The 109,609-nt window shown below is 65.1% G+C and carries 113 protein-coding genes, 1 tRNA gene and 4 pseudogenes (2 of these 118 running past the window's edge); 63 read left to right on the top strand and 55 right to left on the bottom strand.

Translation table 11 applies throughout. The annotated features are described in order from the left end of the window. The 3 genes from cas3 to V5734_RS17020 all read right to left on the bottom strand — a co-directional run. A protein-coding gene (gene cas3, locus V5734_RS17010) for a CRISPR-associated helicase Cas3' (protein ID WP_347310802.1) crosses the window boundary here: on the bottom strand, positions 1–2,304 show its 5' portion. The gene continues 156 nt to the left of window position 1, outside the view; 2,304 of the gene's 2,460 nt are visible here — the first part of the coding sequence; it begins with the start codon at positions 2,302–2,304; the stop codon falls past the left edge of the window. Positions 2,305–2,384: 80 nt separating this feature from the next. Continuing rightward, positions 2,385–3,185: a hypothetical protein gene (locus V5734_RS17015; protein WP_347310803.1), complete on the bottom strand. Its 801-nt coding sequence runs from the start codon at positions 3,183–3,185 to the stop codon at positions 2,385–2,387. A 71-nt stretch (positions 3,186–3,256) separates the two neighbouring features. Then, the gene (locus V5734_RS17020; RefSeq protein WP_347310804.1) at positions 3,257–4,612 is read right to left on the bottom strand and encodes a site-specific DNA-methyltransferase; all 1,356 of its coding nucleotides are present in this window, start codon (positions 4,610–4,612) and stop codon (positions 3,257–3,259) included. A gap of 321 nt (positions 4,613–4,933) precedes the next feature. On the opposite strand from V5734_RS17020, the pseudogene V5734_RS17025 reads away from it, so the two are divergent. The 10 genes and pseudogenes from V5734_RS17025 to V5734_RS17070 all read left to right on the top strand — a co-directional run. Next, a pseudogene (locus V5734_RS17025) lies at positions 4,934–5,051 on the top strand (IS3 family transposase); the annotation flags it as partial. A 37-nt stretch (positions 5,052–5,088) separates the two neighbouring features. Beyond that, positions 5,089–6,021, top strand: coding sequence for a LysR substrate-binding domain-containing protein (locus tag V5734_RS17030; protein ID WP_347310805.1), 933 nt, complete (start codon positions 5,089–5,091; stop codon positions 6,019–6,021). Between the two features lie 499 nt (positions 6,022–6,520). Next, the gene (locus V5734_RS17035) at positions 6,521–7,423 is read left to right on the top strand and encodes a carbohydrate kinase family protein (protein ID WP_347310806.1); all 903 of its coding nucleotides are present in this window, start codon (positions 6,521–6,523) and stop codon (positions 7,421–7,423) included. Between the two features lie 67 nt (positions 7,424–7,490). After that, positions 7,491–8,609 (top strand): extracellular solute-binding protein, encoded by a 1,119-nt coding sequence (locus tag V5734_RS17040; protein ID WP_347310807.1) that lies wholly within the window; start codon positions 7,491–7,493, stop codon positions 8,607–8,609. Positions 8,610–8,669: 60 nt separating this feature from the next. Beyond that, positions 8,670–9,887, top strand: a complete 1,218-nt coding sequence (locus tag V5734_RS17045; protein ID WP_347310808.1) for an ABC transporter permease — start codon at positions 8,670–8,672, stop codon at positions 9,885–9,887. Positions 9,888–9,911: 24 nt separating this feature from the next. Beyond that, the gene (locus V5734_RS17050; protein WP_347310809.1) at positions 9,912–10,721 is read left to right on the top strand and encodes an ABC transporter permease; all 810 of its coding nucleotides are present in this window, start codon (positions 9,912–9,914) and stop codon (positions 10,719–10,721) included. 52 nt (positions 10,722–10,773) lie between these two features. Further along, positions 10,774–11,226, top strand: a complete 453-nt coding sequence (gene rbsD, locus V5734_RS17055; RefSeq protein WP_347310810.1) for a D-ribose pyranase — start codon at positions 10,774–10,776, stop codon at positions 11,224–11,226. Beyond that, a complete protein-coding gene (locus V5734_RS17060) occupies positions 11,226–11,774 on the top strand; it encodes a hypothetical protein (protein ID WP_347310811.1) in 549 nt (182 codons plus the stop codon). The genes rbsD and V5734_RS17060 overlap by 1 nt, the downstream gene beginning before the upstream one ends. Continuing rightward, on the top strand, positions 11,767–12,852 hold the full coding sequence (locus V5734_RS17065) for an ABC transporter ATP-binding protein (RefSeq protein ID WP_347310812.1): 1,086 nt from the start codon (positions 11,767–11,769) through the stop codon (positions 12,850–12,852). The genes V5734_RS17060 and V5734_RS17065 overlap by 8 nt, the downstream gene beginning before the upstream one ends. Positions 12,853–12,921: 69 nt before the next feature. Beyond that, positions 12,922–13,683, top strand: a complete 762-nt coding sequence (locus V5734_RS17070) for a BtpA/SgcQ family protein (protein ID WP_347310813.1) — start codon at positions 12,922–12,924, stop codon at positions 13,681–13,683. 114 nt (positions 13,684–13,797) lie between these two features. Here the strand turns inward: V5734_RS17070 and V5734_RS17075 are convergent. The 10 genes and pseudogenes from V5734_RS17075 to V5734_RS17120 all read right to left on the bottom strand — a co-directional run. Continuing rightward, positions 13,798–14,127, bottom strand: a pseudogene (locus V5734_RS17075) (transposase); the annotation flags it as partial. Next, positions 14,124–14,414, bottom strand: a pseudogene (locus V5734_RS17080) (IS21 family transposase); the annotation flags it as partial. The pseudogenes V5734_RS17080 and V5734_RS17075, both read right to left, overlap by 4 nt. A 93-nt stretch (positions 14,415–14,507) precedes the next feature. Next, entirely contained in the window at positions 14,508–14,723 is a 216-nt protein-coding gene (locus V5734_RS17085; protein WP_347310814.1) for a ParB N-terminal domain-containing protein, read from the bottom strand. 306 nt (positions 14,724–15,029) lie between these two features. Beyond that, on the bottom strand, positions 15,030–16,427 hold the full coding sequence (locus V5734_RS17090; protein ID WP_347310815.1) for an aspartate ammonia-lyase: 1,398 nt from the start codon (positions 16,425–16,427) through the stop codon (positions 15,030–15,032). A gap of 77 nt (positions 16,428–16,504) precedes the next feature. Further along, positions 16,505–17,875 carry an amidase gene (locus V5734_RS17095; protein WP_347310816.1) on the bottom strand — a complete coding sequence of 457 codons (1,371 nt, stop codon included), beginning with the start codon at positions 17,873–17,875 and terminating at the stop codon, positions 16,505–16,507. Positions 17,876–17,898: 23 nt separating this feature from the next. Continuing rightward, on the bottom strand, positions 17,899–18,651 hold the full coding sequence (locus tag V5734_RS17100) for an amino acid ABC transporter ATP-binding protein (RefSeq protein ID WP_347310817.1): 753 nt from the start codon (positions 18,649–18,651) through the stop codon (positions 17,899–17,901). 37 nt (positions 18,652–18,688) lie between these two features. Next, complete coding sequence (locus V5734_RS17105) at positions 18,689–19,642, bottom strand: agmatinase (protein WP_347310818.1); 954 nt, start codon at positions 19,640–19,642, stop codon at positions 18,689–18,691. A gap of 42 nt (positions 19,643–19,684) precedes the next feature. Continuing rightward, positions 19,685–20,398, bottom strand: coding sequence for an amino acid ABC transporter permease (locus tag V5734_RS17110; RefSeq protein ID WP_347310819.1), 714 nt, complete (start codon positions 20,396–20,398; stop codon positions 19,685–19,687). Continuing rightward, the gene (locus tag V5734_RS17115) at positions 20,395–21,048 is read right to left on the bottom strand and encodes an amino acid ABC transporter permease (protein WP_347310820.1); all 654 of its coding nucleotides are present in this window, start codon (positions 21,046–21,048) and stop codon (positions 20,395–20,397) included. Before V5734_RS17115 ends, V5734_RS17110 begins: the two co-directional genes overlap by 4 nt. Before the next feature lie 111 nt (positions 21,049–21,159). Then, the gene (locus V5734_RS17120) at positions 21,160–22,020 is read right to left on the bottom strand and encodes a transporter substrate-binding domain-containing protein (protein ID WP_347310821.1); all 861 of its coding nucleotides are present in this window, start codon (positions 22,018–22,020) and stop codon (positions 21,160–21,162) included. Between the two features lie 115 nt (positions 22,021–22,135). Between V5734_RS17120 and V5734_RS17125 the strand changes: the two genes are divergently transcribed. Beyond that, positions 22,136–23,092, top strand: coding sequence for a LysR family transcriptional regulator (locus V5734_RS17125; protein ID WP_347310822.1), 957 nt, complete (start codon positions 22,136–22,138; stop codon positions 23,090–23,092). Between the two features lie 46 nt (positions 23,093–23,138). On the opposite strand, the gene V5734_RS17130 is transcribed toward V5734_RS17125, so the two are convergent. Genes V5734_RS17130 through V5734_RS17140 form a run of 3 tightly spaced genes read right to left on the bottom strand, consistent with a single transcriptional unit; the run spans position 23,139 to position 25,683 of the window. After that, complete coding sequence (locus V5734_RS17130; RefSeq protein ID WP_347310823.1) at positions 23,139–24,062, bottom strand: helix-turn-helix domain-containing protein; 924 nt, start codon at positions 24,060–24,062, stop codon at positions 23,139–23,141. A 29-nt stretch (positions 24,063–24,091) separates the two neighbouring features. Then, entirely contained in the window at positions 24,092–25,498 is a 1,407-nt protein-coding gene (locus tag V5734_RS17135) for a cytosine permease (RefSeq protein WP_347310824.1), read from the bottom strand. After that, a complete protein-coding gene (locus V5734_RS17140) occupies positions 25,495–25,683 on the bottom strand; it encodes a hypothetical protein (protein ID WP_347310825.1) in 189 nt (62 codons plus the stop codon). The genes V5734_RS17135 and V5734_RS17140 overlap by 4 nt, the downstream gene beginning before the upstream one ends. A 242-nt stretch (positions 25,684–25,925) precedes the next feature. Between V5734_RS17140 and V5734_RS17145 the strand changes: the two genes are divergently transcribed. Both V5734_RS17145 and V5734_RS17150 read left to right on the top strand, forming a co-directional pair. After that, the gene (locus V5734_RS17145; RefSeq protein WP_347310826.1) at positions 25,926–27,116 is read left to right on the top strand and encodes an aminomethyltransferase family protein; all 1,191 of its coding nucleotides are present in this window, start codon (positions 25,926–25,928) and stop codon (positions 27,114–27,116) included. A 153-nt stretch (positions 27,117–27,269) separates the two neighbouring features. Next, positions 27,270–28,265 (top strand): GlxA family transcriptional regulator, encoded by a 996-nt coding sequence (locus V5734_RS17150; protein WP_347310827.1) that lies wholly within the window; start codon positions 27,270–27,272, stop codon positions 28,263–28,265. A gap of 34 nt (positions 28,266–28,299) precedes the next feature. Here V5734_RS17150 and V5734_RS17155 read toward each other — a convergent pair. Then, positions 28,300–29,486 (bottom strand): IS3 family transposase gene (locus V5734_RS17155; RefSeq protein WP_432759638.1). Its coding sequence is split into 2 segments (ribosomal slippage): positions 28,300–29,231 and positions 29,231–29,486, totalling 1,188 coding nucleotides; the frame shifts between segments, so codons are not numbered across the junction. Between the two features lie 52 nt (positions 29,487–29,538). Between V5734_RS17155 and V5734_RS17160 the strand changes: the two are divergent. The 4 genes and pseudogenes from V5734_RS17160 to V5734_RS17175 all read left to right on the top strand — a co-directional run. Beyond that, positions 29,539–29,870, top strand: a pseudogene (locus V5734_RS17160) (transposase); the annotation flags it as partial. 212 nt (positions 29,871–30,082) lie between these two features. Further along, positions 30,083–30,397, top strand: a complete 315-nt coding sequence (locus V5734_RS17165; protein WP_347310829.1) for a DUF3489 domain-containing protein — start codon at positions 30,083–30,085, stop codon at positions 30,395–30,397. Then, positions 30,387–30,797 (top strand): DUF2924 domain-containing protein, encoded by a 411-nt coding sequence (locus V5734_RS17170; RefSeq protein ID WP_347310830.1) that lies wholly within the window; start codon positions 30,387–30,389, stop codon positions 30,795–30,797. The genes V5734_RS17165 and V5734_RS17170 overlap by 11 nt, the downstream gene beginning before the upstream one ends. Continuing rightward, a complete protein-coding gene (locus V5734_RS17175) occupies positions 30,794–32,434 on the top strand; it encodes a recombinase family protein (protein WP_347310831.1) in 1,641 nt (546 codons plus the stop codon). Before V5734_RS17170 ends, V5734_RS17175 begins: the two co-directional genes overlap by 4 nt. A 172-nt stretch (positions 32,435–32,606) precedes the next feature. Here V5734_RS17175 and V5734_RS17180 read toward each other — a convergent pair. Beyond that, positions 32,607–32,681 (bottom strand) — tRNA-Gln (locus tag V5734_RS17180). A gap of 100 nt (positions 32,682–32,781) precedes the next feature. Between V5734_RS17180 and V5734_RS17185 the strand changes: the two genes are divergently transcribed. After that, a complete protein-coding gene (locus tag V5734_RS17185) occupies positions 32,782–33,957 on the top strand; it encodes an NAD(P)/FAD-dependent oxidoreductase (protein ID WP_347310832.1) in 1,176 nt (391 codons plus the stop codon). Positions 33,958–33,982: 25 nt separating this feature from the next. Here the strand turns inward: V5734_RS17185 and kdsA are convergent, their stop codons facing one another. The 4 genes from kdsA to V5734_RS17205 form a co-directional block, all read right to left on the bottom strand. Continuing rightward, on the bottom strand, positions 33,983–34,816 hold the full coding sequence (kdsA, locus tag V5734_RS17190; RefSeq protein ID WP_347313657.1) for a 3-deoxy-8-phosphooctulonate synthase: 834 nt from the start codon (positions 34,814–34,816) through the stop codon (positions 33,983–33,985). Between the two features lie 19 nt (positions 34,817–34,835). Then, positions 34,836–36,425, bottom strand: coding sequence for a capsule biosynthesis protein (locus tag V5734_RS17195; RefSeq protein WP_347310833.1), 1,590 nt, complete (start codon positions 36,423–36,425; stop codon positions 34,836–34,838). Further along, positions 36,409–37,062 (bottom strand): ABC transporter ATP-binding protein, encoded by a 654-nt coding sequence (locus V5734_RS17200; protein ID WP_347310834.1) that lies wholly within the window; start codon positions 37,060–37,062, stop codon positions 36,409–36,411. The genes V5734_RS17195 and V5734_RS17200 overlap by 17 nt, the downstream gene beginning before the upstream one ends. A gap of 167 nt (positions 37,063–37,229) precedes the next feature. Then, complete coding sequence (locus tag V5734_RS17205) at positions 37,230–38,483, bottom strand: Na+/H+ antiporter NhaA (protein ID WP_347310835.1); 1,254 nt, start codon at positions 38,481–38,483, stop codon at positions 37,230–37,232. Positions 38,484–38,599: 116 nt separating this feature from the next. Here V5734_RS17205 and V5734_RS17210 point away from each other — a divergent pair, with 116 nt between their 5' ends. Continuing rightward, the gene (locus V5734_RS17210; RefSeq protein WP_347310836.1) at positions 38,600–39,214 is read left to right on the top strand and encodes a uracil-DNA glycosylase family protein; all 615 of its coding nucleotides are present in this window, start codon (positions 38,600–38,602) and stop codon (positions 39,212–39,214) included. Next, positions 39,204–39,995, top strand: a complete 792-nt coding sequence (locus tag V5734_RS17215) for an SseB family protein (protein ID WP_347310837.1) — start codon at positions 39,204–39,206, stop codon at positions 39,993–39,995. The genes V5734_RS17210 and V5734_RS17215 overlap by 11 nt, the downstream gene beginning before the upstream one ends. Before the next feature lie 40 nt (positions 39,996–40,035). On the opposite strand, the gene V5734_RS17220 is transcribed toward V5734_RS17215, so the two are convergent. The 8 genes from V5734_RS17220 to V5734_RS17255 form a co-directional block, all read right to left on the bottom strand. Beyond that, on the bottom strand, positions 40,036–40,974 hold the full coding sequence (locus V5734_RS17220) for a 2-hydroxyacid dehydrogenase (protein WP_347310838.1): 939 nt from the start codon (positions 40,972–40,974) through the stop codon (positions 40,036–40,038). Between the two features lies 1 nt (position 40,975). After that, positions 40,976–42,115 (bottom strand): rod shape-determining protein RodA, encoded by a 1,140-nt coding sequence (rodA, locus tag V5734_RS17225; protein WP_347310839.1) that lies wholly within the window; start codon positions 42,113–42,115, stop codon positions 40,976–40,978. Beyond that, positions 42,112–44,055, bottom strand: a complete 1,944-nt coding sequence (mrdA, locus tag V5734_RS17230) for a penicillin-binding protein 2 (protein ID WP_347310840.1) — start codon at positions 44,053–44,055, stop codon at positions 42,112–42,114. Before mrdA ends, rodA begins: the two co-directional genes overlap by 4 nt. Continuing rightward, positions 44,052–44,591: a rod shape-determining protein MreD gene (locus tag V5734_RS17235; protein WP_347310841.1), complete on the bottom strand. Its 540-nt coding sequence runs from the start codon at positions 44,589–44,591 to the stop codon at positions 44,052–44,054. The genes mrdA and V5734_RS17235 overlap by 4 nt, the downstream gene beginning before the upstream one ends. Then, positions 44,584–45,501, bottom strand: a complete 918-nt coding sequence (mreC, locus tag V5734_RS17240) for a rod shape-determining protein MreC (RefSeq protein WP_347310842.1) — start codon at positions 45,499–45,501, stop codon at positions 44,584–44,586. Before mreC ends, V5734_RS17235 begins: the two co-directional genes overlap by 8 nt. 34 nt (positions 45,502–45,535) lie before the next feature. After that, on the bottom strand, positions 45,536–46,573 hold the full coding sequence (locus V5734_RS17245) for a rod shape-determining protein (RefSeq protein WP_347310843.1): 1,038 nt from the start codon (positions 46,571–46,573) through the stop codon (positions 45,536–45,538). Between the two features lie 186 nt (positions 46,574–46,759). Then, entirely contained in the window at positions 46,760–48,313 is a 1,554-nt protein-coding gene (locus tag V5734_RS17250; RefSeq protein ID WP_347310844.1) for a 2-isopropylmalate synthase, read from the bottom strand. A 339-nt stretch (positions 48,314–48,652) separates the two neighbouring features. Continuing rightward, positions 48,653–50,155 carry an MORN repeat-containing protein gene (locus V5734_RS17255; RefSeq protein ID WP_432759639.1) on the bottom strand — a complete coding sequence of 501 codons (1,503 nt, stop codon included), beginning with the start codon at positions 50,153–50,155 and terminating at the stop codon, positions 48,653–48,655. A 248-nt stretch (positions 50,156–50,403) separates the two neighbouring features. Between V5734_RS17255 and V5734_RS17260 the strand changes: the two genes are divergently transcribed. Next, complete coding sequence (locus V5734_RS17260; RefSeq protein WP_347310845.1) at positions 50,404–52,065, top strand: NAD+ synthase; 1,662 nt, start codon at positions 50,404–50,406, stop codon at positions 52,063–52,065. A 62-nt stretch (positions 52,066–52,127) separates the two neighbouring features. Here the strand turns inward: V5734_RS17260 and V5734_RS17265 are convergent, their stop codons facing one another. Further along, entirely contained in the window at positions 52,128–53,021 is an 894-nt protein-coding gene (locus tag V5734_RS17265) for a cytochrome c (protein WP_347310846.1), read from the bottom strand. Between the two features lie 207 nt (positions 53,022–53,228). Between V5734_RS17265 and V5734_RS17270 the strand changes: the two genes are divergently transcribed. From V5734_RS17270 to V5734_RS17280, 3 genes are all read left to right on the top strand, one after another. Then, positions 53,229–53,441: a hypothetical protein gene (locus V5734_RS17270; protein ID WP_347310847.1), complete on the top strand. Its 213-nt coding sequence runs from the start codon at positions 53,229–53,231 to the stop codon at positions 53,439–53,441. A gap of 11 nt (positions 53,442–53,452) precedes the next feature. Continuing rightward, a complete protein-coding gene (locus tag V5734_RS17275) occupies positions 53,453–54,448 on the top strand; it encodes an RHS repeat-associated core domain-containing protein (RefSeq protein WP_347310848.1) in 996 nt (331 codons plus the stop codon). A gap of 159 nt (positions 54,449–54,607) precedes the next feature. Next, positions 54,608–55,036 (top strand): hypothetical protein, encoded by a 429-nt coding sequence (locus V5734_RS17280; protein WP_347310849.1) that lies wholly within the window; start codon positions 54,608–54,610, stop codon positions 55,034–55,036. A 35-nt stretch (positions 55,037–55,071) separates the two neighbouring features. Here V5734_RS17280 and V5734_RS17285 read toward each other — a convergent pair whose 3' ends face one another. Next, positions 55,072–55,593 carry a GspE/PulE family protein gene (locus tag V5734_RS17285; protein WP_347310850.1) on the bottom strand — a complete coding sequence of 174 codons (522 nt, stop codon included), beginning with the start codon at positions 55,591–55,593 and terminating at the stop codon, positions 55,072–55,074. Positions 55,594–55,718: 125 nt separating this feature from the next. Between V5734_RS17285 and V5734_RS17290 the strand changes: the two genes are divergently transcribed. The 10 genes from V5734_RS17290 to V5734_RS17335 all read left to right on the top strand — a co-directional run bounded on the left by V5734_RS17290 (position 55,719) and on the right by V5734_RS17335 (position 63,989). Then, a complete protein-coding gene (locus V5734_RS17290) occupies positions 55,719–56,663 on the top strand; it encodes an ABC transporter permease (protein WP_347310851.1) in 945 nt (314 codons plus the stop codon). Beyond that, positions 56,660–57,472: an ABC transporter permease gene (locus V5734_RS17295; protein ID WP_347310852.1), complete on the top strand. Its 813-nt coding sequence runs from the start codon at positions 56,660–56,662 to the stop codon at positions 57,470–57,472. The genes V5734_RS17290 and V5734_RS17295 overlap by 4 nt, the downstream gene beginning before the upstream one ends. Then, positions 57,469–59,067, top strand: a complete 1,599-nt coding sequence (locus V5734_RS17300) for an ABC transporter ATP-binding protein (RefSeq protein WP_347310853.1) — start codon at positions 57,469–57,471, stop codon at positions 59,065–59,067. The genes V5734_RS17295 and V5734_RS17300 overlap by 4 nt, the downstream gene beginning before the upstream one ends. After that, a complete protein-coding gene (locus tag V5734_RS17305; RefSeq protein WP_347310854.1) occupies positions 59,057–60,511 on the top strand; it encodes an aldehyde dehydrogenase family protein in 1,455 nt (484 codons plus the stop codon). The genes V5734_RS17300 and V5734_RS17305 overlap by 11 nt, the downstream gene beginning before the upstream one ends. An 85-nt stretch (positions 60,512–60,596) precedes the next feature. Beyond that, on the top strand, positions 60,597–60,953 hold the full coding sequence (locus tag V5734_RS17310; RefSeq protein WP_347310855.1) for a GerW family sporulation protein: 357 nt from the start codon (positions 60,597–60,599) through the stop codon (positions 60,951–60,953). Positions 60,954–60,959: 6 nt separating this feature from the next. Then, the gene (locus tag V5734_RS17315) at positions 60,960–61,532 is read left to right on the top strand and encodes a hypothetical protein (protein ID WP_347310856.1); all 573 of its coding nucleotides are present in this window, start codon (positions 60,960–60,962) and stop codon (positions 61,530–61,532) included. Continuing rightward, positions 61,529–61,792 (top strand): hypothetical protein, encoded by a 264-nt coding sequence (locus V5734_RS17320; RefSeq protein WP_347310857.1) that lies wholly within the window; start codon positions 61,529–61,531, stop codon positions 61,790–61,792. Before V5734_RS17315 ends, V5734_RS17320 begins: the two co-directional genes overlap by 4 nt. A 45-nt stretch (positions 61,793–61,837) precedes the next feature. Next, positions 61,838–62,575, top strand: coding sequence for an SDR family oxidoreductase (locus V5734_RS17325; protein WP_347310858.1), 738 nt, complete (start codon positions 61,838–61,840; stop codon positions 62,573–62,575). Positions 62,576–62,643: 68 nt separating this feature from the next. Further along, positions 62,644–62,994, top strand: a complete 351-nt coding sequence (locus V5734_RS17330; protein WP_347310859.1) for a cupin domain-containing protein — start codon at positions 62,644–62,646, stop codon at positions 62,992–62,994. Next, on the top strand, positions 62,994–63,989 hold the full coding sequence (locus V5734_RS17335) for a P1 family peptidase (RefSeq protein ID WP_347310860.1): 996 nt from the start codon (positions 62,994–62,996) through the stop codon (positions 63,987–63,989). The genes V5734_RS17330 and V5734_RS17335 overlap by 1 nt, the downstream gene beginning before the upstream one ends. Positions 63,990–64,053: 64 nt before the next feature. Here V5734_RS17335 and V5734_RS17340 read toward each other — a convergent pair whose 3' ends face one another. Further along, positions 64,054–64,833 (bottom strand): alpha/beta hydrolase, encoded by a 780-nt coding sequence (locus V5734_RS17340; RefSeq protein ID WP_347310861.1) that lies wholly within the window; start codon positions 64,831–64,833, stop codon positions 64,054–64,056. Between the two features lie 87 nt (positions 64,834–64,920). Here V5734_RS17340 and V5734_RS17345 point away from each other — a divergent pair, with 87 nt between their 5' ends. Continuing rightward, complete coding sequence (locus V5734_RS17345) at positions 64,921–66,399, top strand: NAD-dependent succinate-semialdehyde dehydrogenase (protein ID WP_347310862.1); 1,479 nt, start codon at positions 64,921–64,923, stop codon at positions 66,397–66,399. Here the strand turns inward: V5734_RS17345 and V5734_RS17350 are convergent. Continuing rightward, complete coding sequence (locus V5734_RS17350) at positions 66,363–66,641, bottom strand: hypothetical protein (RefSeq protein WP_347310863.1); 279 nt, start codon at positions 66,639–66,641, stop codon at positions 66,363–66,365. The two genes, V5734_RS17345 and V5734_RS17350, sit on opposite strands and share 37 nt — an antisense overlap. 133 nt (positions 66,642–66,774) lie before the next feature. On the opposite strand from V5734_RS17350, the gene V5734_RS17355 reads away from it, so the two are divergent. Both V5734_RS17355 and V5734_RS17360 read left to right on the top strand, forming a co-directional pair. After that, a complete protein-coding gene (locus tag V5734_RS17355; protein WP_347310864.1) occupies positions 66,775–68,754 on the top strand; it encodes a BTAD domain-containing putative transcriptional regulator in 1,980 nt (659 codons plus the stop codon). Positions 68,755–68,893: 139 nt separating this feature from the next. Continuing rightward, positions 68,894–69,415, top strand: coding sequence for a peptidoglycan-binding domain-containing protein (locus V5734_RS17360; RefSeq protein ID WP_347310865.1), 522 nt, complete (start codon positions 68,894–68,896; stop codon positions 69,413–69,415). Between the two features lie 80 nt (positions 69,416–69,495). On the opposite strand, the gene V5734_RS17365 is transcribed toward V5734_RS17360, so the two are convergent. Then, positions 69,496–69,795, bottom strand: a complete 300-nt coding sequence (locus V5734_RS17365; RefSeq protein WP_347310866.1) for a hypothetical protein — start codon at positions 69,793–69,795, stop codon at positions 69,496–69,498. Between the two features lie 248 nt (positions 69,796–70,043). On the opposite strand from V5734_RS17365, the gene V5734_RS17370 reads away from it, so the two are divergent. The 5 genes from V5734_RS17370 to V5734_RS17390 all read left to right on the top strand — a co-directional run bounded on the left by V5734_RS17370 (position 70,044) and on the right by V5734_RS17390 (position 74,100). Continuing rightward, entirely contained in the window at positions 70,044–70,583 is a 540-nt protein-coding gene (locus V5734_RS17370) for an RNA polymerase sigma factor (RefSeq protein WP_347313659.1), read from the top strand. Next, positions 70,580–72,577 (top strand): vWA domain-containing protein, encoded by a 1,998-nt coding sequence (locus V5734_RS17375; protein ID WP_347310867.1) that lies wholly within the window; start codon positions 70,580–70,582, stop codon positions 72,575–72,577. Before V5734_RS17370 ends, V5734_RS17375 begins: the two co-directional genes overlap by 4 nt. An 87-nt stretch (positions 72,578–72,664) precedes the next feature. Further along, positions 72,665–73,366, top strand: coding sequence for a DUF599 domain-containing protein (locus V5734_RS17380; protein ID WP_347310868.1), 702 nt, complete (start codon positions 72,665–72,667; stop codon positions 73,364–73,366). Positions 73,367–73,401: 35 nt separating this feature from the next. After that, a complete protein-coding gene (locus tag V5734_RS17385; RefSeq protein ID WP_347310869.1) occupies positions 73,402–73,758 on the top strand; it encodes a hypothetical protein in 357 nt (118 codons plus the stop codon). A 141-nt stretch (positions 73,759–73,899) separates the two neighbouring features. Next, the gene (locus tag V5734_RS17390; RefSeq protein ID WP_347310870.1) at positions 73,900–74,100 is read left to right on the top strand and encodes a hypothetical protein; all 201 of its coding nucleotides are present in this window, start codon (positions 73,900–73,902) and stop codon (positions 74,098–74,100) included. A gap of 142 nt (positions 74,101–74,242) precedes the next feature. On the opposite strand, the gene V5734_RS17395 is transcribed toward V5734_RS17390, so the two are convergent. The 4 genes from V5734_RS17395 to V5734_RS17410 are packed head-to-tail and all read right to left on the bottom strand — an operon-like array spanning position 74,243 to position 80,986. After that, positions 74,243–76,327, bottom strand: a complete 2,085-nt coding sequence (locus tag V5734_RS17395) for a hypothetical protein (protein WP_347310871.1) — start codon at positions 76,325–76,327, stop codon at positions 74,243–74,245. Continuing rightward, positions 76,324–79,089 (bottom strand): DUF4159 domain-containing protein, encoded by a 2,766-nt coding sequence (locus V5734_RS17400; RefSeq protein ID WP_347310872.1) that lies wholly within the window; start codon positions 79,087–79,089, stop codon positions 76,324–76,326. The genes V5734_RS17395 and V5734_RS17400 overlap by 4 nt, the downstream gene beginning before the upstream one ends. After that, positions 79,089–79,985 (bottom strand): DUF58 domain-containing protein, encoded by an 897-nt coding sequence (locus V5734_RS17405; RefSeq protein WP_347310873.1) that lies wholly within the window; start codon positions 79,983–79,985, stop codon positions 79,089–79,091. The genes V5734_RS17400 and V5734_RS17405 overlap by 1 nt, the downstream gene beginning before the upstream one ends. Then, positions 79,982–80,986 carry an AAA family ATPase gene (locus V5734_RS17410; RefSeq protein ID WP_347310874.1) on the bottom strand — a complete coding sequence of 335 codons (1,005 nt, stop codon included), beginning with the start codon at positions 80,984–80,986 and terminating at the stop codon, positions 79,982–79,984. Before V5734_RS17410 ends, V5734_RS17405 begins: the two co-directional genes overlap by 4 nt. A 60-nt stretch (positions 80,987–81,046) precedes the next feature. Between V5734_RS17410 and V5734_RS17415 the strand changes: the two genes are divergently transcribed. Both V5734_RS17415 and V5734_RS17420 read left to right on the top strand, forming a co-directional pair. Then, positions 81,047–81,646 carry a DUF1285 domain-containing protein gene (locus V5734_RS17415; protein WP_347310875.1) on the top strand — a complete coding sequence of 200 codons (600 nt, stop codon included), beginning with the start codon at positions 81,047–81,049 and terminating at the stop codon, positions 81,644–81,646. A 1-nt stretch (position 81,647) separates the two neighbouring features. Beyond that, complete coding sequence (locus V5734_RS17420; RefSeq protein WP_347310876.1) at positions 81,648–82,397, top strand: hydroxypyruvate isomerase family protein; 750 nt, start codon at positions 81,648–81,650, stop codon at positions 82,395–82,397. Between the two features lie 9 nt (positions 82,398–82,406). On the opposite strand, the gene V5734_RS17425 is transcribed toward V5734_RS17420, so the two are convergent. After that, on the bottom strand, positions 82,407–83,342 hold the full coding sequence (locus tag V5734_RS17425) for a cation diffusion facilitator family transporter (RefSeq protein WP_347310877.1): 936 nt from the start codon (positions 83,340–83,342) through the stop codon (positions 82,407–82,409). Between the two features lie 221 nt (positions 83,343–83,563). Here V5734_RS17425 and V5734_RS17430 point away from each other — a divergent pair, with 221 nt between their 5' ends. Further along, on the top strand, positions 83,564–83,932 hold the full coding sequence (locus tag V5734_RS17430; protein ID WP_347310878.1) for a VOC family protein: 369 nt from the start codon (positions 83,564–83,566) through the stop codon (positions 83,930–83,932). Further along, positions 83,932–84,621, top strand: a complete 690-nt coding sequence (locus V5734_RS17435; RefSeq protein WP_347310879.1) for a helix-turn-helix transcriptional regulator — start codon at positions 83,932–83,934, stop codon at positions 84,619–84,621. The genes V5734_RS17430 and V5734_RS17435 overlap by 1 nt, the downstream gene beginning before the upstream one ends. A gap of 90 nt (positions 84,622–84,711) precedes the next feature. Here V5734_RS17435 and polA read toward each other — a convergent pair whose 3' ends face one another. After that, a complete protein-coding gene (gene polA, locus V5734_RS17440; RefSeq protein ID WP_347310880.1) occupies positions 84,712–87,528 on the bottom strand; it encodes a DNA polymerase I in 2,817 nt (938 codons plus the stop codon). A 213-nt stretch (positions 87,529–87,741) separates the two neighbouring features. Between polA and V5734_RS17445 the strand changes: the two genes are divergently transcribed. Next, complete coding sequence (locus V5734_RS17445; RefSeq protein WP_347310881.1) at positions 87,742–88,140, top strand: cupin domain-containing protein; 399 nt, start codon at positions 87,742–87,744, stop codon at positions 88,138–88,140. A 49-nt stretch (positions 88,141–88,189) separates the two neighbouring features. Here the strand turns inward: V5734_RS17445 and V5734_RS17450 are convergent, their stop codons facing one another. The 3 genes from V5734_RS17450 to V5734_RS17460 form a co-directional block, all read right to left on the bottom strand. Further along, a complete protein-coding gene (locus V5734_RS17450; RefSeq protein WP_347310882.1) occupies positions 88,190–88,375 on the bottom strand; it encodes a zinc-finger domain-containing protein in 186 nt (61 codons plus the stop codon). 64 nt (positions 88,376–88,439) lie between these two features. After that, positions 88,440–88,823 (bottom strand): HIT domain-containing protein, encoded by a 384-nt coding sequence (locus tag V5734_RS17455; protein WP_347310883.1) that lies wholly within the window; start codon positions 88,821–88,823, stop codon positions 88,440–88,442. A 7-nt stretch (positions 88,824–88,830) separates the two neighbouring features. Next, positions 88,831–90,408, bottom strand: coding sequence for a DUF5928 domain-containing protein (locus tag V5734_RS17460; protein WP_347310884.1), 1,578 nt, complete (start codon positions 90,406–90,408; stop codon positions 88,831–88,833). A 148-nt stretch (positions 90,409–90,556) separates the two neighbouring features. On the opposite strand from V5734_RS17460, the gene V5734_RS17465 reads away from it, so the two are divergent. Next, positions 90,557–91,375 (top strand): sulfotransferase family protein, encoded by an 819-nt coding sequence (locus tag V5734_RS17465; RefSeq protein WP_347310885.1) that lies wholly within the window; start codon positions 90,557–90,559, stop codon positions 91,373–91,375. A 51-nt stretch (positions 91,376–91,426) separates the two neighbouring features. On the opposite strand, the gene V5734_RS17470 is transcribed toward V5734_RS17465, so the two are convergent. The 3 genes from V5734_RS17470 to nth form a co-directional block, all read right to left on the bottom strand. Then, a complete protein-coding gene (locus V5734_RS17470) occupies positions 91,427–92,632 on the bottom strand; it encodes a S8 family peptidase (protein ID WP_347310886.1) in 1,206 nt (401 codons plus the stop codon). Positions 92,633–92,784: 152 nt separating this feature from the next. Beyond that, entirely contained in the window at positions 92,785–93,828 is a 1,044-nt protein-coding gene (locus tag V5734_RS17475) for an adenosine kinase (RefSeq protein WP_347310887.1), read from the bottom strand. Further along, a complete protein-coding gene (gene nth / locus V5734_RS17480; protein ID WP_347310888.1) occupies positions 93,774–94,418 on the bottom strand; it encodes an endonuclease III in 645 nt (214 codons plus the stop codon). Before nth ends, V5734_RS17475 begins: the two co-directional genes overlap by 55 nt. A gap of 146 nt (positions 94,419–94,564) precedes the next feature. Here nth and V5734_RS17485 point away from each other — a divergent pair, with 146 nt between their 5' ends. From V5734_RS17485 to V5734_RS17500, 4 genes are all read left to right on the top strand, one after another. Then, entirely contained in the window at positions 94,565–95,254 is a 690-nt protein-coding gene (locus tag V5734_RS17485; protein WP_347310889.1) for a Hint domain-containing protein, read from the top strand. A gap of 88 nt (positions 95,255–95,342) precedes the next feature. Next, entirely contained in the window at positions 95,343–96,191 is an 849-nt protein-coding gene (locus V5734_RS17490) for a bifunctional helix-turn-helix domain-containing protein/methylated-DNA--[protein]-cysteine S-methyltransferase (RefSeq protein WP_347310890.1), read from the top strand. Positions 96,192–96,327: 136 nt separating this feature from the next. Further along, complete coding sequence (locus tag V5734_RS17495; RefSeq protein WP_347310891.1) at positions 96,328–96,990, top strand: OmpA family protein; 663 nt, start codon at positions 96,328–96,330, stop codon at positions 96,988–96,990. 106 nt (positions 96,991–97,096) lie between these two features. Then, positions 97,097–97,867 (top strand): FCD domain-containing protein, encoded by a 771-nt coding sequence (locus tag V5734_RS17500; RefSeq protein WP_347310892.1) that lies wholly within the window; start codon positions 97,097–97,099, stop codon positions 97,865–97,867. Positions 97,868–97,940: 73 nt separating this feature from the next. Here V5734_RS17500 and V5734_RS17505 read toward each other — a convergent pair whose 3' ends face one another. From V5734_RS17505 to V5734_RS17525, 5 genes are all read right to left on the bottom strand, one after another. Further along, complete coding sequence (locus V5734_RS17505) at positions 97,941–98,495, bottom strand: F0F1 ATP synthase subunit B (protein ID WP_347310893.1); 555 nt, start codon at positions 98,493–98,495, stop codon at positions 97,941–97,943. Positions 98,496–98,499: 4 nt separating this feature from the next. Then, positions 98,500–99,075, bottom strand: a complete 576-nt coding sequence (locus tag V5734_RS17510; protein ID WP_347310894.1) for a F0F1 ATP synthase subunit B' — start codon at positions 99,073–99,075, stop codon at positions 98,500–98,502. Between the two features lie 80 nt (positions 99,076–99,155). Continuing rightward, on the bottom strand, positions 99,156–99,392 hold the full coding sequence (locus V5734_RS17515; protein WP_138662497.1) for a F0F1 ATP synthase subunit C: 237 nt from the start codon (positions 99,390–99,392) through the stop codon (positions 99,156–99,158). 49 nt (positions 99,393–99,441) lie between these two features. Continuing rightward, complete coding sequence (locus tag V5734_RS17520) at positions 99,442–100,170, bottom strand: F0F1 ATP synthase subunit A (protein ID WP_347313660.1); 729 nt, start codon at positions 100,168–100,170, stop codon at positions 99,442–99,444. Between the two features lie 44 nt (positions 100,171–100,214). Beyond that, positions 100,215–100,544 carry an AtpZ/AtpI family protein gene (locus V5734_RS17525; protein ID WP_347310895.1) on the bottom strand — a complete coding sequence of 110 codons (330 nt, stop codon included), beginning with the start codon at positions 100,542–100,544 and terminating at the stop codon, positions 100,215–100,217. 281 nt (positions 100,545–100,825) lie between these two features. Between V5734_RS17525 and V5734_RS17530 the strand changes: the two genes are divergently transcribed. Continuing rightward, on the top strand, positions 100,826–101,149 hold the full coding sequence (locus V5734_RS17530; protein WP_347310896.1) for an ArsR/SmtB family transcription factor: 324 nt from the start codon (positions 100,826–100,828) through the stop codon (positions 101,147–101,149). 202 nt (positions 101,150–101,351) lie between these two features. Here the strand turns inward: V5734_RS17530 and V5734_RS17535 are convergent, their stop codons facing one another. Beyond that, positions 101,352–102,233 (bottom strand): DMT family transporter, encoded by an 882-nt coding sequence (locus tag V5734_RS17535; RefSeq protein ID WP_347310897.1) that lies wholly within the window; start codon positions 102,231–102,233, stop codon positions 101,352–101,354. A 7-nt stretch (positions 102,234–102,240) separates the two neighbouring features. After that, positions 102,241–103,122, bottom strand: coding sequence for a LysR family transcriptional regulator (locus V5734_RS17540; RefSeq protein ID WP_347310898.1), 882 nt, complete (start codon positions 103,120–103,122; stop codon positions 102,241–102,243). A gap of 208 nt (positions 103,123–103,330) precedes the next feature. Between V5734_RS17540 and V5734_RS17545 the strand changes: the two genes are divergently transcribed. Together V5734_RS17545 and V5734_RS17550 are read left to right on the top strand one after the other, a co-directional pair. Beyond that, positions 103,331–103,606 carry a hypothetical protein gene (locus V5734_RS17545; protein ID WP_347310899.1) on the top strand — a complete coding sequence of 92 codons (276 nt, stop codon included), beginning with the start codon at positions 103,331–103,333 and terminating at the stop codon, positions 103,604–103,606. A gap of 172 nt (positions 103,607–103,778) precedes the next feature. Further along, a complete protein-coding gene (locus V5734_RS17550; protein WP_347310900.1) occupies positions 103,779–104,369 on the top strand; it encodes an FMN-dependent NADH-azoreductase in 591 nt (196 codons plus the stop codon). A gap of 112 nt (positions 104,370–104,481) precedes the next feature. Here V5734_RS17550 and V5734_RS17555 read toward each other — a convergent pair whose 3' ends face one another. Then, a complete protein-coding gene (locus V5734_RS17555; protein ID WP_347310901.1) occupies positions 104,482–105,090 on the bottom strand; it encodes a rhodanese-like domain-containing protein in 609 nt (202 codons plus the stop codon). A gap of 311 nt (positions 105,091–105,401) precedes the next feature. On the opposite strand from V5734_RS17555, the gene ffh reads away from it, so the two are divergent. The 8 genes from ffh to trmD all read left to right on the top strand — a co-directional run. Beyond that, positions 105,402–106,928 (top strand): signal recognition particle protein, encoded by a 1,527-nt coding sequence (gene ffh, locus V5734_RS17560; RefSeq protein ID WP_347310902.1) that lies wholly within the window; start codon positions 105,402–105,404, stop codon positions 106,926–106,928. Then, positions 106,925–107,434: a GNAT family N-acetyltransferase gene (locus tag V5734_RS17565; RefSeq protein WP_347310903.1), complete on the top strand. Its 510-nt coding sequence runs from the start codon at positions 106,925–106,927 to the stop codon at positions 107,432–107,434. The genes ffh and V5734_RS17565 overlap by 4 nt, the downstream gene beginning before the upstream one ends. Continuing rightward, positions 107,431–107,967 (top strand): GNAT family N-acetyltransferase, encoded by a 537-nt coding sequence (locus V5734_RS17570; RefSeq protein WP_347310904.1) that lies wholly within the window; start codon positions 107,431–107,433, stop codon positions 107,965–107,967. Before V5734_RS17565 ends, V5734_RS17570 begins: the two co-directional genes overlap by 4 nt. 135 nt (positions 107,968–108,102) lie before the next feature. Continuing rightward, on the top strand, positions 108,103–108,399 hold the full coding sequence (locus tag V5734_RS17575; protein WP_347310905.1) for a chorismate mutase: 297 nt from the start codon (positions 108,103–108,105) through the stop codon (positions 108,397–108,399). Between the two features lie 54 nt (positions 108,400–108,453). After that, complete coding sequence (rpsP, locus tag V5734_RS17580) at positions 108,454–108,819, top strand: 30S ribosomal protein S16 (protein ID WP_347310906.1); 366 nt, start codon at positions 108,454–108,456, stop codon at positions 108,817–108,819. A 14-nt stretch (positions 108,820–108,833) separates the two neighbouring features. After that, positions 108,834–108,986 (top strand): hypothetical protein, encoded by a 153-nt coding sequence (locus V5734_RS17585; RefSeq protein ID WP_347310907.1) that lies wholly within the window; start codon positions 108,834–108,836, stop codon positions 108,984–108,986. Beyond that, positions 108,976–109,485, top strand: a complete 510-nt coding sequence (gene rimM / locus V5734_RS17590) for a ribosome maturation factor RimM (protein ID WP_347310908.1) — start codon at positions 108,976–108,978, stop codon at positions 109,483–109,485. Before V5734_RS17585 ends, rimM begins: the two co-directional genes overlap by 11 nt. Continuing rightward, a protein-coding gene (trmD, locus tag V5734_RS17595; RefSeq protein WP_347310909.1) for a tRNA (guanosine(37)-N1)-methyltransferase TrmD crosses the window boundary here: on the top strand, positions 109,482–109,609 show its start. It continues 688 nt past the right edge of the window; 128 of the gene's 816 nt are visible here — the first part of the coding sequence; the start codon lies at positions 109,482–109,484; the stop codon falls past the right edge of the window. The genes rimM and trmD overlap by 4 nt, the downstream gene beginning before the upstream one ends.

Raw genomic sequence — 109,609 nt, forward strand, 5'->3', positions numbered from 1 at the left:
GGCCTGTTCGGCCTCAAGACCGCTCATCTCATAACGCCGGCGGGAGATCTGCACCTCCGACAGCGCCTGCGCCCGGAACGGAACCTCATCTGCGATCCAGGGCCGTAACCCATTCCCCTCACGTCGCATCAGGATCAGCACCACCTGATCCTGGCCGAGCCGGGTCGGATATTTCCGGTCGTCCTCGAACGCACCTTCCGACTCTCCATAATGTCGGGTCGGATTCAGCACGTTGAGCCGCGCCTGTGCGGCCTCGGCCAACCCCTGCCCCTCGCGCTCGATCCCGGCCTGCCGCAAGGGTTCAGGTACCTCCGGGACATCACCGTAGGCCTCGGCGATCAGGTCACGCAGCCGGCCCGGGGCCTCGATCCCGCCCTCGCGCAGGAGCGCCCGCGCCGTGCGCCAGAGCACATCCGACGGATAGACCCAGCCGCCCGAAGGCTGCGTCTCGAAGATCCAGCGCGCGGTTTCCACCCGCTCGGGGTCCGGGGTCAGCAGATGCAGCCGGGGGCCGGGTACCGGGCGGGCGCCCCGGGCGTGACGCCAGAGCCGACCCGCCCGCTGGATCAGATCGCCCATCGGCGCGAGGTCACTGACCATCAGATCGAAATCCAGATCGAGCGAGGCCTGCACGATCTGGGTCGCGACCAGAACGCGACCCGCCCGGCCCTGCCCGTCCCGACCGAAACGGCGGAGCATGTCGGCCTCGATCGCGGCGCGGTCCCCCATCGCGAAGCGCGCATGCAGCAGATCGGCCGCAATCCCCGCGCCGCGCAGAGCCTCGACCGCCGCGATCGCGTCATCCACGGCATTGCGCACCCAGACACACGCCGCCCCCGCCGCCACGCCCTCGGCGATCACCGTCACGGCATCCTCCATCGCGGCCAGCCGCACAACCTCGACCCGCCGGCAGGTTTCCGGCACCGGTGCGACCGGCCCGGCCGAGACGCTTCGGCCGATCAGCGACAGCGCCGGGTAGCTGTGCGGCAGATCGGACACCTCGCCACCGCCGCGCCCGGATAGGAACGCGTTCGCATAGCCGTCGCGCATCCGGGTCGGCAAGGTCGCCGTCATCACGATGGCAGAGCCGCCGAACATCGCATGGAAGCGCAGCAGCGCCTTGAGTTCGGTCTCCATATAGGGGTCGTAGTCATGCGCCTCATCGACGATCAAGATCCTGGTGGCGAGCGCCGCCATGCGCAGCGTATGGAACCGCGTCGGCAGGACCGACATGAGCGCCTGATCCACCGTGCCCACGCTGATCTCGGCCAGAAGCGACAGCCGCCGGTCGTCCGCGATCCAGGGCGCGCAGGCATCCTCGGCGTCAAATTCCTCCTCCGAGGCGTACCACTTGCCGCACAGGGCCGCGAATTCGGTGTTGAGCTTGCGCTGCCCGTGGGCCAGCGCCAGCGACGGATGCCCTTCGAAGATCCGACCCAACTGCCCGCGCATCCGCGTGAACATCGCGTCCGAACTCGCCATCGACGGCAGAGCGAAGAATATCCCGCGCCCCTTGCCCTGCGACAGCATCCGCTGCGCAAGGATCAGCGCCGCCTCGGTCTTGCCCGACCCGGTCGCGTCCTCGATCAGCGCGAGCATGGGGCCCTCGGGCAGCACCGCATCCGCAACCGCCGCCTGCATCGGCCGCAGCGCCCCCGAAACCAGCCGGGTCGGGTCCGGCACGCGCGGGCGCGACAGGCCAAGGCCGGACTTGGCGACCGCAATCTTCGCCCGCGCCTGCGCCAGCGGCCAATACTCCGCAAGCGTCTGGCCGGGGTCGGCAAACTGAAACCAATCACTGTTCGAACCGATCCAGTCAGCCTCGGTCACCAGCCCGGACAAGAGCCAGGACTGGCGGCGCGCCGCGTGCTCGTCGATCCCCTCCAGCGAAGCCGGGGCGAAGAGCAGCGCGATCAGGCGCAACGCGGCTTCGGCATCCGACAGGGCTTCTGCGCCGATCGCCTGGAAACGCCGCATCTGGCCGGGCCGAAGGAGGCTTTCGACCGGCCGCCCATGATGGCCCGCCACCGCCTGCCGCAGGATCTTGCGCGCCGTCGGAGTGCCGCCGAGGAAACCGGCGAGAAGCGCGTCCAACCGGCTCAGCAGAACCTCTGACAGTTCCCAATGCCGGCAATGCTGAGGCGGCGGTTCATTCTGCTCGATCTGGCGGCGGAACGCAGCGGAGATCTTGCCCAGATCGTGCAGCGCGATCATCAAAAGCAAGGCGTTGCGTTGCTGATCTGGCAAACCCGCCAGAGCCGACCCCGGCCAAAGCTCGGCCGCGACAGCACTCACATCCAGCATGTGAAACAATGCCGGATGGCGGCTCCCGTTTGCGGCGGATTTGCCGGGCCAATCGAGACATCGCGTTTCCTGCGGACGCATCAGCGGTCCACCAAGCGACACGGCGCTCGGCTCGCCGCAACACGAACCACGCGCGTCAATGCGTCCTCGATGTCCCGGTCCCCGCCCGGTGTCGCCTCCAGGTCCTGCACGATTAGCGCCAGTGCGGGCAAAATGCTTTCAAGCGCATCCACACTTGGCGAGACCGCGTCGCGCTGGCTCGGAAACCTGAGCTTCGTCCAGGCGCGGTGGTTGTCCCTCAGGAGCTGCCGCTGGGTCTGCGTGCGGAACCGGTAATGCAGCGCGATCATTTCCTGTTCATCGAGCTGCAGCCGCTTAGGCAGTACGCGGTTCGCCATGACTGCCATCAGATAGGCGCAGGAGGGCTGTATCCCGGTTATCGCCTCCCCCTTGCGCCGCGCACGGCGCGCGTCGAGCACATGCTGCCGCATGAACGCGTCGCGCTGCCCGGCAATGTGATCAAAGGCACTGGCTTCCTCAGCGGTGAGCGGTCCGTCGAATGTGACCGTGTTCGCGCCATCAATGACGATGTCATCAGGGTGCGGAAGAATCTCGGGCGGTGGCTTTCCTTGTTTCTCGCCCGCGGCAATGACGCGCCTTGCCTTTCGCTGGTAGCCTCGCCAGAGGGCCGCAGTGTCCGCCTTGACTTGGGTTTCGTTGGCTATTGCTTCCTTCAGGGTCTGGAACGCGACGCGCTGAGCATAGGGGCTCCCCTTGATCGATGTCTCCATGAGCTTGCGCACGAGAACCTCATAGACGCTCATCTCTTGGGTCCCGTCACCGTCGCGCACGCTCACGACCCGCCGCGCCTCCGCGAGCATTGCGCGCTCCAGCTCGGTCAGAGTCGCAGGTGTCGCGGGCCCCTGCCCCCGATTCCCGTTTCGCCGTTCGCTCATTGCGTGACCTTCTCGATGGCCGGAGACACGCCAACCTCGGCGTCATCGAAGCGTGCGCCGTCTGCGGCCCGCACCGCCGGGCGACCGGAATAGGCCTGCCAGCGTCGAAGGGTCACGTCACAGTACTGCGGATCGCATTCGACCAACCGGGCACGGCGCCCACAACTTTCAGCAGCAATGAGCGTCGAGCCGGAACCCGCAAACGGGTCAAGGACCACCTCGCCACGACGCGAACAGTCCCGGATCGCATCGGCGACAAGCGCAACGGGCTTGACGGTCGGATGCATGGCGAGCGCCTCTTCCGCGGCCCGCCCCGGCACGTTGACCCCGGCATAGTCCCAGACATTGGTGCGGTATCGCCCTGTGTCCCCGAGACCGAAACTGTTCGTATGCGCTCCCGTCCCCACCTTGAACACGAAGACGAGCTCGTGCTTGGAGCGATAGAACGTCCCCATGCCAGCATTCGTCTTGTTCCAGACGCAGAGGTTCTTCAGCTCGCTGAACACGGCACTCCCAGCCGCAAGCAATTCACCCATATGGCGCCAATCCATACAAACAAATGCGATGGCGCCGTCGCGTGCAATCCGCGCCGCATTGCCAAGCGACGCCTCCAGAAAGGTCACAAAGGCCGCAGGGCTCATTTCGCCGGAGGCAAAGGCAAACTCACGATGCCTCACCCGTCCGAGCCCCGAGACATGGCCGTCGATCGGCACGTTGTAGGGGGGATCGGTGAAGATCAGGTCGATCGGCTGCCCTCCGGCCAGACGGTCGATCGCCTCGGGATCACGGGCGTCGCCGCAGATCAGGACATGGTCACCAAGCTGCCAGAGATCGCCAGGGCGCGTCACCACGGGGCCGTCCCGGTGCAGCGGAACCAGATCCTCCCGTCCAGAGCTTTCCATGCCCTTGCTCCGCGCCGCATCGAGCGTGAGGTCGATTTCCGCCAGCGAGAACCCGGTCACTTCCAGATCGAAGCCGATGTCGATCAGTCCCTGCAGCTCGATCGCCAGCGTATCCCGGTCCCAGCCTGCGTTCTCCGCCAGCTTGTTGTCCGCAAGCACGTAGGCGCGCCGTTCCTCCTGGCTCAGATGTGACAAGGCGATCGTCGGCACCTCCGAAAGTCCCAGGACTTTCGCGGCTGCGACCCTGCCATGACCGGCAATGATCCCGCCGGCATCATCGATCAGGACCGGATTGGTGAAGCCGAACCGGGTGATGCTGTCGGCGATCTGCCGGATCTGACGGCGCGAATGCGTGCGCGCATTCCCGGCATATGGAGAAAGCGTACTAACCTGCCGCATTCTGATGCTAGGAGGCAACTGTGTGGTGGTGCCGTCGGGGGCGTTCAACATGGCCTGTTCTTCCTACGCTCTGGCCGGGGCAAACCGTTTGGCCCGGCCGTGAAGCGAGTCTAAGCATTGACAAAGCCATGCGTCCAGCTACCAGAAGTTGTGAATACTCACCCTCAGGTCGCACAATTTCGCTAGAATTCAACCTTATGCAGATATTTTTGAAGACCTGCCGTTTAAAGGGGTGTTTAATGGCATTTGAATACCCCGTTAACTGATTTGCGGCCGTTCGAGTCTCGATTATCACGATTTCGTGAGCCGTGACGCCAATGGTCCAAAGTTCGACTTGAGCGGCGCGAACTTCACGCTATGTCCGTCTGGCCTGCTGCCAGGGCCGATATGTTCCATTACATCGAGCGCTTCTACAACCATCCGCGAAGGCACTCGGCTGCTGGGCTATCTCAGCCCCGTGGAGTTCGAGGAACAAGCTATGTTAGCGTAACGTCGCGCCAACGAAACCGGCAGCAGGCCCAAGGCTCATGACACTCCTAAAACACTCGCTGACCGCCCTGCGCGCCTTTGAGGCGACCGCGCGATATCTGAGTTTTACCAAGGCGGCGGACGAGCTTTTCTTGACCCGCAGCGCCGTCAGCCAGCAGATCAGTAAGTTCGAGCACGAGATTGACGTGCGACTCTTTCATAGGATCAACAACAAGCTTCTGCTTTCACGCGAAGGTGAAATTCTGTTGGGGGCCGTGCGCCGCCTGCTTCTGGAACTCGAGGATACGCTGGATACAATCAGATCCGGCGATGTCTCAGGCAAACTTGTAATTGGATCACTGCCAACCTTTGGCGCGAAATGGTTGTCGACACGGATCCGCGACTTCACGGATCAGTACCCAAATCTTGACGTCACGTTACTTTCCTATGTGAGCCTCGACGATGTGTTGGAGGAGGGCGTCGATATCGCGATCAGCTTTGCGCGAGAAAAACAGGGCGATATCGTTCAGGAGATACTCCTTCAAGACGAGTTGTGGCCGGTGTGCGCGCCATCGCTCCTGCAAGGCAACGCACCGATAAAGTCCGCTTCCGATTTCGAACTGTATCCGATCCTACACACTACGCTGGAAGGGCTGGACTTTGGCGCCAACTGGGATGAGTGGGCGGCTAGTGCCAACCTGCCAAGGATTGGCGGCCGGAGATCGCTAGCATTCTCCCGCGGATACATGATGCTCGAGGCAGTCGCAAAGGGTCAGGGAATCGGAATCGCCATGCGCACTCTCGTGGAAACGGATGTCGCCGAGGGGCGTTTGCTGCGCTTGCTGGACCATCGTTGCCGCGCGAACAAACTGTTGGCGCTCTTCTATCTCGAAGCGGCACAAAACCGACCGGCGGTGCGGAGCTTCCGAAACTGGCTTAGAGAGCGCCTCCAACTGGAAAGAACTGGGGCCTGCCAAGGCGAGCTCCCTTGAATACCTAGGGCAATCCCGGCCATCGCGGAAAACGAAAGGCGCCTAACCTTTTGCTGACCGGGTGGCGATGCTCGACTGAACCAACCGGCAGGCAATTTCTGCACACGGCACGTGGCCGTATCGCCCACGTCGAACCCCTTGCCGCAAATGGCTGCAGTTCGCGGGTCCAACCGGCCGGTTTTCACGCTCAGACGTCAGATGAACCGGCATCGGTGGTTCGGCGTTGGCGGTCTTGCATGATTTTCGTTCCGTAGATCCATTTTAGGGTCCTGTTCCTTCGGCACAAGGATTCTAACGCAATGCATCGATTTTGATCGCGTGACGTTAAATTTACTTACGGATGCCGTAAAGAGTTCGCGCTTGCGGATCGAAGGTTCTGTGCGAAATGTGCCCTGCAGAATGAAACCGGCTCATCAAAAGTCAGGCTCGGGGAGGACAAGCCATAAAGCCCGATACTAACACGACAATCGGCCAATTCGTCTTCTTCGGGAGCCATGCCGTGGATTGCTATCTGCAATGCCGCCGTTGGCCCGAAGAGGGACAGAAGGTCAACGCAGAGCCCATGGGGCGCGTCTATGGCGGCATGATCCCTAACGCAGCCGCGATCTTTGCCGGTTACGGAACACCTCCCTTGATGATGGGGCCGCTGCAGGACAATACCGATGCGGATCCGATCCTTCGGGAGTTGCAGGCGGCGGGAGTCGATACCCGGATGATCCGGCGATCCGCGTCGTTCCGAAACTCGGCGGCCTACAACATCCTCAGCCAGGAAAACCCGAACGAGAAGACGCTGATTATTGTTGACCCAGGCTATCACTTCGAACTGAACACCGACGAACGGAACGCGCTGCTGGGGGCAAGATTCATCTACAGCACGATTGCCCATCTGACGCGCATCGTGGGTATTGCCGATCTAATGATCGAGGCGCGGGCTGGTGGTACCAAGCTGTTCATAGATGTAGAGGCCGAATCCTTCTTATCGACGGAACACAGCTGGTGGGCCTTCACCATGGCCGACTTCTTGTCGTTCAACGAGGAAAGCTTGGCGAAGCTTTGCGAGAAGAGATCACAGGAAGCGATCTTCACAGACATCCTGACAGCAACCAACGGAGAGATCGTAACCACTTTGGGCAAGGACGGCTGCAGGGTCACGACGATGGACGGTGTCGTCCAAGTTGGGGGTATCCCGGTCAGGTCCATCGATCCTCTTGGGGCAGGCGACACTTTCAACGCCACCTATCTATTTTGCAGAGCGGCCGGCTGGTCGATCGAACGCGCCGCAAAGTTCGCCAATGCAGCTGCCGCAAGATCGACGACAATCGTGGGTCCGCGCAGCGGACACGTCGCGATCCCTGCCGTTGAACAATTTCTTGCCGATCACGAGTCCCGCAAAGCTTCATAGCCTGTTGGGGTGCGGCCGTCGCAGAACCAGAGCAAGACCACGTAGTGCACAACAAGGAGGAACTACAATGAGACCTGAACTGAGAATGCTTCTGCACATCACGGCCGCCACGGCAATCGCGTCATCGGCTCATGCCGAAAGCTATGAGGTTAATGTTACCTCGGTTGGTGGCGCCTATCAACGTAGCCAGGAGTTGGGCTACGGGAACGCCTTCGAGGCGCTCGGTAACAGTATCAATTGGAACGTCTACTCCGGAGGGCTCGGGGAGATCCGCACGCAGGTCGATACTGGCAACGTGATCTGGGACGTGGTCGACGTAAACAGCGCCGAAGCCAATACCGGCTGTCTTGAGGGGATCTTCGAAAAGATCGACTTGGAAGAGGTTACCGCCCCTGCTCCGGACGGATCGACGGTCAGTGACTACCAGGTCGAGCGTACCAATGAATGTTCGGTTGGGACGGTGATCTACGCTTGGTCTTGGGGCTACAACAAGAACGCTTTCGGAGACGCGCAGCCAGAGGTGGTGGCCGACTATTTCGATACGGGAAAATTTCCTGGCCCACGTGGCATCTGGAACAGCCCTGTCCAGGCGATCGAACTGGCGTTGATGGCCGATGGAGTCCCGACCGAGAACATATATTCCTATCTTGAGGAAGGTGGCGACGCCGCGATCGATCAAGCGCTCGCCAAGTTGGAAGCACTGTATAATGATCCTCAGGGTGGGCTGATCTTCTGGACCGGAGGCGCCGAGCCACCGGAACTTCTGGCCAAGGGTGAGGTGGTCATATCGACTGGCTGGAGCGGTCGATTCTACAACGCTATCGTGCAGGAGAACGCGCCGATCGAAATCATCTGGGATGGTCAAATCATGGACTTCCAGAACTTCGTGGTGGTGAGGGGCACACCAAATCTTGAGGCGGCCAAGGCATTCCTTCGCTTCGCGACAGCGCCGGAACGGATCGCTGAGACCGCGCGCTACATCCCCTACGCGCCCTGGCGCGCTTCTGCGGTGCAGATGATCCTCCAAAACGAGCCTTGGTCTGAAGATGGCAAGACCGACGTGGGCCCGTTCCTAGCGACAAACCCCGCCAACATGGACAACTTCCTGAAGATGGGCATCGACTACTGGCAGAACCACCAGGATGAAGTCACGCAACGCTGGGAAGCTTGGAAAGCCGGGCTGTAAGCTCCCTGCGGGTCGGGATAATTCCGGCCCGATCCCACTCAGGAATAGGGCCATTCCACCATGACATCGACAGCCACACCCGTGACAGGGAAACAACGAGGCCGACGTAGGCTGGAACGCTCGACCGTCGTAGGTCTGGCTCTGATCGCGCCGCTTTCTCTCGTGATCATCCTGTTCCTGCTTTTGCCGCTTTCTCGGTTCCTCTCGCTCAGCGCAAACAACACGGAAGCCGCGGGTTGGCTGTCACATACGTCGGCTGCTCTTGCCGGTTGGTCGGGCGAGGAACTGCCGTCAGACGATGCCTATGCAGCGATTGCCAAGGACGTCCGGGGCAATGCGGAATTGACATCGAAACTCGCGGCCCGGTTGAATTTCTTCGAAGGCGGGATGATCAGCCTGCTGCGGCGCACTTCGGCAAAGATCGACTCAATCCCGCCGACCCGCGACGGTTTTGTCGCGTTTCACAAGGATTGGGGCGACCTCGAGACCTGGCGGTCGATCTATCTGGTGTCTCAGCCGCTCCTGATCGAACACTACCTCAATGCACTTGATCTGCGCGCCGACAACCCGACCCGGGTGACTTCGATCGAACAGCAGCCAGAGCGGCAGCGCATCTTCCAAGGTCTCTGGCTCCGTACGATCCTCGTCGCATTGGTCGTGATCTGCGCCTGCACTTTGATTGGCTATCCATTGGCCTTCTACCTGTCCCGTGCCCGCGGTTTCGCCTTCATGCTCGGCATGGGAATGGTCCTGCTCCCGTTCTGGACGCCGCTCCTGGCTCGGATCACCAGTTGGCAGGTCCTTCTGGAAACGACGGGCGTTATTCCCACCGCCCTTGCTGCTTCGGGGTTGATCGAGGGTCGGATGCCTGCGTTGTTCAACAATCTCTTCGCGACCATACTGGTCATGACCTATGTGCTGTTGCCTTTTGCGGTCTTGCCCACCTATGCGGTAATGAACCGGGTCTCTCCATCGCTGTTTCGTGCTGCGCTCACCCTCGGCGCCAGCCCCGGGCGCGCGTTCTTTCAGGTCTATTTGCCGCAAACGCTTCCCGGAGTGATCGCAGGCAGCATCCTGATCTTCGTGTTCTCGTTTGGCTTCTATCTGACACCTGAGCTCGTTGGCGGCCCTGGCGGCAGCCTGATCGGCAACCAGATCGCGTATCACTTCTCAAAGTCGCTCAACTGGGGCCTGGCAGCGGCTCTGTCCGGTCTTCTGCTGGTCATCATCGCCGCTGCGGCGCTCCTGCTGCGCTCGATAGCACAGCGCCAAAGCTGACACCCAGAAACTGGAAAACACGATATGAAGATCATTCTTCGCATCTGGGTCGCGCTCGGCTTCTGTTTCTTGGCGCTACCGCTCCTTGCGATCATTCCGCTGTCGTTCACGTCGGGGCAGTACATGTACTACACTCCCGAAATGCTGGCGCTCGATCCAGCGGGCTATTCCACCAAATGGTATGCGGAGGTTCTGTCGAGCCCCGACTGGATAATGGCAGTCAAGAACAGCCTCATCATCGGGTTTGGCGCAGCTGCGCTGGCGACCGCCTGTGGCACCTTGGCAGCCATCGGACTGACCTGGGCCGGCACCCCGGCCAAGAACTTCTGGACCATGATGATCCTACTACCGCAGGTCGTTCCGATTGTCATAATCGCCGGCGGCCTGTTCTCGGCATTCAGCGACCTGCGGCTCATCGGTACCTATACGGGCATCATCATCGCCCACACTGTACTGGCCGCACCAGTGGCCGTTATCACGATCCGTGCCAGCATGGAACGCTTCGACTGGAACCTTGTCGCGGCGGCCTCCACGCTCGGTGCCAACCCGATCTATACTTTCCGGAACGTCACCCTCCCTCTTGTACGTCCGGCCATAATCGCAGGGGCCATCTTCGCCTTTGCCACCTCGCTCGATGAGGTCGTGATTATCCAATTCATCGGCGCCTATAAGCAAAAGACCATCCCGATCCAGATGCTTATCGGTCTGCGCGAACATCTGAGCCCCGCCATCCTTGCCGTGGCGACGATGCTGATCGGTTTCGCGCTGATCGTGATCCTTCTGGGCGAAACACTGCGACGGCGCAGCCTCGCCGTAGAAACCCCGAAAAAGTGAACTCAGCGCCCCGCTGTCCCGGACGGGGCACGGCGTCAGAAAGGAACGCGCAATGCGAAAGGGCACATTGCTCAATGGTCCGTTGACCGGCTTGATCGGCAGCCTCGGTCATTCCGACAAGATCATGGTCACCGACGCCGGCTGGCCGATCCCGGAAAATGCAAAGATCGATCTCTGCCTGACCCACGGCATTCCACGGCTGCACGAGGTGTTCTCGGTGATCGCTTCGGAGCTGATGATCGAAAAGGTGATCATCGATGCCGAAATGCGCGCCTGCGGACCGCAGGTTCACGACGTGATCCTCGAGGTAATCGCAGCTCAGGAGAACGCCGACGAGATTGTCGTCGCCTATGAGGAACACGACGTCTTCAAGCATCATGCTACCAGTGCGAAAGGCATCGTACGAACCGGAGAATGCATTCCCTACTGCAATCTCGTGATCGTGGCCGGGCTGGCATTCACACCCCCCTCGGGCGGCTCACATTCCGGGAGGAAGGCCGGATAATGGGGCGCGCGCATTCGATAGCGGTGCAGGAGTTGTCGCCCGACGTCGTGGCCGGTTGTGGCACCGCCTTGATGTCCGACCCATCCATAGACTCCACCAGCGGCGGACCCTGGTGGCAATGCTGGGAAGGGCTTGCAGGACTGAGCCACGGCCGGCAGTGGACCGGATTTGTCCGCGCCACCCCGGGCTGGCCGGTGATTGCCGAGATGGAACGCGAGCCGGGAACGGAAATCATCATCCCTGTCGAAAGGCCGATCATCCAAGTTATAGCGCCCTCAACCAAGCCGGGCATTGACCGGCCGAAAGCCGAGGCCGCGCGCGCCGTGCTCATCCGGCCGGGCACGGCTTTGGTCATGGCGCCCGGGGTATGGCACGCGGCGGCCTTTGGCGGCGATGCAGCGGCCTCGTATTTCTACATAGCCGAGCGGCGCAAGGCCGAAGATAGCGAAGGCCGTGGCGGCTGGGTCGCCCTCGCAGACGGAATGAAGATCGTCTGCCGGCCGATGCATTCAGGCGAAGCGGATGAAAGGAACCCGGTCCATGTGTGACGATATCGTGGCACGCTATGAAAATGTCTCAAAGGACTATGACGGGGTCAAGGTCGTTAAAGACCTAACCTTCGATATCAAGCGAGGCGAGTTCCTATCACTACTGGGCCCGTCCGGATCTGGCAAGACGACGACACTTATGATGCTGGCAGGCCTGCAATCGCCGTCAAGTGGCAATATCTATCTCGACCGCAAACCCATCGTCGGAATTCCACCGCACCGCCGAAATATCGGCGTGGTCTTTCAGAACTATGCGCTGTTTCCACACATGACCGTCGGCGAGAACGTTTCCTTTCCACTCAGGGCCCGCCGCATGCATGGCGCGGAGATCACGGCCCGGGTTCGCACCAGCTTGGCGATGGTTCAGCTTGACGCTCTTGTGGACAGGCGTCCCGCCGAGCTGTCCGGAGGACAGCAGCAACGGGTCGCACTGGCCCGGGCGCTGGTCTTCGATCCAAGCCTCGTTCTTCTGGACGAACCGCTTGGCGCGCTCGACCGACAACTGCGCGAGAACATGCAACTGGAGTTGAAGCAGTTGCACCGGCAAACTGGCATAACCATGGTGTATGTCACCCACGATCAGGGTGAAGCAATGACAATGTCCGACAGGGTTGCAGTGTTCGACCAGGGCAAAATCCTGCAATGTTCGGCACCGGAAGAAATCTACAACGCGCCGAACAGCCGCTTCGTCGCGGAATTCGTTGGCGAGAACAACCGCTTTGCCGGCGTTGTCGAGGCGGTCGACGCAGCGGAGTGTGCGGTTCGCACCAGCAATAGCATGCTTATTCGTGCCCATCCTTCCAAGGATCTGGCGGTTGGCGAATCCGTCCAGGTTTATGTGCGGCCCGAACGGATCGATGTAGGGACAACCGCCAAGTCACATTCCAACAGCTATCTGGCACATATCCGCGATGCAATTTTTCTTGGCGATCACACGCGGTTGAAGGTCGAGATACCGGGCCACCCCGAGGTGACAGTCAAGCGCAACTTCTTTGGCGAAGCCGACAATCTGCCTGCGCCCGGCCAGACCACCGTCGTGGGCTGGTCGTTGGAAGCCTCACGAGTCGTGACGCGGTAATGACCAGTCTTTCGACCACCCACCTACTGTCCCGACATCCTGAAACGAATAGCAACCGGAGAGAAAACCGTGAACCGGATTGAATTTCACAAACTGTTCAAGTCACCTGGCCCGGTGATACTTCCCGTCGTCCATGTCCTGGACGAGGCACAAGTCACGCGAAATGTCAGTCTGGCGATACAGGTCGGGGCGCCCGGCATCCTACTGATCAATCACGATATTTCGGCGGAGGCCTTCGTGCCGCTGATACGGTCGGTCCGTAGCCAGTTTCCGACCCTGTGGTTGGGTGTGAACTTCCTTGCCGTGACAGGCAAAGACGCGTTTCCGGTGCTGGGAGAGTTGCAGCGGACCGGCACGAAGGTGGACGCCTACTGGGCGGACGATGCTCGGATCGACGAGATGAAACCTACGACTGAACAGGATGAAGCCCGGGAGATCGCAAATGTCAGCAGCGCCAGTGGATGGACGGGGCTCTATTTCGGTGGCACATGCTTCAAGAAGCAGCGGGATGTTGCTCCGGAGCATTACGCCACATCCGCGAGGATCGCGCGTGACTGGATGGATGTGGTCACGACATCGGGAATTGCTACCGGTCATGCTCCGGAGCTTAGCAAAATCGAGATTTTTCGTAACGCCATCGGCGATGCTCCTCTCGCGCTTGCCTCCGGAATAACTTGCGAGAACGCTAGGGCCTTCGCCCGGTTCGCAGATTGTTTCATTGTCGGCACAGGCGTCAACCAGACCGGAGACTTCCACAACTTTGACCAAAGAAAGCTCGCCGACCTTATGGAAGTTTCCCGTGACCTATCTGCCGATGTAAGCATTTGTTAAGAGAAAAGTAATTGCCGTACGCTCGAAGTTCGCAAAGATAGTGGAAATGCTGTTACTGGTCACAATTCGACGTCTTGAGCTACTCCCCATCCCTTGGACAGTTTCCGGAGTGATTTAAGCCACTCTCTGCGCCTGCTGGTCGGATTCGATCTGGTTGAAGTAGACCACGGCGGGCGGCTGTCCGCCATCCGCGGCATGAGACCGCTGGTGATTGTAGAAGGTGATCCATCGGCCGATGCCGGCCTTCGCCTGTGAGCCGGTCTCCCAGGCATGCAGATAGAAGCACTCGTATTTCAGGGACCGCCACATGCGCTCGATGAAGACATTGTCGAGGCAGCGCCCCTTGCCGTCTATCGAGATCCGGGTCCCGATCCGCGTCAGCCGGTCGGTCCAGGCGAATGATGTGAACTGCGAGCCCTGATCGGTATTCATGATCTCGGGCCGGCGTAGCCAAGGCCGCGAAGCGCCTCGAAGATCCGGATCAACGTCAACCGTTCCCACTTCGCACGCCGGCCGTTCTCAGTGAGCAGGCGATCCGGTCGATCCCGCCACGGCCCGATCTTCGGCAGGGGATGAACCGCACGTTCATAGCTGAACTCGGTCTTCCCCGACCGGATCACCTTGCGAACGACCTTCCGCGAGACCTTCAGTTCGCGGCAGATCTGCTTGATCGACTTCTTCTGCTGAAAATGCGTCCGCCGGATCTTCGCGATCGTCTCCACAACCAGCATCCCAACTACTGCTCCCGAATGATCTCGGAAGCATCATGGACCACCGTATCAGGGGGGCCCGTTTGGACGCCGATCACCCCAACACAGGGGTCCTTACTCCACGCCTATCAACACGGCAATGATCTCACCAGCATCATCGATCAGGACCGGATTGGTGAAGCCGAACCGGGTGATGCTGTCGGCGATCTGACGGATCTGACGGCGCGAATGCGTGCGCGCATTCCCGGCATTTGGAGAAAGTGTGCTCACCTGCCGCATCCGGATGCTTGGGGGCAACGGTGTGGTAGTGTCGTCGGGGGCGTTCAACATGGCCTGTTCTACCTGCGCTCTGGCCCGGGGGCAAACCGTTTAGCCCGGCCGTGAAGGGAGTCTAAGCATTGACAAAGCCATGCGTCCAGCCACCAGAGGTTGTACGAACTCCCCCCAGCCCACATCTCGCCCCTCGGGTGGGCACATATTTTGCTCACTGGCGAATATAGGTGGCCGAAAGGGCTTAGCGTAGGATTTACCACCGTCCGGCAACAGACCCCGGAAACTGTTCAGATCAACCGAACCACCTCTATCCTCCGGACCACCACCAGAAGCAAGCCGCGCGCCCACCCCAACGGGACTCCTCTATTGGGTACGACTCGAGGGGGATTGGAAGATCATCGCGTCTATTTCCGGCGCGCTGCCGAAGCCGAGGCTGACCGCCGTAGCCACGATCGACGCCCCCTCCTCCATCGCGATCTTGGCCACCTTCGCCGCCCGCGCGTAGCCGATATGGGGAACCAGCATCGTCGCCAAAACAAGGCTGTTCTCGAGGACGCTCTCGCATTGTTCTGCATTCGCCTCGATCCCGGCAACGCAGCGTTCGGCGAGCGTGTCCATCGCGCGGATGAGCATGCGCATGCTTTGCAGCACGTTAAGAACAATCACCGGCTCGAATGCGTTGAGCTGTAGCTGTCCCGCCTCGGCGGCAAGTGTCACTGTCAGATCGTTGCCGATCACCTGAAATGCCACCTGATTGACGACTTCCGGAATCACCGGGTTCACCTTGCCGGGCATGATCGACGACCCCGCCTGAACCGCCGGCAATCGAATCTCGTTGAAGCCCGAGCGTGGACCAGAGGCCAGAAGCCGGAGGTCGTTGCAGATTTTCGACAGCTTCACCGCGATCCGTTTCAGGACGCCCGAGAAGGTCACATAGGCGCCAGCATCCGAAGACGCCTCGATCAGGTCGCTCGCAAGCCGCGCGTCAAGGCCGGATACAAGGGCCAGTTCCTGCACGGCACGCTCGGCATATCCGTCGGGCGTGTTCACGCGGGTGCCGATCGCGGTGCCGCCGAGGTTGACCTCGAGCAGGAGCGTCGAGAGCCGGCCAATGATCTCGATGTCCTCAAGAATGGTCGCGGCGAATCCCGCGAATTCCTGACCGAGCGTCATCGGGACCGCGTCCTGCAACTGCGTGCGGCCGATCTTGCGGATATCCGAGAAGACAACCGCGCGGTCCTGGAAAGCGGTGACCAACCGCCGCTGCGCCGCCTGAAAGTCGGCGCATTGCGATACGATTGCAAGCCGCATGGCTGTGGGATAGACGTCGTTCGTCGATTGCGAGCGGTTCACGTCGTCATTGGGATGAAGATGCGTGTAGTCTCCCGGCGCGTGGCCCATGCGGATCAGCGCGAGATTGGTAATCACCTCGTTGGCGTTCATGTTGGTGGAAGTGCCGGCGCCACCTTGGATCATGTCGACGCGGAAAGCGTCGTGATGCCGGCCCGCGATGATCTCGTCGCAGATCGTCTCGATGGCGGACGCCTTCGCCGGGGCGAGCACACCAAGGTCGAAATTGGCGCGTGCTGCGGCCTTTTTCACCCAGGCGAGTGCGCGGATGAATTCCGGAAACAGATTGAGCGGAATGCCAGTGATCGGAAAGTTCTCGATCGCCCGCTGGGTGTGAACCCCCCACAGGCAATCCGCAGGCAGTTCGACCTGGCCCAAACTGTCTTCTTCGATGCGCGTGGTGACTTGCATGGACGCTCTCTCCTTTGCAAAGGTGGGCAACGCTGCGATACGAGTTGGTGCGGACCCCGATCTTAGGCGGGCGACGCTCACCCAGATCGGTGGGCAAGAAATTCAGCGACAGCAAGCAGGTCGATGTCCGCATAGCGCCGCCCAATCAGTTGCAGGCCGACCGGCAAGCCGTCGTGGGTCGAACCAAACGGAATTGACACGACCGGCAGGCCGAGAGCGGGAGTCGCAAGCACGGGGGTTTCGTCAAGTCCGAGGTCGGCGACATCGGCGTCGGCGGCATAGGCCGGCTGGCAATTGGTCGGCCAGACCATGACGTCGTAGCGCTCGAAAAATTCGCACATTCGGTCCCAGGCGCGCCGCCGGATGCCCTCTGCAACTGCAAGATCGTCCTGCGTCAGCCGGTCCGCCCGCTTCAATGTGCGCTGCAACTCCAGCCCGAGTTCGTCACGCCGTTCCCTCCCGATAGGCCCCAACTCCAGCCGGGCCGACCAGTCGCGGAATATCTGCTGCGCGGCGGTCATCTCACCGATTGCCGGGTCGGCGTCCTCAACCCGTCCGCCAGCCGCTTGCAAAAGGTCGCGCGCGGGTCCTAGCGTGGCGGCGATTCCGGGATGAACCGGCGTGCCGGAAGGCGTCAGGCACCAGGCGATGCGCAGCCCCGACAGGTCAACTGCCGGGCGCCTGTCCCAGTCCAACGCAACACCTTGAGATAAGGGATCTTCTGGCGATGGACCCGCCATGATCTTTAGCATCAGCCGCGCGTCCCCGACAGTGCGTGCCATCGGCCCGGGCACATTCAGCCCATCGAAGGGTAGCGCGGAGCCTTCAAGCGGCACGATGCGTGAGGTCGGCCGTAGTCCAACGACACCGGTAAAGCCAGCCGGTGCACGGATGGATCCGCCAAGATCTGAACCGTCGGCCAACACCGAAAGCCCTGCGGAAAGCGCGGCAGCCGCGCCGCCCGATGAACCAGAGACGGTCCGGCTAAGGTCGTAGGGATTTCGACTCGTTCCGAATAGCGGATTCGTAGTCTGCGCGCCATACGCGAACTCCGACGCGTTGGTCTTGCCGATGATGATCGCGCCCGCTGCGCGCAGACGCCCCACATGGACCGCGTCGCGCTTCGGCACATGATCCGCGAAGGGTCGCGAGCAGTAAGTGGTGCGTAATCCTGCAGTTGGAAACGTATCCTTGACGACCAGAGGGATACCATGGACTGGACCGACAAAACGGCCCGCCTTGGCCATAACGTCCAGCTCCCGCGCCCGCGCCAGCGCCCCGGCCTCATCGATCGTGACCAGCGAATTCACATGGCGGTTCACTGCACCGATCCGGTCCAGATGAGCCTCCACCAACTGGACGGCAGTAAGCTCCCCCGCGCGCAATAGTTCCGCAAGTTCCACTGCGCTTTTCGCGCAGAGGTTGCCCGAGCCGGTGGCGGGAACCACGAGAGGGCCGTCTACTACATATTTCAATGCTGCAGCACCTGGTTGAGAAAGAGCTTCGCGCGATCGGTGCGGGGATTGCGGAAGAACTCCTCGGGCGCATTTTCCTCAATGATCTCGCCGCCGTCCATGAAGATGATGCGGTCGGCCACCCTGCGGGCGAAACCCATCTCGTGCGTGACGCAGAGCATCGTCATGCCGGTCCCGGCAAGATCGACCATCACGTCGAGCACCTCGGAGATCATCTCGGGGTCGAGCGCCGAGGTCGGCTCGTCAAACAGCATGATGCGCGGCTCCATGCAGAGGCTGCGGGCGATGGCAACACGCTGCTGTTGCCCGCCGGAAAGCTGCATCGGGTACTTGTGCGCCTGGTCGGGTATGCGGACGCGTTCGAGATATCGCATCGCCAGCGCCTTGGCGTCCTCGCTCGACAATCCTCGCGTGGTTGTCGGCGCAAGCGTGCAGTTTTCAAGCACGGTCAGATGCGGAAACAGGTTGAACTGCTGGAACACCATCCCGACATCGCGCCGCACCGAGGCGATCTTCTTGGTGTCGCCGGTCAACTCTATCCCGTCCACAGTGATCGAGCCGCTCTGATGCTTTTCGAGCCGGTTGACGCAGCGGATCAAGGTGGATTTTCCAGACCCCGAGGGCCCGCAGATCACGATCTTCTCACCAGGTGCGACATCAAGATTGACGTTCTTCAGAACGTTGAAGTCGCCATACCACTTGTTCATGCCGCGGATACGGATCGCTGCTTCTGGTTCGTTGCGGGTCATTGTCCCCTCTCCTCCTCCAATGCCGATATCGGTGGGGTCAGTCGAAATAACCTGCCCGGACCGCCGCGCCGATCATCATGCAGACGAAACGCCCCGCCGTGATCGCGGTGATGCCGTTCACGTCCTTCTTCGGCGTGATCTCGACGATATCCATGCCGACAACCCGGCCCTTTCGCGCCAGCCCGTTGATGAGGGTCCGCATCTGGGCGTAGTTGACACCGCCGGGCGCGGGTCCGGCAACGGCAGGCATGATCGTCGGGTCGACACCATCGGCGTCGATCGTAAGGTAAAAGTTCCCACCGTCTGGAATGCGGTCGAGAATTGCCTTCATACCGACCTCCTGCAACTCGATGTCGGGCACCAGATGTGCGCCGTAGTCGCGTGCCGCCTGCACTTCCTCTGGCCTGCCACTTCCCGCTGCGCGCAGGCCGATCTGCCAGATTTCGCCGACATGTTGCAATTCGGCTGCACGGCGGATCACGCTGGACAACCCGAAATCAACACCGTGGAACCGGTCGCGCCAGTCGACATGGGCGTCGATCTGGATGAGCGTGATCGGGCCGCGGCCTTCGAACGCCCGCAACACCGGAATTGGGATTGCGTGGTCGCCGCCGAGAATGATCGGCATCGCGCCGGCATCGAGGATCTTGCGCACGACCTCTTCGGAACGTCCGTGGTTGCCCGAGATGTCCTTTGCTTCGCCGATCACGTCGCCGCAATCCACAACCTTGATGTCGCGCCCGTCAAGCATCGTGCCGCCAATGTCGAAATCATAGCGATCAAGGCCGCGCAGCGCTCGCTCGCAGTAACGGCGGATGTGGGTTGGCGCGGTTGACTGGTCGTTGCTGACCTCGGCCATCGAATAGGGATCACCGTAGGGGATGCCCAGAATGGCGATGTCGGCTTCAAGGGCGTTCAGATCAGTCACGATGGGAAAGTCGTGAAAACTCTGGAATTCCCGTTTCGGGGGCGCGATCAGCGTGTCTGGCATTGGTCGTCCTTTCAAAAGGTTCGGAGTGCGGGCCTGCGTCGCTCAAGCGCCAACGCATGGTGCATTTCGTGTGGTATTGCCGGCGCCCAAGGTACGAGCGTTCAGATAGCGGGAGGCATGCCGTTCCCATCTTTTCAGCCCGAGGGCGACAAGCGAGTTCAGCCCCCAGTAGATGAGCGCGATCGCCGTGAAGCCTTCCATGGGAGCGAAGGTACGGCCGATGATCACCTGTGCCTGATAGGTCAGTTCCGGCACCGTAATGACGGAGAGGATTGCGGAGTCCTTGATCAGCGAGATTGTGAGGTTCGACGTCGTCGGAATCAGGTAGCTCAGCATCTGAGGAAAGATTACCTTGCGCTGGATCGTCCAGTAGGTAATGCCGAGCGCCTCCGCCGCTTCCGTCTGCCCGCGCGGGATAGTTTGGATCGCGCCGCGCACGTTCTCGGCGAAATAGGCGCCGCAATAGAAGGCGAGACTGATGATCCCGACGATGGTACCCTCGAGCCGGATGCCGATCTCAGGCAGCACGAAGAACACGAGATAGACCTGGATCAAGAACGGCGTGTTCCGGATTAGCTCGATGTAGCCCACCACGATCCATTTGAGCCAGCGATTGCCTGACAGCCGCGCCAGCGCGCAGAGCGTCCCGATCGCGAAGCCCGCCGGAAGCGCGATGCCACAGATCAGGAGTGTGTAGCCGAAGCCCAGGGCCAGAAGCGGCAGGCTCTCTACAATGATGGAAACGTCGAAGTTCATGCGCGGGACCTTTCCGACCAGGATTCCACCCGCCGCGTCACATGGCTCATCGATGTTAGGACCACGAAGTAGAGCGCGGCCGCCACGAGATACGCCTCGACGGGCATGTAGGTTTGCAGCATCACGAGTTGCGCCGAGCGGGTCAGCTCAACCACGGTGATGACCGAAAGAAGCGGCGACGCCTTGACCAGCATCGTAAATTCATTGGTCAGCGGCGGCAGCACCCGGATGAAGAGTTGGGGCAGGATCACCCGCCGCCAGGTCGTCGAGCGGCTAAGCCCGAGGGCATCGGCGGCTTCCCATTGGCCCTGTGGCAGGCTGCTTAGGCCGCCGCGGAAGATTTCCGTAACGAAGGCGCCGCTATTGAAGCTCAGGCTGAGGAAGCCCGCGACGAAGGCTGGTATGTTCACGCCGGTCAGCCCCGGCAGCGCGTAATAGACGAAGAATATCTGCACCAGAAGCGGGGTGCCGCGGATGAAGCTGACATAGGTGGCGGCAAACCAGCGTAGCAGCGCGAAGGGCGCGCGCGCCATCAGCAGAAGCATGAGCCCGACGAGCAGCCCGAGCAGAAAGCCCGGAACCGACACGCCGATGGTTACCAGCAATCCCTTGAGGAAGATTGGCAATTGGACGATCGTATCCATAAACATCGGTATCAACCCCTGATCGGACGCCCGGAGACCAGCCGCGTTAATGCGGCGGCTGATCCGGCTGCATGCATTCGGTTTGCTGCGACCTAGACGTGTCTCACGTCCTGCGGGTCACAGCGCGCCTTCGGGCAGGTAGCCTTCGGACGGCAGATCCATAGTGAAGCCGAACCATTCCTGCTGCCACTCAGTCAGCTTTCCGCTGTCCGCAAGTTCGCCAATGACGTCGTTGAGGTAGTCGCGCAGGTCGGTATCGTCCGGATGCGTCACCCAGGCCAGATACCGGGGCTCGCCGACCTCTCCAACAATCTTGAACTTGTCCGGCTGCTTGCGCATCAGCGCCGCTGCGCCGTTCGAGCCGATCAGGGCAGCATCGACCTGACCGGAGCCGACGGCGACATAGGTCTCCGGAAACGCCTGGAAGAGCTTGAGATCGGCGAATCCGGTGCCGGTCTCACTCTTGAGCTCCACGTTATAGGCCTCGACCACGGGCTGTTCCGCCGAAGCCAACTGGGTCGCGACGACCTTCCCGGCCAGATCAGCCGCACTGTGGATATCGTCATTGTCGGACCGAACGAGCACGATCGTCTGGACCGATCCGATCGGTCGCGTGTATGCATATTTCTGGGCACGCTCGGCGTTGATCGAAACCGATGTGGCGACGAAGTCGAACTTCTTCGCCAAAACGCCCGGAAGAATGCCCTGCCAAGGCAGGTCGAGTTGATTGAGGTCCACGCCCAGATCGGCAACTACCGCGTCGAGAATCTGTTTGCTGTAGCCGGTGATCTTGCCATCCTCTATGAACTCGAATGGTTCGTATGCCGCTTCGGTACCAACGGTCACCACTCCGGCCTGCCTGATCGCCTCGACTTTGTCGGCGGCGCGGGCGGCTATCGGTGCAAAAGCCGAGGTAGCCGCGAATACGAGGAACAGCGCGCCCGAACTGACCGAATTGAAGAAGTTGCGTCTTTCCATCTGTAGTCTCCTCCCGATCGGGCCATCAGCCCGCTTTGACAGCTAGAGAAAATAGCCGTCATGAGAAGACAAAACAGTGTGGAGGTGCCAAGCTTGGTTGTATAAACACGCATGCATGGAGAGCAAGCCTGGGTTTCAGCGACTACGCGGCGCCGACATTCAGCGTCTGGGCGTTTTCAAAGTTGTCGTGGAAAGTGGCGGTCTATCTTCCGCAGCCGATTTCCTGGGTGTCGATCTCTCGACGGTAAGCCGCCACATCAAGGATCTTGAGATACGGCTTGGACTTGAACTTTGCAGCCGGGGTCCGGGTGGCTTCGCGCTCACCACGCAGGGGCGGACCACTTATGATGTTGCCTGCCTGCTAGCCGAGACCCTGCAAACCTGTGACGAGCGGCTCGAGGGCTTGCGCGAGGGACTTTCAGGAACCCTACGAATCGGCCTCGTCAACCATCTGCTCTCCGCCCAGGAACTGCGCTTTCCCGAAATACTGCGCTCGATGCGGGAAAGCGCCCCTAATCTTATCGTCGACTGCAAGGTACTGACTCCGAGTGAGATTATGCGGCAGATTGAAACTAGGCAGATACACTTGGGTATTCTCGGGACGGGCGAACAGCCGGAGCATCTTGTCTTTGCGCCGATCTTTCGCGAAGAGGCCGGGCTTTACTGCGCGCCGGGCCACACCCTTTTTACCAGCCCTAGGGCGATTTTCGGGCGGGATGCGCTGGAGGGCACGGTCTATGTGTCACGGACGCACAGCTCTCCGACCGATCTTCGGGCCCAAGCGCTAGGCTTGGTCGCCGAGACCTCGTCGAACGACATTGACGTGATCTCATCGCTCGTGCTGTCGGGGCTTTACGTTGGCTTTCTGCCGGTTCATGCCGTGGCCGCGCAAAGAGACAGTGCATCCTTTCGGCGTCTGGCGATCGAAGGGGGTGAATGCGAAGTGCCCTTCTACGCTTGTACGCTTCGGCGCGCCGACCGCAGCCGGCGTACCAATCTTTTCCTCCGAATATTGCGCAGCGTCATCGCCGACCAAACGAACGATACGATCCGGAAGACGCTCCAGAGCTAGAGTCCGTGCCGGTGCATATTCATTCTCGCCAGATCATCCTAGCAGTTTAGCGATACTGCATCCGGCCGTAGGATCGCGCGGCGGCGTGCGACATGCTGCGCCAAGCGCTGCCACTTACGCCTCCCGGGCGGCATTCCGCCAGCACTGCCAACACGGCCTCGGTCCCGGTCAGGATGGTGCCCGACCGTTCGATCGCCAGGATGTCGGAATGCGCTGCCAAGAGCCGAAGGACCGTATCCAGAACGTCGATCTGTCGGGACAAGGCCTCAAGATCGCGATGTGAATAGACGCAGACATTCGTGACAGGTGGCCGCCCGAGCAGACGGCGACAGATGTCGGTCGAGCGCTCCAGCCAGTGATCTTCGTAATCGACTTCCGCGTCAGGATTGATCATCCAACGCATAACCGCCGAGCAATCCGCGATCACCAGACCGTAACTTTCCGCCGTAACTCTCGCGGCAGCCCTGGTCAGTTCGGCCTCCAGCGCATCGCCGATCCGTTCGGGGACAAGGTAGTTGTCAGGATACGGATGGTCGCCGAAGCGCCAGTGCCAGGCGATGAGCGTTTCGTCGCTGTCGTGGGGGTCCCTGGGATCGCAGATGCAAATCCACTGTTGGACGTTCTGCCGAAAGGCTTCGCCCAGAACCTCGCGCAGATCCCTGCGCCCGTCATCCAGACGGTACAGCAAAGTGTGATTGTGCTCGCAGTACGCCGTGCCTTCTCCTACGTCGACAGCGAAGACCGAGTTGGACATCTCAAGCGCGCTCGACAACCTCTCGACCACGCCGATGGACGGTTCCGGCGGTCGGCCGGTGGCCGGATTGCGGCCGTTCTCGATCGCCGTGACATAGCTCGCAGATATCCCTGCGGCGTTCGCAAGCTTGCGCACCGAAATCCGGAGCGCCTCGCGGCGCTGCCGGACCTGCTTGCCGAATTCGATCAACCGGGCGTCGTCGGTCTGCGAACTCATCCTTGTCACTCCTAAACTCGACGACCGGCCTAGCCTGACCTTTTACTGAATATAGTGCTTCCTATCCAGTATATAAGACCGCCCGAAAACGCCGCGGGAAGGGTTGCGCCTGTATACTGGAACAGCCAACTATTCGGCACAAAGGTCACCGGGTCCAACAGAGCGATGTAGACCAGAGAGCCGCCCAGCAACGCCAAGATCCCAACGAGGTTGAAGCCCGCTGTGTACCAGTATCGCGACCGCGTGTCGTGCCAGTACAACGACGGAACGTGCAGGGAATTCAGACGGCGCAGGAAATACCAGTCAACGATCTGAACCCCAATCATTGGTGCGATCACGATACCGATGAAGGCCATGAAAGTTCCGACGTTGTCGTAGAAGGCACCCGGGAAAAGAACGATCACGACGGACATCGGCACCAAGGCCGTCGCGACTTTGGCGTTCCAGGACAGTCGTTGGGTTATCGGCGAGAACTGCCCGACCCCGAGGGCAGCGGCATGGGCACCGACAAGCGTGGACCCGAGATTGGCGAGCGCGACGAAGATCAGCACGAATACGCCTGCCGCCGGACCCGCGACTTTCAGGATCCAGACCGTGGGATCGGCCTCACCTGCAACCAGCCCGGAATAAAGACCGATAAGACCCGCCGCCGCCCAGCCGAACCCGAGGCTCGCCATCGACGGAACGGTGCCCTTTCCTGCGCTGTTCAGCATGCGGAACATGGCGCCCATATATGCCCACCAGCCCAGAGTCGACACGATTAACAGCTCGAAAGCCGTCGTGTAATTTGTGAGCTGCCCGCCTTCATTGGGCGCGATGGGCGCTGCGGCGAGAATGTCCTCCAGCGAAAAGTGCTGGAACAGAAGCCAGTACATCCAGGCCCCGAGACCCATGATGCAACAGGCCACAACGACGCCGACAGACCTCACCCCATCGCTTCCCTTTTGCAGCATCAGCCAGATGAGCAATGTCCCGATCAGCGATGAGATGATGGCTGCGGTGCCCGAACTGGCCTCCCCGATCAATCCCTCGGCAACCAGGACAGATGCAACGGCACGGCCGAGAAAGATGGTGAGTACGAGATTCCAGCCAATCAGGGTCGCGTATTGAACCAGAAGTGCGAGGATCGAACCCTTCACACCGAGTTGGGGCTTGGTGGAACCGAGGGTCTCAATTCCGAATTTGGTGACCGCGGGGACCTGTGAAATGGTCACCAGCAACTGACCGATCAGGGCACCGGCAATCATGGTGGCAGTGCCTTCGCGCGCGCCCACATAGTATGACGTGAACCCGCCGACGACAAAGGACCAGGACGCGATGCCTGCGGTTGCCGCCACCGCAGCGGCCGCCCAGCCGCCCCAATTGCGATCCTCTAGTGGAATCGGCAGGCTGTCGAAATCGTGCGTGCCAGACTCGCGTATGGTTGCCTGTTTCATTGCCGCCCCCAGATCAGCAGGAGGATCGGCAATACGATGCCGGTGAGAAGCAGAAAGAGATAGTGTCGCGCCTCCATTGGCGCCCCGGTGGGCGCCCCTGCCAGCGCGGCTATTTCGTCCTCCTGATTGGGTGTGACGGCACCGAACTTGGTGCCGAGGCGTGCGAGCGTCATGTCTTCAGTCATTTTCTCCTCCTTGGATGGTGTGCGTTTGGCTTCTGCGGCCGCGGCTTCACGCTGCAATACTAAACATAATGCGGATTAATGCACACTATAAAGTGTATAATTGCTATTTTTGTTAAATATTGTTTGAAAAGTGCACTTTACAATGACCATTGGATCAGCAAAGCTTGCAATGCAGCCACGATTCCCCCGCATGCGCTTCGACGCACGGGGCAAGTCACCTGCGCAGCACAGAGGAGGAACCTATGAGCACTTCAACGAGGATCGCGGTCGCGGATTTTGACGAGCCGGGCTGGGACTATGGCATCTTCAGATCGCCGTATCATGACTACCACCGAGCGAATGGCGCCAAATTCTGCGTTTACAACGGCAGGCTGATGCCGGTATCGCAGGCCATCGAGCGCCACGACGGATACAAGGCCCTGCGCCAAGGGCTTGTGATGCTCGACACGGGCGAGCGCCCAACTGAAATCGCCGGGCCGGACGCCGAAAAGTTCTGCAACAAGCTGTTCGCCCGCGACGTCTCGAAGCTCAAGCCTGGTCGGGCCGGATACGGGCTCCTGCTCTATCATGACGGCAACATCCTGTGCGACGGCATCCTGATGCGACTCGCTGCGGACAAGTTCTGGTATGTTCAAGCAGACGGCCCGGTATTTTCGTGGTTCAAGGCCCATTCCGAGGGCATGGATGTGGAAATCCGGGATCCGCAGTCATGGGTCACTCAGGTTCAGGGTCCCCGCGCGCTTGACATGCTCACCAAGGTCCTGGATGGCGGCATGCCAGAGCCGTTCGGCTATTACGGCGTGGCCGAAGGCACCGTCAACGGGCAGCCGGTCATCGTGTCGCGCACCGGCTATACGGCCGAGATCGGCTTCGAGTTCTATACGCGCCCGGATCTTGGCGCATTCGACGGCATGAAGCTGTGGAACGACATGCTGGAAGCCGGAAAGGAGTTCGACTTGAAGGTGATCGGCCTCGATTCGCTGGATGCGCGTCGGATTGAGGCAGGCATCCTGAACAACGTTTCGGACATGGACGAGACGATGAACCCGTATCAAGCGGGTCTCGGTGCCTTCATCAAGCTTGACGGACCCGATTTCATCGGCCGAAACGCGCTGGAAAAAGCCGACAGGCGTCCGCTTCTTTCCGGCCTCAGATGCAAGGGCGGCGAACCGCTGAACAACGGTGATCTGATGGTCGGCGATGAGACGATCGGCCGTGTAACAGCGGCTGGCTGGAGCCCCTACCTCGGGGAAGGCGTCGCTATCGTCCGCCTGAAAGATGCTGATCGCGCGCAGCAGAAGAACATCCAAGTCCGGTGTACCGACGGCGCGCTGCACGCCGCAGACCTCGTTTCCCTCCCCATGTACGATGTCGAGAAGAAGATTCCGCGAGGTTTGGATGCCAGCATTCCAAAGGTGCATTCCGCGGCCTGAGGCAAAACAATCCGCGAGGCGTTCCGGCGCCTCGCAGTGCTTTCAACAACACCGCTACGCACTGGTCGCATTCCTGAGCCCATTGGTTGATGGGCGCTGCTTGGCCGGTTACATCGGCGGGGACCAGCTATTAAAAAAAACGTAGATGGGGCCATGCTACAACGCGTCCGGAACAATCTGACATTTGCGGTGGTGCTGCTCGAGGATTTTTCGACCCTGAGCTTCGGGGCGATCGTTGAACCACTAAGACTGCTTTCCAATGATTTCCCCGAGATCGGCACCAATCTGGTCCTGTTTGGGCTGGACAGTCATCGGGTGCGGTCCAGAGGAGGTGTCGTAGTTGAATGCGATGCCGATTGTTCGTCTCTTTCCAATAGAATTCTTGAAGGGAATGCACCCAGCGCGATCCTGTTTTGTGGTAGCACGGAGAAAAGGCTGGTCAACGAGAAATCTATCGTCTTGTTGATGCGCCTTGCGCGGCGGTCCGGGGTTGCGGTCTATGGATTGGGCAGCGTCGCATGGCTTATGGCCGAAAGCGGCTTTCTGAGCGGCGGCGAGTGCACCACGCACTGGAAAACTTTGGCTGCGTTCGCCGAGCACCATAGGGACGTCAAGGTCAAGAACGCCCTATATGTGGAGAACGGACTTACCTCAACCTGCGCAGGCGAACTTGCTACGCTGGATTTGCTGATCAGCTTGATCTCCACTATCTCGCCGGAAGCAGCCTGCGCGGTCGCGAATTATCTTCTGATGCCATCCGCGCGCATTGGCACCCACCACCAGCCCGGCTCACAGACCCACCACCTTCGCCACGCGCCGCACACGCTCAGAGTTGCCGCGCACATCATGGAGAATAACATTGAAGAGCCCCACACGATTTCACAGATCGTTGCTCAGTGCGATACTTCTTCGCGAAATTTAGAAAGGCTATTTAAAAAATACCTCAACACCTCACCAATGAGGTACTACAATAAGCTAAAGTTGGAGCGTGCTTTTGAGCTCATCTCGCAAACCAACATGTCTCTAAGTGAAATTACGGTTGCAGCGGGATATCCGAATTTTGGCACTCTGGCAAAGAACTTCAAGCGACTCTATGGGGAGACGCCATCAGATTTGCGCAAACGATTAATATCTGGCGGTCATGCTTGAAAGGCCTTGATGATGGTGCTCTGACCCCCGGCACTCACCCAGTTGAAGCCGGAGTCCGTGGCTGAATTTGGCGCTGTTGCGCCGGTGGAGCAATGGGCGAGCAGCACGGCAGGTCATGTGTGCGGGGCTGATCGCCCATTGCGGTGAGTTGGGCGGCGTAGGCCGCAGGCGTTTGGTATCCGAGGCTCGAGTGGGGGCGGGCTACATTGTAGTCGGCAACCCATCGGGCGACAGCGGAGCGGGCGTGGCCCAGTCCGAAGAATAGGGTCTCGTTCAAGAGCTCGTCCCGCATCTTCGAGTTGAACGCCTCGCAGATGCCGTTCTGCATCGGCTTGCCCGAGGCAATGAAGTGCCAGGCCACGCCGGCCTTCTCGGTCCAGGCCAGCATGGCATTCGAGGTGAACTCGGTGCCGTGATCGCTGACAATGAGGCCTGGCTTGCCGCGCCAGGCGATGAGCGCCGTCAGCTCGCGCGCGACCCTTCGCCCGGAGATCGAGGTATCGACCACGGCGGCGAGGCATTCCTTCGTTACGTCGTCGATGACGTTGAGGATGCGGAACCGCCGGCCGTCGGCAAACTGGTCGTGGACGAAGTCGACGGACCAGCGCGCGTTCGGCCGCGCCACCGTCAGGAGCGGCGCCCGTGTGCCCGTCGCCTTCTCGCGGCCCCGCCTTTTGCGCACCGACAGGCCCTCCTCGAGGTAGAGCCGCTGGGCCTTCTTCCGGTTCATGACGAGCCCCTCCCGTCTGAGCAGCACATGCAGCCGCCGGTAGCCGAACCGGCGGCGCTCGCCGGCAAGTGCCCGAAGGCGGTCGCGCAGCGCCGCGTCGTCCGGTCTGCGGCCCTGGTAACGGACTGAAGACCGGTCCGTCCCGATCACGTTACACGCCCGCCGCTCCCTCATCTCGTGGCTCTCCACGAGGATCGCGACGGCCTCGCGCCTGGCGGCGGGCGTCACCACTTTCGGCCGAGAAGATCCCTCAATGCCGCCTGATCCAGCATCGACTCCGCCAGAGGCCGCTTCAGCTTGGCGTTCTCGTCCTCGAGCGCCCTGAGCCGCTTCGCATCGGAGACATCCATGCCGCCAAACTTGGCCTTCCAGGCGTAGAATGTCGCGCTGCTGATGGCGTGCTTGCGGCACACGTCCGCGGTCTTCGCGCCCGCCTCGTGCTCGCGCAGGATGCTGGTGACCTGCTCTTCCGTAAACTTCGATCGCTTCACCGTCCGGTCCTCTCTTTGGGCCGGACTCTAGCATCAGATGGAGGAGTTATCGGGGGTCAGAGCAATTTGGCTGGACACGGAGATAATCTGGGTCACGCCGCATGAGTGGAGACCGGGGCGCCCGCCGGTCTTCTCGAACGCAGCGATCCAATTCTGTCTGTCGATCAAGGTGCTGTTCAAGCTGCCGCTTCGGCAAACCGCGGGGATGGTTGCCAGCCTCTTGCGCTCGGCGGGGCGGGGCTGGGCTGGCCCGGTCTGGATTACTCCACGCTCTGCCGCCGTCAGAAGACCTTGGCCGTGCAAATCCCGTATCGCCGCGCCGACGGGCCGCTGAACCTGCTGGTGGACAGCACCGGTATCAAGTTCCTCGGCGACGGCGAATGGCCGCGTAACTAATCGTAACCAGCCTCCGGCAAACCCGGGGCGGTTCACAGGTATACCTATTCTCAAGTGAACAGAGTTCCGACTGGACTTCCCGTCGAACCAGAGCGGTAGTGTCGGCACATCGACGACGCGTGCGTCGGTCTCCGCCCGGACCTCCGGGCTTTGCCTGATAGCAGGGGCAGGGTTCTCCTGCACAAGCAACGGAGACCAAGATGACGACGAAGGCGAAGTCCGATCGCGCCCGGCGGGCCGCGCCGGCGACCGGTGGCAAGCCCAAGGACACCAAGAAGGCACAGCTGATCCGGCTGCTCTCGGCGAAGGCCGGCGCGGATGTCAGGGCGATCAGCAGCAAGCTCGGCTGGCAACCGCATACCACGCGGGCGGCGATCACCGGATTGAAGAAGGCCGGCTACGAGGTCACGACAGAGAGGACGGAGCCGGACAAGCCTACGCGCTACCGGATCGAGGCGAAGCCGAAGGCATCCGATCCGGTAGCAAAGACGCCGGAGCCCGCCCATGCCGGGTAAGGCGGATCCGGATCGCGCGCGGGTAATCGAGGACTGGGAGGAGGCCTTCGGGTCTTCTCCGCCGCCCTACCTGTCGGTCGCCTTCATGCGGAAGGCGCTCGCACACGAAGACCAGTGCCGCCGTCACGGAGGTCTGCCGACCGCAACGCGGCGGTCCCTGCGCCGGATCGCCGAAGGCAAGTCGGTTTCCAACAGCACGCGCCGAATCGCGCGGCCCGGCGCGCACCTCGTCCGAGAGTGGAACGGCCGGACCTACCAAGTGGAGGTCCAGAAGGACGGCTTTCGGATGGATGGACGGACCTGGACATCACTCTCGGCAATCGCGAAGCACATCACCGGGACGACCTGGTCCGGGCCGCGGTTCTTCGGGCTGGCTGACCGGGCAAGAGACTCCTCATGAAGAAGATCCGCTGCGCGATCTATACGCGGAAGAGCTCCGAGGACGGCCTCGAGCAGGAGTTCAACTCGCTGCACGCCCAGCGCGAGTCCTGCGCGGCCTACATCGCCAGCCAGAAGCACGAGGGCTGGTTGCTGCTCTCAGATCAGTATGATGACGGCGGCCTCTCCGGCGGGAGCCTCGACCGACCGGCGCTACAGCGCCTGCTTGACGACGTCCGCGCGGGCAAGGTCGACCAGATCGTCGTCTACAAGATCGACCGGCTGACCCGGTCGCTCGCGGACTTCGCGAAGATCGTGGATGTGCTGGACGCGGCTGGAGCTTCCTTTGTGTCGGTCACCCAGTCCTTCAATACGGCAACCAGCATGGGGCGGCTGACGCTCAACATGCTCCTGTCGTTTGCGCAATTCGAACGGGAGGTCACCGCCGAACGCATCCGCGACAAGATCGCGGCCTCGAAGCGCAAGGGGCTCTGGATGGGGGGCAGCGTTCCGCTGGGCTACGATCCCGACGGGCGCACCTTGAAGATCAACGCCCCGGAAGCAGAGACGGTCCGGACGCTCTACGATCTCTACGAGCGCCTTGGCACGATCCGGGAGGTGAAGAAGGAGGCCGAACGACTGAGGCTCAGGAGCCGGAGACGTGAGGCTAGCGATGGCACCATCACCGGCGGCAATCACTTTGGTCGCGGTCACATCTACCATATCCTGACTAACCCTCTCTACGCCGGCCGCATCCGGCATCGCGACAAGGTGCATGACGGCCAGCACCCGGCGCTGATCGATCCAGAGCGGTGGGACCGGACCCAGCAGCAACTGCAGGAGGGAGCCGCGCGACAGCGGGGTAAGGTCGCGGCGAAGCGCAGGTCTCTGCTCTGCAGGAAACTCTTCGACGAGACCGGCGATCGCCTTACTCCATCACATTCGAAGACGCGTAACGGCACCCGGCTTCGGTACTACATCTCCAACCGGCTGGCAGCCCGGAGCGGGGAGACGCATCCCGGTGCTTGGCGGCTGCCGGCAGAGGAGCTGGAGACTCGGATCACCGGTCTGGTTCGCTCGATGCTGTCGCGTCCGGGCTTTATTGCATCGCTGCTGGCCGGTGCGGCGGCTGATGTCATCGCCGAGGCATCTTCTGGTCTATTAGGCATGATCGAAGATGCCACTCCCGATGAACTCTTGGCTTTCGTGGAGCGGATCGAGATTGTGCCGGGAACACTGATGCTGAAGCTCAGCGCAGGATCGATCGCGGAGCGGCTTGCTGCGGATCCCGACCACATTGATGCCGACAGGCTCGTCTCAGGCCATCCCTTCCAATACCGCAAGCGCGGCGTCGAGACGAAGATCGTTCTGGCTGACGCTCCGACAGGCTGCGACGACACCCTGATCCGCAACATCGCCCGGGCACATGTCTGGTTCGAGGACATCAAGACGGGCCGGTCGTTCGATGAGATCGCGGCGGCGGCCGGCACGTCGAAGCGCCGAGTTCAGGACATGATCGGGCTGGCCTTTCTCGCACCCGACATCGTCCGGGACGTGCTCGACGGCAAACAGCCCGTCGGCTTTACCTCGGCCTGGTGCAAGTCCCGTGACCTGCCGTCCGAATGGTCCGACCAGCGCGCGCTTCTCGCGACTCTCTGATCCTCCTCCACGCAACCTGGTACCGTGAAAACGCCGAGCGCAGACTTTGGCCTGTGTTGGGCTCCTTCTGCGGCCCGGTTCCGGTCTGCGCAATCGCGTCGCCGCCGTAACCCGCGGAAACAACCGCACTATCCGCACCGTACCTAGCCCGATCTGGAATTGCGGGAGTGTGTGGCTGGGGCGGTAGGATTCGAACCTACGGTACACGGTACCAAAAACCGACGCCTTACCACTTGGCCACGCCCCAACTGCGCGGGTTCATACCGAAGCCGCAGGGGGGCTGCAAGACAAAATCCGCCGGCGAGGCGAGTTGTATCGGAGCCGGTTCCGGTCTAGGTCGGCGCCCTATGGACACGACGGACATTCTGATCCTTGGCGCCGGCGCCGCCGGAATGATGTGCGCGATCGAGGCGGCGCGGCGGGGGCGGCGTGTCATTCTACTGGATCATGCGGCCCGGCCGGGGGAGAAGATCCGGATCTCCGGCGGGGGCCGCTGCAATTTCACCAATCTCGAAGCGCCGGCGGAGCGATTCCTTTCGCGGAACCCGCGCTTCGCGCTCTCGGCCCTGCGCCGTTTCACGCCGGCGGATTTCATCGCGCGCGTCGATGCGGAGGGCATTGGCTGGCATGAAAAGACGCTCGGCCAGCTTTTCTGCGACGGCAGTGCGGCGCAGATCGTGGCGATGCTGACGCGGCAGATGGCGGAGGCCGGGGCGGAGTTGCGGCTTGGGCAAGGGGTCCGTTCGGTCGCCCGCGACACCGGCTTCGTCGTCGACACCGACAAGGGGGTGCTGGCGGCCGGGAGCCTTGTCGTCGCGACGGGCGGCAAATCGATTCCCAAGATGGGGGCGACGGGGCTGGCCTACCGGATCGCGGAACAATTCGGCCTCTCGGTGACAGAGACCCGGCCGGCCCTGGTGCCGCTGACCTTCGCGGAACAGGAGCTTGACCGGCTCCGCCCTCTTGCCGGGATCTCGGTCGAGGCGCGGGTAAGTCTCGGAAGGACCGGCTTCGACGAGGGGCTGCTGTTCACCCATCGCGGCCTGTCCGGGCCGTCGATCCTGCAGATCAGCTCCTACTGGCGCGAGGGGGATCGGTTGACCGTCGATCTGGCGCGGGGACGGTCCGTGGGGGCCGCGCTGAAGGCGGCGCGGGCGGAGGCCGGGAGGGTCGAGATCCAGACGGCGCTGGCGCGTCACATCCCCGAGAAGGTGGCGCGGATGATCCTCGACGGGCTCGGCCTCAAGGGGCGCCTTGCCGACACGTCGAATGCCGACCTCGACCGCCTCGACAACGCGGTCCACCGCTGGGCGGTAACGCCGGTCGGGTCGGAGGGCTACCGGACCGCGGAAGTGACCCTCGGCGGTGTCGATACCGATGGCCTTGACGCGCGGACGATGGAGGCGCGGTCGGTGCCGGGGCTCTATTTCATCGGCGAGGCGGTGGACGTGACGGGCTGGCTTGGCGGCTACAACTTCCAGTGGGCCTGGTCCTCGGGCTGGGCGGCGGGACAGGTGGCCTGACACCGGACCTCGCGATCAGCGCGCGTCACACCCGCAAAGGATCGGCCTTCGCGACACGGTCGAGCGCCATCAGCGTTTCGAGAAGCTTCGGCATCTGGTCGAGCGGGATCATGTTCGGACCGTCCGAGGGCGCGGTGTCGGGCGCCTCATGGGTTTCGATGAAGACGCCGGCGATGCCAAGGCTGACAGCGGCGCGCGCCATCGCCGGGGCGAATTCGCGCTGACCACCCGAGGAGCCCCCCTGCCCGCCCGGCTGTTGCACCGAATGGGTGGCGTCCATGATCACCGGATAGCCGGTCTTCGCCATGATCGGCAGCGACCGCATGTCGGCGACGAGGGTGTTGTAGCCGAAGGAGACCCCGCGCTCGGTCAGCAGGATGCGCTCATTGCCGGTGCTCGCCACCTTCTCGGCGACGTTCGGCATGTCCCAAGGGGCGAGGAACTGCCCCTTCTTGACGTTGACGACGCAGCCGGTCTCCCCGGCCGCGATCAGAAGGTCGGTCTGGCGGCAGAGGAAGGCCGGGATCTGGATCACGTCGACGACGGCGCCCGCGATCCGCGCCTGTTCGGCATCGTGGGTGTCGGTCAGCACCGGAAGCCCGATCGCCTCGCGCACCCCGGCGAGCACCTTCAGCCCGGCGTCGATGCCGATACCGCGCCTGCCCATGAGCGAGGTGCGATTGGCCTTGTCGTAGCTCGCCTTGAAAATGTACTGCGCACCGGCGGCGGCGCAGGCCTCGGCCATGCGGCCGGCGATCATCTGGGCATGGTCGGCGCTTTCAAGCTGGCAGGGCCCCGCGATCACGGTCAGCACCCGGTCGTTGCCGACGGTCAGCCCGCCGACGGCCACTTCCTTCATCTCGCTCATGTCCCGCTCCTTACGAGGTCGCCTGTTCGCGCAGGATCGACGCGGTCAGCGACAGCATGAGGTAAATGCCACCGAAGATGAGAAAGGCCAAGAGCGTGTTCTCGAAGGCGCGCGGATAGGTCGGCTCGTCCGGCGCCACGGGGCTCACGCTCGGCGCGAGGTAGCGCACCTGCCGGTTGGCCTCGATCCGCGCCGTCTCGAGCTGCTGGAGCGCCTGCGCGAGCATCAGTTGCCGGGTCTCGAGATCGGCCTCGGCGATGCGGAGTTGCCCGGTGACCTGGGCGAGCGAGGTCGTGGTGCCGGTATTCTCGGTCAGTTGCGCGCGCAGCCTGGCGATCAGCGTCTCCAGCCGCGAAATGTCGCCCTTGGCGCCATCGACCCGCGCCTGGTTGGGCCGCGCATTGTCGAGAAGCTGCTGCAATTCCAGCCGCTTCTTCTGCAGCTCGACCTCGAAGGTCGCGACCTGGCTCATGATCGCGCTCGATTCGGTCCGGGGATCGAGGATTCCAAGGGTCTCCTGCAGGTCCAGAACCTTCTTCTGCGCCGCCGTCATCTTGATCTCGGCGTCCTCGTAGCTTTCGCGCGCGCCCTTCATCTGGTCTTCGCGGAGCCGCGAGGACAGCTGGTCCACCTGCTCCTCGGCATATCCGATGAGGGCCTTGGAGAATTCCTCGCTCACCATTGGATCGGCGGCGGCCACCTCCATCTTGATCAGGCCCTCCGTCGGGTCGTAGCCGATCTTCACGTTCCGCTTGTAGAGCTTGTAGGCCGCCTCGTTGGAGGCGCCCTCGTCGAGGCGCTGGATCGGGTCGATGAAGGCCTGGCTGAAATGCGCCTTGAAGCCGTGATCCCGGTCGAGCCGGAGCATCGCGTCGCGCGATTGCAGATAGCCCTGAACGGCAATGGAATCCTGCGAGGTCGCGAACTGGGTGCCGCGGAACATGGAGCCGAGCGCCGATCCCTGGCCTTCCTGCTGCTGGATGATGAATTCCGACTTGGTCGCAAAAAAGGGCGTCGCCATGCCGAAGTAATACCATCCCGCCATCAGCGTCGGCAGCAGGACGAAGACGGCGAGCCGTGACAGCAGGAGCATGAAATTGCGACGGCGCCGGCGGACGATGTCGCGCTGGATCTGCATGATCTCCTGCGCGCGCTGCGCTTCCTCCAGCGGCTGCGCGGGCAGGTTCGGCCTCTGTGTCACGGTCTGGGGAAGCTGGACCTTCGCCGGCTCCGTGGCGCGTCCGGTTTCGATGAGTTGCAGAACCGTAGAGGGCTGGAACGGATCGATCCCGCGGCGGCGCAGGACCCGCACGGCCTCGTAGTCGTCCGCAACCTCGATCCCGTGCTTGAGGGCCACGCGGCGGGCGGTGCGAAGCTGGCGACCCGAAAGTCCCTCGGCCCTGATCGCGGCAATCTCCTCCTCGACGGTGCGCTCGTTCGGCCCGAGGAGCACATCCTGATCGGAGGTCGGGAACGGCTCGTCCCCGAACCCGTCATCGACGGGCGGCCGCCCGGCCGCCTCGGCACCGCCCGGCGCCATATCGGCGGGGCGCTCGGCGCGGCGGATGCGAAACTTGCTAACTTTAGGAGGCGTAGTCATACATCCGTTTCGCTTCTTCCAGTGTGTCGAACATGTGCAGCTTGCCGTTGCGCAGCACCGCGGCCGAGCGGCAGAATTTCTCCAGCGTGGCGGGCTGGTGCGACACGACGATCACGGTCGCGGTCTTCAGCCGGTCGCGGAGGATCGCGCCCGCCTTGCGGTTGAACTCGACATCCGTCGTCGAGGGCATGCCTTCGTCGATCAGGTAGATGTCGAATTCCATCGCGAGCAGGAGGGAGAAGGTGAACCGCGCCTTCATGCCCTGGCTGTAGGTGCCCACCGGCATGTCGAAATATTCCGCGATCCCGCAAAGCCAGCGGCTGAACGCCTCGACATAATCGGGATCGAGCCCGTAGAGCCGCGCGATGAACCGGGCATTCTCGCGCGCCGAGTGCTTCGGCACGACACCGCCCATGAAGCCGAGCGGAAACGAGACGCGGCAGCCTTTCCGGACGACGCCTTCGTCGGGTTTTTCCAGCCCGGCCATCATGTTGATGATGGTCGTCTTGCCGGTGCCGTTCGGCGCGAGGATGCCGAGCGAATTACCGAGTTCGACGCGGAACGAGGCACGGTCAAGGATCACCTTGCGCGTCTTGCCCGTCCAGAAGGACTTGCTCACATTCTCGAATTCGAGCATCCGCTTGCCCTGGTGCCGCTCAGCCTCTGTGCAGGTCCATAGAGAACTTCCGTTAACATAGACGCTACATCCGCATTTTGCCGCCATTATGGCGGAACGGCGGGGCAACACACAACGCCATTGCTTGCCCGGGCACGGAAAGTCGCGACGTCCCGTGCCCCGAAGCGCTAGCCGGAGACCTTTTCGACCCGGAAAAGCTTGCCGGCGATGATCGACAGGACCGCCGCGCCGAAGGAGAAGAGCGCGCCCATCTTCGCCGCATCCTGAACCGGCCCGCCCGGGAAGGCGACCGAGGCCACGAAAAGGGCCACGGTGAAGCCGATCGCGGCGACGAAGCCGATCACGACGAGGTCGGAGGTCCGCATACCCTGCGGCAGGCCAAGCTTCATCGGATGCGCCGCGACCCAGCCGAAGAGGAAGATGCCCACCGGCTTGCCGATGATGAGGCCGAACAGCACGAGCCAGGTCGGCGCGCCGATGGCGCCGAACTCCACGCCCGCGTTCAGCAGACCGAAGAAGAACAGGATGATCTCCACCGGGTATTTCAGGTGATGCTCGATCCAGTTCAGAAGATCGGTCAGATATTGCTCCGCCTCGGCGAAGATGCCGAAGGCGCGGTCCGCATGGGGGATCGTCGGCACGATCGGCAGGAGGCCGAGGGCGGGGTGGATGCCCGCCTCCTGAAATCCGAACCACGACAGGCAGCCCGCGATGAGATAGGGCCAGAACGACAGCTTCTGGCGCACCCAGGTCGAGTTCGGACGGACCTGATTGCCCCTGTCCAGGCGGCGCGGCAGCCAGTTGGCAAGGATAAACACGGCGGCGGCGGCACCGAAGGACAGAAGCAGCCATGCCGGCGCAAGCTCTCCGGTCGGGTAGAAGATCGCGAGGATGATGAGGCCCGCCGCGTCGTCGGCGATTGCCAGAAGCAGCAGGAACCGGATCGCCGGGTGGCCGGCGCCGAAGACCATGCGCCCGACGAGATAGGAAAACGCGATGTCGGTTGCCGTCGGAATCGCCCAGCCACGGCTCACCGTCTCATAGATGCCCAGAACCGCCGCGAGGCCGAGATAGACGGCGATCGGACCGAGCATTCCGCCCGCCGTCGCGATGAGGGGTGTCATCGCCTTGCGGCCGCGCAGCGAGCCATTCTCGAGGATGACGGCTTCCCAGACTTCCTTCGCCGCGATCGCGAAGAACAGCGCCATCAGCACGTCATTGACAAGATAGTGAAGGGTGAGCGTCCGCGTTGCGTGACCGCCTTCCGCATGCAGATGGCCGATCCAGAAATTGTCGACGATCACGAAGTCGACGAAATGATGATAACTTTCCGCGTCGATATTCGCCCAGACGAGCGCGATCAGCGCGCCGGCGATCAGGAGCAGCGAATAGTTGGTGACGTAGTTCCAGACGCGATACATGCCGTCCCCCCTGTCGCGTGTTTTCGTTTGGATAGTGCAAACGCGGAATCGGGGCAACCCGCGCGCGCCCGGTCCGGCGATTGCGGCCGCCGGTGTTGCTTTCTAAGATCGCCGCCATGTCCACCCCGCCCCCGCCCTTCCCCGCCGACGAAATCGCTGCCTGCCGCCTTTGCGCCGGTGACTTCGCCGCGACCGCCACCGCCCACGTCCCCCGGCCCGTCGTCTGGTTCAGGCCGGGTGCCCGCATCCTCATCGCCGGCCAGGCGCCGGGCGCGCGGGTCCACGAAAGCGGCAAACCCTTCACCGACCCTTCGGGCGACCGGCTGCGGAACTGGCTCGGCCTCGGCGAGGCGGAATTCTACGACCGCGACCGCGTCGCGATCGTGCCGATGGCGTTTTGCTTTCCGGGCTATGACGCGAAAGGCGCCGACCTTCCGCCGCCGGGGCGGTGTGCCGAACACTGGCGGGCCCGCGTGATGGAAAGCCTTCCGGGCATCGGGGTCAGCTTCCTTGTCGGCGGCCATGCCCAGCGCTGGCATCTCGGCCCCGCCGCCACGAAAGGCGGTGTGACCGCGACGGTCGCCCGATGGCGCGACCACGCGCCGCGCGTCTTTCCCTTGCCTCATCCGTCGTGGCGCAATACCGGCTGGCTGAAGCGCAATCCCTGGTTCGAGGCGGAGCTTCTGCCGGTGGCGCGCGCGCGGCTTCGCGAGGTGATGGATGCAGACTGATCTCGACACGGCCCATGCGGCGATGACGGCGGCGCCCGAGGACGGCGCCGCGCGGCTGAGGTTCTACGAGCGGCTCGCGGATGCCGAACTCTTCCTGATGCTGTCCGGCGAGCCCGTCGGAGACGATGTGTCCCCTGCCGTCTTCGACCTCGAGGACGGACGGTTCGTCCTCGCCTTCGACAGCGAGGAACGGCTTGCCGCCTTCGCCGAGGGGCCGGTGCCCTATGCCGCCCTGCCCGGCCGCGTCATCGCCCGGACGCTCGTCGGCGAGCGCGTGGGGCTCGGCCTCAACCTCGGCGTGGCGCCTTCGGCCTTCCTGATGCCGGCCGAAGCGCTCGCCTGGCTCGCCGGCACGCTCGACCACGCGCCGGACGCGGCCGAGGCGCGGCCCGTCGCCTATGGCGCGCCCTCCGGCGTCCCGGACGCACTCCTGCGAGCGCTCGACGGCAAGCTCGCCCGGCTGGCGGGGCTCGCGGCGCGCGCGCATCTGGTCGCGGTTACCTATGACGGCGGCGCGCAGGGTCATCTTCTGGCGTTCGAAGGCGCACAGGCCGGCGCCGAGGCGGCGCTCGCCAAGGCGGTGTCGGAGGCGCTGGTCTTTTCCGGGATCGAGGCCGGGGCCGTCGACGTGACCTTCCTTGCCGCCGGCGATCCCGCGCTCGCGGCGCTGGCGCGGCACGCCCTGACCTTTGACCTGCCGGAGCCGGTACGCGAGACGGCGCAGGTCGTCGCGCCCGCAGCGCCGGGGATGGACCCGGCACGGCCGCCGAAGCTGCGCTGATGTCTCAGCCCTTGGCACCACCAGCCGCGCGACGACGCGCTCAGTAGCCTCGGGCGCGGTCCACGAGGTACAGGAACGGCTCCCCCGCCTCGCCGCGCAGGATGTTCTCGGCGATGACCCGGGCGGCGGTGACGGCGCGGGTGTCCGCGGCGATATGCGGCGTGACGGTCACCCGGGGATGCGCCCAGTAGGGGTGATCGGGCGGCAGGGGTTCGGTCCGAAACACGTCGAGCGTCGCGTGGCCGATCCGGCCCGCGTCGAGCGCCGCGAGCAGCGCGGCGTCGTCGATGAGCGCCCCGCGCCCCGGATTGACGATGAACGCCCCCTCGGGCATCAGCGCCAACCGTTCGGCATTGATCAGGCTGGTCGTGTCGGGCGTGAGCGGCAGGAGCAGGACGATGATCTCGGCCCGCGACAGGACATGCGCCAGCCCCGCCTCGCCGCTGTGGCAATCCACACCCGCGACCTTCTTCTCGCTGCGGCTCCAGCCCATCACCGGGAAGTTCAGCGCGGCAAGGGCGGTCGCCGCCGCGCGGCCAAGCTCTCCGAGGCCGAGCACGGCCACCGGACGCTCCCGCGCGATCGGCGGCAGGATGTGGTTCCGCCAGATACCGTCCTGGCCGAGGATATGCGCGTCCATCCCGAGATGGTGGCGCAGCACGTGGCCCACGACGTACTCGACCATCCCCTCGGTCAACCCCGGATCGACCATCCGCGCAAGCGGCTGGGTCAGCGTTTTGTTCCCGACGATCCTCTCCACCCCCGCCCAGAGGTTCAGCACGGCCTTGCAATTCACGAAGGGCGTGAAATCCGTTATGTCGCCGCTTGGCGCGAACACGATGTAGTCGACCGCCGCCGGGTTCGGCGCGTTGAGACGGATTTCGGCGTCGATCCCGGCTTCGCGGAGAGCTTCGGGCAAGTGCGCCTCGTATTCCGGCCAGAGACGGCGGCCGGCGGCGAAATAGACGGATACGGTCATGTTACCTCGGTCGGTGGATATGCGCACTCTGCACGAGACCGAAGGCCCCGAGAAGGATGATCATCGCGGTCCCGCCGTAGGAGACGAGCGGAAGCGGCACGCCGACCACCGGCATCAGGCCCGTGACCATCCCCATGTTGACGGTGAAGAAAAGAAAGAACGTCCCCGCGATGCCGAAGGTGAGAAGCGCCGAAAAGCGGTCGCGGTTGGCGAGGGCCGAGGTGATGCAGAAGACGAGGATAAGAATGTAGAGCGCGAGGAGGGAAAACGCGCCGACGAACCCGAACTCCTCCGCCAGCGTCGTAAAGATGAAGTCGGTGTGCTTTTCGGGCAGGAAGTTCAGCCGCGACTGGGTGCCTTGCATGAACCCCTTGCCCGCCCAGCCGCCCGAACCCAGCGCGATCTGAGCCTGGGTGATGTTGTAGCCCGCGCCCAGCGGGTCGGAGCCGGGGTCGAGGAACGTGTCGATGCGGCGGAACTGGTAGTCCTCGATCAGCTGCCAGTCGGTGCCACGGCTTTCGAGGACCCCGAAGACGAGGCCGACGACGAGCGCGATCACCGTCCCGAAATACCAAAAGCTCACTCCCGCCACGAACATCACGATACCGCCGCCGGCGACAAGAAGGATCGCGGTGCCGAGGTCGGGCTGCTTGAGGACAAGCGCGGTCGGCACGAGGATGATCGCGACCGGGATCAGTACCCAGAGCGGGCGCGAGGTCTTCCTGATGTCGAGCCAGTCGTAATAGGCGGCGAGGAACATCACGAGGGCGATCTTCATCAGTTCCGACGGCTGGATCCGCATCGGGCCAAGCTCCAGCCAGCGCTGTGCGCCCTTGCCCTCCGCCCCGAAGAACTCGACCGCGACGAGCAGGAGAAGCGCGCCGAGATAGACGGCGGCCGAGACGTTGCGCCAGAACCAGATCGGGACGAAACCGACCATGAGCATGCCCACCATGCCGATGGCGAACCGCTTCATCTGCGGTTCGGCCCACATGTCCAGCCGTCCGCCGGCGACCGAATAGAGCATCAGGAAGCCGACCGAGGCGGTCGCCGCGAGCAGGAGCACCAAAGGCCAGTTGACATAAAGCACCTTCCGCAGCCCGGAGGGCACCGTCTTGACGTTGTACTCAAGATAACTCATGCGCGCGACTTCGTCGTATCTGTGGCACCGGGTTCGATGAGCTGGAGCTTTTCCCGCTCCGACTTGATCCGGGCGCGCTGGCTTTCAGGGTAGGCCGTGAGCGGCGGGAAACCGTCCGAGAGCGCCTGGAGGACGATGTCGCGCGCGATCGGCGCGGCTGCGGTGGACCCGCCGCCACCATGCTCGACGACGACGGAAACCGCGACGCGGGGCGCGTCGAAGGGAGCGTAGCTGACGAAAAGCGCGTGGTCGCGCCGTTCCCAGGGCAGGTCGTCGTTCGATACCACGCCGCGCGCGCGTTCGGCCGCCGTGATGTTGCGGACCTGGCTTGTCCCGGTCTTGCCGGCCATCCGCATCGCGTCGTCGACGACACGGGATCCATAGGCCGTGCCGCGCCTGGAATTGGACACCGCGAACATGCCGCCGCGCACCGCCCTGAGGATGCCGGGTTCGATCCCGAGTTCCGGCGCGTCCGGCACCGCGACTTCCTCCCCGTTGACGGCGCGGAGGAGCCGGGGCTGAACCGCGCGCCCCGAGGCGATCCGGGCGCTCATGACCGCGAGCTGGAGCGGCGAGGCGAGGACATAGCCCTGCCCGATGCCGGCGTTCAGCGTGTCGCCGACCAGCCAGTCCTTGCCGTATTTCTTGATCTTCCAGTCCCGGTTGGGCGCGAGTCCCTCCGAGATCGCCGACATCGGCAGGTCGAACCGCTCGCCGATCCCGAGGCGCCGCGCCATCGCGGCGATCTTGTCGATCCCGACCCGCTGGGCCACCTCGTAGTAGAAGACGTCGCAGGACTGTTCGAGGCTTCTGTTCAGGTCCACATGGCCGTGACCTGCGCGTTTCCAGCAGTGGAACCGCCGGTTTCCGAGCTCGGTGAAGCCGCGGCAATAGACGGTCTCCCCGGTGCCGATGACGCCGGCTTCCAGCGCCGCCAGCGCCGTCACCATCTTGAAGGTCGATCCCGGCGGATAGGCGCCCTGCACCGATTTGTCCGCGAGCGGGCGGTGATCGTTCTCGGTCAGCGCCCGGTAGTCCGGCCCGGAGATACCGCGCACGAAGAGGTTGGGGTCGAAACTCGGCGCCGAGCTGATCGCCAGGATGTCGCCCGACTGCACGTCGATCACCACGGCCGCCGCGCTTTCGCCCCCGAGCCTTGCCTGCACGTAGTTCTGCAGCCGGTGGTCGATGGTGAGTTGCACGTTCGCGCCGGGATCGCCCTCCTTCCGGCCAAGCTCCCGCATCACGCGCCCGGTCGAGTTCACCTCGATCCGCCGCGTGCCGGCCTTGCCGCGCAGCTCCGCCTCCAGCTTGGCCTCGACGCCGAGCTTGCCGATCTGGAAGCGCGGGATCTGCAGGAGGGGATCGGGATCCTCCAGTTTCGACAGATCGTAGTCGCTGACCGGGCCGACATAGCCGAGGACATGCGCGAAATCGGGGCCGAGCGGATAGGCGCGGGACAGCCCCACCTCGGTCGTGACGCCGGGAAGTGCCGGCGCATTCACCGCGACGCGGCTGAAATCCTCCCAGCTCAGCCGGTCGGCGACGGTGATCGGCAGCGTCGGGCTGCGCCGCTCGATCTCCTTTCGGGTGCGGTCGATATCCTCGTCGGACAGCGGCATCAGCCGGGCGAGCCGCGCCAGCACCGCGTCGGTATCGCCCGCATCCTCGCGGGTGATGGTGATCCGGTAATTCTGTTCGTTGCCGGCGATCAGCGCGCCGTTGCGATCCAGAATCAGCCCGCGCGCCGGCGGCAGGAGCCGGATCTTGATCGAGTTCTCCTCGGCAAGCAGCCGGAACTCATCCGCCTGATCGAGTTGCAGGTACCGCATGCGGAACGCGAGCGTTGTGGCGAAGACGCCCTGCAGCGACGCGAGCAAAAGACCCCGGCGGTTTATGCCGCGGAAGCTTTCCTGGCTGTCACGGGGAGAGCGTCTCATAGCCTGTGCCCCAATGCATCGACTTCGCCGGGCGCGGCCTTGCGCAGGCGGAAGACGAAGAGAGTGGCCAGCACGACAAGCGGGTAAACGACGATGGTCGCCAGCATCTGGAGCGCGATCAGGCCAGTCCCCGCCTGCGGCACGAGGAACAGCGCCAGGACAAGCCCGTTCACCACGGTCATCGCGGCGATCAGGGCACCGACGATCAGCCATTCGAGCGCGAAGGGGATGCCACGCAGCGTGGCCTCGCGGGAGCGCAGGTATTCCGTGCCGAGAAGCACGATCAGTGTCCAGAGGCCGGGCGGGCGCATCGCCAGGATATCGTCGAGAAGAAGCACACCGGCAATCAGGAGGGCGGGCACGTAATCCGGCCGGCGCAGCACCCAGACGAGCGTCAGGCACAGGATGAGGTCTGGGCCCGGAAACCGCACCGGCACCGCGTTCAGCGGCAGGATGCGGATGAAGAGGATCAGCGCCGCGAGCCCGACGAACAGCAGGCGGTAGCCGAGGCGGGAGGCGGCAATCGGGTCAACCATCGCCGGCCCCGCTCTCGACGGCCGACGCAGGCTCCGCGACGGGCTGACCCTCCGGAGGGACGACGAGCGCGCCGGCCTCCGTGATCTGTTCGGCGGGATGGCTGCGCAGAACGCGGAGGAAACTCAGCCGTTCGTAGTCCGCGGCAAGGCGAACCCGCAGGCGGCGGTCGGTGCCAAGTTCCACCTGCCCGACGAGAAGCCCCGCCGGAAACACCCCGCCATCGCCGGACGAGATCACGCGGTCGCCGGGGCGCACCTGTTCCGGTGTTTCGAGAAACTCCACCGGCGGCGCGGGCGAGTTGTCGCCGACAAGCATCGCCTTCTGCCCGGACGGCTGGATCGTCACCGGGATGCGGCTGGAGGCGTCGGTGAGAAGGATCACTCGCGCGGTGGTCTGGCCGACCCCCGAAATCCGCCCCACGAGGCCGAGCCCGTCCATCGTCGCCCAGCCGTCGACGATGCCGTCGCGGGAACCGACGTTGAGAAGGACCGACTGCCGGAACGGCGATCCGCTATCGGCAAGAACGACGCCCGAGACCGAGGTCAGCTTCGGATCGAGCCGCACCTGATTCTGCGCCAGAAGCTTGGCGTTCTGCTGCTCAAGCTGAACCGCCGCCTCCTTCCAGGCCTTCATCTGCTGCAACTCGCGGCGCAGTTCCTGGTTCTGTTCGTAGATGCGGGCATAGGACTGAAAGCCCTCGACCATGCCGACGAGCTTCGTCACCGGGATCAGCGCCCAGTCCATGTTCGGAACCACACGGTCGATGAAGGCGGCGCGGAAACGCTCGACGCGCGGGCTGTCGATCCGCCAGATCAGGAAGATCGCGGTCAGAAGGACGATGAGCACCGCAATCAGGATGCGGCGCACCGGTCCCTTGAAATCGGCGTCGGCGTTGCGGTCTCGTGCCACGGCGGCCTCGCGGTCGGGACGCTGGGCGAAAGGCTCAGCTGTCGTAATCTATAACGTGCCGGAGCTGCTTTTCATATTCCAGCGCCTTGCCGGTGCCGAGGGCAACACAATTCAGCGACTGATCGGCGATGGAAATGGAAAGCCCCGTCTGTTCGCGGAGCGCGAGGTCCAGCTCTCCCAGCAGCGCGCCGCCGCCGGTGAGCATGACACCCCGGTCGACGATATCGGCAGCCAGGTCGGGCGGCGTCGCTTCAAGCGCGATCATCACCGCCTCGCAGATCTGCTGCACGGGTTCGGCCAGCGCCTCGGCGACCTGGGCCTGATTAATCTCGATCTCTTTCGGAACACCGTTCAGAAGGTCGCGGCCGCGGATCTGCATCGAGGCTCCGCGCCCGTCGTCGGGCATGCGAGCGGTGCCGATGGAGGTCTTGATACGTTCGGCGGTCGACTCGCCGATCAGCAGGTTCTGCTGGCGGCGAAGGTGGCTGATGATCGCCTCGTCCATGCGGTCGCCGCCGACGCGCACCGAGCGCGCATAGACGATATCGCCGAGCGAGAGCACCGCGACCTCGGTCGTCCCGCCGCCGATATCGACGACCATGCTGCCGGTCGGATCGGTGATCGGCATACCGGCACCGATGGCCGCCGCGATGGGTTCGGCGATGAGGCCCGCGCGCCGGGCGCCGGCGGAGAGGACCGATTGCCGGATCGCGCGCTTCTCGACCGGGGTCGCGCCGTGGGGCACGCAGACGATGATCTTCGGCTTGGTGAAGGTCGTGCGTCTGTGGACCTTGCGGATGAAATGCTTGATCATCTCCTCGGCCACGTCGAAGTCGGCGATGACGCCTTCACGCATCGGCCGGATCGCCTCGATCGAGCCGGGCGTGCGGCCGAGCATCAGCTTGGCATCCTCGCCCACGGCGAGAACCTGCTTCTTGCCGTCCTTGACGTGGAAGGCGACGACGGACGGTTCGTTGAGCACGATACCCTTGCCCCGGACATAGACGAGCGTGTTCGCCGTCCCGAGGTCAATCGCCATGTCCGACGAAAAAAGACCGCCCCAGCTTGCCATGATGTCTTCCCGCTCACCCAAAAATCGAGGGCCCGCGACTCGGAGGCCGCAGGCCGGGGCCCCTTATAGGCTCTGGAAGGGGACGACGAAAGGGGTCGTGCGCCTCGCGCCTGCGAGTTTCCGCCGCCCTTTGAAAATCGAACATTTTCGGCGGTCCGGACCGGGTCCGAACCGCCTGTTCTTGCACTAAGCCGACTTGAGCGTATCTTCCGGCTTGGTCTTCTCGCGCCGCACGACGAGATTGTTGAGCGCGTTCACATAGGCTTTGGCGCTGGCGACGACCGTATCGGTGTCGGAGGACTGGCCGGTGACGATCTTGCCGCCCTCCTCCAGTCGCACCGAAACGGTGGCCTGCGCGTCGGTCCCCTCGGTCACGGCGTGGACCTGATAGAGGGCGAGACGCGCGCTGTGCGGGAAGAGCATCTTGACCGCGTTGAAGGTCGCGTCCACCGGCCCGTCGCCCTGCGCCGTGACCTGCTTGTCCTGACCGTCGATGGTCAGGATGAGATCGGCCGATTGCGGCGCCTCGGTGCCGCAGATCACGCGCAGGAACTTGACCTGCATGGTGCCTTCGGCCGAGGTGCTGTCGGTCATCAGCGCGATGAGATCGTCGTCGTAGACCTCCTTCTTGCGGTCGGCGAGCGCCTTGAATCGCACGAAGACGTCCTTGAGCTGATTGTCCGCCAGATCATAGCCGAGATCGGTCAGCTTGGCGCGCAAGGCCGCGCGGCCGGAATGCTTGCCGAGCGGCAGCGAGGTGCCGGCGAGGCCGACATCCTGCGGGCGCATGATCTCGAAGGTCTCGGCGTTCTTCAGCATCCCGTCCTGGTGGATGCCGCTTTCATGCGCGAAGGCGTTCTTGCCGACGATGGCCTTGTTGAACTGCACCGGGAATCCCGACACGGCGGCGACTCGGCGCGAGATGTTCATGATCTTCGTCGTGTCGATGCGGGTCGAGTAGGGCATGATGTCGTGACGGACCTTGAGGGCCATCACGACCTCTTCCAGCGCGGTGTTGCCCGCCCGTTCGCCCAAGCCGTTGATCGTGCACTCGATCTGGCGCGCGCCGGCGTCGACAGCGGCAAGGCTGTTGGCCGTCGCCATGCCGAGATCGTTGTGGCAATGCGTCGAGAAGATCACCGCATCGGCGCCGGGAACGCGCTCGATCAGCATCCGGATCAAGTCGGCCGACTCGCGCGGCGCGGTGTAGCCGACAGTGTCGGGGATGTTGATCGTGGTGGCACCGGCTTTGATCGCGATCTCGACCACGCGGCAGAGGTAGTCATGCTCGGTCCGAGTCGCGTCCATCGGCGACCATTGCACGTTGTCGCAGAGGTTGCGGGCATGGGTCACGGTCTCGTGGATGCGCTCGGCCATCTCGTCCATGGTCAGGTTCGGGATGGCGCGGTGCAGCGGCGACGTGCCGATGAAGGTGTGGATGCGCGGGCGCTTTGCGTGGCGCACCGCTTCCCAGCAGCGGTCGATATCCTGGAACTGGGCGCGGGCGAGGCCGCAGATCACCGCGTTCTTCGCCTGTTTCGCGATGTCGGAAACGGCGGCGAAATCGCCTTCGGAGGCGATGGGGAAGCCTGCCTCGATGATGTCGACGCCCATTTCATCGAGCAGCTCGGCGATCTCCAGCTTCTCGTCATGGGTCATGGTCGCGCCGGGGCTCTGTTCGCCATCGCGCAGCGTCGTGTCGAAAATCAACACGCGGTCTTGTGCGGTTTTGTCTGTCATGGTCCTGATCTCTCTTTCGTTCCTTAGTCTCGCCTGGCGCTGGTCACCTCTGAGCGGTCGCGCCGAAAGGCACGCTCAGAGGCGGCTAAGGAGGAGAAGGCCACGGAGCGGCAGGGCGCGCGAGGCACCCGGACGGGTTTCGATATGCAGGCTCCGTGTCATGGGGCGCGACTATACGCAGCCTGAGCGGAAGGAAAAGCAGAAATTTTCACTTTTGGCCGCGACGTCGGGGGGCGTGGCGGAACGAATGGATCGCGCAATCATGCCAAGCCCGTCCAACCGGTTTCGCGGGCCACGCCGTCCCAGCGGCGCGCGCCCAACCGAAACGGCGTCAGCGTGTCAGTTCGAAGTGCCGCTGTCTGCGGGTGGGGCCGTATCTTCCGGGGCGGCGGTGTCGGCCGGCGCCGCGCCGCCGGCGGGCGCGGCCTCCGTCGCGACCGGGGCTTCCTCGGTCAGCGCGCCGTCCGTCCAGGTGCCTGCGGCGGTTTCACCGGTCGCGTAGCGCATGATGCCCTCGCCCTGACGCTTGCCGGCCTTGAACGTGCCCTCGTAGACATCGCCATTGGCGTAGGTCGCGACGCCCTGGCCGTCGATCTCGCCCGCCTTCCAGCCGCCGGTATAGCGGAAACCGTCCGGCATCACGATCTCGCCCTCGCCCTCGCGCTGGCCGGCGACGAATTGGCCGGTATAGACGGTGCCGTCGGCATAGGTCGCCAACCCCTGCCCCTCACGCTGACCGTCCTTCCACGAGCCCGCATAGGAATAGCCGTCGGGATAGGTCATCGTGCCCTGGCCGTCGTTCTTTCCGGCGACGAAACCGCCTTCGTAGACGAGGCCATTGGCATAGGTCGCGCGGCCCTGCCCCTCGATCACGCCATCCTTCCAGTCGCCTTCGTAGGTCGCGCCGTCGGCATAGGTGATCTTGCCGGCGCCATTGGCGAGGTCGCCCGCGAACCCGCCCTCGTAGACCGATCCGTCGGGATAGGTCACACGTCCCTGCCCCTCGATCCGGCCCTCGACCCAGTCGCCGTCGTAGACATAGCCGTCGGTGCCGCGGAAGACCCCCTTGCCCTGACGCTGATCGGCGGCGAAACCGCCTTCGTAGACGTCGCCATTGGCATAGGTGACCTTGCCCTGACCCTGGCGTTTGCCGTTCACGAGCTGGCCTTCATAGACATCGCCGTTGGGCTGGGTAAGCTTGCCCGCGCCGTTCATCTGGCCATCGACCCAGGCGCCTTCGTAGGTCAGCCCGTCGGCCAGCGTCAGCTTGCCCTGACCGGCCCGCTGGCCGCGCAGCATGTCGCCCTCGTAGACCGCGCCGTCGGGATAGGTGATCTTGCCCTTGCCCTCCTTGACGCCGTTGATCCAGTCGCCCTCGTAGGTATAGCCGCCGGGGCTTTCCATCTTGCCCTTGCCGTGATGAAGCGCCTTCTGGAACCCGCCGGTATAGGTGACGCCATTGGCGTAATGGGCCACGCCTTCGCCCTGGATCTCGCCATCGACCCAGTCGCCTTCATAGGTCCCGCCATCCGCGAAGGTGATCTTGCCCTTGCCGTGCGGCTTGCCCCTGACGAACGCCCCTTCGTAGAGAGAGCCGTTCGGGTATCGCGCGGTGCCCTGTCCGAGGATCTCCCCCTCGACCCAGTCGCCGGAATATTCATAGCCGTTCGGAAGCTTGTAGGTTCCCCGCCCGTGCTGCTTGCCGTCCTTGAACGTGCCTTCGTAGATGCCGCCGTCGTCGTATTCCTTGGTCACGACGTCCTGCGCAAGGGCCAGACCCGCCGACATCAGGGCGACCGCCGTCAGCACCGCCCGTATTCCCGTACCGCCCGTCAGCCTCATGGTCCGTTCCGCCTTTTCGTTCGCACTCGTTCCCGGACGGAGCAATCTGGCACCGGGAACCGTTCACCACCGGCCCGGCCCGTCGCCTCCACCCGCCGGGAACCCTAAATCCCGCTTGGCCCGCTGACAAGTCACTCGCCGCCCCCGTGCGGAACGCGCGCCCGGCCGGGGCCGGCCGCCGCAATCTCATGGCTTTTCCTCACCGGCAGGTCTGGTAAGAGGGTGGGGTCCAAACTCTGGGAACGCGCATGTCCGGAAGATTTCGCCTGACACTGGCACAGCTTAACCCGACCGTGGGGGCGCTTTCGGCGAACGCGGCGAAAGCCCGCGAGGTGTGGGCTGAGGGCAAGGCGGCCGGTGCCGACATGGTGGCGCTGACCGAAATGTTCGTGACCGGCTACCAGACCCAGGACCTGATCATGAAGCCCGCCTTCGTCGCTGATGCGATGGCGGCGATCGAGGCACTCGCGGCGGATTGCGCCGACGGACCCGCGCTTGGCATCGGCGGCCCCTGGCGCGACGCGTCGGGGCAGCTTTACAACGCCTACTGGGTGCTGAAGGGCGGCAAGGTCGTCGCGCGCGTCCTGAAACACCATCTCCCGAACGATACCGTCTTCGACGAGGAGCGGGTGTTCGTCTCCGCCCCCGTCAGCGGCCCCTATGCCATCGGACCCGTCCGCATCGGTACGCCGATCTGCGAGGATGCCTGGTACGACGATGTGACCGAAACCCTCGCCGAGACCGGGGCGGAGATCCTTCTCGTCCCAAACGGCTCGCCCTACTACCGCAACAAGTACGACCGGCGGGTGAACCTGATGGTCTCCCGCGTGATCGAGACGCGGCTGCCGCTCATCTATCTCAACATGGTCGGGGCGCAGGACGACCAGGTCTTCGACGGGGCGAGTTTCGTGCTCAATCCCGGCGCCGACCTCGCGGTGCAGATGCCGCCCTTCGCCGAATGCGTGACCCATGTCGACTTCGAGCGCCACGAGCAGGGCTGGCGCGCGGTGCGGACCGAACTCGAACCACTCCCCGACGAATGGGAACAGGACTACCACGCGATGGTCGTCGCCTTGCGCGACTATTGCGGCAAGACCGGCTTTGGCAAGGTGCTGCTCGGCCTCTCGGGCGGGGTCGATTCCGCGCTGGTCGCCGTTATTGCCGCCGACGCGCTCGGGCCGGAGAACGTGCGCTGCGTCATGCTGCCGTCGGAATACACCTCTGTCCATTCGCTCGAGGATGCCAAGGCCGTGGCGCAAGCGCTCGGCTGCCGGCTCGACACCGTGCCCATCGACGGCGCGCGCGACGCGGTCGAAAGCGCGCTGGCGCCACTCTTTGAAGGAACCGCGTCCGGCATCGCCGAAGAGAACATCCAGTCGCGCCTGCGCGGCCTCATGCTGATGGCGCTCTCGAACAAGTTCGGCGAGATGCTGCTGACCACCGGCAACAAGTCCGAGGTCGCGGTCGGCTACGCCACGATCTACGGCGACATGGCGGGCGGCTACAACCCGCTGAAAGACCTCTACAAGATGCGGGTCTTCCAGACCTGCCGCTGGCGCAACGAAACCCACCGCGCGTGGATGAAGGGCCCCGAGGGCGAGGTGATCCCGGTCCGGGTGATCGACAAGGCGCCGTCCGCGGAACTGCGCGCCGACCAGAAGGACGAGGACAGCCTGCCGCCCTACGCCGTCCTCGACGCGATCCTCGAACGGCTGATCGAGGGCGAGCAGTCGGTGGCCGAGATCGTCGCGGCGGGGTTCGACAAGGCCACCGTCAAGAAGGTCGAGCACCTGATCTACATCAGCGAATACAAGCGCTTCCAGTCGGCGCCGGGCCCGCGCCTGACCCAGAAGGCCTTCTGGCTCGACCGCCGCTATCCGATCGTCAACCGCTGGCGCGACCAAGGCTGAGTCGCCTCACGCGCCGCGTCCCGGGCCGCCCCCCGCAGCCGCGCGGGGGGCCGGCGGTCGGCTCACGGGAAGTTGGCTTTCTGGAAATCGGTCCGCTCGACCTTGTTCGACACGGCCGGGATCGTTTTCAGGAACGCCACCACCGCGTCGAGGTCCCCTTGCGTCATGTTGGCGAACCACTGGACCGGCATCGGCGGCGAGACATGGCCGCCATCGGGCCTGACACCGCTAATGATGGCGTTGCGGATCTCGTCATCCGACCATCCGCCGATCCCGGTCTCGGGGTCGGGCGTGATGTTGGGCGTCGTCGCGGTCACGCCGGGCGCGAGAGTGATGAGCATGCCGCCCGCCCCCAGCCTGGCCAGGTCGGGTCCGGTCGGCCCCATCGGCGTGTGGCATTCGAAGCAATGGGCGACGGCCTCCACGAGATAGCCGCCATAGGCGACCGGATCGTCGGCGGACGGCGCCGGCGCCCCCTTGGCGGGCGGCATCGCCTGCAGCGGGATGTTCCAGGTCGATTCGCCGACCTCGTGGTTCACGGCCGGGAGCGTCCGCAGATAGGCGACGATCGCCTTCACATCGTCGTCGGACATGTTGTTGTAGGTCGGAACCGGCATCGGCGGAAAGATCACCTTGCCCTCGGGATCGACGCCTTCGCGGATGGCCTTGATGATCTGGTCGTCCGTCCAGTCGCCGATGCCGGTTTCGGTGTCGGGCGTGATGTTGGCGGTATAGACGTCGAAGGCCGGGTCGACGATGTGGAACCCGCCCGCGAATTCCATGCCCGCAGGGATCGTGAAATCGGGATTGCGCGTCGCATGACAGTTCGAACAGGCCGCCGGCCCGTTGACGAGGTACTCGCCCCTCTTGACCAAAGCCTCGTCCTGGGCCCGGACCGGCAGGCCAAGCGCGAGTAGCGCCGCAGCGGATGCCGCGGCCACGGAATACACAGACATTACGTTCCCTCCCTGGGCTGTCTCGTTTTGGACATGCGACCTGAACGGTCAGGGAGACGGGAGACTGATGCTTGTGGACACTGGAACTGTACTGGTGTTCGCTTGCTGGCTCGAAGACGGATCAGGTCTGACGCCCAAGCCCATTTACGCCCGTTTCCGTCGCGCGCAAAACGGTCTTTGGGTCGCGGCCGAAAATGCAACTAGCGGGTGCGCGACCACTGCGGGACGCGCATCGCACCGGAAGAAAGGCGCAGACATGGCACTGCTGCACACCAGTCGCCCCGCCGCACGAACGGCGGGCAGGGCAAAGCCGAGGAGATCCTGCCCTATCCGCATCCGAACATCCGGATCGTCAAGACCAGGAGCGGCAGCACGGTCACCACCAAGGTGAACACGCTCCACCTCGACGGCCTTGGGTGAGGCGCGCCCGGGTGATCGTCCGGTGGAGGAACGCCAGCGCCGAACGCCCGGAGCGAAGGCGACGGGCCGGGACGGCCCGCGCCGTCACCGACGAGAACGGCGAGGTCACCGAACGCACCGCCTACCGCCCCTTCGGCGAGGAGACCCCCCTGACCCCCGTCACCGCGGTCGGCCTGCCCGAGACCAAGGGCTTCATCGGCGAACGCTTCGACGACACATCGGGGCTCCAGTACCTCAACGCACGCTACTACGACCCCAAACTCGCCATGTTCATACAGCCAGACTGGTGGGAGGTCACAAAGCCGGGGGTCGGGACGAACAGGTACAGCTACAGCTTCGGGGATCCGGTGAATGGACGGGATCCGGGGGGGCACGCCAAGAGTACAATGGTAGGTAGGCTTCTAGACAGACTGTTCGGAGGCGGATCTAATCTAACGAGAAATGCCGCATCCGAGGCAGCATCTAAGGCCGTCATAGAAAAAGGTATGAGGGTTCTTCGAGACAATGCGGTTAAGGAAGCGTGGCGCCAAGAAGCTGAACTTGTCAAGCGGACTGGCCGTGGTACGAGGAAATGGACAAAGAAGGAGATTGAGGAGCTTCTCTCGAAAGGGCAAGTTTCCGGGTATCAAGGGCATCATATCAACAACGTCGCACACAACCCAGAGCTAGCTGGAATGGCGGACAATATCCGATTCTGCAATGTTTGTGAACATAGGGGTGCGCATCCCGGAGGCTACAACCTTGAAACCAGCGGCGAGATGATTAACCGCGGGGAAGTCTATGAAGCAGCCACCGGAGAGAAGATGCCAGGGGCGGCGGCCTCCGATCTAACGTTCGATGACGTCATGAGGGATGCGGCTACGGCAGCAGAAAACGCTTCTGACTCAAGCCTCGGAGCAAGTGTAATTGAATTTCTCGAACCTCCGCAGATGATGTTCATTGATATGTTTCTCGGCGATGCAATCTATCGCCAAATGTACTGTCCCGATCGGAAGATGTGCAGCTAAGTAATCAGGTTTGGCGCCTCTAAATAAACTGTGGGTGTGTCGATGACGATATACGATCTAGAAAATCTTCTATGTGCAAAAAACCAATTGGAACTACTTCGCTACGACGACGGATCCACTACTATTGGGAGAGGGAACTCATTCGGTGAGAAAAGATGGATGCATATTTTGTTTGCCCCTTGCGGAGTCTCGCAATTGGAAAATTTACGGGAAAGATTCCCAACAATTTCGAGCTTCCCGTATTTTGACAGCTTGAAATCACTCAATGGATGTGACTTGTTCTTCGGCGGCCTAACGCTTTATGGAGTCCGTGTTCCATTTAAGAAAGGTAATGTGCCGTATTTTGTTTTTGATATTTTCGAACACAACGAGGATTTTTTCCAACTCGGGCTGCAAAGAGGGCGGTTAGTGGTTGGCTCGATCGCGAATGATGGAGAGTATCATATCGTGCAATATCCAGACGGACGAATTGAAGAAGTTGAACGCGACAGTGGGGAGAAAACGAGACAATGGCCCGACTTAAAGACATTTCTCTCCCGAGAAATTTTGAGACTCTCCAAGTCTAACGGCGGCGGGCTAGATCCATAGACAAATGTCAAACGGAAAAGTATTTCAGATTGCGCTCACAATTTGCGCATAAATTGCGCACCCACCTTCAGTTCCACCCTCAGCCTCCGCCCCACCGGCGCCCCCTCGCGTCCCCGCCCGGCACATTTCGCACAGCCCTCGTCCTGACACCTCCGGCACCAAACCCCGACCAGATCCTGCGCCAGAACGCCGCGCAGCACCTCCCGCACCACGAAGTCCGGCACGCCAAGATCGACCAGCCGCGTCACCGCCCCCTCCGCCGAATTGGTGTGGAGCGTCGAGAGCACCATGCGCCCGACCTGCGCGGCCCTACATGCGATCTCCGCCGTCTCCTCATCCCGGATCTCGCCCACCAGGATCACGTTCGGATCGTGCCGCAGCACCCCGCGCAGCACCCGCGCGAAGCTCAGTCCGATCGCCTCATGCACCTGCACCTGCTGGATGCCGGGCAGGGAGTATTCGACCGGGTCCTCCACCGTTACGACCTTCCGCGCCTTCGTGTTGAGGTGCGACAGCGTGGTTTTGAGCGTCGTTGTCTTGCCCGATCCGGTCGGCATCTTTGTATCCCCATCTGTAGCTACGGAAAAACTACGCGCACCCTACGCGGAAACGACGCGACGGATACGCCGCCTCTGGACCGCCGGCCGGCTTCCTCCTAGCCTCGCTCTCAGGAAGGGGCCGGATGACACGCTATCTCCTCAGACGCCTGATCTCGCTCGTCCTGAGCCTTCTCGTCGCGAGCCTCGTGATCTTCGCGGTGATCGAGGTCGTGCCCGGCGATCCCGCCTCGTACATGCTCGGCCTCAACGCCCAGCCGGAAACGGTGGCGGCGCTGCGGGACCAGCTTGGGCTGAACGAGGCGGTGCCGGTCCGGTATCTCAGCTGGGTCGCCGGCATGGCGCGGGGCGATTTCGGCCTGTCGTACACCTACAAGGTGCCGGTCTCCGACCTTATCGCCCAGCGGCTCGTGGTCTCGCTGCCGCTCGCCATCTATGCCCTTGTTCTGGCGACGATTATCGCCTTCCCGGCCGGCCTTGTCGCCGCCGCCCGCCGGGGCCGGGTGGCGGATGCGGCGGTGATGGGGGCGACGCAGGTCGGCATCGCGCTGCCGAATTTCTGGTTCGCGATGCTGCTCGTCCTCGCCTTCGCGCTTCACTGGCAGGTCTTTCCCGCCGGCGGCTTTCCCGGCTGGGACAGCATCGGCGCCGGCCTTCGCGCCCTCACGCTCCCCGCCGTCGCCCTCGCGCTCCCGCAGGCGGCGATCCTCGCCCGGGTGCTGCGGTCGGCGCTGATCGAGACGCTCGGCCAGGACTATATCCGCACGGCCCGCGCCAAGGGCCTGACGCGCGGCCAGACGATCCTGCGGCATGCGCTGCGCAATGCCATGATCCCGGTGCTGACCATCCTCGGCATGCAGTTCTCCTTCCTCCTCGCCGGAGCGATCATCATCGAGAATGTCTTTTATCTTCCGGGGCTTGGGCGGTTGATCTTCCAGGCGATCACCCAGCGCGACCTCATCGTCGTCGAGAGCGTCGTGATGATCCTCGTCTTCGCGGTGATCCTCGTGACCTTCCTGACTGACCTCGCCTATGCGGCCATCGACCCCAGGCTGAGGAAACGGGTATGAGGGTGCCGCTCCTCCTCGGTCTGATCCTGTCGGCCACGGCCCTCATCGCCGCCGCGATCTCGCTGTTCTGGACGCCCTATGACGTCACCGCCCTCGCCATCGCCGAGAAGCTGAGACCGCCCTCGGCGGCGCACTGGCTCGGGACCGACCATTTCGGCCGGGACATCGGCTCGATGCTGATGGCGGGCGCTCAGACCTCGATCGCGGTAGCGCTTGTCGCGGTCGGCATCGGCATGGGGCTCGGCGTGCCTCTCGGCCTTCTCGCGGCGGCCCGGCGCGGCAGCCTTACAGACGAGGTGGTGATGCGCGGCAACGACCTCATCTTCGCCTTTCCGTCGCTGGTCATCGCCATCCTCATCACGGCGGTCTTCGGACCCTCCGCCCTGAACGCGATCCTTGCCATCGGCGTCTTCAACATCCCGGTCTTCGCACGGGTTACACGCGGCGGCGCGCTCTCGCTCTGGACGCTCGACTTCATCCGCGCGGCCGAGGTCGCGGGCAAGGGCCGCGCCCGCATTTCCGCCGAGCATATCCTGCCCAATATCGCGAACCTCCTCATCGTGCAGGGCACGATCCAGTTCAGCCTCGGCATCCTGGCCGAGGCGGGGCTCAGCTATGTCGGCCTCGGCGCGCAACCGCCGACGCCCTCTTGGGGGCGCATGCTGGCCGAGGCGCAGACGATGGTGACGCTCGCGCCTCATGTCGCGATCTTCCCAGGCCTCGCCATCGTCTTCACCGTCCTCGGGCTCAACCTGCTCGGCGACGGCTTGCGCGATCATCTCGACCCAAGGCTGAGGCGCGCGAGATGAGCCTTCTTGCGGTCCGCGACCTCTCGCTTGCGATCCACGGGGCGCCGATCCTCTCCGACGTTTCCTTCGACATCGCCCCCGGCGAGACCTTCGGCCTTGTCGGCGAAAGCGGGTCCGGCAAGTCGATGACGGCCCTCGCGCTGATGGGCCTCCTGCCGCACGGGGCCGCGACCTCCGGCAAGGCGGCGTTTCTCGGGAACGACCTCCTCGGCCTTCCCGAACGCGCCCTGACGCGGCTTCGCGGCAACGAGATCGGCATGATCTTTCAGGAGCCGATGACGGCGCTCAACCCGATGAAGACGATCGGCGATCAGGTCGCCGAAACGCTGCTCATCCACCGCGCCGCCTCGCGCGGCGACGCCCGCGCGGTTGCACGGGAAATGCTCGCCCGCGTCGGGTTGCCGGAGGACCGCTTCCCCCTCTCTCTCTATCCGCATGAGCTGTCGGGCGGCCAGCGCCAGCGCGTCGCCATCGCGATGGCCATCGCGCTCCGCCCCAGGCTTCTCATCGCCGACGAACCGACCACGGCGCTTGACGTGACCACACAGGCCCAGATCCTCGACCTCCTCGCGGGTCTCACCCGGGAGGAGGAGATGGCGCTTCTCCTCATCACCCATGACCTCGCCGTCGTCGCCGGGCGGACCACGCATACGGCGGTGATGCAACAGGGCCGGATCGTCGAACAGGGAGAGACCGAACCCCTCTTCCGCGCCCGCAGCCACGACTACACCCGCCGCCTCTTCGCCGCCTCCGAGCACCGCCCCGAGCGGCGACCCCGGGCCCGTCCCGAACCGCTCCTCGAGGTGGACGCGGCGACGCGCGACTACCTTCTGCCGCGCCCTTCCCCCCTCGCGCCGCACCCGGTCCTGCGTGCGGTGGACGGCGTGTCGCTCACCATCGCCAAGGGCGAAAGCCTCGGCCTTGTCGGCGAAAGCGGCTGCGGCAAGTCCACGCTGACCCGCGCGATCCTCGGCCTCGACCCCCTGCAATCGGGCGCGATCCGCCTCGACGGGGGCGAGGTGACCGCCGGGCACACGATGCCGCGCGCGCTTCGCGCCCGGATGCAGGTGGTGTTCCAGGATCCCTATGGCAGCTTCAATCCGCGCCACCTTGTCGGCCGGCTTGTCGCCGAACCCTTCCACCTGACCGGCACGCCGCCGGACGCGGAGGCGCGCGTCGCGGCCGCCCTCGAAGAGGTCGGCCTGAAAGCCGAAGACCGGCGGAAATATATCCACGAGTTCTCCGGCGGCCAGCGCCAGCGCATCGCCATCGCAAGGGCGCTGATCATACGGCCCGACCTCATCGTCCTCGACGAGGCGGTCTCCGCCCTCGACGTCCGGGTCCGCGCGCAGATCCTCGATCTTCTCGCGCGGCTTCAGGAAAGCCACGGACTTGCCTACCTGTTCGTCAGCCACGACCTCTCCGTGGTGCGCTCGATCACCGACCGGGTGATGGTGATGCAGGCGGGCAGGATCGTCGAGGAAGGCGCGACCGAGACGGTCTTCGCAAATCCCCGCCATCCCTATACCCGAAAGCTCATCGCCGCGACGCCGGTGATCCCCGCCGACTGGAAGGAAGAGACCCATGCAGATTGACCGGCTCTGGTTCGACCCCGCCGAAACGCTGATCGGGGGCCGCTGGCGGGCAAGCGCCAGCGACGCCCGCCTGCCGATCGAGGACCCCTCGACGGGGTCCGAGATCGGGCTGGTCGCCCGGGGCGGGGCCGCCGACATCGACGAGGCGGTCGCGGCAGCAGAGGCCGCCCGTGCCGGCGCGTGGGGGCGGATGACGGCAGCCGAACGCGGACGGATCCTCGCGCGGATCGGGCAGATGGTCCTCGCCCGCGCCGACGACCTCGCCGTGCTCGAGGCGACCGATGTCGGCAAGCCCCTGAAGCAGGCGAAGGCCGACGCGCTCGCCCTCGCCCGCTACATGGAATTCTACGGCGGGGCCGCCGACAAGCTGATGGGCGAGACGATCCCCTATCTCGACGGCTACACCGTTTACACGCTGCGCGAGCCGCACGGGGTGACGGGACATATCGTGCCCTGGAACTATCCGATGCAGATCGTCGGCCGCTCGGTCGGCGCGGCGCTCGCGATGGGCAATGCCTGTGTCCTCAAACCGGCCGAGGAAGCCTCGCTCACCGCCCTCGCCTTCGCCCGGATAGCGACCGAGGCCGGGCTTCCGGCCGGGGCGCTCAACGTCGTTCCCGGCCTCGGCGAGGAAGCGGGTGCGGCCCTGAGCCAGCATCCCGGCGTCCATCATCTCAGCTTCACCGGCTCGGTCGCCGTCGGCAGCCTGATCCAGGCGGCGGCGGCCCGCAACGTCGTGCCGGTGACGCTGGAGCTTGGGGGCAAGTCGCCCCAGGTCGTCTTCGCCGACGCCGATCTCGACGCAGCGCTGCCCTTCCTGGTGAGTGCCGGCATCCAGAATGCCGGCCAGACCTGCTCCGCCTCCTCGCGCATTCTTGTCGAACGCAGCCGCTACGACGAGGTCGTGGAGCGCATGGCCGAACGTTATCGCACCCTGAAGGTCGGGCGGGCGATGGACGATCTCGACATCGGCCCGCTCATCTCCGCCCGCCAGAAGGAGATCGTCGAGGGATTCCTCGCCATGGCGCCCGACGGCTCGGTTGCGGCGCACGGCACGATTGCCGCCGATGCGCCGGCCGGCGGCCACTACGTCGCCCCGACCCTCCTCGCCGGCCCCGGCCCCGACCATCCGCTGTCGCGGGACGAAATCTTCGGCCCGGCGCAGGTGGTGATCCCCTTCGATGGTGAGGACGAGGCAGTGGCCATCGCCAACGGCACCGATTACGGCCTCGTCGCCTCGGTCTGGAGCGAGAACGGCGCCCGCCAGATGCGGCTCGCCAAACGGCTGCGGGCCGGGCAGGTCTTCGTCAACAACTACGGCGCCGGCGGCGGGGTCGAGCTTCCCTTCGGCGGGGTCGGCAAGTCCGGGCACGGGCGCGAGAAGGGATTCGAGGCGCTTTATGGCTTTTCGGTCCTGAAAACCGTCGCGGCACGGCACGGCTAAGCAGGGCTTTGACGGCGATCAAGGCTTCTGGTGGCGCCGCGCGTAGCCTGTCGCACGGGTGAAACAACGTCAAAAGGACCGCAGGATGGAGAATGTCGAACGCCTTCTCAAAGGCACGGTGGAAGAACTGGAAAAGCTCCTGAACGCCAAGAACGTCCTCGGCGACCCGATTGAATGCGACGGCGCGACCATTATCCCGATCGTCAGCTACGGCTTCGCCTTCGGGGCCGGGGGCGGCGCGGACGCGAAGAAGAGCGAGGGCGGAGGAACCGGCGGCGGCGGCGGGATCAAGCCGCTCGGCGCGATCATCGTCGACAAGGACGGGGCACGGGTCGTCGGCATCCACGGCGCGATCTCGACCGTCGCGCAGATGCTCGGCGAGGTCGCGGCGAAGGCACTCGACAAGGCCGTTGGCGTGGCGGCGTCCAAGGCCGGCGGCTGACCTCCGATGGCAACGGTGTTTGCCGTCCTTCTGTGGGCGCTGGCGACGGCGATCGGTCTGATGATCGTGGTGCTGGTGTTGCCGGTTCATTTCTCGCTGCGGCTGGCCTCTGGCGCTCCGGTGACAGCGGGGGCCGAGATCCGGCTTCTCGCCGGGCTGGCGCCGCCAATCCGCATCAAGCGTCCGTGCCGCAGCCCCGAGTCCGAGCCCGGGCGTTGGCACCGGCGACCGAAGCGCCGCCCGGCACGGGCTCGGAAATACGGCGGAGCTGCGGCCGGCCGGCTTGTCAAGGCGGCCCCCCGGGCACTCGGTCGCATGATCCGCAAAGTGCATGTCGAGCGGATCGAGATCGACGGCGATCTCGGCTTCGGCGACCCGGCCGATACAGGCGAGGTGTTCGGCTGGCTGATGCCACTTATCCATGCCCTTCCGTCGCGCCGCGTCAGGCTCGACCTTCGTCCCGATTTCGCCGGCGCCCGGGTCGATCTCCGGGCGGAAGCCGCATTCTCGTTCATCCCCGCGGCCCTGCTGCCACCGCTCGCGGCCCTCTTTTGGACTGCTTTCGGAGTGCGGCGATGACGCGGCACCTCGATCCGCCGCTCACCATCGGCGGGGTCCGGCTCTGGGCCCTCTGCGAGAGCCAGGCGACCGGCTGGGCGCTGCCCGGCGGCGCCGGTTTTGCCGCGTCGAAGCGGCCTCTTGCCGTCATCTGCGACAACGGCACGACCGTCGCCGCGTTCGATCCCACGGGCCGTGCCCTGTCACCCGACGATCTGGAGGCCTTGTGTCCCGGCCTCCGCGACCGGATCGTCGAAAGCCGGGACGAAGTTCGCGGTTGAGTTCCCGCCTTTTATCGGCAGGCTTGCCGCAGGGGAGGATCCATCATGCGACTCGAAGGAAAGACCGCCATCGTCACCGGTGCGGGTTCCGGCTTCGGCGCCGGAATCGCGCGGAAGTTCGCGGCCGAGGGCGCGCGGGTGATCGTCGCCGACCTGAACGCGGACGCGGCGGGGGCGGTGGCGCGGGAGGTCGGCGGCACCGCCTTCCCCTGCGACGTCGCAGATGGCGAGAGCGTCGCGGCGATTATCGAGGCGGCCGAGCGCACCGGCCCCGTCGACATCCTGGTCAACAACGCCGGCATCACCCATCTTCCCGCGCCGATGGAAGAGGTGAGCGAAGCGGATTTCGACAGGGTCTTCGCCGTGAACTGCAAGTCGGTCTACCTGACCGCGCGCGCGCTCTTACCGCTGATGAAGGCGCGCGGCGCAGGCGCGATCCTCAACGTCGCCTCGACGGCGGGCCTGAGCCCGCGCCCGCGCCTGAACTGGTACAACGCCTCGAAAGGCTGGATGATCACCGCGACCAAGGCGATGGCGGTCGAACTGGCGCCCGCCGGAATTCGCGTCAATGCGATCTGCCCTGTGGCGGGCGAAACCCCGCTTCTGAAAAGCTTCATGGGCGAGGACACGCCCGAGATGCGGGCGAAATTCCTCTCGACCATTCCCATCGGGAGGTTTTCGACGCCGGAGGACATGGGCAACGCCGCAGCGTTCCTCTGTTCGGACGAGGCTGCGATGATCACCGGTGTCGCGCTCGAGGTCGATGGCGGGCGCTGCATCTGAGTGGCGGATCCGGGCGTTTCACCACCCCCCCCGCGAGGTATTTGCACTACAATGAAAAGGCGAAGGTGATGAAGGTCGTCAATCTCGCGCAGAAGCTGTCGCTGTTCGACACCCATTGGGATCCGAAGGTGGTGGCCTCCTACAACGGCAATGACATCATGGTGGTGAAATTCCAGGGCGAGTTTCCGTTTCACGACCATCCCGACACCGATGATTTCTTCCTGGTGATCGAGGGGGAGGTGATCCTCGATGTCGAGGGGCAGAGCCATCGGCTCGGGCCGGGCGAGCTATTCGTCGTGCCGAAGGGGGTGCGCCACCGGCCACGGGCGGAACGCGAGGCGAAGGTCCTGCTGATCGAACCGGCGGGAACGCCGAATACCGGCGACGCGGCGACAGCGGCGCGTAAGGACCGGATCTGATGCGGCCCGGCGCGCGGAACCTGATCACCGACGTCGCCGGGTTGACGGTCGGTCACGCGGAGGACCACCGCATCCGCACCGGCGTCACGGTGCTTCTGGGCGAAAAGCCCTTCACCGCCGCCTTCCATGTCATGGGCGGCGCGCCCGGCACGCGGGAGACCGATCTTCTCGCCCCCGACAAGCTGGTGCAGGAGGTGGACGCGCTGGTCCTGTCCGGCGGTTCGGCCTTCGGGCTTGATGCCGCGTCGGGGGTGGCCGACGGGCTGCGCGCGCTGGGGCGCGGCTTTGCCGTCGGCGACCAGAGGGTGCCGATCGTGCCGGGGGCGATCCTCTTCGATCTTCTGAACGGCGGCGCCAAGGACTGGCGGGAAAACCCCTACAAGGGGCTCGGCCGGGCGGCGCTGGAGGCAGCCGGCCCCGATTTCGCGCTTGGCACCGCGGGGGCGGGAACCGGGGCGCAGACGCATGACCTGAAGGGCGGGCTCGGCTCTGCCTCGGCGGTGCTCGACAGCGGCATCACGGTCGGGGCGCTCGTCGCCGTCAATGCGATCGGGTCGGTTACCGTGGGCGACGGGCCGCATTTCTGGGCTGCCCCGTGGGAAACCGGGGACGAGTTCGGCGGGCTTGGCCTGCCCTCCGGCTTTGCGCCCGCGGCCGAACCGCCGCTGATGAAGCGCGCCGGAGAGGCCACGACGATCGCCATCGTCGCCACCGATGCCGCGCTCAGCCAGGCCCAGGCGCAGCGCATGGCGACGGCCGCCCATGACGGCATGGCGCGCGCCATCGTGCCCTCGCACACGCCCATCGACGGCGATCTGGTCTTCGCCGCCGCAACCGCACGCAAACGGCTTTCCGATCCCCTCACCGACACGTTCCTGATCGGCCATGCCGCCGCGTCCTGCCTCGCCCGCGCCATCGCCCGCGCGGTCCATGCGGCCGAGACGCGGAAGGGTGATCTGGCGCCAACCTGGCGGACGCGCTTCGGCAATGGCTGACGACCGGCCCGCCGATCCCGACACTCAACGGCGTCAAGACCGAACGGCCCGCCTGGTCGGGGCCTCAGCCGAGGAGCGCCGTCATCAGCGGGCTCTCGCCCACCTCCAACCCCTCGATCACGTCGAAATGATGCTTGCCCGCGTCGATGGTGACCGGGCAGGCCCAGGCATTGCCGAGCCGCCGCGCCTGGTCGAGGAAGGCCGGACGCTCGCCGCCGCCCACCCAGACATGGACGGGAAGTCCGGCGCGGCGGGGAAGGAGCGCGGGACTTTCGGCCCTGGCCTCGGCGGCGTCGATGCGAAGGTCGGCGTTCATGCTGGTCTCACGGAGCGGCCTCAAATCCGTGAGGGGAGAGATGGGCACGATCCGCGCCACGCGCCCGGCGAGCGCGTCCGGCAACGTGTCCGGGCAGGCCATCCGCGCGGAAAGATGCCCGCCTGCCGAATGGCCGGTGATCACGATCGGGCCCGCGATCCCGGCCGCGGCCGCCGTCACCGCCGCCGCGACCTGCCGCACGATACCGGCGATCCGCGCGGCGGGCGCGAGCGTGTAGGCCGGCATCGCGACGGCCCAGCCGCGCGCAACGGCGCCCGCGGCAAGATGCGAGAAATCGCGCGGGGAAAAGTCCAGCCAATAGCCGCCGTGGACGAAGACCATGAGCCCGGCCGGATCGCCCTCAGGCAGGAAGAGGTCGAACCATTCCGCCTCCGCCGGCCCGTAGCGGAGGCCGAGCCGCCCCCCCGCCGCCGCGCGGAACGCCGCCGCTTTCGCCGACCAGCGTGGCGGATAGGTGTCGCCGTCGGGGATATACTTTGCATTCGCGAAGGCCTCGTCATATCTCATGCGTGACATCCTCACGTTCCGTGCGCGCGCTGGACAAAGCATCCGGCCTCGTGCATTTGATCAAATTGCCAAACACAGGGGGTTCCCATGCTCGATTCCGTCACCAACCTTAGGTCGCGTCTCAAAGACCCGTCGCTTCTGGTAACGCAGGCCTATGTCGCGGGGCAATGGGTGGACGCCGATGACGGCGCGGTCTTCGAGGTCACCAACCCTGCACGGGGCGACGTGATCTGCACCGTTCCGGACCTGTCGCGCGCCGAGGTCGCCCGCGCGATCGCCGCCGCCGACAAGGCGCGCCACGAATGGGCGGCGCGCACCGGCAAGGAGCGTGCGGCCGTGCTGCGCGCCTGGTATGACCTCATGGTCGCGAATGCCGACGACCTCGGCGCGATCCTGACGGCGGAAATGGGCAAACCCCTCGCCGAAGCGAAGGGCGAAGTGCTCTACGGCGCCTCCTTCGTCGAATGGTTCGCCGAGGAGGCCAAGCGCGTCTATGGCGAGACGATTCCCGGCCATCAGCGTGACAAGCGCATCACCGTGATCAAGCAGCCGATCGGGGTGGCCGCCTCGATCACGCCGTGGAACTTCCCGAACGCCATGATCGCGCGGAAGGTGGCGCCGGCGCTCGCGGTGGGTTGCGGCTTCGTCGCGCGGCCGGCGGCGGAAACGCCGCTCTCGGCGCTCGCGATGGCCGTGCTGGCCGAACGCGCGGGCGTGCCGGCCGGGCTCTTTTCCGTCGTTACCTCGACCAAGTCCTCGGCCATCGGCAAGGAATTCTGCGAAAACCACGCGGTTCGGAAACTCACCTTCACCGGCTCGACCGAAGTGGGGCGCATCCTTCTGCGCCAGGCCGCCGACCAGGTGATGAAATGCTCGATGGAGCTTGGCGGCAACGCACCCTTCATCGTCTTCGACGACGCCGACCTCGATGCCGCCGTCGAAGGCGCGATGATCTCCAAGTTTCGCAACAACGGCCAGACCTGCGTCTGCGCCAACCGGATCTACGTGCAGGCCGGCGTCTATGACGCGTTTGCCGAAAAGCTCGCGGCGGCGGTGAAGAAGCTCAACGTCGGCGATGGCCTCGATGACGGCGTGACCACCGGCCCCCTGATCAACGCGGCCGCTGTCGAGAAGGTCGAGGAGCATATCGCCGACGCGCTCGCCGGCGGCGGCCATGTCGTGACCGGCGGCAAGCGCCACGCCCTTGGCGGCACCTTCTTCGAGCCGACCGTCGTCACCGGCATAACGCCCGAGATGAAGGTCTCGACCGAAGAGACGTTCGGCCCCCTCGCCCCCCTCTTCAAGTTCGAGACCGAGGAAGAGGTGATCGCGCTTGCCAACAACACGATCTTCGGGCTCGCCTCCTACTTCTACGCCCGGGATATCGGCCGGATCACCCGCGTCCAAGAGGCGCTGGAATACGGCATGGTCGGCGTCAACACCGGCCTCATCTCGACCGAGGTCGCGCCCTTCGGCGGCGTCAAGCAGTCCGGCCTCGGCCGCGAGGGCAGTCACCACGGCACCGAGGATTACCTCGAGATGAAGTACATCTGCCTGTCGGTCTGATCATCGGATGAACGACCGGGAACGCGCGGGTGCATGCCCGCGCGTTTCATTTTTGCGCCGGCCGCACGCACCACGTCGGGCACGGCCGAAAGCGCCATGACGATGTGATAAACCGCCGATTGCGCGCCGATGAGCCGGGGCTCTTCTTCGGTGGATGCGCCGAGCGTGGCGACTTCCCACGGCAGTAGCGGCGTGGTGCGAACGGGCGCAGAGGCTGAACGGGAAACGATTTTCGTTTTCATGACGCTGTCTCCTGATAAGATTGAGATCTGGACCTTTTTCTCGATCCTACGCCCCTCGCGGGGAACCGGCGGGGAGACCGGCGGGAAATCGAAGGGAAATCGCGCGCGACATCGGTGAATAATGCAGGGAAACGTGCCCCGGAATCTGCGGCTGACACTGCTGGGTCCGTTTCGGTTCGGAACGGACCACTCGGAAATCCCGATTTCCGCCGCCAAACAGAAGGCGCTGCTCGCCCTTCTTGCCCTGGCGCCGGAGGGGCGCCTGCCGAACGAGAGGATCATGGCGCTTCTCTGGGGCGACCGGGCCGACCCGCAGGCGCGGGACAGTCTGAAACATGCCTTGGCCGATTTGAGGACGCGCCTCGGCGATACCGGCACCCAACTCCTGAATTCCCAGCACGGCACGGTCGACCTGGATCTCGGGCAGATCGCAGTTGACGCCCGCGAACTTGCCGACCTGCTGGCATCGGGTACGGCAGAGGCATTGCGCCGCGCGGTCGCGCAACCGGCCGGGGAGCTTCTCGACGGTCTGTCGATCCGCGATGCCGCATTCGAAGACTGGCTGCGTGACGAGCGGGAAGCATGGCACGAGCGGAGAAGAACTGCCGGCCGCCGGCTGCTGACGCTCATGCGCGAACGGAATGACGACACCGGCACGCTCGACGCGGCCAAGATCCTGCTCGACCTCGACCCGTTGAGCGCAGATGCCGTGCGCGCGGTCATGCATGGCCTTGCCGAGGGGGGCGACAAGATCGCTGCGCTCAGGTGCTTCGCGACCTATGCGGACCGGCTCAGGGCGGATCTGGACGTCGCGCCGGACGCCGATACGGCCGCCCTTGCCGAGACGTTGAGGTCGCGACCCGAATTACCGTCCGGCCACGACGCGCGACGGACGTCACGCCCCGTTTCCACAAAACCCTCGATCGCCGTCCTTCCCTTTCGCAACCTGAACGGAAAGACGGACGAGGACTATTTCGCCGAAGGGATCGCCGAAGATATCGTCACCGCGCTTTCGCAGTATCGCTGGTTCTTCGTGATCGCCCGCAATTCCAGCTTTCTCTACCGCGACCGCCGCGACGATCTTCGTGGCATCGCCGCCGAACTCGGTGTCCGCTACATTCTCGATGGCAGCGTCCGCCGAAGCGGTTCCAGCGTGAGGATCACGGGAGAGCTTGTCGAGCCGGAGACCGGCATCCAGGTCTGGGGCGGACGCTACGACCGGGACATCTCGGACATCTTCGCCCTTCAGGAGGAGATCGCCCGCCGCGTTGTCGGCGCCATAGAGCCCGAGATCCTGCGGGGCGAGAGCCAGCGCGCCGCCGCAAAACCGTCGGTGAACCTCGACGCTTATGACTGCCACATGCGGGGCGTCTGGTACCACAACCGCCAGAACATGGCCGAGGATTTCGACAAGTCGATCGAATGGCAAAAGAAGGCCGTCGATCTGGACCCGATGCTGGCACGGGCCAGCATGATCATGTCCCGCTCGATCTACGCGCGCGCCCTGCACGGCTTCAGCCAGGATCTCGATCAGGACCGGCGCGACCTGCTTGAGGCCGCAACCCATGCGGTGTCGCTCGAGGACCGGGATTCCTATGCCCACTACGCGATGTGCCTCGCTCATCTGATGGATCAGCAGCCTGCGGCAGCCGTGCTCGAGGCAGAGCGCGCGACCGAACTCGCGGTGAACTTCGCATTGGGACAGAACGCGCTCGGTTGGTCGCGCGTGTTCACTGGCAAGTTCGCCGAAGCGATCCCGCCGATCGAAACGGCGATGCGCCTTAGCCCGGTCGATCCCGTCGGGTACTTCTTCCACGCGGCCATCGGTCTGGCCCACTATCACCTGGGACATTACGAGGAGGCTGCGAGACATGCCCAGCGCGGCTATTCATCGAAACCGCGCTACTTCAACATGCTTGTCCTTCTTGCCGCCCTCGGGCAGTTGAACAGAAGGGCGGAAACCACCGCGCTTGCGGCGCAGGCGCGCACAAGCCGTCCGAAGGATCACGCCCGCTACTGGCAACTACTGTTTCCCTATGCGGATAACGCCCACCGCGACCATTTCCGTGAAGGAATGGCCCGCGCCGGTTACGCGCCGGACAGCGAGGCATGACACGCGCCGCACGGCAGGCGGGGGCGCATGATGCCCCACAAAGAACTCGCGTTATCGGATAGCAATCGCGCGATTTTGCCTAGCGGCAGCCCCTCGCCCTATCCCCGTCTCATCGATTTTCGCAACCGGGAGACGCCCCATGCTGCCCACGATCCGCAAGACCGCAACCGCCGCCATCGCCGCCCTGTCGCTGGCCGCCGCCGTGCCCGCCCATGCCTGGGGTGAGAAGGAGCAGAACGCGCTCGCCGCGCTCGCCGTTGCCGGCGTCGTCGGAACCCTCCTCTACAAGGACCGGCAGCGCAAGCAGGCGACGGTTTCGCGCCAGTACGTCGCGCCGCGCTACCAGCAGCCGGCGCCCACCTACCGCGCACTCGTCTACCAGGAGCCGGCCTACCGCGAACCGGCCCGCTACCAGCCGGAGCAAAGCTCGGGCATCTACACGACCTCCGCCGCCCGCGCGTTCAACAGCTACACCCAGGAAGAACGCCGCCGCATCCAGTCGCGTCTTGCCGGCGCCGGCTACTATCACGGCAGCATCGACGGCGCCTTCGGCCCGATGACCTACCGCGCCATCATGGCGATTGCCGGCGACTCGACCGGTACCGATCAGGTCTCCACCATGCGGGGCGCGTTCGAGTTCTACGACACCCTGCTCGGCTGACGCCCCCCTATTGCGCCACGGCGAAGGTCGGTCGTCCATCCGCGGCCGGCCCTTCCTCGCCTTCCGGCAATCGCTTGCAATCAGTCGGCGTGGGGAAGCTTCGACAGGAAAGTCACGATAGCCTCCCGGCCTTCGATATCCGGCGCGTGGTGTTTGCTCAGAAAGGCATCGAGGCCGTCATATCCGGCGTTTTCAGTGTAGCGCCGGACCAGAGCCAACATCAGCATCGGGCTATGACAGAAAATGCATCGCGCCTTCAGGATGTCTGCGCCCGGGACGATTTTGCCCTGTTCCTGGCCGGTGGCAAGCGACGGGCATGATGCGAGTAAGAATATCATGAACAGTGCTGACCATTTCCTTCGGAAATTGCGCGCGCTCATGAAGCAGTCCTCGTCACATCTGCACGGAACGGTCCTTCAACTCGATTTTGACGCCCTACAGATGATCTTTTTACCACTCGCCTCCGCCTTCGGGACTGATCGGAATCAATCGCCGACGCGGCCGAAAATCGACAGTCCGCAAGGCACGGACACCACACGCCCCGCAATCCGTTTCGGGTCATACCCGGATTATTTCGGCCTCCGGCCAAGGATTGACGCCCGGCGCCCGTCATAGTCCTGTCATGCGCATGCAAACCCCGGACGAGGCTTTGGCGATTGCCGCCGCAGGAGGAGACCGCGATGCCTTCGCGGCGCTTCTCGATCGGCATTACGACCGCATCTTCGGGCTTTGCTTCCGCCTGACCGGCACCCGGGCCGAGGCCGAGGACCTGACCCAGGACATCTGCTGCGCCCTGCCGGCCAAGCTCGGCAGTTTCCGGCAGCAGGCGCGGTTCACGACCTGGCTCTACCGGGTCACAGTCAACGCCGCCCATGACCGCCGACGCCGGGTGGCCACGCATCGGAGGGCCGCGGATGGCTGGGGCGACTGGGAAGCGAACCGCCGCGCCGGGATCGCCGAAGAGGCCGAGGCGCAGGACTGGCTCGCCACAACGATGGCGCGGCTGACGCGGGAACTGAGGGACACGGTTGCCCTGACGCTGGGCGAGGACCTGAGCCAGAAGGAGGCCGCCGAGGTGCTGGGCGTCTCCGAAGGAACGGTCGCCTGGCGGATGAGCGAGGTCAAGAAACGCCTGCGCGAGATGGCGCGGGCGGAGGGCATGCTATGAGCGACGAATTCGACAAGCTGCGCGCGGGTCTGAAATCCGCATCCCCTGCCCCGGAACCGGCAGCGAAGGCCGAAGCCCTGCGCCGCGCGATGGAAAATTTCGACCGCCACCAAGAAACCGCGACCAGGACGCGTCCCATGTCGGACCGCCCCGGACGGGCGGGCTTTCTGACAGGAGTACGCGAGATGATTTCGAAAATGACGAGCCGCCCGGCCCTCGCCGCCACCGCCTCGATCGCCGCAATCGGCGTGGCCATCACGCTCTGGCCGCAGATCCAGCGCGAGATCGCATCACCGAAGCCCCATCCCGATACGTTCGACAGAACGATTGTGGAAGTGTCGCCCCCCGCCCCGGCCGAGGAAACCGCCACGCTGCGCGGCACCGCCCAGAAGGCCAACGCGCCGGCGGGCGCCGACATGGCCGAGGCCGATGCGGCGTTGTCCGACGCGATGCCCGCGGCGGAGCCTGTATTCGAAGCAGCGCCTCAATCCCTCGCCCGTAGCCGCGAGGTGGGCGTGATTTCCGGCAATTTCGCCGCTGCGCCGCCGGTCAGCCTGGCAGCGCCGGCAGAGGACACACGTCTGGCGCCATCACGCCCAGACACAGAAGCCTATGCCAGCGCCACCCCCAACCCGGTGAAGATCGCGGCCGAGGACCCCGTTTCCACCTTCTCCGTCGACACCGACACGGCGTCCTACTCGGTCATCCGCTCCTCGCTCACGAACGGCCAGCTTCCCCCGAAGGAGGCCGTGCGGATCGAGGAGATGGTGAACTACTTCCCTTACGGCTACGCCGCCCCCGAACCGGGCGAAGCGCCGTTCCGCGCATCGGTCAGCCTGTTCCAGACGCCTTGGAACGCCGACACACAGCTTCTCCGGATCGGCCTGCAAGGCGTCCTGCCCGCGACCGACGACCGCCCGCCGCTGAACCTCGTCTTCCTGATCGACACGTCCGGCTCGATGGACGACCCGAAGAAACTGCCGCTCCTGAAACAGTCCTTCCGACTGATGCTCGGCCAGCTTCGTCCCGCGGACCGGGTGGCCATCGTCACCTATGCCGGTTCCGCCGGGCTGGTGCTGGAGCCGACGGCGGCCTCTGACCAGACGACGATCCTCGCCGCGCTCGACCGGCTCGACGCCGGCGGCGCCACCGCCGGGCAAGACGGGCTGCAACAGGCCTACGCCGTCGCCGAAAGCATGGGCGGCGACGGGCATGTGCGCCGCATTCTTCTCGCCACCGACGGCGATTTCAACGTCGGTCTGTCCGATCCCGAAGCGCTGAAGGATTTCATCGCGAAGAAGCGCGAAAGCGGCACCTATCTGTCGGTCCTCGGATTCGGGCGCGGCAATCTCGACGACGCGACGATGCAGGCGCTCGCCCAGAACGGCAACGGCACGGCGGCCTATATCGACACGCTGTCCGAAGCGCAGAAGGTGCTGGTCGACCAGCTTTCCGGCGCGCTCTTCCCCATCGCCGACGACGTGAAAATCCAGATCGAATTCAACCCCGCCGCCGTCGCCGAATACCGGCTGATCGGCTACGAGACACGCGCTTTGGCGCGCGAGGATTTCAACAACGACCGCGTCGATGCAGGCGAGATCGGCGCGGGCCATCAGGTGACCGCGCTTTACGAAGTGACACCGGTCGGATCGCCCGCCCGGCTTTCCGACCCCCTGCGCTATGGATCGGCGCCTGACGGCGGCCCGGCGGCGGAACTCGGCTTCCTGAAGCTGCGCTACAAGGCGCCGGGCGGGTCCACCTCGCAACTCGTCGAAACCCCGATACCGGCAACCCCGAGCGAGGCCGATACAGATGCCCGTTTCGCCGCCGCCATTGCCGGCATGGGCCAGCTTCTCTCCGGGCCTAAATATCTCGGGACCTGGGGGTGGGACGAGGCAATCGCGCTTGCGAACGGAGCGAAGGGCGACGATCCGTTCGGCTACCGCGCCGAGGCGGTGCAACTGATGCGCCTCGGCCAAAGCCTCGCCCGCTGACGGGTCCCGGCCCCGGCAACATCGCCGCCGCGTCCATCTGCGCGGCGGCGATTCCCAAGCCGTACGAAGCGCGCTAGTGTCACGGCCATGACCGATCTCATCGCCACCGGACATCTCACGACCGCCGATCTGGCCGCGCTCGCGTTTCTCCTCCTCGCCTGGCTCGGTTTCGGGCTCCTAGTGGAACACGCGCCCGCCCGCCGGCCCTCGGTCTCAGGGCTGATGGTCGGCTACCGGCGCGAATGGATGCGCCAGTTCGTCACCCGCGACCCGCGCATCTTCGATGCGGCGATCATGGACAACCTCAGGCAGGGGACGAGCTTCTTCGCCTCGGCGACGATGATCGCAATCGGCGGCGGCGTGGCCCTGATCGGCGATACCGAGCGGCTTCTGGGGCTGGCCGAAGACCTGACGCTCGCCTCGGCCCCGGCCGCCGTATGGGAGGCGAAGATCATCGTCGTGATCCTCTTCCTCACCAATGCCTTCCTGAAATTCGTCTGGTCGCATCGGCTCTTCGGGTATTGCGCCATCCTCATGGCGGCGGTGCCCAACGATCCGGCCGATCCGCTCGCCTATCCCCGCGCCGAACAGGCGGCCGACGTGAACATCTTTGCCGCGAGAAGCTTCAACCGGGGCCTGCGCGCGATCTATTTCGCGCTCGGGTCGCTGGCCTGGATTCTCGGGCCCATCGCCCTCGCGCTGGCCACACTGGCGACGCTCACGGTGCTCTGGCGGCGCGAGTTCGCGTCGCTCTCGCGCAAGGTCCTGATGAAAAGCACACCAAAGTGATCGCCGATACGCGCCGGACATGGCAGTCTTGGGCGATGCATCGACCGATCCTTGCCGCGCTTTTCATCGCCACCGGCCCCGCCTTCGCCGAAGCCCCCGTGGTCGTCTCTGCCGAGGCACGGCCCGGCGCGTCTGGCTGGACGTTTGCGGTCACGCTCCGCCATCCCGATACCGGATGGGATCACTATGCCAGCGGGTGGGAAGTGCTCGCCCCCGATGGCACTCGGCTCGGATACCGCGAACTGACGCATCCTCACGTCGACGAACAGCCCTTCACCCGCAGCCTCTCTGGCGTCAACATTCCTGCCGGCATCGACTACGTGCTGATCCGCCCGCGCTGCACGCTCGACGGCTGGGTCGCTTCGCCGACACGCCTTGACCTTGCGCGGTAAGACCGGCTCTCCTCGGCGGTATATTGCCGCATCGGTCGTTTTTTGACAACCAAGAGTAGAGAGAATCGATTTCGTCATGCTACCTTTATGTTGCCGCCACAAATGCGTGCTCTGAGTGCTGCCACTCACCGGGAGGATGACATGAGCCAGACGCAGCGTCGTGACGAGATTGATCTGTTTGTCGATGACCTTCTCGCGAACCCTGAACGGGCCGAGGAACTGAAGGGCCAGCTTCGCCACAAGTTCGGCGATGCCGTGTCCCCGGAGCAGCGCCGCGCGCAGCTGCGCCTCCTGACGCTCTGCAACGACGCAGAGGCGATGTGGGACAACGTTCCCGTCTGACCTTCGCCGGCAAGGCGGTTTGACGTCCATCTTGCCGATCACATCCTGAAATCCCGACCCGCGTGGATCTGTATCCCGTCGGATAATCTGGGTCTTGACGCACGTCGGGTTCGGCATGCCGATTGGCAAGCCGGACCGGACTTCAGCGTCGGCCTTCGCGCAGCCAGGCCGCGATGCTGAGCCCCGCCGCGATCAAGAGGAAGAGCCACGCCGGCAGCAGCGGGCTCACGCGGATATCCATCGTCTGATAGGCTCCGCGCGGGGTGATCCCGATCCAGCCGCGCCCCGCGGCGGGGCGGCCTTCGCGCACCACGCGCACGTCCGGCGCGCCGTCTTCCAGCGACAGGAATCCGCCATTGGTGGGCGTCACCGCCGGGTCCAGCCGTTCTTCGGTCGCGATCGTTTCCTCGAACTCGCGCGGCGCGGCGGGGCCAAGCGCCGTCACCCGCTCCAGTTCGCCATCCGAAAGCCGGTAAAGCCCGAGGTCCGGCGCGGCGTAATCGGCCTCGAACCGGCCCGGCGCGGCTTCCTGAAGCGCAAGCTGCGTCGAGGTCCCGTCGGGCGCGGTCACCGTCACCTCGCGCCCGCCCTCCTCGAGCGTCCGCCGCGTGATCGTCAGCACATTGCCATGCGCCGTCGCGGTCAGCGCCTCTTCCTCCAGATCCGGCTCCTTCATCATCCAGTGCGCCAGCCGCCGCAGGAGTTCGAGCTGCGGCCCGCCGCCTTCGAAACCCCGCGCCCAGAGCCACGCCTGATCGGAGCCGAGAAGCGCCACGCGCCCCTCTCCGACGCGGTTCAGGATCAGAAGCGGGGCGCCGTCGGGGCCGTCCATGACGACCTGCCCGATCGGGTCGGTCAGGTCGATATAGCGGGTCCAGCGGCCCCAGTGCGGATCGCCGACCGTGCCCGCCTCACCGCCCTCCGGCGCGAAGGTCTCAAGCCCCTCCGTCACTGGATGCCGCTCCCCAAGGGCGGAGACGCGCGGCAGGAACGGACCGTCGATCACCCGCGCGGTCGGCCGCGCCGGCAGGATGTCGCCAAGGCCGGAATGGTAAAGGCTCTCCACCGAGGCGAAGTCGGGTCCGGCCGAGACCAGAACCGCGCCGCCGGTTTCGACATAGTCGCGGATATTGTCGAGGTAGGCCGAAGGCAGGATGCCGCGCAACCGGTAGCGGTCAAAGATGATCAGGTCGAATTCCTTGATCTTCTCGACGAAAAGCTCGCGCGTCGGGAAGGCGATCAGCGACAGTTCCGAGACCGGCACCCCGTCCTGCTTGTCGGGCGGCCGCAGGATCGTGAAATGCACCAGGTCGACGGCGCTGTCCGACTTCAGGAGGTTGCGCCAGGTCCGCTCGCCCGCATAGGGCTCCCCCGAGACGAGAAGCACGCGGAGCCGGTCGCGGACACCGTTGATCTGCACGACGGCCATGTTGTTGCGGTCGGTCAACTCGCCCTCGGCGGTCTCGAGCGTCAATTGGATGACGTTCTGGCCGCCATGATCGAGAACCAGCGGCAGGTCCAGATCCTCGCCGACCGGCACCGAATAGGCCTCGGCCTCGCCCCCGTCGATGGCGATCTGGAGCGTCACCCGGCGCCCGGCCTCGGCAGCGGGCATCCGCCCCTCTTCGTCGATGCGGAGCGTGAGGCTCAGGGGCTCGCCGATGATGCCGAAGGCGGGCGCAGTCTTGATCAGAAGCCGCCGGTCCCAATCGCTGTCATGGCCGGTCAGGAGGACGTTGAGGGGCGCCGGCATGTCGGGGGCGAGGTCGAGGTCATGGACCTGCCCGTCGCTGATGAGGATCGCTCCGGCGACGCGCGCGCGTGGCTCTTCGGCTAGTGCCTGCGACAGGGCAGTCATCGCCAAGGTCCCGGCATCCTCGGCGCCATCGCCAACTGTGATCTTGCGAAGCTCGGTGTCCGGAAGGGCCGCTACCTCCGCCTCGATTCGCGCCACCGCCGACGCCGTCTGCTCGGCGCGGTCGGAAATCTTCTGGCTCGCGCTCTCGTCGACGACAAGGATCACGATATCCGACAGCGCCCGCCGGTCCTCGCGTTGCAGCGACGGCTGGGCGACGGCGGCGAGGACAGCGAGGGCGGCGAGCGCGCGGAGCCACCACCCGGCAAACCCGCGCCAGAGCGCGACACCGATGAAGGCCGCGGCAAGGGCCGCCATGCCCCAGATCAGCGGCCAGGGGACCAGAGGATCGAAAACCACCTGCCCGTTCATTGCCCGAGCCTTTCGAGAAGCGCGGGCACGTGGACCTGGTCGGATTTGTAGTTGCCGGTCAGCACATGCATGATCAGGTTGACGCCGAAGCGGTACGCGATCTCGCGCTGCCGCTCGCCGCCCAGGCCGCGCCCCACCGGGAACATCGGCCGGTTCTGTTCGTCCACCGCCCAGGCCGACGCCCAGTCATTGCCGCCGATGACGACCGGCGTCACCCCGTCGTTGAGGTTGCGGAACGGCATCCCTTCGGCCAGTTCGGCGTCCACCGGCGCGGCCTCGACCCAGACGGCGCGGCCGGCATGACGGCCGGGGAAATCCTGCAGAAGGTAGAAGCTGCGGGTCAACACATGGTCCTTCGGGATCGGCTCCAAGGGCGGAATGTCGAGCGGAGCGGCCAGCGCCTGCAACCGCCGCCCCTCGGGCGAGGCGGCGCCGAAGCCAGCAACGTCGCCGTCGCGGGTGTCGAAAAGGATCATGCCGCCGGTCCGGAGGTAGCGGTTGATCTTGGCATAGGCCGCGGGCGACGGCGCCCCCTGCCCCGCCGTCACCGGCCAGTAGAGAAAGGTGAAGACCGAAAGCTCGTCGGTTTCGAGGTCGACCCCCTGCGGTTCGGCCGGCTCCACCGATGTGCGGGCGAAGAGCACTTCTGAAAGGCCCCATAGCCCGGCCTCGGCCACCCGGTCGGTCTCCGCGTCGCCCGTGAGGACATGGGCGAGGACGACGTTGCCGGCCGCCTTCACCACCTTGTCGTCGAGCGCCCCCTGCGCCCTGAGATCGCCGGGGGCGAGGACGGGCAAGAGCAGGAGAAGCGCCGCCGCGATCCCGGCGCGCGGCCCCCGAAGCCGCCCGGCAAGCGCCATCGAGGCAATGAGGTCGGCCATGAGCAGCGCCAGCGCCGCGCCAAGCACCCAGCCTTTCAGCGGCAGTTCACGCGCGACCGTCAACCCCTCGACCGCCACGCCGGCCGGCCAGCCGGTGGCGGCCAGCACGCGATCCGGGGCGATGACGTTGACCGCGAGCTGCCGGTCGCCGGAGGCGTAGAGCCCCGGCGGCAAATCGGGGCCGGTCCGCGCCTCGGCCAGCCGCTCCCCCGGCACGCCGGGTAGCTCCGTTGCCTCTCCAAGCGCGCCGAACCCGTCCAGCACCTTTTCCGCGACCCAGATGGTGCCCGCCAGTTCCGCCACCTCGGGCCGCGCGGCGCGGCTTGAAATCGCCAGCCGCTCCAGCATCTGCACGAAGAGACCGGAAAGCGGCAGGTTCGTCCATTCGGCATTGGCAGACACGTGGAAGAGGACGACCTGCCCGTCGCCGATCTGCCGGCGGGTGACAAGCGGCGTGCCATCGGCCAGCGTCGCGATCGTCGCCTCGGCCAGATCCGGACCGGGTTGGGCAAGGACCTGCGCCGAGATCGCGACATCCGCCGGCGCCACCAGCCCCGCGAAGGGCGAGGTTTCCGGGAACGGTGCCAGCGCCTTCGGCTCACCCCAGCTCATCGTGCCGCCGACGGCGCGACCGCCGACCCGAAGCCGCACCGGCAACAGGGGATCGAGCGTGTCGCGGCCGACATCGGAGGCGGCAAGGCGCGGCCCCGCGAAGCGGACGAGAAGCCCACCTTCCTCGATCCAGTCGGTGACATCCTCGACCTCCGCCACCTTGGCGATGTCGGCAAGGATGATCACGTCGGGATTGGCCAGCAGCACGTCGCCGATCGTGCCCTCGATCAGGTCGGCCGTCGGCACCAGCGCCTGCCGCAGGTAATGGCCGGGGGCCAGAAGCTCCAGCCCCTCGCGCCCGGTGCCGGCGGTGACAAGCGCCACCTTGCGCCGCTTCAGCGCGTCGTCGGCGAGCGCCACGGCACCGGCCGTCGCCTCGCCCGCGACCTCGAACCGCGTCAGGCGGTTCCTGAGTTCCGGCGGCAGGTCGAACTCGGCCATCGCAACGCCCTCGCCGGAGGCGAATTCGGCCGGCGCCCGCGCCAGTTCCCGCTCGATCCCCGCCGGATCGAGACCGTGGGCCACGATATCGGCGCTGCCCGGCCCCTCGGTCCGCGCCCTGAGGATACGGGCCGACACCGTGCCGCCCTCATACCCCGCCGCACCGAGCGCCAGGACGTTGCGGGCGCTTTCAACGGCTGTCACCGCACCATGCGCGTCGAGCGCGGCAAGAAGCGCCGCGCGCCCCTCGCGGTCGATCCCGTCCGACAGCCAGAGCGTGTCGAAATCGCCAGCCGGCAACGTCGCCGCGAGGGATTCCATGCCCGCCAGCAACGGCTCCCACGCCATCGGCTGCACGGAGGGCAGGCCCGCCGCGACCGCGTCGGCGGCGGCGAAGGTCGGCCCGTCCGCCGGCACGTCGGTCAGCGAGACAAGCGCCACCGGCCGCCCCATGCGCCCGGCTTCCGACAGGGCCGCGCCGATCCGCGCGGTCGTGCGGCTCCAATCCCGCGCCGAGGCCCAGCTGCCATCCGTCAGGATCAGGAGCGGCCCCTCGCCCGCCGGTTTTTCCTCGGGGTTTAGGACAGGCCCGGCGAAGGCGGCGATGATCGCCGCGATCGCGATCATCCGCATCAGGAGAAGCCACCACGGTGTCCGATCGGCCTGCTGTTCCTCGTCCTGCAGGCCGAGAAGCAGCGCCACGCCCGGAAACCGCCGCCGGATCGGCGCAGGCGGAATGGCCCTGAGCAACAACCACAGGACCGGCAGCACGGCGAGGCCCCAAAGCAGCCAGGGCACGGTGAAGCCGATGGGGCCGAGGACCAGCATCAGCCGTCCTTCCTGAGCGCGGCGTAAAGCCAGAGAAGCGCGGCTTGCGCCGGGTCGCCGGTGTGATGGGTGGTAAAGAGCCAGCCCGCCTGCCGCGCGAGAGTGGCGAGCCGGTCTTTCCGCTCGGCAAGCCGCGCCAGATAGCGGTCACGCAGGTCGCCGGCCTTGCGGGTCTCATGGCTGACCGTGCCGGCCATGCTTTCGAAGATCGTGCGCCCGTCGAAGGGAAACGCCTCCTCGACCGGGTCGAGTACCTGCATCAGAATGCCGGTCACGCCCTTGTCCGCCGCCCGGCCCAGCGCCTTTTCGACGGAATCCGGGTCGCCCATGAAGTCCGACAGGAACACGGCCCGCGATCCCGGCAGGATCGCCCGGGCCTCGGGCGCGCCGAAATCGGCCTTGCCCGCCGCGCGGGTAAAGGCCTGTGCGAGCCGCAGAAGCTGCACCTCGCCCGAGCGCGGCGGGGCAATCGGATCGGCCAGCCCGACCCGTTCTCCGGCGCGGATCAGAAGGACGGCGAGCGCCAGCGCCAGCAGCCGGGCCCGGTCGGCCTTGGCCTGCCGCTTCGGATCGCCGGTGAATTCCATGGAGCGCGCATCGTCAACCCAAAGATGGACCGACTGCGCCGCCTGCCATTCCTTTTCGCGAACGAACTGGGCGTCGGCCCGACCCGACCGGCGCCAGTCGATGGCCCGCGCCTCGTCGCCCGCATGGGCAGGGCGGTATTGCCAGAACTCGTCGCCCATGCCCGACAGCCGGCGCCCATGCTCGCCAAGCTGCACGGTCGCCGCCAGATGCCGCGCATCCGCCATCAGGGGCGGCAGGGTCGAGGCCAGCGCCTCCGCCTGCCGCCTGAGCCCGGCGGGCCGGGCCGAATGGGGCGCGGCTTCGGTCATGCCGCCTCGGCGCGGGTGACGTCGCGGGCGACGCCGTCGATGATCGACGCAAGGCTTTCGCCACGCGCCCGGGCGGCGAAGGACAATGCCATCCGGTGGCTGAGAACCGGACGCGCGAGCGCCAGCACATCGTCGGCCGATGGCGCGAGGCGACCGTTGAGAAGCGCCCGCGCCCGGACCGTCAGCATCAGCGCCTGCGCCGCGCGCGGCCCCGGCCCCCAGCTCACGCTGCCGGACACGGCTTGGCCGGCCTCTGCCTCGCCCGGCCGGCAGGCGCGGACGAGGTCGAGGATCAGCTCCACCACCTTGTCGCCCACCGGCATCCGGCGGACCGTCGTTTGTGCGGCGATCAGCTCGTCGGCGGTGAAGATCGTCGGCGACACCTGATTTTCGACCCCGGTCGTGGCCAGAAGGATGTCCCGCTCGGTCGCGCGGTCGGGGTAATCGACGTCGATCTGCACGAGGAAGCGGTCGAGCTGCGCCTCGGGCAGCGGATAGGTCCCCTCCTGCTCGATCGGGTTCTGGGTGGCGAGGACGTGGAACGGCCTTGGCAACGCCCGGTGCTGGCCCGCCACCGTCACCTGCCGTTCCTGCATCGCCTGGAGAAGCGCGGATTGGGTGCGGGGCGAGGCGCGGTTGATTTCGTCCGCCATCAGAAGCTGGCAGAAGACCGGCCCCTCGATGAACCGGAACGAACGTGTGCCGTCCTGCGCCGTCTCCAGCACCTCGGAGCCGAGGATATCCGCCGGCATCAGATCGGGCGTGAACTGAACGCGGCCCGAAGTGAGCCCCATAACGGTGCCGAGCGTATCGACAAGCATGGTCTTGCCCATGCCGGGCAGACCGACCAGAAGCCCGTGGCCCCCGCAAAGAAGGGCGGCGAGCGACAACTCGACGACCCGCTCCTGCCCGATGAAACGCCGCCCCACGGCCTGCCGAGCTTCGGCGATCTTTTCGCCCAGGGCTTCGATGTCGGCCAGAAGATCGGCGGGCTCGGTCATGACAAACGCTCCTTCTTGCTGTACTGCCCAGCATAAAGGCAGAATTCCTGCGCGCCACCAATGACAAAACCGAGGAAGGAACAATTGATCGTGAAACCCTCGGCGGAAAACCTCGCAGCGGCTGCCAAGGCCGCCGGCAAGAAAGGGCCGCCCCCGGTCCATCTGTGGAATCCGCCCTTCTGCGGCGACCTCGACATGGAGATCCGCCGCGACGGCACCTGGTTCTACCTCGGCACCCCGATCGGCCGGCACGGGCTGGTCAAGCTCTTCTCCTCGATCATCCGCAAGGATGGCGACGACTATTTCCTCGTGACCCCGGTCGAAAAAGTCGGAATCCGCGTCGTCGACGCGCCGTTCGTCGCGGTGGACGCCGAAGCGACCGGCACGGGGCGCGACCAGGTCCTGACCTTCACCACCAATGTCGAGGATGTGGTGGTCGCGGGCCCCGACCACCCGATCCGTGTCGTCCGCGATCCCGGGACCGGCGAGCCCTCGCCCTATGTCCTTGTCCGCGCCAACCTCGAGGCGCTGATCGACCGCAAGACCTTCTACCGCCTGATCGAGCTTGGGGCGCACGAGGACCGCGACGGGACAAGCTGGTTCGGCCTCTGGTCCGGCGGCACGTTCTTTCCCGTCATCCCGTCGGCGGATCTCGGCTGACATGCCGAAATTCTGCGCCAACCTCTCGTGGCTCTTCACGGATCTGCCGTTCATGGAGCGGTTCAAGACCGCGAAGGAAGCCGGTTTCGACGCGGTCGAGGTGCTCTTTCCTTACGATTGCCCGGCACAGGAAATGCGCGACCAGCTCGTCTGGAACGCACTCACCTTCGTCCTGATGAACTGCCCGCCCCCGAACGCCACCGGCGGGCCGCAGGGCTTCGCCGCCATCCCCGGCCTTCAGGACCGTTTCCGCCGCGATTTCGACCGGACGCTTCGCTATGCGCAGGTTCTGAAGCCCCGCCACATCCACATCATGGCCGGCGCGTCCGAAGGGCCGGACGCCGAGGCCTGCTTCACCGATAACCTGCGGTGGGCTGCCGCAAGGGCGCCGAAGCAAAGCCTGACGATCGAGCCGATCAACCGGCAGGACATGCCGGGCTACTTCCTTGCCGACTATGATCTGGCCGCCCGAATCCTCGATGCGGTGGCCGCCCCGAATCTCGGCCTCCAGTTCGACGCCTTTCACGCCCACCGCATCACCGGCGACGTCATGGGAACCTGGGCCGCCCACGGCGCCCGCGCCCGGCACATCCAGGTCGCCGGCTTCCCCGGCCGAAACGAACCGACGGGCGGAGAGATCGACTATCCCGCCTTCTTCGCCCGCCTCGACGCGGGCGGATACGCGGGCTGGATCAGCGGCGAATACGCCCCCGCCGGCCCAACCGAGGCTGGGCTCGGCTGGATGCGCTGAACCCTTCCGTCACCCGCCACGCACCGGGCATTCCGGACCGGCGCAGCCCGAGGCGCGGGTCTCGGTCTCGAAGGTAGCATGGAGAATGCCGAACTCGCCCGCCACGCGGGCCTTCACCCGGCGCACCGCCTCGGCGAAATCGGTTCCTTCCTCCAGCACCAGATGCGCCTCGACCGAGGACCGGCGTTCGTCCATCTGCCACAGATGAAGGTGGTGAACATCCTCGACACCCTCTTCCGCCGCGATCGCGCGCCGGACGGCGGCCGCCTCCACCTCGGGCGGCGCGGCGAGCATCAGGATGCGGATCACCGGACCGATCTCCGACATCGCATGCCAGAGGATCCAGCCCGAGATGAGAAGCGTGATGAGCGGGTCGGCCAGCCGCCAGTCGAAGGCCCAGATCAGCGCCCCCCCGACGATCACCGCGACGGACGCTCCCGCATCGGCCAGGTTGTGCAGGAACGCCGCGCGGATATTCGTGCTCTCCTTCGCGAGCCGCCACGTCAGGAGCGCCGTCGCAAGGTCGATGACCAGCGCCACGGCCGCCAGCACGACGACGATCCCGCCCGCGACCACCGGTGGATCGAGAAGCCGGACGACCGCCTCGTAGCCCAGCCAGATCGAGATCACGATCAGGACCGTGTAATTGACCAGGGCCGCGACGATCTCTGCCCGGCCGTAGCCGAAGGACATCTGCGCATCGGCCGGCCGTCGCGCGATCCGCCGCGCGACGAACGCGATCACGAGAGAGACGGCGTCCGAAAGATTGTGGATCGCATCGGCGATCAGCGCGACGGACCCCGCGAAGAGGCCCCCCACGATCTGCGCGACGGTGAGGACGAGGTTGACGGCGATCGCCAGCGCCACGTTGCGATCGCCGGCCCCTTCGGGGATATGACCATGATGATGGTGGGCATGGCCCCCGTGCCCGTGGTCGTGCGGCATTCACTCTCTCCTTTTCCTCAGATGTGCCCACACGACCGGCAGGGTCAAGCCCGACCTGCGGTTACGCGCCTGACGCACCGCGAGGGACATGTCGCCGACGTGGGCGCCTTCCCCGCCCATGACGCAAGACGGCGTCGGACGGCACACAAGGCTCCTGACGCAAGGCTGTCAGGAGCCCTGTGCGACAAGGGGCCCGCAAACAGCAGCAAAGGAGCCCTGCCATGGAAACCCAAACCACTGTCGTCTGGAGCGAAATTCCGGTTTCGGATATGAAGAAGGCAGTCGCGTTCTACAACGCCGTCTTCGACTGGCAGATGACAATCGACGAAAGCGGGCCCAATCCGATGGCCATCCTCGGCAACGACATGGAGACGGCGGGCGGGCACCTCTATCCCGGCAAGCCCGCCACCGGCAACGGCCCGACGGTGCATATCGCCATCCCGGATCGCCTCGAGGACGCGGCGATCCGCTGCCGCAAGGCCGGCGGCACGGTCATGGGCGACGTCATCACCATCCCGCCCGGCCGCTTCGTCTATGCCGAGGATCCCGACGGCAATTCCATCGGCCTTTTCGAGCCGAAGGCCGCCTGATGCGCCGTGCCGACCGCCTCTTCCAGATCGTCCAGTATCTGAGGGGCGGCCGGCTCCTGACCGCGCGCATCCTCGCCGAGCGGCTGGAGGTCAGCGAGCGCACGATCTACCGCGACATCGCCGACCTCATCGGCTCCGGCGTGCCGATCGACGGCGAGGCGGGGATCGGCTATCTGATGCGCGCGGGCTACGACCTGCCGCCCCTGATGTTCTCCCGCGACGAGATCGCGGCGCTCGTCACCGGCGCGCGCATGGTCCGCAGCTTCGGCGGCGCCGACATGGCGCTTGCCGCCGAGGAGGCGCTGACCAAGATCGCCGCCGTCCTGCCCGACGCCCTGCGCGACAGCCCTGCCACCGTATCCATCCATGCCCACGACGCGGGCGCGCTGACCGGGGCCGACCGGACGATGATCGACCGGCTCGACCGCGCGACCGCCGCGCACCGGAAGCTGAACCTCCGCTACCGCGATGCGGACGGGCAGGCCAGCGAACGTACGGTCCGGCCGCTCTCGCTGTGGTTCTGGGGCAAGGTCTGGACGCTCGTCGCCTGGTGCGAACTCCGCGACGATTTCCGCATGTTCCGCATCGACCGGATCGCCGGGGCGGAGGAAGCCGGCCCCTTCCGCCCGGAACCGGACAAGAGCCTCAAGGCCTTCCTGAAAAGCGAGGCCTGCCGGCGCGAGGCCTGAAAGTCTTCGTTCCCCCGATACATGCGCGGGGGCCCGGGCCGCGCGGCCCGCGACCGAACGGGGGTTCGATGCCCCCCGAGGGCGTCCCCCTCAATGCGCCTCGGCCCAGTTCGCGCCTTGTCCTGCATCGACGACAAGCGGCACATCGAGATGCACGGCTGGGTGGGCCGCGCCTTCCATCACCTCGCGCGCGACGGCGATCAGCCTGTCCACGCCGCCCTCCTCGACCTCGAACAGCAGTTCGTCGTGGACCTGCAACAACATCGTCGCCGGCAGGCCCGCGATCGCCGACGGCATCCGGATCATCGCCCGGCGGATCACATCCGCCGCCGCCCCCTGGATCGGCGCGTTGATCGCCGCGCGGCGGGCGAAGCCGGCATGCGGCCCCTTGGCATTGATCTCCGGCGTATGGATCTTGCGGCCAAAGAGGGTCCGGACAAACCCATTCTCCTTGGCGAAGGCCACGGTCTCGTCCATGTAGTCCTTGATCCCAGGGAAGCGTTCAAAATAGCGGTCGATGAAGCCCTGCGCCTCGGCGCGGGGAATCCGCAGGTTCCGCGCGAGGCCGAAGCCGGAAATCCCGTAGATCACCCCGAAGTTGATCGCCTTGGCCTGCCGGCGGATCATCGGGTCCATGCCCTCGACCGGCACACCGAACATCTCCGAGGCGGTCATCGCGTGGATGTCGATCCCTTCGCGGAACGCTTCCTTCAGCGCAGGAATATCTGCGACATGGGCGAGGATGCGCAGTTCGATCTGCGAATAGTCCAGCGACACAAGCCGCATTCCGGGCCCCGCGACGAAGGCCTCCCGGATGCGCCGGCCTTCCTCGGTCCGGACCGGGATGTTCTGAAGGTTTGGGTCCGTCGAGGCGAGCCGGCCGGTATTCGCGCCGGCGATGGAATACGAGGTGTGCACCCGCCCGGTCTCGGGATGGACATGGGTCTGGAGGGCATCGGTGTAGGTCGATTTCAGCTTCGAAAGCTGGCGCCAGTCGAGGACCCGGGCCGGCAGGTCGTGCCCCTCGGCCGCGAGATCCTCCAGCACGTCGGCGCCCGTCGCATAGGCCCCGGTCTTGCCCTTCTCGCCGCCGGGCAGGCTCATCTTGTCGAAGAGGATCTCGCCCAGTTGCTTCGGGCTGCCGACGTTGAAGGACTCCCCCGCAAGCTCCTGGATCTCCGCCTCGAGCGCGGCCATCTTCTGCGCGAAGGCGTTCGACATGCGGCTCAGCACGTGCGGATCGACGCGAATTCCCGCCATTTCCATGTCGGCGAGCACCGGCACCAGCGGCCGTTCCAGCGTTTCGTAGACCGTCGTCACCTGCGCGCGGTGCAGGTTCGGCTTGAAGGCCTGCCAGAGGCGCAGCGTGATATCGGCATCCTCGGCCGCATATTTCACCGCCTCGTCGACGGGCACCCGGTCGAACGTGATCTGCGACTTGCCGGACCCGAGCAGGCTCTTGATCGGGATCGGTTCGTGGCCGAGATAGCGATTGCTCAACCCATCCATGCCGTGATTGTGAAGCCCGGAATACATCGCGTAGGACATCAGCATCGTGTCATCGATGGGTGCGGTACGGATGCCGTGGCGGGCGAAGATCTTCCAGTCGTATTTCATGTTCTGGCCGATCTTGAGGATCGCCTCGTCCTCCAGAACCGGCTTCAGGAAGGCCAGCGCCTCCTCCAGCCCCATCTGCCCGTCGGAAAGGTCGTTCGATCCGAAAAGATCGCCGCCGCCCTGCCGGTGGCCGAGCGGGATGTAGCAGGCCTCCCCCGGAAAAACCGAGAGCGAGATGCCGACCAGTTCGGCGCGCATCTCGTCGAGGCTCGTCGTCTCCGTGTCGACGGCGACATAGCCGCGGTCGCGGATCACGGCGATCCAGCGGTCGAGCGCGCCGGCATCGCGGATGCATTCGTATTTGGCATGATCGAAGGGCAAGCCCTCGGCTGCGACTTGTGGTTCCTCCTCGGCATCGTGGCTGGCCGGCACCGCAGGGGCGTCGGGGATGGCCGGCGCCTCGGCTTTCAGCGCCTCGGCCACGCGTTTGGTCAGCGTGCGGAATTCCATCTTCGCGAGGAAATCGAGAAGCGGCTCGGCCTCGGGCGCCTTCACCTCCAGATCGTCCAGCGTCCAGTCCATGGGCGTGTGATCGTCTAGCGTGACGAGCCGCTTGGAAATCCGGATCAGATCGGCATTCCCGATCAACGCCTCGCGCCGCTTCGGTTGCTTGATCTCGCCCGCCCGCTGCAACAGGGTTTCGAGGTCGCCGTATTCATTGATGAGAAGCGCGGCCGTCTTGATGCCGATCCCCGGCGCGCCCGGCACGTTGTCGACCGAATCCCCGGCCAGGGCCTGCACATCGACCACCCTGTCGGGCTTCACGCCGAACTTCTCCTCGACCTCCTCGACACCGATGCGCTTCGACTTCATCGCGTCGAACATCTCGACCCCGCCGCCGACGAGCTGCATCAGGTCCTTGTCGGACGAGATGATGGTGACGTCGCCCCCCGCCTCGCGCGCCTGTCGGGCGAGCGTGGCGATGATGTCGTCGGCCTCGTAGTTCTCCAGCTCCAGACAGGCGACGTTGAAGGCCTTGGTCGCCTCACGGGTCAGCGGGAACTGGGGGCGCAGATCCTCGGGCAACTCCGGTCGGTTGGCCTTGTACTTGTCGTAGATGTCGTCGCGGAAGGTCTTGGAGGAATAGTCGAAGACGCAGGCGATATGCGTCGGCGCGTCATCGCCCTTGTTATTGGCAAGCTGCGACCACAGCATGTTGCAGAACCCCGCCACCGCGCCGATGGGCAGTCCGTCGGACTTGCGGGTCAGGGGCGGCAGCGCGTGATAGGCGCGGAAGATATAGGCCGAACCGTCGATCAGGTGCAGATGGCAGCCCTTGCCGAATGTCATGATGCCTCTCCCCTCGCGCGTCGGACGGGAGAGTATTGTCACGTTCCCGGCCGGCGTTCCACCCTGCCACGCCCGATCGGCGGCAAACATGTAGGCAAGCCAATCGCGGATCGTTTCGTCACGAAGGCGCCGGCCGGTCCGATGCGTTTGCGTGACGGGCGCCCCTTCGCTTACCCTTGCGTCCGCAGAGGCATCGCAGGGAGGACATCCAGCATGGCTGATTGCGTGAAATTGCGGCCCGGCGGAACCTATTCGGGCAAGCAGGGTTTCGACTATTTCGGGGGCATCGCGAAGGAAACGGTCGGAAGCCGGGGCGTGTGCATGCACCTTCTGACGATTCCGCCCGGCGGTCGCGCCAAGGCGCACAAGCACGAATCCCACGAAACGGCGATCTACATGATTTCCGGCACCAGCAAGATGTATTGGGGAAGCCGGCTGGAACACGTCATGGAGGCGAGTGCCGGCGATCTGGTCTACATCCCGGCGGACACCCCCCATCTGCCCTTCAACGAGGGACCCGAACCCGCCGTCGCCGTGATCGCGCGCACCGATCCGAACGAACAGGAAAGCGTGGTCCTGCTGCCCGAGCTTGAATCACTCGTGCCGCGCTGACGCCCGTGAACAACTGACGGGCGCAGCGCCGGTCCCCGCCAATGCGGGTTCAGTGGTCATCGTGCGCGTGTGCGCGGTCGATTTCGTATTTCTTGTCGCAATAGCCGCATTCGACAAACCCGGTATCGTGCGGGATCGTCAGCCAGACGCGCGGATGGCCCAGGGCGCCCTCGCCGCCGTCGCAGGCCACTTTCCAGGTGGTCACCACCTCGGTCTCGGGGGCGGGAATGGGCATCTTCGGAACTCCGTCTGGTCAGGTCGCGGCATGATAACGATTGCGCCGGTGCCGGCAAGCGGCCTCAGTCCGGTTTCGCCAGCATCCGCCCCAGCACCCGGCCGCCGAGGATGTGCAGGTGGTAATGCGGCACCTCCTGAACGCCATGTGCGCCAGCGTTGGAAATCGTCCGGTATCCTGCGCCGCCCTCGCCGGGCCCGACGCCGGTGATCCGGCAGACCTCGCCGGCCGCGCGGGTGAAATCGGCGATCTCGTCCGCCGAGGCGTCGGTCGCGAAATGGTCGAAGTTCACGTATTTGCCCTTCGGAATCACCAGCACATGGACCGGCGCCTGCGGGCCGATATCGAGGAAGGCGAGGGTATGCTCGGTCTCCAGCACCGTCTTGTTCGGAATCTCGCCCCTCAGGATGCGGGCGAAGATGTTGGTGTCGTCGTAAGCGTAAGCCATGTGTCCCTCAATCGGCGAAAAGATGATCCATTGCCGCGATCTCGCGGGCGGTCGGTTCCGGAATAGACAGAAACGCCGCCAATGACACGGCATTTTCCTCGGGCCGCGCATCCTGCCGGATGCGGTGCAGATGGGCGAAATTCGCATCGCGGATCGCGTCGCTTTCGTGGCGCAGGTCGTAGCGGATCGTCGGTAGCAGCCGGTCGAGCGATTCTGGCGTCGAGTGGTCGCCGGCAAGACCCGTTCGCCTTGCATGCCCCACGAGATAATCGTCGCCGAAATCGCACTCGATCTCCAGAAGCCGCGTCGTGGCCCGGTCGGCGGCAAAATCCCGCATCAGGTCGATATCGGACGGGTCCATGCAGACGATTATCCGGTCGCTCTTGTGGTAATCGAAGAGCATCCGCATCAGCGACCGGCGATGGCGCGCCCGCTTTTCCACCGTCGACTGGATACCGCCGAGATCGGGCAGCGGCGTCGATTCCTCGCTGAAGAGGTACTCGATGGCGGGGATCTGCGTGACCTGACGCGCGCGCTCCACCAGCCGCTTGGCCACGTGCCACTTCTTGCACACGACGATCATCAGTTCGCGCCCGTGCCCGAGGCTCGCCTCCGCCTCCCAGAACCGTGGCGCGAAGCGCCGGCCCTCGCGGCCACGGCCTGCCAGGAACTTGTAAAGGCGCAGCCCTTCGTTCGAGATCTGGAACCGCACCCCTTCGGAGGCATAGAGATCGCCCAATCGCCGCTTCAGCTCGCGCGCCTCGGGGCTGATCTTTCGGGCGAAGAGGAAATCCTGGCTGAGGAGGAGGTCGTAGTGATCGTTGTAGAACGTCACCGGCATCCCGTAGTCCGAAAACATCAGGAAGGTGAGGGTGCGGGCCCGGATCTCCCGGCCGGGCACGACATGGCGAACCAGCGTCTGAAAGAAGGTCTCGTCCGGGATCCAGGTGGTGCGGAAGAACCGCATGACGTCCTTCCGCTTCCGCGTGAAATCAAGCACCCATTCGACGGTGCGCCGGCGCAGGCACCACCATTGGCTGCCGATCATGATCTGAAGATCCGCCGGGATCGGCCGCGTCCAGCCCATGCGCTTTTGCAGGTTGTAGACCCCGTAGAACAGCCGCTTCCGGGTGCGTTCGTTGAACGGATGGCGGTAGATCAGCCGGTCTTCCTTCATCCCGGTCTTGATCCAGTCGGATTTGAAGAAATCGAAGCTCTCGATATAGTCCACGTCCTCGGCATCGAGGAAAGCATGCGCGTATTCGGCCGACTTGATCGCCATACAGTCGCCCGAGAGCATGTAGAAATGGGTGGCGTCGGGAAAGACCTCGACCGCCGCCTCGACGGCGCTCAGAGTGGCGCCGACGAGGCTCCACTCCCCCCAGCCGCACTTGATCCGTGTGCGGGCGAAGGTGACATTGGCATTCCCGGCAAGGGCGGCGCGGATGCGCCGGTAATCGTCGCGCGGGGCACGTCCGTCGAAATGGATCGACATGCAATCCCCGGCGGCGGTCAACCGCTCGGCCTGCCTGATGATCCCCTCCGGGTCCTTGTGGCACAGCAATATGAAGGCGATCTTTGCCATTTCGGAAACCTGTTAACCCGCGGACAATGGATTGTTTAGACAATTAGCGTTATCAGACGTTGAAAAGACAGAGTTTCTTTGCTCTTTCCGCCGTAATTCCGGCCTAGCGTGTGACCGCGCTCGGTGATTGCCAGTGAGGGACTAGCGAATGGGGTTTCCAGGGACGTGGATGACGGAAAGCGAAAGCGTGGTCTACCGCGTGGTGCCGAAATGCGCCTGCTCCACGATCGGCCAGATCATGTACTATTCCGACCACGGCGCGTTCTTCGACGGCGACATCCACGATTCCACCCAGGGCCTGCACAAGTGGAGCCAGGAGGAGAGCCAGCCGCTGATCGAGGCCAACGTCAAGGCGCACAAGAGCTACGCCTTCACCTGCGTCCGCAATCCCTATACCCGTATCCTGTCCTCGTTCTTCGACAAGATCTGCGGCATTCAGCGGAACGGCAAGCGCTACCGCGGCAACCTCGTGCCGACCCTGATGCAGAAATACGGAATCGAGGTCGGCTCGCCCGAGGATGACTTCCAGTTCGACCAGATCCGGTCCTTCCGCCGCTTCCTTCTTTTCGCGCGGGACACGATCCGCTGGCGCCGGCCGATGGAGCCGGACATCCACTGGTCGGCGATGTCCGGCCACATCTCGACCTTCATCGTCAACGGCGGGCGCTACGACCAGATCTTCTTCACCGAGAAGTTCAACGAAGGGATGCAGACGGTGCTCGACCACATCGAGACGCCGAAGAAGGTGAACCTGAAGACGATCCCGAAATTCAACGAGAGCGAGGGGCACGGACCCAAGCGCGCCCACCCGGTCGAGGATTACTTCGACGACCTCTCGATGCATCTCGTCTACGAGATCTACAAGCGCGACTTCCAGCTCTTCCGATACGATTTCGAGAACCCGGCGAACAAGATGCCGCTGGGCGAGGTCGACCTCGACGAGGTGCACGCCAAGCTGGGCCAGTAAGAGGACCGACGGCAGCCTTATAACGCGCCGACAGCCCAGTGCGACCCTAGGTCAAGAGATCGCCGCCAGCGGCGCCTGGACGAGGCCCTGCCCGCGATCGGAGGCATCGACCCCCGGCGCGAACCCGCCGCGCGCCGCGCTCGCCAAAAGCCGCGCCTCGACCGCGCGGTTGGTGAGCGGCAGGTTCGCCGCCCCCAGCGCCTGCCACCAGAGCGCCGCGACCCCGGCGACATGCGGGCAGGCCATCGACGTGCCGTTCAGCGTGCGCAGACCGCCGCCCGCCCGGGCCGAGACGATGCCGACCCCGGGTGCCGACAGGACCGGGTTCGTATTGGAGAACGGCGCCACGGTCAGCCCGTTCGCCCCCTCCGCCAGCGCGCCGACCGAGATCACGCCTTCTGCGGCGGCCGGAACCGAGGCGCTGACCTCGAAATCCGGATCGATCTGGCGCTCGCTCTCGTTACCGCTCGCCGCGACGACGACGGTGCCGCCGTTGAAATCCGCCATCGCCCGCATCAGGCCCATCAGCCGGTCGAAGACCCTGAGATTCATGCGGTAGGCTTCGAGCGCGATCGAGGTGGCGAGCTTCACCGGCAGGTTGTTCTGCGCCACGAGCCGATCGGCAAAGCCGGGGAAATCGAAGCCGAGCGACATCGAGATCACCTTGGCATTCTGGCTCGACGCCCATTTCAGCGCATCGAACAGCATCTCGGAACTGCCGGACCCGTTATCGCCCAGAACCTTGCCGATCAGCGCCTCGGTGACGCCGGGCGCCACACCGATGCGCGTGCCGTTGACGTCGCGGCCGAAGACCGTGCCGGCGCAATGGGTTCCGTGGCCGTTGCCGTCCTGGTTGCCGCTTCCGGTGAAATCCTGCTGGATCAGCGTGACGCCCTGGAAGGCCGGATGGGCCGCGTCGATCCCGGTATCGAGGATCGCGACCCGCACCCCCGCGCCGTCGAACGGCGAGGCGGCAGCACCGACCTGCGTCACGCCCCAGGTCGGTGTGCCGGAGGCCGCCGCCGTGGCATCGAAGGGCGCGATCAGCCGCGTCGGCATCGCGCGCGCGATCTCCAGCACTTCGGGGTCGCGCACCGCTCCGCGCGCTTCGGCCGAGGTCATTTCGGCCGTCTCGATCCGGGGATCGGGCGGCATTTCGATCCGGTTGGGCGCGGCCCCGAACGTACGCGGGCCAGGAAAGGTTCCCTCGGGCCGGAATCCACGACTGGCATCCCTGAGGATGACATACTTGTCCATGACGTTCTCCAATACATTGCCTGAAACACGGTTTTCTGCCGTCCGAAATGATTGGCGGCAGCGCGGTCACATTATCATAAGTTGTGCGAGTCGGGCAAACACGCTCGGCCAGCGCCGGGCGAGCAATCGGGCCGTCGACGGGTGCGCCGGGCTCAGATCAGCCGGTTCGCGCGGAACATCGACTTCACGTCGACCTCGGGCCGCGCGCCGAAATGGCTGATGACTTCGGCGGCGGCGATGCAGCCCATGCGGCCGGCAGTCTTCAGGCTTTGTCCCGTGGCCAGCCCGTAAAGGAACCCTGCCGCGAACTGGTCACCCGCCCCGGTCGCATCGACCGGCACCACGCGGTGCACCGGCACCTCGACCCGCTCCTCGCCACGGATGACGATCACGTCGGCGCCGGACCGTGTGCAGACCACGACCGGGCATTCGGCCCGCGCCTGCGCCAGCGCCGCCTCCAGATCCTCGGTCTGGTAGAGCGCTTCCCATTCGTGCTGGTTGCCGATCACATAGTCCATCTCGTCCTTCACCAGGCGGCGGAAGTCGGCGCGGTGGCGGTCCACACAGAACGGATCGCTGAGCGCGACCCCGGCCTTGCCCGCGCCCCGATGGCAGGCGCGCGCGGCTTTCAGGAAGGCTTCCTTGCCCTTGTCCTTGTCGAAGAGATAGCCTTCGAGGAAGAGATAATCGGTTGAACCCGCCACATCGTCGGAAACGTCATCCGGACCCAGCTCGGCGGAAATGCCGAGATAGGTGTTCATCGACCTTTCGCCGTCCGGCGTCACGAAGATCATCGAGCGCGAGGTCGGAAGCTCGGCCCCCGCGACCGGAAGGTTGGGGAAATCCGTTCCCTCCGCCGTCAGCGACTTCTGGAAGAACCGCCCGAGCGCGTCGTCGCGCACGCGGCCGATGAAGGCGGCCTTCAGGCCCAGATTGCCAAGCCCGGCGATCGTGTTGCCGACCGAGCCGCCCGGCGCCTGCGTCCGCTCCTTCATCGCGGCATAGAGCATCTCGCCGCGCTCGCGCTCGACGAGCTGCATGATCCCCTTCTGGATTCCCATCAGATCGAGGGCACTTTCGTCGGTCTGGGCCAGGACATCGACAATCGCATTGCCGATGCCGACCACCTGATAGCGGTTGGTCACAGGGTCTTCTCCTCGTAGGGGCACAGGTCCCGGATCAGGCAGGCGCCGCATTTCGGCTTGCGGGCGACGCAGATATAGCGGCCGTGCAGGATCAGCCAGTGATGGGCGTGCTGCTGGAATTCCACCGGGATGTTGTCCTCTATGGCGCGCTCGACCGCCTCGACGCTCTTGCCGGCGGCGATGCCGGTGCGGTTGCCGACGCGGAAGATGTGGGTGTCGACCGCCTGGGCGGGGAAATGGAACCACATGTTGAGGACGACATTCGCCGTCTTGCGCCCCACCCCCGGCAGCGTCATCAGCGCGGCGCGCGACGATGGCACCTCGCCACCATACTCCTCGACGAGGATGCGCGAGAGCTTCATCACGTTCTTCGCCTTCTGGCGGAAAAGGCCGATAGTCTTGATGTGTTCGGTCAGCGCCTCTTCCCCGAGTGCGAGCATCTTTTGAGGCGTGTCGGCGATCTGGAACAGGTTCCGCGTCGCCTTGTTCACGCCCGCATCGGTCGCCTGCGCCGACAATGCGACCGCGACCAAGAGGGTGAAGGCGTTGACATGTTCCAGCTCTCCCTTCGGCTCGGCCTCGGCCTCGCGGAAGCGGCGGAAGATTTCGGTGATCGTCGCGTAGTCGAGCTGCTTGGCCATGCCTTCGGCATATGCCCGGCCCGGCCCGCGCGGGCAAGGGCCACGGCAGGTAACGCGGCGGTTTTCCCCGTCGCGGCATCCGTTAACCGCAATTTTTCCCTTGGCTGCGATGGATTGGGCCGGAAAACAGGCGGGCATCGACGTGCATGGCGCGATGGAATGGCAAAGAGGGGCGGGACTGGCTGGTCGCCGCGGCCAAGGGGCCGGCGGCGGTGTCTCCTCACGCCCTAAAGGCATCGGCGCTCCGCTACGGCCTCGCGCCGGCAACGCTGATCGCCACGCGGGCCGGGCCGGTTCCGCTTGAATGGCTGCGCCCCGGCGACGACATCCTGACCCGCGACAACGGCTACCGGCCCCTGCTTTGGATCGGCCAGGGACGCCGCCCCGCCGGTGCCGGTCCCCAAAGCACCGTCGTGATCGAGGCCGGTCAGTTCGGTCCGGGCCAGCCGGATCAGAGCCTGCGGCTCGCCCCCGATCACGGCGTTCTGGTCGAAGGCGCAAGGTTTGTCGCGGCGCATGGCTCGGCCGAAGTATTGGCGCCCGCCGCGTCGCTGTCCCGCATGGGGCCGACACGTCCCGCCGGCGGGCTCTTCCATCTTGTGCTTGCCGGGCACGAATTGATGCTCGCCAACGGGATCTGGGTCGAAAGCCTGCCCGCCATCGCCGCCTTCCGGCTCTTCCCGCGCAGGGCCGTGGCGCTCTGCGAGAGCTTGCTGGCCGATATCACCAATCCGCTGCGCCCCCGTCTGCGGCCCGAGGACCTCACGCGTGCCGCCCCGGCCATCGCCCCCGCCGCGCGGGTCCCGTACCGACCCCGTCGCGCAACGGGAAGCTGAGGTCATCCCGCCCAACCGCCGCAAAGCGCAAATTCCGGGTCGCGCGAGGCCGCCCCCTGCCCTAGATTCCACGGCAAGGAGACCTGCCATGCTGACCGAACCCATCGCCGACGACCGCTACCACTACGGCGTCATTGCCCGCGCCCTCCGCCTGATCGACGAGTCCGGTGGCACGCCGCTCGCGCTCGACGACCTCGCCGCCCGGCTGAGGATGAGCCCCGCGCATTTCCAGCGCGTTTTCTCGCGCTGGGTCGGCGTCAGCCCCAAGCGCTATCAGCAATACCTGACACTCGACCTCGCCAAGCGCCTCTTGGCGGAGCGTCACACGCTTCTCGACACCGCCGACGCGGCGGGCCTCTCCGGATCGGGGCGGCTCCACGACCTCTTCGTGCGCTGGGAGGCGATGAGCCCCGGCGAATATGCCCGCGGCGGCGAGGGGCTGACGATCCACTGGGGCTGGTGCGACAGCCCGTTCGGACCGGCCCTCGTGATGGGAACCGAACGCGGGATCTGCGGGATCGCCTTCGCGAGCGAGACGGGCGCGGACGCCGCGATGGCGGATCTCGCCGGCCGCTGGCCAAAGGCGCGTTTCGTCGAGGATCCGATGATGCTGAAGCCCTGGGCGCTCTCGGCCTTCGGGGCATCGGCCGATCCGACGCCGATCTACATGATCGGCGCGCCGTTCCAGATCAAGGTGTGGGAGGCGCTCCTCCAGGTTCCCTCCGGCACTGTCACGACCTATTCCGACATCGCCGCCCATATCGGCAACCCGAAGGCCGTGCGGGCGGTCGGCACGGCGGTCGGGCGCAATCCGGTCAGCTGGCTCATCCCCTGCCACCGGGCGCTGCGCAGGTCCGGCGGGCTTGGCGGCTATCACTGGGGGCTGCCGGTCAAGCGCGCGATGCTCGCCTGGGAGGCCGCGCGCGCCGAGGCGTAGCGCACAACCTGCGCGAACCTCTCTCGAATGTGATGGGCGGATTGCCGCCGGAACCGGATTTGGATAGGGGCGTTATTGCCTAACACCGGCTAATCTCGGACGAAACGGCCAAGCATTCCAAACCGGAGCAGCATCAATGCGCATCACGACCCATCTCATCGGCGGTTCCGTCGCCGCACTCTTCCTGGCGGCGTGTACGCCTGTCGATCAATATTCGGCCGACCCCAACCAGCGCACCAAGGAAGGCGCGCTGACCGGGGCCGGCATCGGCGCGCTGGCCGGCATCCTCACCGGCGAGGGCGGCAAGGACAAGCTCGACCGTGCCGTGGTCGGCGCCGCGATCGGCGGTCTTGCCGGCGGTGTCGTCGGCAGCAACCTCGACCGCCAGGCGCGCGAGCTTCAGGCCGAGATCAGCGACAGCCGCGTGCGGATCATCAACGAGGGCAACCAGCTCCGCGTCGTGATGCCCGAGGGGATCCTCTTCGCCACCGACAGCGCCGCCGTGCAGCCGTCGATCCAGAACGACCTCTACGCGGTCGCCGACAACCTCAACCGCTATCCGAACACGCGGGTCGAGGTGATCGGCCACACCGACAACACCGGCTCGGCCGCGTACAACCAGGACCTGTCGCAGCGGCGCGCCGCCGCCGTCGGCGCGGTTCTGCGAAATGCCGGCGTCTCGGGCGGTCGCATCGTGACCTACGGCCGGGGCGAGGACATGCCCGTCGCCTCCAACCTGACGCCGGAAGGCCGTGCGCAGAACCGGCGGGTGGAGATCCTGATCATCCCGACCAGATGATCCAAGCGGCATCGCGAAGACTCCGAAGGCCGGGCCCTGCGCCCGGCCTTTTGCATTGCCAACTCGCCCCCGTGGTCATACATCTTGACCAATTCCCGGGGGTTCCATGCCGTTCCAGAAAGTCGAGCCGGAAAAGCTGTCTCACTCGGTCGTGCGCCAGATCGAACGGCTGATCCTGCAAGGCGTGCTGCGCCCTGGTGAGCGGCTGCCGTCCGAGCGCGAACTGGCGGAACGTCTCGGCGTGTCGCGGCCGTCCTTGCGCGAGGCCGTTGCGGATCTCCAGACCGCCGGCCTGCTGACCACCCGCGCCGGCGCCGGGGTCTATGTGGCGGAGGTTCTCGGCTCGGCCTTCTCGGCGGCGCTGATCCGGCTTTTCGCCAGCCATGACGAGGCGGTCTTCGACTACCTCTCCTTCCGCCGCGATCTTGAGGCGCTCGCCGCCGAACGCGCCGCGCGGCTCGGCTCGGATACCGATATCGAGGTGGTCGACACGATCTTCCGCAAGATGGAGGCCGCGCATCTCAAACGCGATCCGGCCGACGAGGCGCGGCTCGACGCCGAGTTTCACATGGCAATCATCGAGGCCAGCCACAACGTGATCATGCTGCACATGATGCGCTCGATGTTCGACCTTCTGCGGCAGGGGGTCTTCTACAACCGCCAGATCATGTTCAAGCAGCGCATGACACGGGGCGCGCTTCTCGACCAGCACCGGGCCATGCGCGACGCCCTCGTCTCCCGCGATCCGGCGGCGGCGCGCGCGGCGGTGGAACGCCATCTCGACTATGTCGGCCAGGCTTTGGCCGACGACCGCAAGGCCGCGCGCAACGAGGCCGTCGCCCGCCTCAGGATCGCGCAGGAAGCTGAACGCGACTGACCCTTCGGCAGGCGTACAAAAAAAGCCCGGCCGCAGGGGCCGGGCTTTCATTCATTGTCCCTCAGGCCGCTGTTCAGTGCAGCTTCGCCTCGACTTCGCCGATGGCGTTTTCGATCAGGCTGTTCTTCTCGGCCGCCGTCATCCGGCTCTTGATCAGGTCGCCCGCCGCGGCAACGGCGATATTGACGGCGCTGTCCCGCACTTCGCGCACCGCGGCCGCTTCGGCCGAGGCGATCTGGTCCTCCGCCGCGGCAAGACGCCGGGCGATCGACGCCTTGAGGTCGGCCTTGGCCTGTTCGGCCGCCGCCATCGCCTCGCGCTTCGCGGTCTCGACGATCCGGCCCGCCTGCTCCTGCACTTCCTTCTGCTTGCGCTCGTAGGACGCGAGGATCGTCCGCGCCTCGTCATGCAGCGCCCGCGCCTCGTCGAGGTCCGACTTGATTCCGGCGGCGCGCTTGTCGAGCAGCCCGCCGATCAGCGTCGGCACCTTGAAGTAGACCAGGACGCCGACGAAGACCAGGAAGGAGATCGTCACGACGAAATCGGTGTTGCGGAGCGTAAAGAACGGCCCCCCGGCGGCCAGCGCCGGGCTTGCCGTCAGGCTCAGGAGAATTGCGAGTTTCTTCATCCCCTCACCCTTTCAACCTGGCAGTCACGGCGTCCGCGACCGCCTTCGCATCGGCGGAGCCCCCGAGGGCCGCGACCAGCGCCTCGGCGGTGTCCCTGGCGACCTCGGCGACGTTCTTGGCCGCACCGGCGCGCACCTCTTCGATCCGCTTGGCGCTTTCGGCCGCCTTCGCGGCGATCTCGGCATCCGCCTTGGCGGTCGCCTTGTCGAGGTCCTTCTGGATCTCGGCCCGCGCTTCGGCGACGATCTTGTTCGCCTCGGCCCGCGCGTCGACCAGCGCCTGATTATAGGCCTTCTCGGCCTCCTCGGCCTTGAGCTTCAGCTCCTCGGCCGCGGCGATGTCGTTGGTGATCGTGCCCTGACGGTCGGCAATGATGCCGCCGATCCGGGGCAGCGCGATCCGCGACAGCACCAGATAGATCACGATCAGCGCCACCACGAGCCAGAAGATCTGGTTCGGGAAGGTCGCGAAATCGAGCTGGGGCATGCCGACGGATTCGGCAGCGTGCCCCGCCGCCTCGGCTGCGTGGCCGGCGGCTTCGGTCGCCGTTTCGGCTACCTCTTGCGTTGTGTTTGCCATCTCGGCCCCCTCGAAACCCGGATTACATCCCGGACGGGCGCGCCTGCCCCCGTCCGGCCGTAAGGATGGTTCTCAAAGGCTCAGACGGCGAACATCAGCAGAAGCGCGACGAGGAACGAGAAGATCCCCAGCGCTTCGGCGAAGGCGATGCCGATGAACAGCGTCGCGGTCTGGCCGGCAGCCGCCGACGGATTGCGGAGGGCGCCCGCGAGGAAGTTGCCGGCAACGTTGCCCACACCGACAGCAGCGCCACCCATGCCCATGCATGCGAGGCCAGCGCCGATGTAAGCACCCATTTGTACGATATCGCCTTCCATGTTCGTCACTCCTTACGGTTGGAATTGGCTAGAATTGAGAACCCGACCCCTAGTGGTGCGGATGCAGCGCATCCTTGAGGTAAACGCAGGTCAGGATGGTGAAGACGTAGGCCTGGATGAAGGCCACGAGAAGTTCGAGCCCGTACATCGCGGTGATCGCGAGGATCGAGAGCGGCGTCACGGCAATCCCGACGCCCGAGATCAGAACGAGCGGCGCGAAGGCCGCGAAGACCTTGATCACGGCGTGACCGGCCATCATGTTGCCGGCAAGTCGGATCGAGTGGCTGACCGGCCGCACGAAGTAGGAAATCACCTCGATCAGCGCCAGGACCGGGCGCAGTGCAAGCGGCGCCGACGAGACCCAGAAGAGGCCGAGGAAGCTCGCCCCGTTCTTGACGAAACCGACGATGGTCACGGTCAGGAAGACCGCGATGGCAAGGATCGCGGTGACGGCGATATGGCTCGTCGGCGTGAACGCCTTGGGCAGCAGCCCGAGGAAGTTCGAAAAGACGATGAAGCAGAAGACCGTGAAGATATAGGGGAAGAACTTCAGCCCGTCCTTGCCGGCCACGTCCTCGACCATCTTGTGGATGAAGCCGTAGGCCATCTCGGCGATGGACTGGATGCGCGAGGGCACGATCGCCCGGCCACGGGTGCCGAGCACGAAGAGCGCGATCACCGCGAGAACCGTCACCGCCATCCAGAGGGTCGCATTGGTGGGCGTGTACCAGGCCATGTGATCGCCGCCGAAGAGCGGTTTCACGATGAACTGATCCATCGGGTGGAACGCCAGACCTTCGCTATGCTCTTCCGTCGCCACGTCTATTCCCCTTCGTCCCGGGCGGACGGCTCCGCCCCTTTCTGGTCCTGGATCTCCTTGGCGGTGCGAAGCATCGTCTTCACGCCGGCCGCGAAGCCCAACAGTATGAACAGCACCAGGAAGACGGGCATGGTTCCGAAGAACCAGTCGAGCCCGTATCCGATGCCGAAGCCGATCCCCAGTCCGGACACCAGCTCGATCACCATGCGCCAGCCCTGGCTGGCGGCCGAGTAATGCTCGTCGGCGCGGGGCTTCGGAGCACGGGCCTTCTTCGCCGCGGCGAGCTTTTCCTCCAGCGCCTTCAGACGCTTTGGATCGGGCTCGCCGGACATGGATTGGCCCCCTCGGTCAGTCGCGGGATAGCTACGGCGGGATGCGCCGCGAGTCAATGCGGGAATCGGATCAGGAAACGCAATACAAGTTATTGATATAGTTATATTTTGCGCAAACACACCCCGTAGAACGCATGCCCGCATTCGCGCGCCGGCGGTTATTTCGCACGCGCTGGCATATTCAACTTTCCGGTTGACCATCTTGCGGCGCGGCGGAATCCGACCCCGCGCCGGAAGGGCCCGCTTCCCCCGGCCCGCCGGCCCCGCTACACTTCGGCGCCATGACCCTCGACGCGATCTTCGCAGCCCTCTCCGACCCGACCCGTCGGGCAATCCTGACCATGCTCCTCGAGGACGACATGGCCGTGACGGATGTCGCCGAACCGTTCGAAATGTCCCTTGCCGCCATTTCGAAACATCTGACGGTTCTCGCCGACGCCGGCCTGATCAGCCAGGAGAAGCGCGGACGGGTGAAGTGGTGCAAGCTCGAACCCGACGCGATGCGCGCCGCGACCGTGTGGATCCAGGGCTTCGGCCAGTTCGACCCGCTGGACTTCGACGCCTTCGAACGCTTCCTCGCCACGGAACTTCCTAACCCGCCCTGATCCGAAGGAGCACGCTTTCCGCGCGCAAGCTGTTCCTCTCCCCCCTTTCGCCAGGGCGAAAGGGGCTCGGGCCGCTTCGCGGGCAGTACTTGAAAACAGAAGGAGGGCTTCTTCTGTTCGGAAATACTCCCGCCGGAGGCAACCCGCACGCAGTGCCAGAAGGCGTGCGCGCGGAACGCGCGCTCAACCGGATCGCGCCGGTTCAGCCCTCGTCGTTCAGAAGGAGGGCGAGCGCCAGCGCCGTCAGCCCGACCCCCGCGATGACCAGCGCCGCTGGCGCCGGCTGGCCAAGGGCGATCTGCCAGAGGATCACCCAGGACGGGGTGAGATAGGTGTAGGCCATCACCTTTGCCGAGGGCAGGCGCAACGTCGCGTATTGCAGAAGAACGAAGGTCGCCGCGCTGGCGAAGACCGCCGTATAGGCGAGCGTGATCCAGACGATCGCCGGCAGGGCCGCCCAGTCCGTGGTCCGGATCGCGTTCCAGCCAAAGAGGCTTGTCACCACGGCACCCGCCACGAGCATGCCGAATGTGAAATCGACGGGGTTCTCGCCCCGGTTCAGCTTGCGCACCAAGGGCGTGTAGACCGCATGCGCCACGCAGCCGAGGAAATAGACCGCCTCTCCCCGGCCGATCTCGAACCGCAAGAGCGTCTGCCAGTCGGCACGGAAGATCACCCAGAGCGCGCCGGCTGCCCCGATGGCGAGGGCCAGAGCGATGCGGGGCGTCGCCACCTGGCGCAGGAGGAGCCAGCCGAAGCCTGCCGAAAGGATCGGCGTCAGCGTGAAGACCGCCGCCGCCGAGACCGCCGGCGCGGTCTTCAGCCCCTCGAACATGAGGACGAAGTAGCTCGCGAAGATCGTGCCGAGAACGGCGTGGCGCCAGGGCGCCCGGAACGACCCGCGCGGCAGCCCCGTGGTCGCGAGCGCCACGCCGCCGATGATCGCCGCCGCGAAGACGAAGCGCAGGGCCGTGAACGCGACGGGCGAGATGGCGTTCGCCATGAGCACCCCGAGCGAGAACGACCCCGCCACCAGCGCCGAGAAGAGGAGCATCGCCAGATGCCCCCGCGCGGCGTGACTCATCGCCCGGTCACTCCATCCCGCATTGCTGCGCATCCTCCTTCAGCGCCTTGAGGAAAAGCTGGATGCGCGGCGTGCGGTGCAGATCGACATGGGTGACGAGCCAAAGGGGCGTGTCCCAGTCCGGTCGGAGCGGCAGGGCCTCTCTCAGGCCCGGCAATCCGCGCGCGCCCAGAACCGGCAGGAAGCCGAGCCCCGCCCCCGCCATCACCGCCTCTCCCATGACCCGCGCCTCGTTCGTGCGGAAGATGATCGCTTCGTCCGGCACCCTTGTGGCGAGCCAGCGGTGGAACCGCGCGCGGCTGTCGGGGTCCGAGGGGCCGACGAAGCGATGGTTCGGCAGGTCGTCCTCGTCCTTCGGAAGTCCGTGCCGAGCGATATAGCTGTCGGACGCGTACAGCCCGATCCGGTGGGTGCAGAGCGGCTGCACCACATTGTCGGGTTCCTGCGGCCGGCCGCCGGCGCGGATCGCCACATGCGCCTCGCCGTATTCCAGCCGGAAGAGCCGCGGGTCGCTGACATACCGGATCCGCAGCCCCGGATATTCGTGTTGCAGCCGCACCAGGGTCGGTGTGACGAGTTCCGAGAGGCCGGGCACCGACGTCACCACCAGTTCGCCCGAAATCTCGGTCGCCGTCCCGGTGATCCGGGCGGCGAGATGGGCGAACTGATCCTCCGTCGCCTGGGCGACCTTCAGAAGCTCTTGGCCGGCCTCCGTGGCGGTATACCCACGCGGATGGCGCTGAAAGAGCTTCACCCCGAGACGCCCCTCCAGCGCGTCGATATGGCGGATCACGGTGGCGTGGTGGACGCCGAGCACCTCGGCCGCGCCCGAAACGGTCCCGATCCGCGCGACCTGGAAGGCGGTTCTGATCTCGTCCCAGTTCTCCATCCGGTATCCCCTTGGATTCTCACGAAATGTCACGAACGCATCACGACAATTTAATGTGCGCCAGCGAACAGATGCCCAACCAAATTGCCAGTTTTCCCAAACTATTCAACACCCATCTCTTCGCTACCGGCGCCGGTTCCGCTCCCTGGATCGTCGCCGGGCCGGCGCCCAATACCGGGCTTCCGCCCCTGACATGAAAGGACAGACCATGACCAAGAACCTCGCCCTCTCCGCCGTCGCGCTTCTCGTCGCCGCGCCCGCTTTCGCCAGCCCGACGCAGCTTGAGCTTTCGGCCGGCGTCGAACCGGGCGTCTACACAGTCGCGCAGGCCGGCGAGATTGCCTCGGCCGAAAGCACCGCGGACGCAGCCCGGTTGCGCGCCTTCTTCGCCGACCAGAACACCGGCGACGTGAGCCGCAATGCCGTCTCGGTGGGTGTCGCTTCGGATGCCGGCGAGCGCCTCGGCGGTTCCGATCGCCGTTGATCCGGACATCTGGGCTTCAACAGCCCCAAGGCGCGCGGCCCCAACCGCGCGCCTTTTTTCATGCCACGTCGCTCACTGTTCTTCTACGCACATATCCTGTTCTCTATGCCGGACTATGATTATCTGCGCACATATCTATTTTCTCGACATACCCATCACAAAGGACCCTGTCATGACCCGCATCCTCCGCATCGAAACCTCGATCAAGGGCGAGGCTTCCGTGTCGCGCAAGCTCACCGATCGTCTTCTGTCCCGTCTCACAACCGCGCATCCCGGCGCGAAGGTGACCGAGCGCGATCTCTCGCAAGGCGTGCCCGCGATCGACGCCGCCTGGATCGGCGCGGTCTTCACCCCGGCCAGCGACCGGACATCGGAGCAAGCGCAGATCGCCGCCTATTCGGACCGGCTGCTCGACGAGGTGAAGGCGGCCGACATCCTCGTCATCGCGCTTCCGGTTTACAACTTCGGCGTCCCGGCGCAGCTGAAAAGCTGGATCGACCACCTTGCCCGCAAGGGTGAGACATTCGTCTATACCGACAAGGGTCCCGAAGGGCTCCTGAAGAACAAGCGCGCCATCGTCGCGCTCTCGTCCGACGGCACCCGGATCGGGTCCGAGATCGACTTCGCCTCGGGCTACCTGCGCCACATGCTCGGCTTCTTCGGCATCACCGATGTCGAATTCGTCGCCGCCGACGCGATGGTCTTCGACCCCGAAAAGACGCTGAAGGCCGCCGAAGCCCAGGTCGACGCCCTCGCGGCCTAAGTTCGAGGCAAGACGAAGCCGCTTTCGCCGTGACAACGGGACCCCGATCCGGGGTCCCTTTTTTCATCCGCCGCGCCGACCAGCGCAGGCCGCGATTGTCGCCCGATCCGGGCTAGGGCTGAACCACCGTCAACCCGAGCAGCCGCCAGCTCTGCATGCCGCCCCGGTAGTAGCGGATGCGCTCGGCCGGATAGCCGAGGCCGATCATGACCCGGATCGCCGAAGGCGACTGGCCGCACCAGAGCCCGTTGCAGAAAAGCGCGACCTCCTTCGCCTCCGTGCAGTCCCAGCCGTCGAAATCGGGCTCGCAGCCAAGGTCGCCGAGACGGTCGGCGATCTCGGTATAGGGAATGTTGATCGCGCCGGGGATCGTGCCGCCCTTGAACCAGTCCTGCGTGCGGCTGTCGATCACCACGGCGCCGCCTTCGAGAAGATCGAGAAGCTCCAGCTCCCCGATCGGCGTCACGCCCTCGGCGGGCACCATCGGCTGGATGCAGAAGGGCGGGCAGTCGCGCGACGTCCTCGCCCAGTCGCCCTGCAGAAACGCGTCGGGGTTCTGATCGCGGCGGATCTCGACCGGCCCGTCCGGGGTCTGGATCGTCACCACCGGACGATCCGGCGCGATCCCCACCCGGGGTGCCTCGGCCAGCGTGGGTCCGACTGCGGACAGGCACAGGATCAGCGCGCTCAGGCCGCGGCAGAGCAGAGTACGGATCGTCATGGCATTCTCCCTCTCAGCCGCAGTCCGAACGCTCCCATCCTGTCGACCGGCCGCGTCGGGGGCAACCCGCGAGGGGGCCCTCGGGTGCGCGACCGATCGTCCGCCACCGCGTGGCATACCGTAACCCCGGCTTGACTCCGCAAGCCCCCTCGCCTAGACGGACGGCATTCCGGAAGTTCGTTCGCTTCCGGTCCCCGAAGGTCAGGGGATCGCCATCCGTCAGCGCGTCGCGCCCACGGGTGCGTTTTGCGTTTGGGCGGTCCCGTGCCTATCTCGGGGCCAGAGAAGTCAACCGGCCAAGGAGGGCCCATATGTTCGAGAACCTGTCAGAACGCCTTGGCGGCGTCTTCGACCGGCTGACGAAACAGGGCGCCCTGTCGGAAGAGGACGTCAAGACCGCGCTGCGCGAGGTTCGTGTCGCACTTCTGGAAGCCGACGTCTCGCTGCCCGTCGCCCGCGATTTCGTGAAGGCGGTGGAGGCGAAGGCCACCGGCCAGGCGGTGACCAAATCCGTCACGCCGGGCCAGCAGGTGGTCAAGATCGTCCATGACGCGCTCGTCGACGTGCTGCGCGGCGCCGAAGACCCCGGCGCGCTGAAGATCGACAACCCGCCCGCGCCGATCCTGATGGTCGGCCTTCAGGGCGGCGGCAAGACGACGACCACCGCCAAGATCGCCAAGCGCCTGAAGGAGCGCGAGAAGAAGCGCGTCCTCATGGCCTCGCTCGACACCAACCGCCCGGCGGCGATGGAACAGCTCGCCATCCTCGGCAGCCAGATCGGCGTCGACACGCTGCCGATCGTGAAGGGCGAAAGTGCGGTGCAGATCGCCAGGCGCGCCAAGCAGCAGGCGACGCTCGGCGGCTACGACGTCTACATGCTCGACACCGCCGGCCGGTTGCAGATCGACGCGGTGCTGATGGACGAGGTCGCGCAGGTCCGCGACGTCGCCAAGCCCCGCGAGACGCTTCTCGTCGTCGACGGCCTCACCGGCCAGGTCGCGGTCGAGGTGGCCGAGGAATTCGACGCCAAGGTCGGCATCACCGGCGTCGTCCTCACCCGGATGGACGGCGACGGGCGCGGCGGCGCCGCCCTTTCGATGCGCGCCGTCACCGGCAAGCCGATCCGCTTCGTCGGCCTCGGCGAGAAGATGGACGCGCTTGAGACCTTCGAGGCAGAGCGCATCGCCGGCCGCATCCTCGGCATGGGTGACATCGTCGCCCTTGTCGAAAAGGCGCAGGAGACGCTGGAGGCCGAGCAGGCCGAGCGCATGATGAAAAGGTTCCAGAAGGGCCTCTTCAACATGAACGACCTCAGGGGTCAGCTTGAGCAGATGCTGAAGATGGGCGGCATGCAGGGCATCATGGGCATGATGCCGGGCATGGGGAAACTGTCGAAGCAGATGGACGATGCGGGCTTCGACGATTCTGTGCTGCGCCGCCAGATCGCGCTCATCAACTCGATGACCAAGAAGGAACGCGCCAATCCCGACCTTCTCCAGGCCAGCCGCAAGAAGCGCATCGCGGCCGGTGCCGGGCTCGAGGTCTCGGAACTCAACAAGCTTCTGAAGATGCACCGCCAGATGGCGGACATGATGAAGAAGATGGGCAAGATGGGTAAGGGCGGTATGCTGAAACAGGCCATGAAGGGCATGTTCGGCAAAGGTGGCGGCATGCCGGACATGAACGACCCGAAGGCGATGGAGGAAGCGGCCAAGGCGATGGGCGCGAAACTGCCCGGCGGCATGGGCGGCATGGGCGGCGGCCTTCCCGGCGGCCTCGGCGGTCTCAACCTGCCGGGTGGGCTCTCCGGCCTCGGCGGATTCGGCAAGAAAAAGTGACCGCCCCCATCCTCCATACCGGGCGTCTGACGCTCCGCATGCCGAAGCTTTCGGACTTCGAGCATTGGGCGGCCTTCTTCGCCTCCCCCCGCTCAATCCACGAACGCGGCATGATGGACCGCGCCGAGGCCTATCGCCACTGGGCCGCCGATGTCGCGCTCTGGCCGCTCAAGGGCTACGGCGCCTTCGGCCTCGACGACCGCGACACCGGCGCCTATGTCGGCGAGGTCGGGATCTACGAACCCGAAGGGTACCCCGAACCCGAGCTGGGCTGGTTCGTCATTCCCGAAGCCGAAGGCAAGGGCTTCGCGGCCGAGGCTGCCCGCGCGGTCATGCTCTGGGCCCGCCAGAGCTTCGGCTGGGACCGCCTCGTCAACATCATCGACCCGGCCAACCACCGCTCCATCGCGCTCGGGCTCAGGCTCGGCGGGGTAATCGACCCCGACCTGCCGGGCACCGATCCCGGCGACGTTGTGATCCGGCAGGACCTCAGGGGGCTCGCATGACCGTGACGCTCTCCGGCACGCCGGTGCTGTCGACCGAACGGCTGATCCTCCGCGCCCCGCGCAAGGGCGATTTCGAACCCTGGGCGGCGATGGCGACCTCGGAGCGCGCGCGCTACATCGGCGGGCCGCTCGACCGGAAGCTCGCCTGGCGGGCGCTCGGCCACCTGACCGGCCATTGGGTGCATCGCGGTTTCGGCATGTTCATCTTCTCGGCGAAGAACGATCCCGACACGCCTCTCGGCATGGCCGGCCCCTGGTTCCCCGAAGGCTGGCCGGAGCACGAGATCGGCTGGACGGTCTGGGCGCCGGAAGCAGAAGGCAAGGGCTATGCGTTCGAGGCCGCCGCGGCAACGCGCGACCATGCCTTCCGCGACCTCGGCTGGACCACGGCCGTCTCCTATATCGACCCGGACAACGTCCGGTCCATCGCGCTGGCCGAACGGCTCGGCGCACGGCGGGACGACGACGCCGCCCATCCCGGCGACGAGCCCTGCCTTGTCTATCGACACCCCGCGCCGGAGGTGTCGCAATGAAAGCCGTGCACCGTCTTGTCGCGAATGCCACGACGCGCGCCCTGCGGCCTGCGGAGGGCCGGCCTGTAGCTACGCATGTCCTACAGATGCGCTACGCGAAGAATACGCCCGCAATACCCCGTTCCGGAGGCTCGAATGAGTGATCCCACGACCCTCGCCGCGCATCTCCTGAGAGGTCACCGCGACAGCATCGACCGGCTCGACGCGATCCTGGTCTACACGCTGGCCGAACGTTTCAAGCACACCCAGGCGGTGGGGCGGCTCAAGGCCGAACACGACCTGCCGCCTTCCGACCCGGCGCGGGAGGCACGCCAGATCGAACGGCTGGAACGGCTCTCCGAAGAGGCCGACCTCGACCCGGAATTCGCGAAGAAATTCCTGACCTTCGTCATCAGGGAAGTCATCAGGCATCACGAGAAACTGCAAAAATAACCAAGGAATAACAGGCATCTGCCTGTTTCAAAGCCAGATATAGGAGAAACTGACATGGCTATGAAAATCCGCCTCGCCCGTGGGGGCTCCAAGAAGCGCCCGTTCTACTCGATCGTCGCCGCCGACAGCCGCATGCCGCGCGACGGCCGCTTCATCGAGAAGCTCGGCACCTACAACCCGCTCCTGCCGAAGGACTCCGAAGAGCGCGTGAAGATGAACATGGAGCGCGTGGAGTACTGGATCTCCCAGGGCGCCCAGCCGACCGACCGGATCGCCCGCATGCTCGAAGCCGCCGGCGTGAAAGAGAAAGCTACCCGCGCCAACATGAAGAAGGGCGAACCGGGCGACAAGGCCAAGAAGCGCGCCGAGGAGAAAGCCGCGAAAGCCGCCGCTCCGGCCGAAGAAGCGGCGTCCGAATAAGGCGCCGATCCGTCATGCTGATCGGCTTCTTCCTGCGCCGGGTCGTCACCCTCACGCTCTGTGCCGGGGCGTTCTGGCTCGGGCTGAAGGCCGATCAGCTGATCACTGTCAAACCGGCCGCCGCAACCGTGGCGGCCGATTGCCCGGAGGCGGCCGATGGCAACTGACCGGATCTGTGTCGGCGCCATTTCGGGCGCGTTCGGCGTCAAGGGCGAGGTGCGGCTGAAAAGCTTCTGCGCGGAACCCGAGGCGATCGCGGCCTATGCGCCCCTGTGGACCGAGGATGGGGGCCGCAGCTTCACCGTCAGGATCACCCGCGCGATCCCGGGCGGGCTTGCCGCGCGGCTCTCTGGGGTCTCGACGAAGGAGGCGGCGGACGCGCTGCGCGGCACCTCGCTTTTCGCCGACCGGGCGAAACTGCCGAACCTGCCGGATGACGAATTCTATCACGCCGACCTCATCGGGCTCGACGTGCTCGACACCGGCGGCGCGAAGATCGGCACGGTGCGCGCCGTCTTCAACCACGGCGCGGGCGACATCCTCGAAATCTTCGCGCCGGGGCGGAAGACCGCCTTGCTGCTGCCTTTCACCAGGGCCATCGTGCCGACCGTCGACCTTACCGCCGGACGGATCATCGTCGATCCGCCGGAGGAGACCGAGGCATGAGCGACCCGGACAAGCCGAAGTCGCATGGGCGGCTCGCCATCTCCGCCTCGATCAAGCCGCGCGAACTGATGACCGCGACACCGCGCATCAAGGGGGCGTGGTGCGCCAAGATCATCACCCTCTT

Origin of the sequence: Defluviimonas sp. SAOS-178_SWC (assembly GCF_039830135.1) — a bacterium.
Taxonomy (GTDB): Bacteria; Pseudomonadota; Alphaproteobacteria; order Rhodobacterales; family Rhodobacteraceae; genus Albidovulum.

What these genes read in the sequence shown, in the direction of transcription:
- V5734_RS17400 (WP_347310872.1), bottom strand. Translation starts at nt 79,089, where the DNA reads ATGCTGGTCCTCGGCCCCATCGGCTTCACCGTGCCCTGGCTGCTTTGG.
- V5734_RS17120 (WP_347310821.1), bottom strand. Translation starts at nt 22,020, where the DNA reads ATGGAAAGACGCAACTTCTTCAATTCGGTCAGTTCGGGCGCGCTGTTC.
- V5734_RS17245 (WP_347310843.1), bottom strand. Translation starts at nt 46,573, where the DNA reads ATGGCAAGCTGGGGCGGTCTTTTTTCGTCGGACATGGCGATTGACCTC.
- V5734_RS17305 (WP_347310854.1), top strand. Translation starts at nt 59,057, where the DNA reads ATGCAGATTGACCGGCTCTGGTTCGACCCCGCCGAAACGCTGATCGGG.
- V5734_RS17040 (WP_347310807.1), top strand. Translation starts at nt 7,491, where the DNA reads ATGAGACCTGAACTGAGAATGCTTCTGCACATCACGGCCGCCACGGCA.
- V5734_RS17490 (WP_347310890.1), top strand. Translation starts at nt 95,343, where the DNA reads ATGCTGACCGAACCCATCGCCGACGACCGCTACCACTACGGCGTCATT.
- V5734_RS17255 (WP_432759639.1), bottom strand. Translation starts at nt 50,155, where the DNA reads ATGAGGCTGACGGGCGGTACGGGAATACGGGCGGTGCTGACGGCGGTC.
- V5734_RS17510 (WP_347310894.1), bottom strand. Translation starts at nt 99,075, where the DNA reads ATGGCAAACACAACGCAAGAGGTAGCCGAAACGGCGACCGAAGCCGCC.
- V5734_RS17475 (WP_347310887.1), bottom strand. Translation starts at nt 93,828, where the DNA reads ATGCGGCGCCTGCCTGATCCGGGACCTGTGCCCCTACGAGGAGAAGAC.
- V5734_RS17020 (WP_347310804.1), bottom strand. Translation starts at nt 4,612, where the DNA reads ATGTTGAACGCCCCCGACGGCACCACCACACAGTTGCCTCCTAGCATC.
- V5734_RS17280 (WP_347310849.1), top strand. Translation starts at nt 54,608, where the DNA reads ATGCATATTTTGTTTGCCCCTTGCGGAGTCTCGCAATTGGAAAATTTA.
- mrdA (WP_347310840.1), bottom strand. Translation starts at nt 44,055, where the DNA reads ATGAGACGCTCTCCCCGTGACAGCCAGGAAAGCTTCCGCGGCATAAAC.
- V5734_RS17290 (WP_347310851.1), top strand. Translation starts at nt 55,719, where the DNA reads ATGACACGCTATCTCCTCAGACGCCTGATCTCGCTCGTCCTGAGCCTT.
- V5734_RS17505 (WP_347310893.1), bottom strand. Translation starts at nt 98,495, where the DNA reads ATGAAGAAACTCGCAATTCTCCTGAGCCTGACGGCAAGCCCGGCGCTG.
- V5734_RS17390 (WP_347310870.1), top strand. Translation starts at nt 73,900, where the DNA reads ATGAGCCAGACGCAGCGTCGTGACGAGATTGATCTGTTTGTCGATGAC.
- V5734_RS17085 (WP_347310814.1), bottom strand. Translation starts at nt 14,723, where the DNA reads ATGTTGAACGCCCCCGACGACACTACCACACCGTTGCCCCCAAGCATC.
- V5734_RS17130 (WP_347310823.1), bottom strand. Translation starts at nt 24,062, where the DNA reads ATGAGTTCGCAGACCGACGACGCCCGGTTGATCGAATTCGGCAAGCAG.
- V5734_RS17310 (WP_347310855.1), top strand. Translation starts at nt 60,597, where the DNA reads ATGGAGAATGTCGAACGCCTTCTCAAAGGCACGGTGGAAGAACTGGAA.
- V5734_RS17365 (WP_347310866.1), bottom strand. Translation starts at nt 69,795, where the DNA reads ATGAGCGCGCGCAATTTCCGAAGGAAATGGTCAGCACTGTTCATGATA.
- V5734_RS17015 (WP_347310803.1), bottom strand. Translation starts at nt 3,185, where the DNA reads ATGCTCGCGGAGGCGCGGCGGGTCGTGAGCGTGCGCGACGGTGACGGG.
- V5734_RS17385 (WP_347310869.1), top strand. Translation starts at nt 73,402, where the DNA reads ATGCATCGACCGATCCTTGCCGCGCTTTTCATCGCCACCGGCCCCGCC.
- V5734_RS17145 (WP_347310826.1), top strand. Translation starts at nt 25,926, where the DNA reads ATGAGCACTTCAACGAGGATCGCGGTCGCGGATTTTGACGAGCCGGGC.
- rpsP (WP_347310906.1), top strand. Translation starts at nt 108,454, where the DNA reads ATGGCTATGAAAATCCGCCTCGCCCGTGGGGGCTCCAAGAAGCGCCCG.
- V5734_RS17140 (WP_347310825.1), bottom strand. Translation starts at nt 25,683, where the DNA reads ATGACTGAAGACATGACGCTCGCACGCCTCGGCACCAAGTTCGGTGCC.
- ffh (WP_347310902.1), top strand. Translation starts at nt 105,402, where the DNA reads ATGTTCGAGAACCTGTCAGAACGCCTTGGCGGCGTCTTCGACCGGCTG.
- V5734_RS17330 (WP_347310859.1), top strand. Translation starts at nt 62,644, where the DNA reads ATGAAGGTCGTCAATCTCGCGCAGAAGCTGTCGCTGTTCGACACCCAT.
- V5734_RS17425 (WP_347310877.1), bottom strand. Translation starts at nt 83,342, where the DNA reads ATGCCGCACGACCACGGGCACGGGGGCCATGCCCACCATCATCATGGT.
- V5734_RS17455 (WP_347310883.1), bottom strand. Translation starts at nt 88,823, where the DNA reads ATGGCTTACGCTTACGACGACACCAACATCTTCGCCCGCATCCTGAGG.
- V5734_RS17065 (WP_347310812.1), top strand. Translation starts at nt 11,767, where the DNA reads ATGTGTGACGATATCGTGGCACGCTATGAAAATGTCTCAAAGGACTAT.
- V5734_RS17380 (WP_347310868.1), top strand. Translation starts at nt 72,665, where the DNA reads ATGACCGATCTCATCGCCACCGGACATCTCACGACCGCCGATCTGGCC.
- V5734_RS17470 (WP_347310886.1), bottom strand. Translation starts at nt 92,632, where the DNA reads ATGGACAAGTATGTCATCCTCAGGGATGCCAGTCGTGGATTCCGGCCC.
- V5734_RS17360 (WP_347310865.1), top strand. Translation starts at nt 68,894, where the DNA reads ATGCTGCCCACGATCCGCAAGACCGCAACCGCCGCCATCGCCGCCCTG.
- V5734_RS17295 (WP_347310852.1), top strand. Translation starts at nt 56,660, where the DNA reads ATGAGGGTGCCGCTCCTCCTCGGTCTGATCCTGTCGGCCACGGCCCTC.
- V5734_RS17050 (WP_347310809.1), top strand. Translation starts at nt 9,912, where the DNA reads ATGAAGATCATTCTTCGCATCTGGGTCGCGCTCGGCTTCTGTTTCTTG.
- V5734_RS17345 (WP_347310862.1), top strand. Translation starts at nt 64,921, where the DNA reads ATGCTCGATTCCGTCACCAACCTTAGGTCGCGTCTCAAAGACCCGTCG.
- V5734_RS17220 (WP_347310838.1), bottom strand. Translation starts at nt 40,974, where the DNA reads ATGACCGTATCCGTCTATTTCGCCGCCGGCCGCCGTCTCTGGCCGGAA.
- V5734_RS17410 (WP_347310874.1), bottom strand. Translation starts at nt 80,986, where the DNA reads ATGACCGAGCCCGCCGATCTTCTGGCCGACATCGAAGCCCTGGGCGAA.
- V5734_RS17175 (WP_347310831.1), top strand. Translation starts at nt 30,794, where the DNA reads ATGAAGAAGATCCGCTGCGCGATCTATACGCGGAAGAGCTCCGAGGAC.
- V5734_RS17435 (WP_347310879.1), top strand. Translation starts at nt 83,932, where the DNA reads ATGCGCCGTGCCGACCGCCTCTTCCAGATCGTCCAGTATCTGAGGGGC.
- V5734_RS17210 (WP_347310836.1), top strand. Translation starts at nt 38,600, where the DNA reads ATGTCCACCCCGCCCCCGCCCTTCCCCGCCGACGAAATCGCTGCCTGC.
- V5734_RS17090 (WP_347310815.1), bottom strand. Translation starts at nt 16,427, where the DNA reads ATGCAAGTCACCACGCGCATCGAAGAAGACAGTTTGGGCCAGGTCGAA.
- V5734_RS17235 (WP_347310841.1), bottom strand. Translation starts at nt 44,591, where the DNA reads ATGGTTGACCCGATTGCCGCCTCCCGCCTCGGCTACCGCCTGCTGTTC.
- V5734_RS17460 (WP_347310884.1), bottom strand. Translation starts at nt 90,408, where the DNA reads ATGGCAAAGATCGCCTTCATATTGCTGTGCCACAAGGACCCGGAGGGG.
- V5734_RS17395 (WP_347310871.1), bottom strand. Translation starts at nt 76,327, where the DNA reads ATGAACGGGCAGGTGGTTTTCGATCCTCTGGTCCCCTGGCCGCTGATC.
- V5734_RS17535 (WP_347310897.1), bottom strand. Translation starts at nt 102,233, where the DNA reads ATGAGTCACGCCGCGCGGGGGCATCTGGCGATGCTCCTCTTCTCGGCG.
- V5734_RS17370 (WP_347313659.1), top strand. Translation starts at nt 70,044, where the DNA reads ATGCAAACCCCGGACGAGGCTTTGGCGATTGCCGCCGCAGGAGGAGAC.
- rimM (WP_347310908.1), top strand. Translation starts at nt 108,976, where the DNA reads ATGGCAACTGACCGGATCTGTGTCGGCGCCATTTCGGGCGCGTTCGGC.
- V5734_RS17110 (WP_347310819.1), bottom strand. Translation starts at nt 20,398, where the DNA reads ATGAACTTCGACGTTTCCATCATTGTAGAGAGCCTGCCGCTTCTGGCC.
- V5734_RS17585 (WP_347310907.1), top strand. Translation starts at nt 108,834, where the DNA reads ATGCTGATCGGCTTCTTCCTGCGCCGGGTCGTCACCCTCACGCTCTGT.
- V5734_RS17100 (WP_347310817.1), bottom strand. Translation starts at nt 18,651, where the DNA reads ATGACCCGCAACGAACCAGAAGCAGCGATCCGTATCCGCGGCATGAAC.
- V5734_RS17150 (WP_347310827.1), top strand. Translation starts at nt 27,270, where the DNA reads ATGCTACAACGCGTCCGGAACAATCTGACATTTGCGGTGGTGCTGCTC.
- V5734_RS17320 (WP_347310857.1), top strand. Translation starts at nt 61,529, where the DNA reads ATGACGCGGCACCTCGATCCGCCGCTCACCATCGGCGGGGTCCGGCTC.
- V5734_RS17105 (WP_347310818.1), bottom strand. Translation starts at nt 19,642, where the DNA reads ATGCCAGACACGCTGATCGCGCCCCCGAAACGGGAATTCCAGAGTTTT.
- V5734_RS17545 (WP_347310899.1), top strand. Translation starts at nt 103,331, where the DNA reads ATGACCAAGAACCTCGCCCTCTCCGCCGTCGCGCTTCTCGTCGCCGCG.
- V5734_RS17550 (WP_347310900.1), top strand. Translation starts at nt 103,779, where the DNA reads ATGACCCGCATCCTCCGCATCGAAACCTCGATCAAGGGCGAGGCTTCC.
- V5734_RS17060 (WP_347310811.1), top strand. Translation starts at nt 11,226, where the DNA reads ATGGGGCGCGCGCATTCGATAGCGGTGCAGGAGTTGTCGCCCGACGTC.
- V5734_RS17420 (WP_347310876.1), top strand. Translation starts at nt 81,648, where the DNA reads ATGCCGAAATTCTGCGCCAACCTCTCGTGGCTCTTCACGGATCTGCCG.
- V5734_RS17285 (WP_347310850.1), bottom strand. Translation starts at nt 55,593, where the DNA reads ATGCCGACCGGATCGGGCAAGACAACGACGCTCAAAACCACGCTGTCG.
- V5734_RS17405 (WP_347310873.1), bottom strand. Translation starts at nt 79,985, where the DNA reads ATGACCGAAGCCGCGCCCCATTCGGCCCGGCCCGCCGGGCTCAGGCGG.
- V5734_RS17540 (WP_347310898.1), bottom strand. Translation starts at nt 103,122, where the DNA reads ATGGAGAACTGGGACGAGATCAGAACCGCCTTCCAGGTCGCGCGGATC.
- V5734_RS17170 (WP_347310830.1), top strand. Translation starts at nt 30,387, where the DNA reads ATGCCGGGTAAGGCGGATCCGGATCGCGCGCGGGTAATCGAGGACTGG.
- V5734_RS17555 (WP_347310901.1), bottom strand. Translation starts at nt 105,090, where the DNA reads ATGACGATCCGTACTCTGCTCTGCCGCGGCCTGAGCGCGCTGATCCTG.
- V5734_RS17325 (WP_347310858.1), top strand. Translation starts at nt 61,838, where the DNA reads ATGCGACTCGAAGGAAAGACCGCCATCGTCACCGGTGCGGGTTCCGGC.
- V5734_RS17215 (WP_347310837.1), top strand. Translation starts at nt 39,204, where the DNA reads ATGCAGACTGATCTCGACACGGCCCATGCGGCGATGACGGCGGCGCCC.
- rbsD (WP_347310810.1), top strand. Translation starts at nt 10,774, where the DNA reads ATGCGAAAGGGCACATTGCTCAATGGTCCGTTGACCGGCTTGATCGGC.
- V5734_RS17485 (WP_347310889.1), top strand. Translation starts at nt 94,565, where the DNA reads ATGGCGCGATGGAATGGCAAAGAGGGGCGGGACTGGCTGGTCGCCGCG.
- V5734_RS17500 (WP_347310892.1), top strand. Translation starts at nt 97,097, where the DNA reads ATGCCGTTCCAGAAAGTCGAGCCGGAAAAGCTGTCTCACTCGGTCGTG.
- V5734_RS17430 (WP_347310878.1), top strand. Translation starts at nt 83,564, where the DNA reads ATGGAAACCCAAACCACTGTCGTCTGGAGCGAAATTCCGGTTTCGGAT.
- V5734_RS17445 (WP_347310881.1), top strand. Translation starts at nt 87,742, where the DNA reads ATGGCTGATTGCGTGAAATTGCGGCCCGGCGGAACCTATTCGGGCAAG.
- V5734_RS17465 (WP_347310885.1), top strand. Translation starts at nt 90,557, where the DNA reads ATGGGGTTTCCAGGGACGTGGATGACGGAAAGCGAAAGCGTGGTCTAC.
- V5734_RS17300 (WP_347310853.1), top strand. Translation starts at nt 57,469, where the DNA reads ATGAGCCTTCTTGCGGTCCGCGACCTCTCGCTTGCGATCCACGGGGCG.
- rodA (WP_347310839.1), bottom strand. Translation starts at nt 42,115, where the DNA reads ATGAGTTATCTTGAGTACAACGTCAAGACGGTGCCCTCCGGGCTGCGG.
- V5734_RS17045 (WP_347310808.1), top strand. Translation starts at nt 8,670, where the DNA reads ATGACATCGACAGCCACACCCGTGACAGGGAAACAACGAGGCCGACGT.
- V5734_RS17260 (WP_347310845.1), top strand. Translation starts at nt 50,404, where the DNA reads ATGTCCGGAAGATTTCGCCTGACACTGGCACAGCTTAACCCGACCGTG.
- V5734_RS17115 (WP_347310820.1), bottom strand. Translation starts at nt 21,048, where the DNA reads ATGTTTATGGATACGATCGTCCAATTGCCAATCTTCCTCAAGGGATTG.
- V5734_RS17315 (WP_347310856.1), top strand. Translation starts at nt 60,960, where the DNA reads ATGGCAACGGTGTTTGCCGTCCTTCTGTGGGCGCTGGCGACGGCGATC.
- polA (WP_347310880.1), bottom strand. Translation starts at nt 87,528, where the DNA reads ATGACATTCGGCAAGGGCTGCCATCTGCACCTGATCGACGGTTCGGCC.
- V5734_RS17335 (WP_347310860.1), top strand. Translation starts at nt 62,994, where the DNA reads ATGCGGCCCGGCGCGCGGAACCTGATCACCGACGTCGCCGGGTTGACG.
- V5734_RS17530 (WP_347310896.1), top strand. Translation starts at nt 100,826, where the DNA reads ATGACCCTCGACGCGATCTTCGCAGCCCTCTCCGACCCGACCCGTCGG.
- V5734_RS17575 (WP_347310905.1), top strand. Translation starts at nt 108,103, where the DNA reads ATGAGTGATCCCACGACCCTCGCCGCGCATCTCCTGAGAGGTCACCGC.
- V5734_RS17375 (WP_347310867.1), top strand. Translation starts at nt 70,580, where the DNA reads ATGAGCGACGAATTCGACAAGCTGCGCGCGGGTCTGAAATCCGCATCC.
- V5734_RS17265 (WP_347310846.1), bottom strand. Translation starts at nt 53,021, where the DNA reads ATGTCTGTGTATTCCGTGGCCGCGGCATCCGCTGCGGCGCTACTCGCG.
- V5734_RS17125 (WP_347310822.1), top strand. Translation starts at nt 22,136, where the DNA reads ATGGAGAGCAAGCCTGGGTTTCAGCGACTACGCGGCGCCGACATTCAG.
- V5734_RS17205 (WP_347310835.1), bottom strand. Translation starts at nt 38,483, where the DNA reads ATGTATCGCGTCTGGAACTACGTCACCAACTATTCGCTGCTCCTGATC.
- V5734_RS17165 (WP_347310829.1), top strand. Translation starts at nt 30,083, where the DNA reads ATGACGACGAAGGCGAAGTCCGATCGCGCCCGGCGGGCCGCGCCGGCG.
- V5734_RS17250 (WP_347310844.1), bottom strand. Translation starts at nt 48,313, where the DNA reads ATGACAGACAAAACCGCACAAGACCGCGTGTTGATTTTCGACACGACG.
- V5734_RS17520 (WP_347313660.1), bottom strand. Translation starts at nt 100,170, where the DNA reads ATGGATCAGTTCATCGTGAAACCGCTCTTCGGCGGCGATCACATGGCC.
- V5734_RS17515 (WP_138662497.1), bottom strand. Translation starts at nt 99,392, where the DNA reads ATGGAAGGCGATATCGTACAAATGGGTGCTTACATCGGCGCTGGCCTC.
- V5734_RS17185 (WP_347310832.1), top strand. Translation starts at nt 32,782, where the DNA reads ATGGACACGACGGACATTCTGATCCTTGGCGCCGGCGCCGCCGGAATG.
- V5734_RS17495 (WP_347310891.1), top strand. Translation starts at nt 96,328, where the DNA reads ATGCGCATCACGACCCATCTCATCGGCGGTTCCGTCGCCGCACTCTTC.
- V5734_RS17450 (WP_347310882.1), bottom strand. Translation starts at nt 88,375, where the DNA reads ATGCCCATTCCCGCCCCCGAGACCGAGGTGGTGACCACCTGGAAAGTG.
- V5734_RS17415 (WP_347310875.1), top strand. Translation starts at nt 81,047, where the DNA reads ATGACAAAACCGAGGAAGGAACAATTGATCGTGAAACCCTCGGCGGAA.
- V5734_RS17030 (WP_347310805.1), top strand. Translation starts at nt 5,089, where the DNA reads ATGACACTCCTAAAACACTCGCTGACCGCCCTGCGCGCCTTTGAGGCG.
- nth (WP_347310888.1), bottom strand. Translation starts at nt 94,418, where the DNA reads ATGGCCAAGCAGCTCGACTACGCGACGATCACCGAAATCTTCCGCCGC.
- V5734_RS17340 (WP_347310861.1), bottom strand. Translation starts at nt 64,833, where the DNA reads ATGAGATATGACGAGGCCTTCGCGAATGCAAAGTATATCCCCGACGGC.
- V5734_RS17350 (WP_347310863.1), bottom strand. Translation starts at nt 66,641, where the DNA reads ATGAAAACGAAAATCGTTTCCCGTTCAGCCTCTGCGCCCGTTCGCACC.
- V5734_RS17195 (WP_347310833.1), bottom strand. Translation starts at nt 36,425, where the DNA reads ATGACTACGCCTCCTAAAGTTAGCAAGTTTCGCATCCGCCGCGCCGAG.
- V5734_RS17525 (WP_347310895.1), bottom strand. Translation starts at nt 100,544, where the DNA reads ATGTCCGGCGAGCCCGATCCAAAGCGTCTGAAGGCGCTGGAGGAAAAG.
- V5734_RS17200 (WP_347310834.1), bottom strand. Translation starts at nt 37,062, where the DNA reads ATGCTCGAATTCGAGAATGTGAGCAAGTCCTTCTGGACGGGCAAGACG.
- V5734_RS17135 (WP_347310824.1), bottom strand. Translation starts at nt 25,498, where the DNA reads ATGAAACAGGCAACCATACGCGAGTCTGGCACGCACGATTTCGACAGC.
- V5734_RS17570 (WP_347310904.1), top strand. Translation starts at nt 107,431, where the DNA reads ATGACCGTGACGCTCTCCGGCACGCCGGTGCTGTCGACCGAACGGCTG.
- kdsA (WP_347313657.1), bottom strand. Translation starts at nt 34,816, where the DNA reads ATGAAGGAAGTGGCCGTCGGCGGGCTGACCGTCGGCAACGACCGGGTG.